Raw genomic sequence first — 115,343 nt, 5'->3', positions numbered from 1 at the left:
CCGTCAGATAATGTTCGAGAGTTTTTTAAATTTGTCGTACTCATCCCAATATAATTTCGGATATTTATTTGATGATAGTCGTATCTTGGACTATTTGTCATGACGTTTAAATGATCAAAACTCTTAAATGTACCATCAGTATTTGTTTCTAATACGATACCATCACCACTCTCATCTACGAAAGAAAAGTGAAGAGGATATTGAAATGACCTGTTACCATATTGATAGGCTTGATTAAGTAACATAAATTTTTCAAAACATTCTTTAACTTCTGAAACAGATTTGCATGTTGTTAACATATAACTTACTAATTCTTCAGCTAACATAGGAACTTTTGATTTTTCTTGAATCGATGATAATTCTGCCCAACCACATTCTGTAAGCACTTGAGTATCACCTGCTAGACCATGTTCATTGACTCCATCCAATAGGATGGGAGAATCTTTAATACCAACACCTATAACAGAATAAATACTTTGCCAATTTTTAACTTGACTACTAATTTCGATATTAGCTGGGATAGAAGTAATTACACAAGGAACAAATTCCTCTGTTCCGTGGGGAAATAAGGGCATGGTCAAATCCATAGTTCTACCCCAAAAAACTTCTCCAGTTTTTGCTTGAATTTTTATACTTGTACACATAATGAATACTTCCTTTCTTTAATACACTTATTAGTATAAAGTTAATTCACATGTCATTATGTTAAATTGTGTCCAAATAATCGCCATATTTGGAAAGTAGTAAACTATAGAGAAAATAAAAAAGCCAATGCACCTATATAAATAGTTGGTGCTTCGCTTTATAAGAGTAATAATCCTGATTTTAAATGTGTTTAGAAAAAAATTTTTTTCAGGAAGAATCAGGAAGAATATAGTGAGATGAATTAATTCCATCGGCAATCAATACCTCTTCAAAATCTTCGATACTTAAATCTATCTTTCTCGACAAATCAAAAACGCTATGTAATACGTCATGAAAGTATAAACTATTTCCCTGTTCAAAATAAGCTTTATATTCAGTAGAGGAAGGTTCATTACCAGTTTCAGCTTGATAGCATTTTGATTCTTTTAAGTAATTATCAAAATGTTCATTAGTATAATCCACGAAATGATTAACAATTGTAATGGCCAACGAAAGATCATGAAACCATGTGTAATAAGTTTTTTTGCTAGTGCGTTATGTAGGCTTTCTGAACTAAAATTACGATTTTCCATACTTGTATAAAAAATTTTTTTAAAACATTGCATCAATTTCTTTACTTCAATCATTTTAATTATTATTCATCATTTGAGTAATGGTTTGTGCACAAAGAAAGTGGTAACCGATATTAGTGATATTACTACTTGTCATTAAATTCAAAGTACAAGGGATGTAATAACGACTCGTATAACAAATAAAATTTGAAGTGCAGATGTTACATCGATAGCCCGTATCACAAGTAAAATATCATTTGTATATGATACGCGGAACCCTACCACAAATAATGATATTTTTCTAAAAATGAATGTTGATATAGGGGGATTTATAGGGAATGATTGCAGGATAGTGGTATGGGGAGTTGGCATTAACTCTAATTTTTTTGTGGTATTTATGATTTCTATTCTGATTTATCTTTTATAAATAGTTATATAAATACAGTATTTTTACTTTCTAAATTGAATATGATATTTTTGAAAGAATACTTCAAAATTTAAAAGAATAACTTCTGGAAGTAATTTTAGTAAAAAAAAAGGGAATACTAAAATAAGTTTTTTTTTCAAAAAAGTATTATTATTGAACTATCATAATGATAGTATATTGGAGGGTTTCAATATGAGAAAAGCACTAATTTTACCTACTAAGTATGTTCAAGGAGAAGACGAATTACTGAATCTAGGATATTTTGTCTCTACATTTGGTAAGACGGCATTACTGATTGCTACATCAGATGATGTTGAACGTATTCAATCACAGCTTGAAGTTACAGCAAGAAAATTTGACGTTTCATTTATTGAAGGTGGATTCAATGGTGAAGTAACACGTGAAGAAACAAAACGGCTACAAACAATCGCACAAAGAGAACAAACAGATTGTATTATCGGTCTTGGAGGCGGAAAAGCGATCGATGCTTCAAAAGTGGTAGCTGAGGGTGAAAGTCTGATTATTGTACCCACAATTGCTGCCCAAGATGCTCCTACCTCTCACTCTGCTGTTTTATACCATGCAGATGGTTCATTTGATGATTATGCTTATTTCAAACAGAGTCCTAGTGTCGTATTGGTTGATACAAAAGTTGTAGCTAAAGCACCAACACGTTTTCTTGTTGCTGGAATGGGTGATGCATTATCAACTTATTTTGAAGCACGTGCAACTCATAATTCTTATTCAAGAGTAAATGCCAGTTTGCCGATGGGTTCACGTGAAGGCAAAACACCGCCTGCTATTGGAACTTATGCAGCTTTAGCAATGGCTGAACTTTGTTGGGAAAATCTTCAAGAAGATGGTCTAAATGCAAAGATTGCTTGTGATGCCAATTTGACTACTGAGGCATTGAATAAGATTGTAGAAACAAACATATTATTGTCAGGCTTAGGTTTTGAAAGTGGTGGGTTGGCTGCTGCGCATGCAATACACAATGGAATGACTGTATTAGAAGGAACTCATCATTATCTACATGGAGAAAAAGTTGCCTTTGCAACTTTAGCACAGTTAGTTTTAGAGAATGCTGAATCAGATGAGTTGAATACGGTGATGGATTTTATGTATTCAGTAGGATTACCATTGACTTTAGCAGACTTGGGTGTTAATAACTTTACTTTTGAAGATGCTTTAAAAATAGCTGAAATTGCCTCAATACCGGAAGAATCAATTCATTCAATGCCGTTTCCAATTGTCATTGAAGAAGTTGCTAGTGCTATAGTTGTTGCAGATAAGATTGGCCAAAATTTTAAGAATTCTCGAATGAAATAATTTCTGGATTTCTATAAATGAAATGCTTAAAAAATATTGTCTAATCAAATTAATACTATTAAAAAAAAGAGAATGGTCTATTTTACCATTCTTTTTTTTTTATAAACTGTTTGTATGAATAGCAGTGAAATATCGAACACGATATTTTTGATGTTAGTATCAAAACTCGGACAACTTTTCGTAAAAACAAAAGAAAATTAAACTTATCTACGAGAAATGAACTACATGGCCCGATACGAAGATAATTTTAAATAAATGAATGTTAAACTGAACACTCTGTCCGAGACTTAGAAAAATAATATAGTTTATCTGAAGGAACAAATTATAAGTGGTGCGGAGGAGTCATAATTAACCCTAAATTTTGCCAGATAATTATAGCTTTTATTCTATTTATGAAAGAAATATATGTATAATTATTGAGTGAAGTGGGTGAACAATTTGAACAAACGAAGAATTAAAATCATTCTCATTACTACGGGTATTATTTTGATTGCTATTCTAGGTTATTGTTTATACTTACGCTATCAGAAAGATATAGATTTTCTTCTTAATCCTAAGGTTAGCAAGGCTAGATTTGTAAAAGAAGTACAATCTCATGGAGAGATATCTGCGATTCTCTTAGTTGGTATGATAGCGATCATGTGTGCGATACCTGGGATTCCGACATCAGTTATTGGTGTGATTTCTGGATTAAGTTTTGGGCCAGGTATGGGTTCGCTAATTAACATTTTAGGAAATACAATAGGGAATCTCTTAGCTATCTATCTCATGAGAAAATTTAAATTATTTGATAGAGAAAAATCATCTAGTCATTGGATACAGAAGATTAGAAAACTGAAACATCCTAGAATTGGTTTAATGTTGGGCTATATGGTGCCATTTATCCCTTCATCCGTGATTAATATTACAGCTGAGACATTGAAATTACCGATGAGAGAAATTATTCTATCTATCATTGTTGGGAGTATTCCGACATCTTTTCTTTATGCTTGTGGAGGAGATACTCTGATTCAAGGAATCAGTAAACCGACCATTATTTTATTGATAGGTATTGTTGTGTTAATCAGCTTGTTAGTGTTTATCTATAAAAAAGAGAAGAAGAAAAAAGACCCACGAAAGTAATTATCGTGGATCTTTTTTTTAATCGGTTATTTCTTCGCCTTACGTGCGTTTCCTCGTGAATTGCTTTTTTTGACCAGTGAAGCGGCAGCTACAGTTGAAAGCATCCCTTTACCAAACGCTTTATCAGTGACTGTTTTAGCAGCACTGTATTTGACTGCAGATTTTAAATAACTCATTGTTCATTCCTCCTCGATTTTTGTGGCTAAGTTCATGATAAACGAATACTAGAAGAGTATTGTAGCCAATCGTGTCTTAATTTCCGACAAAATTCATCAAAGTTAGGAATAGTATCCACTATAAAAAAACAAGTCTAAAAAATGAAAAAGAGCCCAACTATCATTACTCTAGGTAATCATAGTTGGGACTTTTATATAAGATTTAATAGACCAATTATAATTAAAGATGAGTATTAAATACTTTTTTTGTAGGTAAAACGTATTGAGAGGAATCTATTCCATCTGCTTCTAATGCTTCTTTAAAATCTTCTACGCTAAGATCGATTTTTCTAGAAAGATCAAAAACACTATGGAGTACATCATGAAAATACATGCTATTACCTTGTTCAAAATAAGCTTTGTATTCAGGTGAAGAAGGGGGATTCCCTGTGTCAGCTTGATATTGTTTTGCTTCTCGTAAATAGTCATTGAAATGATCATTCGTATAATCAACAAAATGATTAAAAATATCAATTGCTAACGATAAATCATGAAACCATAATGCATATGTCTTTTTGGCTAACCCACCTTGAACCTCAATTAGATTGAAATTATCATCTCTTAAATATTGAGGTACTAACATTTCAATATTCAGTGCTAACCCCGTAAAAGAAACCTCATCAAATTTAAATAATTTTAAATCCTCTAATTCTTTGAGCAAACTTTCTGCCGTGAAATTACGATTTTCCATGCTTTTATAAATTTTTTTTTGTTGAAACATCTTTTTCAGCTCCTCTAAAACTATTATTATAATCAGTATAAACTATGTGGTAATTATTATATATATATAAGATCAGCGCTTACAAATTGATAGAATTTATCAAAAATAAAATTCTTACTTCTATATAAGATAAGACAAAAGAGTGAGCACAAGTGCTCACTCTTTTTTACTACTCTTTTCTAGATTTTTTTCTGACTATAATCATAAGAGAAATTAAAATCAATAGGATAAGAATACCTAGCATTGTTAGGAAAGTATTTCTATTTTCACCGGTTTTAGGCAAAGCTTTCGAATTTTTATTATCATTGCTATTTGTTACGGGTGTAAAATTTTTTTCATTTTGTGTAGTTGACGTAGATGGCTCTGTAGTAGTTTCACTAGATGTCGTAGATGGCTCAGATGGAATCGTCTTCTCTGAAGATTCTGGCGTTACTGGAGTAATAGAACCCTTACGAATAGATTCATCTTTAGAATAGTAATCTATCCATCCGATAATTCCAGGGAATAGATAACCATTACTTTGTATTGCTTTTTCTTGAATTGGTGAAATATGATTAAGTACATTGGATAATTCTTTATCATTCATTTTTTGTATAGGCATAAAAGAACTATTTGGAGGATAGAGAGCCGCTAGATAAGATTGTAAACTATCGATTTGTTCGAGCATATCTTTCGCATTTTGATAATTTGCAGGATTATAGTTTAGGTTTGACTGAATGATATCCCAAGACAAAGTATGGTCTTTATACAATGCATTTAATATACCTACATACCCACTAACATCGAGACCAAATGTATCGTTGCTCATACGATCACATAAAGTCATAGTATTCAACAGTTGTTGATCCGTATATTGGTCGACTTCTTCTGGAGTAATAGATTCTTTCATTGATTCATCTTTTAACAGTTGACGAATGAAATTAGGATCAGTTGTATTTACCATAGGAGAGTCACTTTTCTTAAGGGTAGTATCATTTTCCACTTGATTGATTACTTTATCTTGTTCATTTTGAGAATCTTTAAATTCATTATTGCTAGTTATTTCGGTATCATTGCTAGTACTACTGGTAATAGTATTTTCTGGACTAATTGACGATGAATTAATAGTTGATAAAGTTGTTGATGTTTGTGTTTCAGCTAGCGTAGTAATTGGGAATAGAATAAAAATAGGTAGAATAAATAATAATTTTTTATTCAAATCACTCCTTTGTAGATATATCTGTAATTAAATTGTAACACAAGTAATATTTATGTAAACATTTTTTTAGTATAGTTGTATAATTACGAAAGCAAGCAACTCATAAGTTGCTTGCTTTCGTAATTTTTTATTACTATATCTAAATTAAAAGAAAACCTATTTTTTTAATGGTGGAAATGGATTTTCACTTGATTGATATCCGTCAGGAACCTTTTCTCCATGAAACAAAGCATCTCCATTTTTCACTAATTTATCTTCTCCTTCTTGAGTGACCCATGTTCGATGTGGAGCCCCTGATACGGCTAAAAATTGTGTCTTATCAAAATAATCTTTGAATTGATAATGTAATTGCCAAGGCACAATACCATATTCTGGTTGAACTACAAGTACAGGGGGTGTATCAATTTTCTTTAAATTTTTTGTGAAATCTACTGATTCATCTAGTGAGGCAGTTATATTTCTATTCGCCATAAAATTAAAATGGATTGTCGATTTTCCGCCTTTCTTTATTTCACCAGAAGAACTCCCAGCTATCAGGCTATTAAAATAATCGTATTCATTGTAGTTTCCATAGGGAATATCATTCATTTTAAAAATTTCCATAAGAGCTAGCCCATAGCCAATACGAGTCAATTGTTTCCAAGATGTGTAGGTCATAAATGAAGGATAATGTTTTTTATTTGGTTGAATACGAGGTTCATCCATTGATTTGATAAATCTAGATTCTTTCGCTTGTTCGGGATAATTGTAATCCATAGAATAGATAGGAGCTGTATCAATGGCCATATAAGCATTCACTTTTTCAGGATGTTTTTCTATAAATCTTGTAGAAACATTGCCGCCATAGGAAGAAGCTATTAAATTGACCTTTTTGAGATTGTAATGATCGACAATGTCATTTACGACTTTCACTTCATTCGTGATGGTATAGTGAGACGTACTTTTAGGTAATGGTGAACGACGAGTGCCCAAAGGATCAAATGTGTAAACGGTATAACCTAGTTCTGAAAATCTATTTAAAAATTTTTCTGTTTCTAGAGGATATGCTCCCGGTCCACCACAAACATAAAGAATGGGGGCTTGACCATTTGATTTTTTAGGTTCCTTTTTGTATACAGCAATTTGTTCACCGCTATTGGTTTTGATAATCTCGGGTGAAATGTTGTACTGAGTAACCACAGAATTAGTACTTTCGAATGTCTTAGTAGGAATCCAAAAAATATAAATCATGATGAGAGAGAAAAAGCCGATAGATAGAATTCTAAAATATTTTTTCTTATGAGTATCTAATGAAAACATCTTCAGTCGAAACTTGTCCGCAATAAAAATGAGCACAGAGAAAATAGCAACAGCGCATAAAACAGCAAGGTATTCATTGATATAAACGGTTAAGAGTGAAAAAGTGATTAAGCCTAATAAAGAACTGATTAATATAGTTACTAGAGAGTAAATAAAAATAAGTATTTTTTTGAGCATAAAATAACCCCCCTGATAATTAGTTGTCCAATTAACAATAGTAAGCTAGATATCAATTGGTATATGAACATTTTATCATCAAAAAGGTTTGGTAAAAATGACTATAACACCATATTTACTAACAAAAATGTAAGGTGATTTGTATATTTTTTTGTAATAAAAGTTTTAAAAATTAAAGGTATAGAAGGTGAAACGCTGAATTTCATAATTATTTTTATAACAAATAATTTTAGAAGTGGTAAAACCTAAAGAATGGTCTTTTTCACTAGATTGTAATTCTTTAAATAAATTTTCAAATTCAGAAATTTCTTTTTCATTTGTGTAGGTTAAAAATTGATGCTTTGGTCTATTTGAGGGTAAAAGTGTATGGTTGCGAACAATGACATTAATTTTGTCAGTGTTGTCAGGAATATGTAAATACATTTCTTGTTTTATAAAAAATTCAAAGCTAAAAATAATCAGAAAAATAATTGCTATAATCAGAATTAATTTTTTTTCATAGTTGCTATCCCCTCAGTAACGTATTTAAGATCAAAATATATTTGATAGTATGATTGTTAGATACTCTTTTTTATAAAACTGCTATAAATAATATCTGAAATAGATTATTATGTCTAATAATTTTTTATAGGTTCTGAATATTAAAAAAATGATCAATAAATACTAATTCACAATATCTATTTGAGAATATAGTTATTATAACTTTTTTATTAGAAATATTTTTTGAACATTTTGCTTTTCCAATATATCACAAAAAAATCTATACCAGTTTTATAATTTTTGAAAAAATAATTTATAAATGAATAATATTAATTTTAAAAAAGCTAAATTTTAAGCTATTAAACATTGGTTTAATAGCTTTTTTAAAATTATAATGAAGAATATCATTTGCAATTAAGTATTTCTATTCAGCGGATAGAAATATTTTTTTAACTAAAAAGAATTAAAATTCCATATATACCAATCCGCAAAAAAAATGCGTATTAGCATATTTTGAAGAAAAAGTTTAAATTACTGAAAGTTAAAATCACTCAAAATAAAAAATTATTTTAGTTTTCCATGGAGAATAATAGCTATTTTTTTTTGTAATATAAACTTTTTTTAATCGAAATATAATATTTTTCTATTTAAGGTATATACCTTTAAATGGTCAAAAAAAATAAAAAATTTAAATATGTGAAATTTAGTGTTAGCATCTACGTTAAGATTCATAAGAACTTCATATTTGATGATTGTGTGTTTTTTTGTAGATATATTTATTGCTGTGTCGATTATAAAAGGAGAAAACAAATGAAAAAAACTATTAGAATTAAAGTTCTTTTTTATGTAATTATTTTTTTTGTGTATGTTATATCAATTAATCAATTATCAGTTTATGCGAATGAAGTTGAATCTAGGGATGGCCAAGTAGTTTCTGATAGTGTATCAAGCTCAAATTCCAATACTAATAGTACATTAGATTCAGATTCAAAAATGTTTGATGGAATCGATAATTCTTTGGTTGATCATATATCTGATTCAATGAGTAGTAATGAATCAGGCATCTCTAATAATTTAAATCATGATTTGAGCGTATTTAGTAACTCAGATGTATCTTCGATCGATACTACTTCTATTAAGGAAACCATTGCATCTGCAGATAAGACAAAAATACTTGTGGTCCCAGATCCAGTGGGAGGAAAGGAATACAAGGAATATTTAGCAAATGAATCAGGCTTTAAAAATGCATTATTTGATTTGTATACAAACGGAGGAATGCAACAATTTACTTTATATATTGGAACGAATGTCAGTTTAAGTGCTGCGGTAACTGCGAATACTATACCAAATAAAGTTGATGCTACAAATGTTACATTTGCTTCTTTAAAAAATAAAGTCAATAAACTGGTGATTACTGGAAATTCGGATGATCCTATTACTCAGGATCAGACTGTTCCAGCAGGCTCAAAAACACTAACGTTTAATCAAAATAATTTTTTTGGTTCTTCAATTGTACTTAGAAATCTAAATTATGGTGCATCCAATTTTTATATGAATGGCAACAATTTGGATTTAAATGGTGGTTCTAGGGGAAATGGAGTATCAATTTATGGTGGAACAGATTCAGGAGATATTTCAGGAGATCCTATTATTACAGTAACTACTACAGGATCAGGCACTTGGAATTTTTATGGAGGGAACAATGGTGGGGGAACGTTAACTGGTAACCCTACTATTTTGATAAATAATACATCTGGTGGAGTAAACACTTTAACCGGTGGGGCAAACGTGGGAACAGTGAATGGAAACACGGAAGTAACTATTTCACAGTTGAATGGGACACTAAGTAATTATTATGGAGGTGGCGTTGGTAGTAGTACATCAAAGACTGCCAATGTAACGGGTAATGTACAAACTGTCATTAAAAATACAAGTTCCTCTTTTCGACAAAATGTTTATTATGGTGGAGTTCTCTATGGAAATATAACTGGGAGTATATCAAATAATATCTCTGGAACAGGTGGCTGGAGTAGTATCGGTAGTTCATATATAGGCGGTTCTGGCTATGGAAATATAGGTGTTGATTCAGGTAAACAGGCAATCGAAACGACTATAGATGCAAGTAAGTACACATCTTATGGCCCTTCTATTGTTGGAGCAAATCGTTACGCAGGTACGGTGACTGGAAATATAACAAATACTATAACTGCTGGTACAAGTCCTTCACAAGGTGGTGTAGGTAATTTTGATGGTGGCGGCGGACCAGATGCAAGTAAATTAACTAAAAATGGGATAGGAGCAGCTAATGAAACTACTTATGACGCTTATACACCTGATCAACGTACAGATTTAGCTTTTAAATCAGCGCAATATAAAATTATAGGCAATATTGATTCACATTTAGTTAGTGGATCTTTTGGGAATTATCAAGCATGGAGAACGACGGCAGCAGGAGTAGGAGGATTTGTTCAAGGAAATGCAACTATAAAAGTAGGAACTCAGAATACAAGTAAAACGGTTGGTGGAGAGGGGTTTGTTTATTCTGGGAATAAGCGAGCTGATAATACTATATTCTATTCATCGAAACGTAATACTTTAGCTGATGAAAGAGATTTTGATATTGCTGGTGGTGGTTATGTCGTTGGTCGTGATGTTTGGTGTATCTATATCCGAGGTAACACGACGACTGAAATTGACAATGCACTTGCTAGAAGAACTTATGGAGGGCTGTTCTCAGGAGTAGTCGAAGGTAATACTTCTAATATATTAAATACAGGAATCGTAGACACTTGTGAAGGTACTGGTTATGAAGGTGGAAGAGTATACGGTGATGGACACGCAACTGTTAATAACGGGCAGGTAGATTGGTTTTTAACAGGTGGCGGATGGAATGATAAAAAATGTATTGGTAATGTAGGTGTCACAGTTAATGATGGGGTAATAAATGCTTCGATGGGTGCTTCATATGGTGCATTTTCTGACCATACGGTAACTGGAAATTCGGATAACCGTATATACGGTGGTGATTTTTCAGGTGTTCCAAATCAAGGAAATAATGGTTTTTCTGGAGGGATAACAAATACAGGCTCTCTATTAGGAAATGCACATCTATTAATTGATTTGCGAGGTTATCATGGAGAATTTAAATTGCCTACAGGAACCTCCATTTCAGGAGGTCGTCCCTACGGTGCTAATACTAATTTGGGTAGTAGCACAGACAACACGATTACTTTAGATATTTTTACAAAACCGGGTTCAGATGTTTTGAATGGTGCGGATATTTATGGAGATGGTGGAACTGCAGCTGCAAACACGAAAAGTGGAAAAATTCAAATGAATATCCAAGCAACAGGTTCCAACATCGGTAATCTTTATGCAACTCAGTACTCGAATATTAATAATAATCAAATTTTGAGGGATGTAACAGCTAATGTTCAAGGTTCTGCTAGCATTGCCACTCTGTCTGGTGGATCTGATTCGGATAATTTTACGAATACTATCGCTAACAATAGTACGAATAAAGTCAAATATAATTTTGGTACGAATATAGATGGTACAAGTCAATATCAATCTGATCCTATAAATGTAACTAAAGGAATAGTTAATTACAGTGAATTGAATATAACTAACGGTATAGAACTGATGGCGGCGAGTGGAGATATTAAAAATGGTAAATCCTCAACTGCGTTGAATCATAGTGCTACTTATAACAATTTTGGAGATATTCATTTATCAAAGAGTGGTAGCTTAGGATTGAAAGATTCAGCAAGAATCATTTCTGCTGGAAAAATTATTGTAGAAGATTCAGCGAAATTAGAGACTCCTCCGGGAAAGGGAAAGGTAAATATATCAGACTTTGAGGTAGTAGATCCTTCTAAAGATAGTCTTACGTGGGTAAAAAATGATATAGGAACAACAAATTTAGTTGATAGTATAGGTACTTGGTTTGGTAATAATAAGGCATATCAAGTACTAACAATTAATCCTACAATTACTAACGCTCAAAAAATAACTCCAGCAATTTTTAATGGAATTGAAAAGGCGACAGGAAAAACTTTTATAGGTGATAACGATGTTACAAATAAAGACAATGGTTACGGAATTGCTATACCAGGCTCGATTATTGATTATGAAGTGGAGTCACCGGGAATATCTCAAGGAGCAGGAAGTATTTTTCATGATGTCAGTCAAGTCAAAAAAAATAATGAGCCCTTGAAGATAGCTGCATTTGGAACGGAGACTGCAAATACAAGGGTTCAAAAAGGAAAATTAGTTATTCCAACAAGCAGTAATATTTCACCAACATTAAGTTTCGAACCAGAGACGACAAAAACAGGATCATGGCTCTATAATGCCTCTATTACAAGTACCAAGATAAATGAGCCTATCCAAAATATTGTTGAACAAAAAGACTCCAATACAGTTAATTGGAAAACACCGGATATAAATTATAGTTATCAAATCAAAGTGAAATATTCAAATAAGGCCGAGTTGAACGCTAAAAATGTAATTATTACTGAACAAGATGCAGCTAAATTGAAAAGTAAACAGCAAGTTTTAGACTTAATGGGCGCTTCAGGAAGACCATTTTTCAGCAACTCGATTGATGATGACTTATTGAAAACAATTCAACGACCATTGGATCAAAATGAAGTGTCAAAAAAATACGCTATTAACTATCAATCAGGTACAACAGAGAATATGCAAAACAGTTCAGCCAATTTAGTCGTCGTTAAAAATGGATCCGTAATATCTAAAGATAAAAATTTTGCAGTCTACGCACAAGACACGAATTTAAAATTATCTGAAGCAAATAGTTTTAATACTCAAAGTGACTTAAATAAATTTACAAAAGCGCAAGTAATCTTTTCTGATAATAGAGACAACATCGATCCACAATTAAGTAACGATGTATTTCTATCTATAAAAAATACAACAGAAAATGAATTACAAAAAAATGTCGCTACTACCTATAGTTACATACAGGCAGGCGAAACGATCAATAAGACTGTCAACGTTTCAATAACAGGCACATTAAGATTGAAAGAATATCCTTCGAATATTGATTTTGGTACTCAAAAAATTGCAACTACTATACAAACCTATTGGCCTAAAATTACAGGAGATTTAATTGTTAAAGACACAAGAGGAACAGAAAGTTCGCCTTGGCAATTGACCGTTTCTGAGATGACCCCATTAACATCAGACAGTATGACATTAGATGGCGTATTATCTTATCAATCAAGTAATGGATCAGAACCTGAAATATTGAGTAAAAGTGCGGTAATTATCGAAAACCATACCAATGTGGGAGATGGTGAATTCAATATTAGTCAGGGCTGGGGGCAAAAAAATGAAAAAGTGATCAAAGCCACGATACCGGTTGAAAAACAAAAAATAGGAACATATAAAGGTACGTTGTCATGGTCTCTAGTTTCAGCTCCGGGAAATCCATGATATTGACCGAACAAAGGAGAAGAAGATGAAAAAAAGATGGATAGTTGGTATGACTTTGTTGGTTCTCTTTTTTGGGGGTGCTATAAAATGCTCTGCTGCAGAAAGTAAAGAGTACAAAAGCAATGGGGTTGCAGGTTTTTATGGGACATATGAATATAGTACAGACTCGACGACTGAGCCGTCGACAACAACTGAACCGTCAAAAAAATCGGAACCAAAAAATAGAAACAATGCACCCAATAGTGAAGAAACTTCACAAAAAAATCTTCCTAAAACGGGAGAGCAATCTAACAATAAATGGGTATACTTAGGAATTTTAGTATTGTTACTACTATTCTTATTATTAATTTATAAAAGAAAAGGGGATAAAAAATGAGAAAATCAACGGCGTTACTAATGGGAGCACTTTTATTTAGTTCAGTATTAGGTATTACAAGTGTTCGTGCAGCAGATGATGTTACACCGGATGCAAATTATAAGTCAAATGGAGTTATTACATTTGAAGCAGATAATTCTAAAACAGATCCTTTAGATCCAGAAAATCCTGATCCAGAAAACCCTCCAAAACCAGAAGATCCAACAAATCCAGATGGCCCAAATCCAGGGACAGATGGTCCATTATCGATCGACTATGCATCAAGTTTTCAATTTGGTACACAAAAAATTACAACGGCTGATAAAGATTACTATGCACAATTACAAAAATATAAAAACGGAAAAGCAGATGGACCTAATTATGTACAAGTAACAGATAAACGTGGTACACAAAAAGGGTGGAAACTTATCTGTTACACAAAATGGAGAATTCAAAACCTCAGATGGCGATATTTTAGATGGCGCATCACTATCACTAAATAATGGAGTAATCTCTTCTACTACAGCTAAGGCGTATAGTCCAGAAGTAGTAAAAAAAGATAATACATTGGTGGCAGGTGCTAAAACACCGTTGATGAAAGCAGATGTAAAAAAAGGAATGGGTACTTGGATATATCGATTTGGTACTGATGCGACAGAGGGAGCAACGTCGGTGACATTACACATTCCAGGTAAATCTGTTAAATTGGCTAAACAATATTCTACAGAATTGACATGGACGTTATCAGATACACCAGGAAACTAAAAAAGCGTATAGCGATTGAGGAAAAATAGAAATGAAAAAAATTAGCTTTGTATTAGTCTCAGCAACATTACTAGGAACAGCATTATTAACAACGACAGCTCATGCCGGAGAAAAAGGAGCCGATTATAGCTCAAATGGCGCAGTAAAATTTATTCCAAATAGTGATCGAAATAATCCAGTGGACCCAGATGATCCAAATCCAGATAATCCTGTCGTACCAGAAGATCCAACAAATCCAGATGGCCCAAACCCAGGAACAGATGGCCCATTATCTATTGACTATGCATCAAGTCTTGATTTTGGTGTAAATAAGATTTCGAATAAAACACAAGTCTATTACGCAAGAGCCCAAAAGTTCAAAGCGGCAGATGGTTCTACTTCTAATTTAATTCGTCCAAATTATGTACAAATTTCAGACAATCGTGGAAACAATGCGGGTTGGACATTACAAGTGAAACAAAATGGTCAATTTACTAATAAAGACACATTAAATAAAACACTAACAGGTTCAGCAATTAAATTAACAAGTCCAGTTGTTAAATCAAATGCTAAAAATGTAACAGCTCCGATTGCAACAGCTGAAATTAATTTAGATCCGAATGGCGCACAAACTACCGTATTCTCAGCTAAAAAAGATGCTGGAGCAGGTACATGGGTAAATGCTTGGGGAACAGTCTCTAAAGCTACTGAAAAAGATGAAAATAATAAAGATGTCGAAGCAGACATCAATAAAGAAGTATCTCTTACTGTTCCAGGAACAACTCCTAAAGATGCAGTAAACTACTCTACAACATTAACGTGGAGCTTATCAGATACACCTGCAAATTAATTGAATTGGAAAGAGGAGAATAGATATGAAAAAAGTTAGTTTTATTTTAGTATCAGCAACATTATTAGGAACAGCATTAGCAGCAACAACTGTTCATGCAGCAGATGAAGCAAATTATAATTCAAATGGTGTGATCACGTATGCTCCAAGTGAGGATCAAACCAATCCAGTAGATCCATTAAACCCTGATAAACCTGTAACACCTAATGATCCAACAAATCCAGATGGCAAACCAAATCCAGGAACAAATGGTCCATTATCTATTGATTTTGCTTCAAGCCTAATCTTTGGAGAACAAAAAATTACATCTACAACAGAAACATATCATGCACAAGCACAAGGTTATACCGATGCAAGTGGTAATGCTCAAGAAGGACCGAACTATGTACAAGTATCTGATAATAGAGGAAAAGAAACGGGTTGGACATTAAAAGTAAAACAAGACAATCAGTTTAAAACAGCTTCTGCAAAAGAACTAACAGGTGCTAAAATTACGCTAGCAAACGGAAACGTCGTTTCAAATTCATCATCAGCTAAACCAACAGCAGTAACACCAATTACGTTAAACCCAGGAACAGAAGCTACGGTCATGTCTGCGGCAAACGGTCAAGGTGCAGGTACGTATTTAACAGATTGGGGAACAGACCTTGATTCAGCAAAACAAAGTATTTCATTAGAAGTTCCAGGTTCCACTACTAAATATGCAGATTCATATACAACAACATTTACTTGGAATTTAACAGATGTACCAGGGAATAAATAGAAATCTTTTACTAACAAAATAAATTTTTGATTTTTCAGGGAGCTCATTAAGTATGAAAAAAAAATATATCTTTTTAACAAGTTTTATTGTAGCAACGTTTTTTTTGTTTTTTAGTATCCCAGCTCATGCATCTGAATTTAATTTTGCCGTCAACCCAGTTGTTCCAGAGAATCAAATAGATAAGGAATTAACTTATTTTGATTTGAAAATGAATCCAGGAGCACAACAGATTCTCAATGTTCAATTGAGAAATGATACTGATAAGGATATAACCGTTGAAGCCTCTATTAATAGTGCTACAACGAATCTTAACGGTGTTGTAGAGTATGGAAGTAATAAGATCAAGCCTGATGAAAGTTTGAAATACAATCTAAAAGACTATGCAAAAATCGATGGCGAGATTACTTTAGCCAAACATACGGAAAAGGAAGTTCCGGTCTCAGTCACTATGCCAAAAGAATCTTTTGAAGGTGTGATGGCAGGGGGAATTACTTTTAAAGAGAAAACCGATGATTCAAACGCTAATTCTGCAGATAAAGATAAAGGTCTATCAATTAAAAATGAATATTCATATGTGGTAGCACTATTATTAAGACAGAATACAACAGATGTTCAACCAGATTTAAAATTAAAAACAGTTGAACCAGATCAAGTAAATGCGCGCAATGTCATCAATATTGGGTTGCAAAACCCTAAAGCAGCCTATCTTAATCAATTGAACATTTCAGCAGCGATTTATGAAAAAGGTTCAACGGAAGCTCTTTACAAGAGTCAAAAAGATAGCATGCAAATGGCTCCAAATTCGCATTTTTCTTATCCAATATCATTAAATGGGGAAAAGCTAAAAGCAGGGAAATACGTAATGAAAATGACTGCTTATGGCATGAAAGATGAAAAAGGCAGCTTCAAAGCCAAAGATTCAAATGGTAAAGAAAACAATTATATTTATCGTTGGAACTTTGAAAAAGAGTTTGAAATCAAATCAGATGTGGCAGATAAGTTAAATGAAAAAGATGTATCAATAGAAAAAAATAATAACTGGATCTATTGGTTGGTTGGAATTTTAATTCTATTATTATTACTTCTTATTTTATGGTTCTACTTAAGAAAAAGAAAAAAAGAAGAAGATAGCAAGGAAGATTAAAATCTCAAGCCTTTAGGATTGTTCATTTAAATTTAAATCTAACAACAAAGTTGGGTTGCTATCAATGAATACACGTTGTATGTAAAAAAGATATATTTTACATTCAGGTAAAAAAGATTGGGTGATTCAATCCAATCTTTTTTATTTTATAAGGAATAATCTATAAAAAATTACATATTTAGTTGGGTTGCGAAGGGGAGGTTTTATTCATGAAGATACTTAGAGTATTTTTTGTTAGTATGTTAATACTTTTTAGTCTAAATCAAGTTGTAGTGGCAGAAAATGTTGAAGAAGAAGGTAATAAGCAGTCAACTATTCAAACATACGATAAAGATCTTTTAGCTAATACTGAAAATCAAGTGAAAAATCATTCTACCCAAGAAAATAAAACTGATATATCAGGTGAACAACCATTAAAAGAAGAAAATTTTGAAGAAAATGAAATGCAAAGTTCTGTGGAGCCAAATAGTTCAGAAGTACCCGATGTGAAGAGTAATCAATTAGATAATATTTTGAGTGAACAGCTAATTGTTCCTAGGGCAGTACCTAGCGCGGATGATACAGTGGTAAACACTTGGAATCAATTTAGAGATGCTCTTCAAGAAGCAAAAATCAAAAACATTTTTGTTAATGTCAATCTTACAGCGACAAGCAATGTTATTGTAAATGGAAATAAGAATATTGAATTCAATAATCAATCGCTAGATATAGCTGCTCGATCTATTACTGTTAATGCACCATATGAACTAGTGGTTTCTAACATACAAATAAATGGAACTACGGCTAATCGTTATATATTTTCTGGTACCGGTACATTAACATTCAAAAATAGCTTGAAAAGTATATCTGGAAATCGAGCAGTCATTGCTAATCAAGCATCTGGCAAAATCACTCTGGATAGTGTGAATATGGAATTTGATACCACATCTAAAAATGAAGTATTTAAAAGTAAATATTTTACAATTACTAATTCCTCAAAAGTTAATTCTGTTTCAACCAAATTTTTCGGATTAACGAATAACGTTGATAGAGGATCGATATTAATTAATAATCAATCAGAAGTAAAAACTACGAGTATGAAGAGTGAAACAGATGCACAGGCGTGGAATATAAGACAACCTAGTGATTTTACGGTTGATGGTATAAAAACATCTCTTATTATTGAAGGAAATGGAACAACTCAAGCAGATTATGGTGGGGTGTTCTTACTAAATGCTGACAATTCTACTATTAATATTACAAATTCAGCAAAAATGTCTGTTAAAGCGTGGAAAAATTCAGCTGCTGTTTTATTACAAAGTAAAAATGGATCCTTAAATGTAGACAATCAATCGGAGCTGGACATTGTTCAGGAGGATGATGGAAACTATAATCTTGGAGCAGCACTTAAGTTTAGATGGGTAGGTGACATGACTTTTAATGTGACAAATAAATCTAAGATATCTGTTGACAAAAAGAAAGGAAAAGCTACTGCCATACGTATGTATGGTGGTGGGAATAAAATAAATATTAGTGGAGGTTCTGATTTCATTGTTCATAATGCTGGGGATGGTGTATATCGAAATGGCGGTTCTGATCAATCTAATCAAGGAATACAATATACCGGAACAAGTAATGGTGATGTAAATTATTTTATGGCAAAAGATGATTCATCTAACATTAGCATAACGTCAGATTATGGCCCAGCTATCGATGCAGATAAAGATTATAGAAGATCAATGAGCATAGACGTTAACAAAGGCGCTTATTTTGTTGCTAGAGGGAGTACAGCATCTTCTTCTGCTGGGATATTCAACTCCGGTAGTATGATATTTAAAATGAATTCTGTAAAATATTTTGATTTTAAAAACACAAATAAAGGAAGTATTTTTTCTACGGCGAATAATTCTAGTGGTGTATACAGCTTTGAAAATGTGTCGTCTGATATATCTGTCTGGAACAAAAATGATAATTTAAACTCTACGGCTAGATACACATGGAACAATGCTACCTTTTCTTTATCAGGTGCTAATTTAGCAAATCTAAGTTCTACTAATATAGCGGATATGAGAAATAAATGGGGAGCAACCACGAACTATTCTCGAATGAGTGCGAATAATCAAACACCTATAGTGGATGAATTACGTGTGCCAACAAATGCGGATAAATCACTTTTTGCTCATATCTCTATCCCTCAAGGAAAGTACGATGATCCAGAGTCAGCAAATACAGGAGAAGCATCGGCTTCGTTAGCAGTTAAAGATCAAAATGGAAAAAGTATCCAACAATTGACAGGAATAACCAATGAGCTTTCCATTTATGGGGAGCCGAAAAAGCCAGGCTGGGTTCAAGCAACACTACCTAATAATCAATTTCTAACTGAAAATCACAAGGTAAGTGTGACAGCCGCTTGGCTCGGAAATGGAAAAAAAGAAGATTCTAATAGAGTTTCTACAACCAAAGATATAAAAACCAAAGAAGAAAAAGTATTTGCAGTAGTTCCGCCATCACCAGCGATACTTGGAAATAAAGTAGAAAGTACTACGACGACTTTGAAAGGTAAAGGAGATCCAAATACAAACGTATTTTTAAATGTAAATGGAGTCCAAAGTAGTGTAAAAACTACAACTGCGAGTGATGGGAGCTTTACTTTAATTTTACCGAATAATCTTAAAAAAGGTGATAAACTTCAAATTTTACTTCAAGATAGAAAAGGATTGGCATCCGGTGTAATCAATCCACCAGCTACAAATACTGCAATCGGGAATATTGAGCCAACGGCAGACTTGCCTTATCATGATACCGTATTTCCAGCGGGAACAGTCATAGAAGTGACTGGTAGTTTATCTTTAGCAGAATATCCTCAAACTTTTGATTTTGGAAAACAGAAAATTGGAAATAAGGAACAAACATTTTGGCCTAAAATTACGGGTAATTTGAAAGTAATAGATACTAGAAATAATCCTGAAGGCTGGCAAGTAAAATTAACCGAAACACAGCCACTTACGTTTAATCAAGACAAATTGAAGTCAGTTTTGTACTATCAAGATGGAAAAGTAGACAAAGTATTAAGTGAAAATGCAATTGTAGTATTTGAAAAAGCAAAATCTTCGGATGGAACATATATTATTACGAATGATTGGAGCGAAACTAATAAAAAAGGAATTAAAATAAAGATTCCAGTTGAAAAGCAAAAAATAGGAGACTACAAAGCAATACTTAAGTGGTCTTTAGAAGCCGTTCCTAAAAATTAATAAATAAAGCCTCTTATCTTTTAGTAGATAAGAGGCTTTTATAATAGTTACAATAAAGTGAGCTTACTTATTTTTTTTAATATAAGGACAGCAAAAATCACAGCCAACAAAAGAACTATTTGGATTTCTTTTTGCTAAAAATTTGAGAGTATCTTCAAAATTGATTTGATACCCTACAACTATTCTATCTGATGGTTTTGGCAAGTGATTACATATTTTAGTATGAATTTTATGTCTTCCAAATTCATCAATTTTTTTGTCGCATATATAATTTGGCATATACTAACCTCCTAAAATTTACTTGATGAATTATTACTATATAACTTCATCTTTTTTAGTAATAGATTTTGAAAATGAAATAATACTTGGTAACAAAAATAGAGTCAACAAAGTTCCTTCCCTAATAAAAATAGGTAGCTTAAATGTACGAGATAAGCATAGTGAAAGGAAAATAAATAAGAAATCTAAGCCGTATCTAATTCCAATGAAAGATAAATTAAATTTGTCAGCTATCTTTACGCAAACACTCTCAATGGGTAAGGAAATAGCATTGATTGATAGACAAATACCGATAGAAATACCTGTAATACATAATCCTAAATAAAAAATTCCCAATTTTAAAAAATAATTAGTGATTTCAATATTGATCAATAAGTGGTAGAAACAAAAATTTATAACCAATCTCATACATACAATATAGATAAATTTTGAGATATTGATAGCGAGTTTTTCACGTATCAATAAATTATCTAAAAAAATAAAAAAAAGATTTATTATATAATTAATTGTTCCTAATTTAATTCCACTAATAGCAGACAATGCGTTATTAAAAGCATTAATACAGCTTCCACCTAATCCAGCAGTTAGAACTAAACTAATTCCAAAACCACTTATAATATAAAAAAATAAAGAGAGAAGCATTTTTTTCATAAGTTTTATCTTCGTTCTATATATTTTTAAAGTAATGTATATTGAAAACTAATATCAAATTAAAGGCAGTACCTTCGAAATACTTGTACATCAATTGTTGATAGATAATTTAATTATTTTTAAATTTTTATGAATATTGGGAAGTGATGAAATAATTTAACGATTAAGTCAATATATTTCTGTGGAATACAAATATTTTATAGTTCAGCTATTTTCATCTTGTTAAATCATATATAGTTTCATTTTAAATTATTTAGTTCATTTTTGATATACTTAAGAGAAATTTTTAGTATATTTTTCAAAAGTATTTGGGAGGAAGTCTTATTAAAGGTATAGTTATTAATGGCAGTGAAATTAAATTTATCAATTAATTTTGACTATAAAAAAATATGGTTATATTGTACGTATTAACCTGTTTTATTCATAATGATTTTTGATATTTTTTATTAATTGAAGATTTTTTTTTGAAATGGTATACTGTTTTTATTAAAAACATTTGAGATATAATTTATGATTTTAAGATTATATATAGAATATTTTGTTGTTATATCTCAATAGTAAATTCAGATAGGAGGAATTCTTTAACTCTTAGGAAAAAAGGTAGATGGTAGTTATTAGAACCGAAAGGGTGAAATGTCTATGTTAACTTCTGTAAAAAATTCTTTAAAAGAATCAATTATAATTAGAATGATAACTTATTTGATTTTAGGGATTTTATTATTGATAAGTCCAGATAAAGTAGTCAATTTGACAATCTATATTTTATCGATCTATTTATTTTTAGCCAGTATTATTAATTTTTATCAGGCATATAATTTTAAAAAGAAATTAGGGAATACTAGTTTAGAACTTTATTTTGGAATCTTTCAATTAATTGTAGCTATTATTATATTTTTCTTCTCAAGATATATATTGGCGTTCTTCCCAATTGTTATTGGTATTTTACTTATCATCAATGGAGGAATACAACTCGCTTCAAATATAGGTACTAAAATGTTTTTCGGAATAATTTATAGTCTGTTGTTGCTAGTTATTGGCTTTATTATTCTAATAAATCCTTTTGGAACAGTCTTAACGTTGACTCGATTTTTAGGATGTTGGTTCATTATAATGGTTATCTCTGAAATTATTTTATATTTTAAATTAAGAGAAAATTAGAATTGTTTTTTATAAATTATGTATTGAATAATACAAAAGCAGCAACCTAAAGATAATTATCTAATCTAAAAAAGTTCTTACTTTAAAAAGTCGATCATATTCTAAATGATCGACTTATTTTATGTAATGCAATAACAATTAGATGTATCTAACTCTAAAATTTTTAGAAAAGGTGAATAAATGGATAAGGTATTTAAAAATTCGCGGTATTTAAAAATTACAGCACATATTTTTAGTATTAGCTACTTAGCAACAATTATTTTTTTAGTAATTCATCAAAAAGAATGGATCCAAGGGATTGTTAAGAAATATTTCTCACTTTCATTTCGAAATGTTTTACTATTTATCGCGGGAAAAAATTGGACAGCTGATATTGAACAAAGATTAAGATATCTTGGTCGTGAAATGATGATTCTACTGGGAGTAGAATTATCATTTTGTATTTTAGGTTTTATTATAATTATAATTCTTTTCTTACGTGTAAGAAAAATAGGTATTTGGAGACTATCAGAAAAGTTAGTTTTTACCGGGTACATGATAATGTTGATTGTTCTGAGTCTTACTTTATTTAAAATGGGAACTGAAATTCACCAAACTTATTTGGTAATTGAAAAAAGAATCAATAGTATGAGTGTATCTGAAATACAACTCTTCCAAGATAAGGTTTTAGTAATTTTTCAACAATCGAATTTGTCGCTAGACCATATACTACCGTCTTTAATAGATGCGATTGAACAATTGCAAAAATTGATTTCAACAACAAAGAAAATTGCCGGTATACCAAGTGTGATCGAATCTAGTTATGAAAAATTAATTATACAAAAAAATTGGTTCCTCGGATGTAGTATCATTGGATTGTTCATAATTATAATCGGACATTTAAATGCAGGAATCAATTGGTTAAGGCAAACTCAATTGATGAAGGACAGGAAAAGGACAACGAAAAAAATCCGTCAAATTGATATTGATGAACGTCTGACTAAAGTCATGGAGCAGCAAGAAGAATTGATAAATCAATTAATAAAATCTAATAATAGAAGTCTAAAATAGTTTTTAGAAAATAACCTACTAATGCTATAATCTAACTGTATAAAAACAAAGTAATCGGAGGATAAAATCAATGAAAAAGATAGCGGTCTTTTTGTTAGGGGTATGTTCGTTAGTACTTTTAGTAGGTTGTCAATCGACAAAAAAAGAGCAGCAAACAGATACTAAAGCAAAAGATAGTATTACTGTCAAAAGTACTTCATCAAATTCTAAAGAAACTTCAGAAACAGCTTCAACGTCAACAAGTAACTCAAGTACCTCAAGCGTTTCAAGTGAATCAAGCACTTCTATTGAGTCTCAAAGTAGTACTCAGACAGAAGCTGCAAAAAATACATCGATTGTGTTAGATGATAATCAAAAAACGCAGATCACCAATGCGTTCTTAACATGGACAGGACAACGCGCTGAAATAGGGAACATGGCAGTGAGTGATTGGTATTTTGATCATGGTGCAGCGGGTAAGGGTGATTGGTATGCAAATACTCCAGACGGACAAGTTCAAGTTCAAAACAACGGTTATCCAGGGTTTGGTTCGTTTGCGATCCATGCCATCGGCGGATGTGTCTTCTACACAGCCAAAGATGGTGGTATTGGGAAACAAGAATTGTTTGCAGATTCTTTTGCAACAAATTATTCAGCTAAAATGGATTGGTCAAAACCAGTAAGTAAATATTTATTAGGTGATAACGGTGTGGTTTACGAATTAAAGACTGGAAATGGAACACCAGTAAGTACGAATACTGGTTTTGGTGAATACAATGATCAAGGGACTCAAATGGAGTATCCTCCAACAATGGATTTTCAAGTTTCTGAGGATAGTGCTGCCCAAGTAAAATTGCAAGAATTAATCAATGTTTATCAATAATAACGAAAAGGCCCTTCCTAGGAAGAGGCTTTTTCTATTTCTGATTATAATTCTGCTAATGTGAGTTCCTGTAAATATTTTTTTACTTCCTTAATCAATTGGATCTTTTTTAAATTACTGATGGTCGTTTTACCTTGAAAAACATCATAATTATTTTTGCGAATCTCAGTTAATTGCGCTCGATAAATAAAAAGAGCGGACAAGAGTGCTTGACGGCAATCTTTGTCGATTTGTGGCATCATTTTTAATGACGCAAGATACAAATTTTCCGCTTTGACTGCTAAATCCTCCCAGAGCTGAATAAAATTAGTTGAGGGAGTATGGGTAGCTAAATCAGCAGTTGAAACATGATACTGGTTCATCATTTTTTTGGGGAGATAAATACGATCATCTGTAAAATCTTCGCCAATATCTCTTAAGATATTAGTTAATTGCATGGCTTCTCCTAATTGCTTTGCGGGAATTTGGATAGCTGCTGAATTTGTTGAAAGGATCGGCAGTAACATCAAACCGACACTACCGGCCACATAGTAACAATAATGGGATAGTTGTTCGTAACTTTCGGGTTGAATAAATTGGATATCCATACTTTGACCACTTAGCATGTCATAAAAAGGGGTGATATCCATCTCAAATGTGTGAAAGACAACCGAAAGCGCACGCCATACAGGTTTGTTAGGAATGTGTCCCTGATCAAAATCAGTTAGTTCAGAACGTAATTCTTGCAATAATTCAGGATCTTTTTGAACATCGATCGCATCATCTGCTAAGCGGCAAAAAGCATAAATAGCATAGACACTTTTTGCTTTTTCTTCAGGTAATTGTGAAAAGGCAGTATAAAAAGATTTTGAATGTTTTTTGATAATACTTTCGCAAACGTCAAAATCCGTTTGATAGTCTACGAAGGCTTTTTTTACATCAGTGGTCATCTTTTATCAACTCCTCGACGGCTAGTTTGGCACTTTGCATCACGATCGGAACACCTGCGCCGGGATGCGTACTGCTGCCACAAAAATAAAGATTTTCTGCATAATCAAATTTATTATGCGGACGATAGTAATTGCTTTGTTTTAGCGTGGGCTTTAAACCAAAAGTTGCCCCATTGTAAGCGTTGAAACGTTGCTGGAAATCTTCTGGTGTAAACAATGTCTCTGAAACGATATGTTCTTCAATATCGTCAAATCCAATTTTTTCTTTTAACAATGTCAAAATTTTCTTTCGATAGTCAGCCTTTGTTGGTTCGGTCCAATCAGAAAACTTTGATAATTCAGGTACAGGAACAAGTACATATAAAATATGTTTTCCTGCTGGCGCTAAACTAGAGTCTTTTTTAGTCGGTTGATACAGATAAAAAGAAGGATCATCCGGCAATTGCCCAGCTTCAAATATGTCATCAATATTCTTTTTGAAATCTTCTGCAAAATAGATATCATGCAGGCTATCGCCTTCATAGGCTTTATCTAATCCTAAATACATCAAAAAACAAGAACAAGAATACTCCAGACTATCGATTTTTTTATCAGTATATTTTCCACGTTTCTTTTCTTCTATTAAATGTTTCATCGCATAGGGAAAATCCGCATTACAAATAATAGCATCAGCAGGTATGATTTTTTGATCAATTTTTAGCCCAGTCGCAATTTTATTTTCAATCAAGATTTCTTCAACGGGCTGATTATAATGGATCGTACCACCTAATTCTTGAAATAGACGGGCCAATGATTTAGCGAGTGTATACATACCGCCTTTCATGAAATGAACACCGTAAAAAAGTTCGATCATGGGAATCATAGTATATAAAGAAGGCCCTTGGTAAGGTGAAACGCCAATGTACAATGTTTGAAATGCTAGAGACTTTCGTAAACGCTCATCTTTAACAAAACTAGCAATCGACGAATAAGCGTTATTAAAAGTTCGTAATCTCAATCCAGCCCATAATGATTTTGGATTATAAAAGTCCCAAAAACCACGAAATGATCGCGTTAAAAAATGGTCCTTAGCAATAAGGTAACGCTTATAAATATCCGCTAAAAATTCAAAATACCCTTGTGCATCAGATTCTGAGATAGATTCCAATGTTTTAGTAAGCTTGAAAAAATCACTAGAAATAGGGAGGATATCCGCTTTAGAAAAATGGAGATTCAGCATTGGGTCCAATACTTCCATTGGAATATATTCATTGGGATCACGTTGACAAAAGCTAAAGACTTCTCGATAAACTTCAGGCATCATAACAATTGTTGGCCCCATATCAAAAGTAAAACCATCAACTTTTAGTTGATTCATTTTACCACCAGGTTGTCCGTCTTTTTCGTAGATTTCTACCTCATAACCGAGGTACTGTAATCTCACAGCGGCGGAAAGACCGGCTATACCTGCACCAACAATCAAAACTTTTTTCATTTAAAATACCTCGCGTTTATCTTATTTTTTTCTGTTATTACAAAAAAAATCTTAATTAAAGCTTTTTTTGCTACTAAATTTAGCATAGCATGTTTTTTTATAAATTAAAAATAGTAGAATCGGTGAGTAGGGCTATAAAACATTTCTTTATAGAAAAAGAAGTTGTATGATGGATAAGCAGAATGATTTTCTTAAAAAATAAAATGATTGATAATAAAATGGATTGATAGGAGAGACCATATGAATAATAATGATCGCTTGTTACGATTGAGGTATGCAGTAGATATCAAGGATCAGGATCTGATTAAAGCTTTTGAACTCGGTGGGATGACAGTGACACGAGAAGAAGTTAAAGCGATGCTGACAAAGGAAAAAGAAACACAGCCGGATGAAAACAATGTATATTTGAAACCGATCAATAACCAAGTCTTAGACTCTTTTTTGAATGGTTTCATCACTTTAAAAAGAGGACCGCAAAAAAATAAACCTGAGATAGAGCTAGCACCTAAGAGTAAAGAAATCAAACACATCAATAATGTTTTGCTGAAAAAATTGAAGATCGCTTTGTTTTTAACTAGCGATGATATGTTGACTATCTTTGCTGAAGCAGGTGTTTATCCATCAAAAGCTGAATTAGGAGCGATTTTAAGAAAAGAAGGACACCGTAATTTCAAACCATGTGGCGATAAATATATGCGTAACTTTTTAAAAGGTTTGGGTAGCTGTTATCGAGAGGGCGAAAATCGCTAGTTTGTTTAAAGTATTTCATAGTTCAGAATGCAAAGGAGTGAGGTATTTGAATCAGAGGTGGAGGCACCAGCTATATCTTGTTGGTGATTTTGTCTTAACATTCTTCTGGATTTTATTATTCATCCTTAGTTTGGCCGGAATAATTGATATCAATCAATTTCCGTATCGTCAAATGGATACGTGCATCTTACTTTTCTTTTTTGTTAGTTACATGGTTCGTCTTTTTAAGGCCACAAATAAAAAGACGTATTTTATAGATAATATTTTTGATTTATTGGCAATCATTCCGTTGAATTTTTTGAATGGTGGTTTTTTATTAAAAGCCAATCGGCTATTTCGTATTGTTAATTTGCTAGCAAAACTAGGTCATAACAAAAATAGTATTCTATACCGCAATGGATTTATTTACGCACTATATGCTAGCGGGTGCATCATTTTTGTCGGTAGCGGATTTTACAGTATTGCAGAAAATATTGGCTATAAAGATAGCATTTGGTTTAGTTTAGTAACAATGACGACAGTTGGTTATGGTGATATCGTTCCAAAAACAGATCTGGGTAGATTTATTGCTGCGATAACAATGCTTTTTGGAATTGGCTTTATCGGTATGTTAACGTCAACGATTACAAATTACTTCAAAGATCGAAATACAAATAAAAAAAAGAAATCTTCTGAGATTGAAGAACTACATGCAAAAGTTTCTGAGCTCACACAAGCAGTGGAACATCTGACTAGGAATTTAGAAGATAAAGAAAATAAATAAAAAAACCTTCTCTCATTTGAGAGGAGGTTTTTTGTCTTAAAAGGCATAAACAATAAATGAGATGCCGATCATCATAAAGTAAAATCCAACTAAAAAAGCTAATGTTAACGCAGATGTGATTGGATTGAATAGCAACATGAATCCTAAGATGATTCCAAGAATATTAATTACTAGATTAAACCAGTAAAAGCCTGTTCCACGTTCTCGGAAAATACTAGATTCAGCTAGGGCCACGATTGAATCGACAATAAACCATATTGCAAAAACATAAGGTAATGCGATCAACCCGGCAGTAACATTAAAGAATAGAAAAATACCTATTAGTAAATCAAAGATCCCAACGATAATCAACATTGTAGACTTTTGATTCGTAAATTCATGCAATTTACGTCTTACAAATAATTCAAAAATTCCTTTGAAAATAGCCAATAAAGCAAAAATATAAACAATAGCTAACAAACTACTTTCTGGATTTTTGAATGCTGCAAGAGATACTAAAATGAATAAAATTCCTAATAGGAAATACGGAAAACTAAATCCTGATCTTCTTTCCATTTTATTTCACCTCCATAAAATAAGTGTAACTCTGGAAAGAAAAAAACAAAAATAAAAAACTTGTTTCGGTAAAGTAACATTTATAATTTTTTTCAATAAATAGCAATTTATAAAATAAATATGGCAGTTGTATCTTGTTCATATGTTTATCATTTAAAGTTAAATAGTTATATTGAATCTTAACAATCAACTTAACGACTATTTTGACGGAATGTAAAATCAATCTCTACGATTTTTATTAATTAAAACGACTTAAAAAAAGAAATCTAATTACTGATTTGGACACAACGTGCGAAAAACAGTAAAGATTTTATGGAAATTGGATATATAAGTGTTTTTAGAATAAAAAAACAATATAATTATTTATATGTAAAAATTTATATACATCCCTCTTATTATTAAATAACTTAAATTATTTTATGGAGTGAAAATATATTTGGAGTGACAAAAAATATATAATGTATCTTAAATTGCCAAAAAACTCTAAAAAATAAACTAATTATGAATAAATGCATAAAATGTTTGACATTTATACATATATGGCATTATTATTCTAATCTTATAGATAAGATATAATTTGTATCATATTTAAATTTATGAAATAAGTATTTTTGATTAAGTTATTATCCATAATTGGTATATACAATTTAAATAACGGAATTCGCAATTATTATTTCTCTTAATTGTTGATTTATATTTTAGGGGGAGAAGAGAGAACTATGAAAAAGATTGTTGGATTAACATTATTTTCATTAGCATGTCTAGTTTGTTCAGTAAGTTATGTTGAGCAAGGTCATGCGGTAGAAAATAGCTTATCTGCAGAATCAGCTATTCAAAGTACTTCTATAGAACTAAGTTTGTCGGCAGAAACAGTTTCTTCCAATGAAAAACTAGTAGAAAGCTCAACTGTACCCATTGAATCATCAAGTGTAGCAGCTAATTCCGTAGAAAAATCTGAGGGGAACAAATCAACGGAATCAGCTTCAATAAAGTCAACGGCTCCATCAACTAATAATTTTTCTACAATGGCAGTAACAGCAAGTGGTACTTGGGGAACTGTTGATTGGGTATTTGATTCAGCTTCAGGGACTTTAACCTTTACAAGTGGAGGAAATTTAGGTCTAGCTCTAAATTCTCCGTGGAATACCTATGTAGGGACAAATCCTAGAACCCCTCTTGTATCACCCACGAGTATAAAAAAAATTATTTTTACAAAAAAAGTATCAGTAACTAGTGCTGCCAATTTATTTTCTGCAGCGACGGGAAGAAGTTCAGATAATTGCTTATCTAAATTGGTCTCTATAGAAAATCTAAGCTTATTGGATACTTCACAGTGTACATCAATGGCTGGGATGTTTGCTTATGCATCTTCTTTGACGAGTATAGACATGAAAAATTGTTCAACTGCTCTTGTTAGTAGTATGGATTTTATGTTTTATGAAACACAATCATTGAAGGAAATTAAAGGCTTAGATAAGTTTAATACTTCAAAGGTTACTGTGATGAATCAAATGTTTTTGGGAACGGGCTTATCTACAATTAATGTAAGTTCGTTTGATACTTCGAGAGTTTATGATATGAGATACATGTTTTATAGAACCTCCAATTTGACTTCGTTAGACTTGTCAAATTTTAATACGAATGAGGTGAGTTATATGCAGAATATGTTTACCGACTCTTCTATCAAAGAATTAAATATTAGTTCATTTGATACTAGTACGAAGTATACAAATATGGACTCAATGTTTTTACGTGCCAATAACTTATCTACCTTGACGATAGGACCTAAATTTAAAGACACTGCTAACAAATCTCAACTTACCAATGTTCCAACAAATGCTCTTTATATCGGACAATGGATTTATCTTGATAAAAATCAACCGGTGGGGCAAACTGCTACTTTCTTGAATGCGTATGATGGAAGCAAGCCTGGGACTTATGTTTGGCAAAGGAAATATAAAAATGAAGATGGGCAAACCTCTTTAATCCTAAAATCGGTTCCCAAAAGTTTTGATTTTACGACGACTCTGAAAGCAAATGGTCAGTATCTTATCAAGCAAGTGCCAGCAGGGAATCCTGATCTTTCAAATGTAACAGTAGCTAGTGATGGTCAAAATGCTTGGTCTGTTAAAGCAACGGTTATTAATAATCAATTAAAAGTTTTTAGAAATGAGCAATATACTGGTAAAAATCTTGAAATCACTGACTTTTCTATTAATGATCAAAGTTTATTAGCTACCGGGGCGTCTGGTGCAATAATAGTTAAGGGAAATAAATCGGTTTCGGGTGAATCAAGTACCCCTATCACTAAAATGGGGATAACATTCTCAGATCCGGAAAGCTTCTTAAAAGTTGGAGATAGTTTAAGTTCAGAAAAAGAAGAAAATTCAAATATTAATAATTGTGTTAGTTTTCAGCTTTACGATACGGCTAATGCAAGTTAAATTTGTAAGTCAAAATTTGCTATCAAACTTACTTTGAGAATTGAGGGAGAGCTAATGTGTAGAAAAGGGTTGATGGGTTGTTTAGCGATAATTAGTCTACTGAGTATGAAAATCCAGCACGTATCTGCTAGTGAATTAGATATTTTAGATACAAATAGTAAAACGACACAATTCACTTTGTTTAAAAGTAAAGGAGGTCCTTTAGGGGATCAAGGACGTTTAGGAAATATTGCAAAAGGACTATTACCCAAAACAGGGGAAGCTAGACAAGCATGGTTGTTTATTTTAGGTGTCATTCTCTTGATTTTAGTGGTTATCATTATATATCTTAAAAAGAAAAAAGGTAAAAGCCTATGAGAATAAAAAAAAATAGCTTTCTTATTTTTGGATCACTATTGATGATTACCGCCTTATTAAACGTTTTTTCGGTTCCAGGATATGCAGAAGCAGTCAAGGGTCAAGAAACTTCTACACCGATTCAAATACAATTAAATGAACGAACACTTTTTATTTCAAAAGTGGTAGCACCTCAATTTGGAAAATATGCTGTTAAAGGTAGTGGACAAGTGGTTACGCCGCTTAATGACTTGACGATTGCAGTAACGGACACTCGTCCAATCGATGAAAAAAATTCGTGGTCTTTGTATTATAATTTGACGAATTTTACCAGTCATCAAAATAAGAGTATCAAACAAGAAGTGCTTATATCTAAAGGAAAATTAGCCGATGAAAATACTGACCTTAAAAGTTATCAGTCGTATCCGGCTGAAATTACTTCAACAACAAATCATATGCTGTTAAAGAACGATGAAAAAAAAGATAAGTATGTGTATACAATTGATAAAAAAGATATAAAATTATATATTCCTGCCAATCAAACGCCAGGTACTTATCAAGCCGTTCAAACGGTTTACTTAGCCAATACGCCGCAAAGTAAATAAATTCTATATTAATACTAAAATAACTATAACATTGGTAGATTGACCTTGTATGAATGTTTATAAGGATGGCATTCGTTGATTTATCGGTTTATAAAAAAATATTTGGGGGAAATCAATATGAAAAGCTTTAAAAAATTAGGACTTAGTTTTGCTGGATTACTATTTGTAGCTGGAATCTCAGGAGTAACTGCACAAGCTGCAGCTGTAAATAGTCAAACTAAAGATACACCAGCAACTGTAGAAATTAATGATAATGGAAGTACCGATCCAGATCCTTTTCCAGAGGATCAAGATAACTTATTATTAACAGGAGCTCCAGCAAATTATAGTTTTTCTACTACTTTGAAAAATTCAATGTATACAGTTCAAGCAACTGGGTTAGATGATGGTAGTCAAGCTGTTTCTGTATTCAATGATAAAATTGCTAGAGATTGGTCAGTCCAAGCAAAAGTTAAAGATGATCAAATCGAAACAGAAAATGGTAAAACAGCAGTAGTGAATAGTTTTAAAGTGAATGATAAACAATTGGTTGGTACTGGTGCTACGGGTATTGTAGCAGTTGCAGCATCAACAAAAGATAAAGACAATAATACTGGTACAATCAAAACACCAGTTACTTCAGCAGAAATTCAATTTACTGATACGGACAATGCTTTAAAAGCAGGAGACAAATTAACTGGTTTAATCAATTATAAGTTGTATAATACTGTAGACGCAAAATAGTCAATACGAAAAGGGAACTAAGCTTTTAGTTCCCCTTTTTTTATGATTGGAGAGAATCAACTTATGAAAAAAAAATTCTTAGCAGCTTGTTTGATGTTACTAGGAATATTGGCTATGACAATCAATGTTCAGGCCGCAGATGACAATATTGGCTTTAATATTCGCATGATTAAAGCTGAAAACCAAATCAATGATAGTAGTTTTTTTGATTTAAGAGTTTCATCGAAACAAGAACAAACTATCTATGTACAGGTGAATAATACTTCAACTGAAAAGGGTAATTACTCGATTAATGTTAATCAGGCATATACGAATAAACAAGGATTTATTGATTATTCTGATAGTAAAGAGGCAGAAAAAGTAGCAGCACCGATCAAAGTAAATGATATTTTAAAATATGATAAAAAGATAACGCTAGAACCAAATACTTCTAAAAACGTTCCTATTAAGATAAAAATGCCTGAAAAAAAATTTGATGGTGAAGTTTTAGCAGGGATTCAAGTTTCCAAAGACCAAGAAAAATCGGAAAAAGCACAAATAAGTAATCAGTATGGATACATATTAGGATTAAGATTAACAGAAACGGACAATGCTGTTCAAAGAAAATTAGAATTAAAAAAGGTAAAACCCTCACATGAATTTGGAAAACCAGCGGTGATAGCAAGTTTAAAGAATCCAACAATGGATGCTTATGGCCACTTAAAATATAAAATAGATATTGTCGATAAAAGTACCAAGAAAAGTGTATTAAAAAAAGATTATGATAGTGATATGCAGATAGCTCCAAACTCTACGTATAATTTAGCTATCGAAATGAACGAAAAAGAGTTGAATTCTGGAGACTATACGTTAAATTTGACTGTGACAGACGCGAAAGAAAATAAATGGCAATTCAAAAAAGATTTTGAAATTACTAATACTGATATTAAAGATATTAATGATGCAACAATCAGCCAAGATAATCAGAGTACGAATTATCTTTGGATTATTATGATTTTGATATTGATCTTATTGATCATAGCTGCATTAATCTGGATTATCTTACTGAAGAAAAAGAAAAAAGAAGAATAATGATATAAAAAAACTTTAAGCTTTCAAATTGAAAGCTTAAAGTTTTTTTGGATAAAATTAGCAAATAAAACGATGTATTCTAAAATATTCTTGTAATTCTTATATTTATTTTATAAAAAATATTGTATTATTTAAAAGATATTTTAAGAAGGGTCGTTACAAATGTTCATTAGTATAAGTTTAATAGTCGCTTTCTTAGTTTTAGTTGGACTGACTGCTCTAAACAAACAACGTCATTTAAAAAAAGGTCAGTTATTGAAGAAAGCTTTGTTGTTTTGGTTAGTTCTCACGCTAACTTGGTTTTTCTATTTAATTATCAGTAAGATTCCATTATTGCAAGCTAACGCAAGCTTCATTTCAATCAATGGATTTCTGCTATATTTATTTTGTTATTTGAATATATCTTACAAATGGCTAGACAAAGTACTTTTTAAGCGTCTTTTTGCTCTTTGGGTAGTATTCATTTGTTTATTCGTCGGTATCAACAGTATTGCAAATCATCAAACAGGAACTAATTTTTGGTCAAAATCTCAAAAAGAAACCAGTGAGTCCAAAGAGGATCATAAAGAGACAAAAAAGGAAAAAATGATAAAACAAAAATCAACGGATTTAACAGAACGTTGGCAAGCAACATTGAAAAATTATCAGGACACAAATGTTGATATTGCATTGTATAGTAAAGCAGATGATCATACGTATAAATTAACCCATCAAACGCAAGATAATCCGTTTTATACAGCTAGTATCATTAAAGTTTCCATTTTAGCCCAGATATTACATTTAGAACAAACAAAGCAATTAACGGTCTCAGATGAGGAACGGACTTTGATGCAGTCAATGATCGAACAAAGCGACAATGAGGCGACTACATATTTATTAACCAATAAATTAGAAGGCTACAATGGTACTGCGCCATTATTCAAAGCATTGAAGATGCGCCATAGTTCACCAGATTTGACTGCATGGGGAACCTCAACAACCACAGCAACGGATCAAATCAAGTTATTGAATGAAATTTTCTTTTCAAATGATTTTTTGAATCAAGAAAATATAGCGTATATAAAAAATTTAATGGGGAACGTTGAAAGTGATCAAAATTGGGGGATCTCTGCGGTAAGTGAAGATTCACAATTAAAAAATGGTTGGTTACAATATGATGAAGCAGGATGGATCGTAAATTCAATCGGACATGTAGTAATTGCTGGAAAAGATTATACAATGGCTGTTTTAACAAATAATAATACTACGCAAGCAGAAGGCCAACAATTGATTGAACAGCTGTCTAAAGATGTTCAAGAAGTAGTCAAGTAGAAAGAAATCAATCTAAAAAAATCGCTGAACTATAATAGTTCAGCGATTTTTTCGTCAATTATCAAATCGGTAATAACCCCTAATTTTAAAAGGGCTTTAATACTTTCAGCTTTTTCTATTCCTGTGGCGACAATTACAACACGAGGGATTTTTTTAATATCACTTAGTTCGATACCTAGTAATCGCTGGGCAAAGCCTTCAGTAATAGGGGTACCATCCTTTGTAAAAATAGTACTACCGATATCACCCACTGCATGAGCTTTTTTTAGGGAACTTAAATTTGATTCGGTAATATAATTTAACTTTTGATAAGTGGTTGAATGAAGAGGATCACCGATTCCTAAAATAGCCAGTTCGACTTGTTTCCCTTCTTGTAAGACATCTTTTACTAAATTTGTTTGTAAAAGATTGTCTTTTAATTCCAAAGTATCAGCGAGTGCTGGGGCATAAAAGTAAGAAACATCACTATGGTATTTTTCAGATAGCATAAAGGCTAAATGATTTGAGTGAATCCGTACTTCTGAAAGGCCAATTCCTCCAATCAAAGGGATGATTTTTAAGTGAGCAAATTTTAGATATTCTGCTTCATTAGCGTACTCATAAAGTGTGGTTCCCCATCCAATCCCCATACTACTAATAGAATTTAATAAAGGCTCGACTAACTCAGCACACAATTTTCCAGCGGCTTTTTTAGTATCTTTTTGTGAGTTGGGAACAATTTTAATATTTTTTAATGGATAGTCCGCTAATAGTTTTTTTTGCAATTTCATTACTTGCAAATTGCTATGTTGAATACTGATTTTAACAATGCCCTTTTCCTTCGCTTCTTGTAGCAAAGAGGCTACAGTTGGTCGAGAAATATTTAATTTTTTTGCGATATCACTTTGAGTAACGGCATCTTCATAGTATAAAATAGCCGTTTTTAAGAGTAAATCTTCTCTATCTAACATAAATTTCTTCTTTCATACATCAACAAATGTTTGATTGACTTTTAAAAGTAAGTATACTACAATTTTTACAAATGATAAATATGTTTTACTAATGTAAAATGAAAGGGTATTCAAATATCTGTAGTTGTAATGATAAGGAGGAAGAACCGATGTCCAATGAAGTGAAAGTACCATTTTTTGTATTCAATCCTAAGTCATATTTATATGGTCAAGAATTATTGATACTAGCAAAAAAAGCTGATGAATTAGCAAAAAAATATCCAGAATATTCTATTCTGGTCACTGTACCATTTGCAGATATTCAGGCGATTTCGGCTGCCACTGATAAAATTATTGTAACCGCACAACATATGGATGGAATCACTCTTGGACGTGGAATGGGACACGTGTTACCAGAATCTATTTATCAAGCCGGTGCTCGAGGAGTATTTTTAAATCACGCAGAGCGACCATTATCCCTTGGTGAACTTGCTAAATCATTGGAACGGGCAAAAGAATTATCGATTAAAACTGTTGTTTGTGCAGATTCAATTGCAGAAGCACAAGCCATCGCGATCATGAAACCAGATGTGATTTTGTGTGAACCAACTGAATTGATTGGTACAGGGAAAACGAGTGGCAGTGAGTATATCAAGCAAACAAATCAAGCAGTTAAAGCCATTGATGAGACAATCTTAGTAATGCAAGCTGCAGGTATCAGTACTCCAAACGATGTCTATCAAACTATTATGTTAGGTGCTGACGGTACGGGGTGTACTAGTGGTATCACGAATGCAGAGTCTCCAATAGATATGCTGACTGAAATGATAGAAATGTTAGTAAAAGCCTATAAAGAAAAGGAGGGAGAATAGTATGAGTATCATTCATGACAGTCTTTCGTTAGAAACAGTAGCAGGAAAAGTAACTTATCTAGAGATCACTAGACAAGTAAAAGACAAAATTACTGAATCGGGTATTCGTGATGGTATGTGTGTGATCACAACGCCGCACACCACTTGCTCGGTTACTTTTGAAGAATTTGTTCATGATAAAGATTGGCGCGGCGATGAATTTTTACAAGTAGATCAAAATCGTATCTTGGAAAAACTTATTCCTCGCCAACAGACAGAATCAGATTATTTGTATCCAGGACCTAAACATGTAGAATTTTTAAAAGAATTAGCAGCTGAAGATCCTAATTATTTACCAGATCCTGTGTCGATATTAAATGCAGATGCTCATATCAAAGGCTCACTTTTTGGGGCGAGTGAGACAGTTATCATTAAAGAAGGCGAAATTTTGATTGGATCTGTTGGGTATATTTATTTCATCGATTGGGATCAAAATCGTGAGAGAACAAGAACCTGTCATTTGATGCTCATGGGAGAATAAAAGAGAACTTCAAGAATGACATTCTTGAAGTTCTCTTTTATTTATACTTATTTTTGCGGAAAGAAACGATTGATTTCTGTTTGAGCAGCTTCTTTGGAATCAGAAGCATGAACGATAGTTTTGGTCGATTCAATTGCAAAATCGCCTCGGATCGTTCCGGGCGCCGCCTCCAAGGCATTGGTCTTTCCAATCATCGTCCGAATCAAATGAATCACATTTTTTTGTTCAAGGATCATCAAAACAACAGGACCAGTCGTCATATAATCGACCAAGTTATCAAAAAAAGGTTCATTTTTTAAATGTGCGTAATGTTCTTTAACGATAGCTACAGATAAGGTTTCTAATGACATTTTTTTAATAATAAGTCCACGATCTTCAAAACGTTGAATAATTTTTCCCATCAACTTTCTTTGTACACCATCCGGTTTTATGATGACCAATGTTTGTTCCATGAAGAGTCCTCCTTTATATATTACTAGTAGTGAATAAAAAGCCTTGATGTTTTAACATCAAGGCTTTTTTAAGACTAGTATTACTTGTTTAAATTTTCCCATTTCCAATTTTCAACTTCTGGAATATCAATTCCTTCTGAACGAATATAATCATGATGGAATTGTAGCGTTTCATCCATTTTAGTTGAAAAGTCTTGCGCTCTCAAGCCATACACTGCATTGGCAGCATCTTGCGCTAGATGGAAGCGATCCATCTCACTGAAAACACGCATATCAAATGGAGTAGTAATATCACCGTTTTCACGATAACCATGAATATGCAGATTATGATTCGCGCGATCAAAGAAAATATCTTTGACCATTCCTTCATAACCATGGAAAGCAAAGACTACTGGTTTATCAGTAGTAAACAAGTCATTGAATTGGGCATCACTTAATCCGCGAGGATCTACATTTGGATGACGCAATTTTAATAAATCAACGACATTGATAAAACGAATTTTAAGCTCTGGATATTGTTTATTTAACAATGAGATTGCAGCTAAAGCTTCTAAGTTCGGTTCAGTACCAGCTGCTGCGATGACTACGTCAGGTTCTTCGCCATTATCTGTACTTGCCCAATCGATTACTTTCAAACCTTCTGCGACTAATTCTTCTGCTTCTTTTGCAGAGTAGAATTGTGGACGAGGTTGTTTGCTGGAAACGATCAAGTTAATTACTTGTTCATCTTGCATTGCTTTATCCATGACTGCCATCAAGCTATTCGCATCTGCTGGCAAGTATTCACGAATAAATTCAGGTTTTTTCTCAGCTAAATGAGTCAATACACCTGGATCTTGGTGTGTATAACCGTTGTGGTCTTGCTGGAAAACCGTAGATGTAGCCATAATATTCAAGGCTGGATATTTTTTACGCCAAGCATGTGCACTGGCTTTACGCATCCATTTGAAATGCTGTGTCAACATAGAATCAACAACGCGTAAAAATGATTCATAACTAGCGAAGAAACCATGACGGCCAGTTAAGACATAACCTTCTAAGAAACCTTCAGCTTGGTGTTCAGAAAGTTGTCCATCGATGACGCGACCAGCTGAAGATTGCCATTCATCATTACTATTTTTAGGTTCTAACCATTGACGATTTGTAACATCAAAGATTTTATTCAAACGATTTGATTTTGTTTCATCAGGACCAAAAATACGGAAATTGTCTGGATTTTCAGAAATCATATCTCGTGCTTGTTGGCCAAATACGATCATGTCTTGAGCAATCACTGCACCTGGTGTAGTGGTATCGATCGCATATTGTTTCCAGTCAGGCATCTTCATCGATTTAGGATTAATTCCGCCATTGGTGATAGGGTTAGTAGACATCCGTTTACTTCCCTTAGGTGATAATGCTCTTACTTCATCAGTAATTTTTCCAGCTGCGTCAAACAATTCATCAGGTCGATATGATTTTAACCAATTAACTAATTGATCGATATGTTCCATATGTTCAGAATCTACTGGAATCGGAACTTGGTGTGCTCTGAAAGTACCAGAAATTTGTTCGCCATCCCAAGTATCTGGACCAGTCCAGCCTTTTGGCGTACGGAAAATAATCACTGGCCAATGTGGCATAACTGCTTCATCAGCACTTGCTTTTCTAGCCTCTGTTTGAATTTTTTTGATTTCAGTGATAACCTCATCTAACGTTTTTGCCATCATTGGATGGACTTCTTTTGGATCTGTTCCTTCAACAAAATAAGGTTTCCAGCCAAGACCTTCAAAGTATTTTGTTAATTCTTCATCTGATTTACGAGATAAAATCGTTGGATTAGAGATTTTGCCACCATTTAAGTAAAGAATGGGTAAAACAGCTCCATCATTGACTGGATTGATAAATACATTAGAAAACCAACCAGCTGATAAAGGACCAGTTTCCGCTTCACCATCACCGACAACAGTTGCTGCAATCACATCTGGATTATCTAAAATAGCACCAGTTGCATGTGATAAGGCATAACCTAATTCTCCACCTTCGTGAATAGAACCGGGAGTTTCAGGAGCTGCATGGGAGGCGATACCACCTGGGAAAGAGAAAATTTTACATAGTTTTTTTAAGCCTTCTTCACTTTCTGGATATTCGGGATAAATTTCTGAGTAGCTACCATCGATAAAAGAATTAGAGACCATCACTTGGCCGCCATGACCAGGACCTTCAATATAAAACATATTTAAATCATATTTATTGATTGCGCGATTTAAATGAGCATAGACAAAGTTCTGACCAGCAATAGTTCCCCAATGACCAATTGGATGCGTTTTAACATCTTCTTTTTTGATTGGTCGTCTTAATAAGGGATTGTCTTTCAAATACATTTGAGCGACAGAAATATAGTTTGCAGCACGCCACCAAGCATCAACGGTATCTAAGTATTCTTTGGAATCATAATTGGTTTTCATGGTAAAACTCCTTTGTAGTAAATTTTACTTTTATTATTCTAGTACAATATACCTTTATCTTGTGAGTTTGTAAACTATTAAATAGAAAATAATTTAAAAGAATAGGAAATAGTAGTTTTACATTAGTGTTTTCCCTAATAAAAATGTGTTGTTCAGCATGTTTAACGACTTTTAAAAAATTAGTTTTTGCAAGCTAAATAGCACGATAAACAAATTACATCGGCTTGTTTATTGTGCTAAAATCTTATACATTTAGGAGTCTGTATAATTGTACGTTTGTTGAATTGTCCCGTCTTGCTTGTAAATCTTTACGGAAGATTGTTTATTTTTGGCGATTTCTTTGGCCCTTTCGATAGCAGGTTCTTTATTATCGAAAATATCGCTCGCTTGATCTGCACCATCAGAAATTACACTCCAATGGTCGTCTTCGTATTTTATCAATATATCTGCATTCATTAGTTTTTGAGCATTTTTATTTTTTTATGGGAGTCATTTTTTTGTGGATTTGCTGTTTGTTGAAAGGCTTTTTTTTCATCTCTCGAAGCATCTTTGTACCATTTTTCTGCTTGACTGATTGCAATAGGGATAGCTCGCTCGTCTGGGTAACCATCAATTAACAAGGCATTGGCGATATCGATTGCTTTTTTACGAATCAAAGGGTCTAAATTTTTCATTGAAACGGGGTAGTCATGCATATTCCAAGGCATTGAAAATTCCTCCTTAAGTATTCTAAGATAATTAAACCTTACTATGGAAGTCTTCGTTTTAAAATCGATCTGCTCAAAAAGTACCTTCATCGTTTATGAAGGTACAGCGTTAAATCACTATGATAAAGGCTAGTCTTTTCTGATTTTAGAGACATGTCGACTGTGACCACCAATTTTTTCAGCGAATTGATCGGATTCTTGTTTACTTTGGAATACCCAAAGTTTTTCAGGGTCTTTTTCACGGGTTCTTTGACCTTCTTTACCAATGTAACCATGTAGGACTTTGACAACATACATAAGATCACCTGCTTTTTTAGTTTGGCTTATAGTATACGAAATCCTAAAATGAAAGCAATTTATTTGCTTTAAGATTGTTTTTAATTGTGCATTTGCACAATTAATACTGTGAATCTAACAATTTTATTTATAAATGAAATCGGTAGAATGAAAACGTAAACAAAATTAAAGGAGATGATTCACATGCCGGACATTACAGTACCGTGGTATGCAGCAATTATTGGATTACTTTTCGCTATTTTTTTGATTTTAAAGAAAATGAATCCGGTTTATTCATTATTTTTAGGAGCAATTGTTGGGTGTTTATTGGGTGGTGCTTCATTAAGTGATACGGTCAATATTTTAGTTGCAGGAACCCAAAGTATCATGGGGACTGCTATTCGGGTGTTAGCAGCTGGAATGCTAGCTGGTGTTATGATGGAATCTGGAGCAGCAGAATCGATTGCTCATGCCATCGTAAAAAAATTAGGGGCCAACAAAGCAATTTTATCTTTGGCGTTGTCGACGATGATTATTACTGCAGTAGGTGTATTTATTCCAGTGGCTGTTTTGATCGTGGCGCCAATTGCGCTGTCTGTAGGAAGACAAACAGGTATTAGTAAACTGGCATTATTGACCGCGCTATCGGGTGGGGGAAAAGCAGGCAATATCATTTCACCAAATCCGAATACGATTGCTGCAGCTAATGGTTTCAAATTAGATTTGAGCAGTGTCATGATTGCCGGTTTTATTCCAGCTGTTTGTGGATTGATTACAGCAGTTGTGATCGCCAGTTTGATCAAGAAGAAAGGAATCATGGTTCAAGATAGTGATATCGAAGAAGGTAAAGAAAAACAATTGATGCCATTGAATAAAGCATTGATTGCACCTGTTTTATCAATTGTTTTGTTATTGATCAATCCGATTGGTACGATGCTGCATATCGAAGTTTTAGCTAAGCTAAAAATAGATGCTATGTATATTTTACCGTTTGCTTCAATCGTTGGAACTATCGCAATGGGACATGTCCATCAAATTAGAGAGTATTCTAAAGCAGGAATTTATCGAGTAACAGATACTGTGTTGATTTTAATCGGAGCAGGAGCAATTGCCGGTTTGATTTCTGTATCAGATCTTTCGAAACAAGTAGTTCATTTAATTTCAGTCGCTGGAATTTCAGGTACTTTCTTAGCGCCGATTTCTGGTATATTAATGGGCTTAGCTGTCGGTTCTACGTCAACTGCGGTCATATTAGCAACTGGATCTTTCGGCAATGCTATTTTAGCTACCGGAACAGCGCCATTAGCGGCAGCTGTAATGGTTCATACGGGTGCGACAGTGATCGATAGCGTACCACAGGGGAATTATTTTCATATTACAGCTAACAGCATGCACATGTCGATTAAGGAACGAATGAAAGTTATTCCATATGAATTTTGTGTGGGTGGCGTTATGACGATTGTAGCTACTATTTTATATGGTTTTATTTTGAAATAAGGAGAATTCATGATGGAAAAAACATTTGTATTAGCACCTGATTCTTTTAAAGAGAGTATGAGTGCAAAAAAAGCCTGTGAAGCAATGGAACGAGGCATTCATAAAGTAATGCCAGCAGCTAAAGTCATTCATGTTCCAATGGCGGATGGTGGTGAAGGAACTGTTGACGCATTGGTTGATGGAAGTGGCGGTGAACGAGTTGCTATTGAAGTATCTGGTCCGATACCAACAGAAAAAGTAGCAACTTACTATGGCTTGCTAGCGGATAAAAAGACTGCAGTCATGGAAATGGCTAAAGCGAATGGCATCGAGTTGTTATCAGAAAATAAAAGAAATCCTTTAATCACATCAACTTACGGGACAGGTGAAATGATCAAAGCTGCCTTAGACCAAGGTGTGGAGAGAATTATTATCGGTATTGGGGGCAGTGTGACCAATGATGGCGGTGCGGGAATGGCTCAGGCTTTGGGCGTTCATCTGCTAGACGAGCACGGGGATGAACTGTCTGTCGGCGGTGGTGCGCTTTCTAAATTAACATCGATTGATGTGGCTGATATTGATCCCCGTATCAAACAAACAGAAATCATTATTGCCAGTGATGTGACCAATCCGTTAGTGGGAGAAACTGGGGCATCAGTTGTATTCGGTCCGCAAAAAGGGGCAACACCAGAAATGGTCCAATTATTGGATGAAAATCTAACTCATTATGCGGAAGTTATTCAACAGGAATTAAAAATTAGTATCAAGGATCAACCAGGAGCTGGAGCAGCGGGTGGTTTAGGCGCAGGGTTGTTAGTCTTTACCCATGCTAGTATGCGTTCGGGAATTGATTTGGTCATTGAACTAACGAAGTTGACTGAGAAAATCGCACAAGCAGATTATGTTTTCACTGGTGAAGGTGGCATGGACTTTCAAACAAAATTTGGTAAAGCCCCTTACGGAGTTGCAAAGGTAGCTAAGACATTTGAAAAACCAGTCTTTGCATGTGCCGGTTATATCGGCGAACAAGTCGAAGTCCTTTATGACGAAGGAATGACTGCGATTTTTGGTATTTTAGCTAAGGCAAGTTCACTGGAAGAAGCATTGAAAGATGGTGAGAGCAATTTGGAACGGACGGTTGAAAATATTGTCCGTGTACTGAATGCTTGAGCGATTCAATGGGCTATGAAATGGGTTACAATAAAAGAAAGTAAATCATTTTCATAGGATGGGTAAACAATGAGTAATTTATTGACAACAGAGCAAGCCAACTTAATTGTCAAAAAGTTGATGGCAGATATCCCTTACAATATTAATATTATGAATGAGCATGGATATATTATTGCTAGCGGTAAAAACCACCGAATCGGGGAGCGTCACCGTGGAGCGGAGCGTGCAATCAAACAGAAAGCTATGGTCGAGATTTTTAAAGATACGTCTTTGGAAAAACGTGGGACGAATGAACCCATTATTTTGAATGGCGAATTATTGGGAGTAGTGGGAATTTCGGGCGATCCAGCAGAGGTACGACCTTTTACGAAATTAGTCAAATCAATTGTTTTACTATTAATAGAAGAATTGAACGAATTCAGCAAGAAAGAAAAAAAGAAACAACAGCGGACAGATTTTATAAAAGATCTTTTTTTAGCGGAAGGTACTTACGGTGAAGAACTAGAAAGACGATCTTTAGAAAATTATGGTATCAATTTATTACGACCCAATCGCTGTGTTTTGGCAACAGAACAACAAATTTTAAGAACGCTTTTTCCTTTAAATGAACTTTTTGAATGGCGAAAAAAGTTTTTGATTTTTATTGATGCAGAAGTTGAAGTAAAGACTCAATCTACTAAAATTATTGTCAGTTCCGATAGCTTAAATTTAAGTCGTTCTATGAGAGACGTCGAAAATACTTTTTTATATTTACAATTTTCTCAGATACCTTTTGATCATACTTTTTTTACTGAGGATGTTTACTTTGCCCATTTGTTTGATTTTCCCATTGAACTTGATCAAGTACTGTTAAAAAAGGTCAATGCTATCTATGATGAATATTATGAAACGATTGTTTCTTTTGCTAATAACAGTACGAATGTCAAAGCCGGGGCTGATCAGTTACAAATCCATCGTAATACATTGAACTATCGAATCGAGCGTATTCATAAATTAACTCAAAAAGATCCTCGAAGCTGGTCTGCTTTATGGACACTGATGTATCATTTTGCCTATTGTTTCAAACAAAGAAATTAAAAAATAAGGCTATCTCATTAAGAGGATAGCCTTATTTTTGTCTTTTATTTTTCTAAAAGTGCTTGTGCATTTTTGTAAAAAAGTAAATCTTTTTCTTCAGATGAAAGTAAGGAAGTCTCTTCGATTTTTTGCGCCATATTTTGAATCGTTTTCGCTGGTGTATAAGGGAAATCAGCGCCGTAAAGCAATTGATCGGGTGATACGGTTGGTTAAGCTGCAGTAGCTAAATCAAGGTTCTTTTCATTAAAGGTATTTCCGTGTTCTAAATCACCATATTTATATCCACGTTTGAACCAATCGACACGTTGCTGACTCGTACCGTGAGTAAAGCTGTCAGGTACAACATAGCCTTGATATTCTTTTTGCAAGGTGTCATCCCCAATAGCGTTAGCAGCGGTAAATGCTTCTTCAATATCACCTTCTTCTAAAATTGGCTGACCTTGATAGGTTTGACCAGCTAAATATTTAGAGTTACAACCAGCTAAATAATCTGCTTGTAACTCTAAACGAACACTATATTGATTGTACTCGGTTTCTGATACTCTTTTCCGAATTTTGTCTAATTGTTCGGTGATTCCTAATTGATTTTGAACATGATGTCCTACCTCATGAGCGATGACATAAGCCATGGCGTAATCACCAGTCGCACCATATTTCGTTGATAATTCCTCAGCAAAACTCAAATCTAAATATACGTTTTGATCCGCAGGACAATAAAAGGGTCCTACTTGGGAAGTTGACTGTCCACAAGCTGAATTGACACTGTCAGTAAATAAAACAAGTTTAGGATTTTGATAGGTTTCATTTCGTGACTCAAATTCCTGATTCCAATAATCCTCTAGGTGTGCAAAAACAACCGCTGCAAATTCTTTTTGTTCGGTATATTCTTTTGAAGTAACATTTTCGGTTTCGTACGATGCAGGAGTGATTCCCCCACCTAAAGTATCAGTTACAGTGCTCAGATCACCACCTGAGATAAAAAAGAAAATAACTGCAATCAAAATGACACCCAATCCGCCGCCAGTCGCAATTTTCCCCATCGGTCGACTGTTACTTCCTGAACGGTCTTCTACATTCGTACTTTGTCGATCTCCTCGCCAACGTATCCCGTTTCCCCCTTTTTCTTTTACTCTAATTTTACGTGATAATGGAAGCAGAACCCAAGAATATGCTTTTCAAATTTGATAACGCTCCCTCTAATTTGTTGAAAACGAGGATATTTGTACTTAAATAAATGCTTTTCTACTATAAATAAAATAAAAATAACATTTTTTTCAATTTTATTCGAATTATTTTGATAGTTTAATGAGTATACAAAAACCATAATCGAATAAAAACAATATTGAAATATAACTGTAACATTTCTTTTATCTGTGTGATATATGCTTATGATAGAATTAATTCTGACATTATGAGAGAAATCATTTTAAATTTATATATTAGCCGGAGGAAATAATTAGTGAAAAAGAGTTTACTATCAGCATTGTTGGTATGCACAATCGCTGTATCAGCAGTCCCGAATATTGCATTAGCAGATACTTATGATCAACAGATTCAAGAAAAAGATCAAAAAATCAGCGAATTACAAGGAAAACAATCCGACGTTCAGACACAAATCAATGATTTGACAAATGAAATTGCTACTGTAAGTGATCAAGTCAAAACTTTAGAAGCGAAACAAGATCAATTAAATCAAGACACAATGAAATTGCAAGATAAAATTGCTGTTTTAAAAGTTCGTATCGCCAAACGTAATGAAGTAATCAAAAGCCAAGCTCGCGATACACAAGTTAAAGGACAAGCCTCTAACTATGTTTCAGCCGTTTTAGAAGCGGATTCATTATCAGATGTTGTTGGTCGTGTGCAAGCAATGTCTACAATGGTAAAAGCTAACCATTCATTGATGGAACAGCAAAAAGCAGATGAAAAATCGGTAGAACAAAAAGTGAAAGATAATGAAGCAAAAGTAGCTGAAGTAAAAGCCAACCAAGCTGAATTAGAAACACAAAAAAATGAAATCGCCAATAAACAAGCTGAGTTGAATGTTGTCAAAGCTAATTATGCTGCAGAACAAGCAACAGCAGAACAAGATAAGTCTAAGTTGAAGAAACAACAAGAAGCAGCAAAAGCTGAACAAGCTCGTATCTTGAAACAACAGCAAGAAGCCGAAAAAGCACGCAAAGCAGAAGAAGCACGCCAAGCAAAAGAAGCCGCAAAAGCTCAAAAAGCCTTTGAAGCAGCTCAAGCCAAAGCCGCAGCTGAAGCAGCAAAAGAAGCAGCTACTGAAGCATCTTCAACATCAAGCAAAACAGAAGAAAGCTCGTCTACTTCAGCAATTACGACAGAAGAGACTTCTACATCATCTTCAGTTGCAACTACAACTGAAACGTCAACAGTGGAGACATCATCTACTACTGACAATAGTGTATCAACGCCTGTTTCAAAACCAAGTACTGGCGGAAAAGTTGATCATACAAGCGAAGGTAATATGTACGCTGTTGGTCAATGTACATGGTATGTAAAAAATGTTGCACCATGGGCTGGAACTTATTGGGGAAATGGTTGTCAATGGGGCGCATCAGCAGCAGCTGATGGTTTCCAAGTAGATAGTACGCCAGCTGCTGGCGCAATCGTTAGTTTTGCACAAGGTCAATCAGTTGGTACTTGGAATGCAGATTCTACTTATGGCCACGTAGCATATGTACAATCATATAATGCATCAAATAATACGATCACGATCACACAAGGCGGTATGGGCTTCTCATCTCCGACTGGACCTAATACTGCAACACTAAGTGCAGCAGGCTTAACATATATCCACCCATAATCAAATAAAGTTAAAGCTTCCGATTTTATCGGAAGCTTTTTTATTTACGAATCAATTACAGTTAATAGCAAAACTATCAAAACAAATTGTTTTAGGTATAATGGTTGAGTATGGATTTTTACATAGAAAGGAAATACACGATTCATGTCAAAACTTTCTGATTACATAAAAGATGAATTAATTGAAACTAATAACAATAAAAATACAACGCTAGACTATTTAGTCGCACAAAATGATGGAATGTTATTTAGCCAAGAGCAATTAAGAGCGATTCAATTTCCAATGCAAACTCATTTACGGATTATTGCTGGAGCGGGTAGCGGAAAAACGCAAACGATTTGTGCCAAAGCAGCCTATCTTATTTTAGAAAAAAAGATTGATCCCCAAAAAATTATGATGTGTACGTTCTCTCGTAAAGCTAAATTAGAGATGGAAGTACGAGTGAATCGTTATCTTGGCGGTAATGCCCGAATGAAAGTTCAAACATTTCATGGTTGGTTCAATCTCGAATACAATGAGTTGATTCGAAAAAATCCAGCATTGCGACAATGGGGGATTTCGGGTTCGATAGACGAAGATCAATATTATCAAACGGTCAATCAATTGATAAAAAAATATCGATTGTATAATTTTGATAAATTTGAAGAACGCACGATCAGTTCGCGAATCAGTTATTGGCGTAATATGGGGTATTCTGATCTAGAAATGGTTCAATTTGTTGCTAAATATTTTAATAAAGAGGATTTACTACCTAATCAAACGTTGAGTGAAGTGTTTCAACAATTTTTAACAGAGTTATCAGTGATCAAACAACAACAGCAATTTATAAACTTTGATGATATGTTGTTCAATTTGAAAATCATTTTAGAAAATGATGCTGCGGCACGAAAAGTACTGCAAGCAAAATATCAGTATATTTTTATTGATGAATTTCAAGATATCAATCCATTACAAAAACAAATTGTAGCTTTGGTTTGTCCACCAGATAAAAATCGTTCCTCAAAAAATAGCAGTAAATTGATCATCGTAGGAGATGACGATCAGAGTATTTATTATTTTCGTGGGGCAGAACCTAAATATATCCAACTATTTGAAGAAGAATACCAACAAACCTCGTTGAAATTAATGACTAATTACCGCTCGGAAGCTCCGATCGTTAATGCGGGCAATCAGTTGATCAAACACAATGAACACGATCGCTTAGAAAAAACGATGACAGCTGCAAAAACAGCTGCAAATCATGATTGTTATAGTATCTGTTTTCCAGATGATGAGGAGGAGGCGGCGTGGATTGGAAGAAAAATCCAAGCATTAGCAAAGGCTGATCCATTAAAAGATGGCAAACCAGATTATCGAGACACGATGGTTCTTTATCCTACACGAGTTCAGTTGCGATCATTGCTAAAACAATTGGAAAAGCAAAAAATTCCTTTCGTAACGCCTTCAAATGATGATCTATTGGGGATATTCGGGTTGCCGTTGTTCAAAAATTTATTTCAGCAGCTACAGCAAATGGCTGAGGCAACGACGGCTGTACAAAAAAATACGGCTTTAAAAAAGATTATTCAACAATATGCTTTTTTTCATTTTATTAAGTTTGGAACGAGTACAAAATTCAGCGAAGAACTATTCAGTCAAAATAAATTTAAAATCAATGATTTAGTGGCTTTTTTAGTCAAGGAAAAGAATATCTCGTTACCTGTACAAGCATCAGCTAAAGCATTTTTCAAACAAGTGTACCTGTTCTACCAACGAAAAGAATTAGATTTAGCTCCAGTAGCACAAGCATTACTTTCTACACCGAAATTCAAAAAAGACTTGAGTGAAGAAGAAGCCGACTGGCTATCAAAAGAATTACTAGCTGCGGCCAATTGGGCTGGCTTAATGGAGGCCTTCAAACAAGCGAGTCAGCAAAATCAAGGAATGAAGCGTCGACTAAAAGAGTATGATCAGGACAAATTGAATGCAGTGTATTTATTATCGATTCATTCCAGTAAAGGATTAGGAAAGAAAAATATTTTTCTTAAAGGCGTGTATCAAGATGCTTTGCCTAATCACCACACTGTAAAAAAGGCAAGTTGCCAACTTCAACAAGCAAAAGAACAAGCCGCACCGCCAACAACAATGGAAGAACAGCGGCGTTTAATGTATGTGGCTATCACGCGTGCCAAAGAAAATCTATATGTCACCTTTCCACAAACGATCAATAACAAAGCAGTTGATCCCTCACCATTTATTAAAGAAGCCGGTCTGATAACTAAAAAATATCAAAAATCCGTTGAGGAAAAGGAGGTTTGATACAAATGAAAACAGAAATTGGCAATGAAATTTATTTGAGAGCTGCTAGTTGTTACGTTCGAATGAATGTCTTTGTGATCGAACGTCATTTGGCAATCGCTGATGAGTTTGATGATCAAGATACTGCCGAAACAATCTATAGCGTTGTTTTTGATGAGCTAACACCTGTAGCAACTGCTCGTTTACTGATTGAAAATGAAAAAACGGTTCGAATCGGCCGGGTCGCAACATTAAACGAGTATCGAGGGAAAAATCTTGGGCGCGAAGTAGTCTCAGGCTTAGAGGCTTTTGCTATTGAACAAGGCTATCAAAGAAGTCTTGTCCATGCGGAATTAACAGCTGAACTATTTTATCAAAAAATGGGCTATAGTCGGGTCGGAGAGCCTTACGATGAAGATGGAGTCGACTGTGTTACATTGACTAAAGCTTTTTAAAAAGGAGCATATATTGATGAAATTATCAGAACAGGCAGTTATTCATTTTCAAAAAGGGCTCAATTGTTGCCAGGCGATCAACTGCAGCTATCGAGAATCTATGGGTATTAATGAACAACAAGCGATTGTTCTTGGAGAAAATTATGGTGGTGGTCTTTATAAAGGTATCTGCGGAGCATTGGCAGGGAACTTTATCGTGATCAATCATCTTGTTCAGCAAGTCGATCAAATGGATCCAGCTATAAGTCAAAGTACTAAAACAGAACAACTATTCAAAAAAATGAGACAAGATTTTGAAAGGGATCATGGTTCTATCTATTGTGAGCAACTTTTAGGTAAAAAGAATTGTGAATGTTATGTTCGAACGGCGGCCCGCATACTGGAGCAGTCTTTTGAAGAGTTGGACGAGGCCCTCTTTTGAGCGCTTCGTTTTTTTGATATTTAGAGTAGATAGTTGCCCAAAATTAACTGACGTAGTAAGGTAAAAGAAGAAAAACGTGGGAGGAAATACAATGAAAAACACTGAGTTTGCGATAGAAATGTTGGATCGTGCGCAAGAACGTTTTGAAGAAACCTTGACACAATTGACCATAGAAGAAGCCAATAAAATGCCAGAACCACTGATCAAATCAGTTGCTTGGTTGATGTGGCATACAGCGCGGGAAATTGATTTACAAATTTCAGACCTTAACCAAAGTGAACCGCTTTGGACAAGTGAAGGTTGGACGAAAAAATTTGCTTTAGACTTGCCTGATGATACTCAGGATTGGCAGCATACGCCGGAGGAAGCAGCAAAAGTTGTAGTCGAAGATTATCAATTGCTTAAAGATTATTTGGCCGATAGTATTACATTTACTAAGAATTATTTGAAAGAATTACCTGAAGAAAAATTAAGCGACATTATTGACACGAATTGGACACCGCCTGTTACTCGTCAAGACAGAATCATTTCGGTCATAGATGATGCTACGATGCATTCTGGTCAAGCTGTCTATACTAGAAGATTAGTGATTGGAAAATAAAGACAAATAGACTTAGTCTTTTTACTAAGTCTATTTTTTCTTTTTAACTATTTACTAGAGCCTGTCAGGGATATGTGGTACATTGAGTCAGTAGAAAAATAGAACTTTTGAATAGGAGATTTTGTAAATAATGAGAAATATCAAATTTACCATTGAGTACGATGGTAAACGTTATTTAGGCTGGCAACGATTAGGCGATTCAGAAAAAACGATCCAAGGTAAAATTGAAAGTGTCATTACTCAAATGACGACAGAAAAAATTGAAATCATTGGATCAGGTAGAACTGATGCCGGCACCCATGCTCTTGGTCAAGTGGCTAACTTTAAGACAAACTCAGAAATGTCGTTAAATGATATGTTGAGTTTTTTCAATCGTTATCTACCAAGTGATATCGTAGTAAAAAAAGTCGAAGAAATGCCCGAACGTTTCCACGCACGTTACAATGTCAAAGGAAAACAATATAGCTATTACGTTTGGAACAATCCGATTCCAACTGCCTTTGAACGTTATCATAGTTTTTATTTCCCGCAAAAATTAGATATTGCTAAAATGAATGAAGCCTGCGAGAAATTAGAAGGTACGCACGATTTTATTGGTTTTTCGGCCTTGAAAAAAAGTAAAAAATCAACCACTCGAACCATTGATTCGATTACCATTGAACAAGAAGGGAATATGCTGCATTTTACTTTTGTCGGAAATGGATTCTTACATAAGATGGTCCGGATCTTAATGGGCACGATTTTAGAAATTGGTGCTGGAAAATTACCAGTGACAATCATCGATGAAGTATTGGAACAAAAGGTTCGTGAAGCTGCGGGAGAAACTGCACCTGCACAAGGTTTATTCTTGGATGAAGTCTATTATTAAAAAGAAGCTGTAGCAAAAGTAGAAAACACTTTCGCTACAGCTTCTTTTTAACTTCTTAGACCGCGTCCGCGATCAATCAAATACCAGCAAACACTGTAAAGTACCGCAATGAATAAAACTAAAATACTCATTGAAACTACGATCGAGACATCCATCACGCCAAGAAAACCATAACGGAAACCAGAGATCATATAAACGATCGGATTGATTTTTGAGACAGCTTGCCAAAACGGTGGCAACATCGAAATCGCATAGAAGACGCCGCCAAGATAGGTCAACGGTTGTAAAACAAATGTTGGAACAATCGAGACATCATCAAAAGATTGGGCAAAAATTCCATTTAATAGTCCAGCCAATGAAAATAAAATCGCCGTCATCAACAAGGTTATCACGACGATTCCCCAAGAAAAGACGTGTAAGGGCACAAAAAGTAATGAAATGATTGTGACCAAAGCGCTGACTAAAATACTGCGACCGACACCGCCAGCAACGAAGCCCCAAATAATGATATGAGTTGGAACTGGTGCCACTAATAGTTCTTCGATATTCTTTTGGAATTTTTGTGAGAAAAACGAAGAAGAAACATTCGCATAAGAACTAGTGATCGAAGACATCATGATCAAACCAGGGACGATAAATTGCATATAAGAAAAACCAGCCATGTCTCCGATCCGGCCGCCAATTAAATTACCAAAGATGACAAAATATAAAGAGGTCGTAATGACTGGGGGCACCAAAGTTTGAACCCAGATTCTTAAATACCGATTTGTTTCCTTTGCTGCTAAACTTTTTAACGCAGTGAAATATAAATTAAACATGGTTTTCCTCCGTGATTTTTAGGAATAGTTCTTCTAAGCGATTTGATTTATTGCGCATCGATAGTACTTTGATTCCTTGTTTTGTCAGTTGTTCAAACAAATCATTGATTCCTTGATCACGTACTACTTCAACTTCTAAAGTTTGGACGTCAGTAAACGTATGTTTGAACCCAGTGATAGTCGGTTGAGTTTGATATGGTTCTAGATCAAAAATAAACGTTTCAAATTGAAGCTTGGCTAAGAGTGATTTCATACTTGTATTTTCAATCAATTCACCAGATTGTATGATCCCAATGTTTCGGCATAACATCTCGGCTTCTTCCAAATAATGTGTCGTCAAAATGATCGTGGTTCCTTGCTCATTCAGCTCGCGCAAAAACGTCCACATCTCACGACGTAATTCAATATCGACACCGGCTGTGGGTTCATCTAAAATCAATAATTTTGGTTCGTGCATCAATGCTCGCGCAATCATTAAGCGGCGCTTCATTCCGCCAGAAAGCATACGGGCACGAACGTTGCGTTTTTCCCATAAATTAGATTGCTTCAAATATTTTTCACTGCGAATCAAGGCTTCCTTTTTGGAAACCCCATAGTAGCCGGCTTGATTGACGACGATTTGTTGTACAGTTTCGAAAGGATTGAAATTGAATTCCTGAGGGACCAAACCAATCTGTTGTTTAGCACTGACTAAATCAGTATCAAGATCGTAATCAAAAACGTTTACTTTTCCTGAAGTTTTATTGACCAATGAAGTAATGATCCCAATTGTTGTTGATTTTCCAGCACCATTTGGTCCAAGCAATGCATAGAAGTCGCCTTCTTCAACGATTAGGTCAATACCTTTAAGTGCTTCGACACCAGTGGCATACTTTTTTCTTAAATCTTTTATTTCTAGAGCGTGTGTCATGAACAGTGATCTCCTTATTTCATATGATTTCTTATTTTAGCATTCATTTGACTTGAACGAATAGGAAAGCTCAGAAAATATGGAAATAAATTACTGAGTGGCAGATAAACAAGCAACAGTGAAGTCAAAGGGTATAAAATGACTTTTAATAGTAACTACTTTATAATTATTAAATAAGAAAGAAGGTGGAGAAAATGAAAACAACAGACGAATTAAAAATGGAAGCGAAACAGGTGTTAAAAGGAAGATGGGGAAAAGCAGTCCTTTTGAATCTTATCCCAACGTTATTAGGAATTGCCGTTCTATTTTTTGTATTTTTAGCTGGGGCTGTTTGGTTTTTCTTTCATGGTTCCGGTGATAGTATGGTTTCTTCAGTCTCTGAATATCAGCAAAGTAATGCTAGTGGAGGCGGGACAAGTTTAGTTTCAGCTATTATCAGTGCTTTATTTATGAGTGGAATCTCTTGGACATACTTGGATTTATTGCGGGGAGAAAGAACTGAAATCGATCCATTCAAAGATGCCTTCCGCGGGTTTCAAGGGGTCTTTTTAGGCGGAGTGATTTTATTAGCTATTATTACGAATATCTTTATCTCATTATGGACGTTACTGTTTATTATTCCGGGGATCGTTAAAGCCTATGCCTATGCGCAAAGCTACTTTATCTATTATGATCAAATTCAAACAACAGGTGAAAAACCTAAAGTATTGGATACGATCACTGCAAGCCGTCGTTTGATGAAAGGACAGAAAGGTCGTTTGTTCTGGCTGGATTTATCATTTATTGGCTGGCATATCTTAGCAATACTAACCATAGGAATCGGTTATTTATGGCTAAATCCGTATATCTCAGCTACTAAAGCAGCTTTTTATGAAGACTTACAAAACAATTTATAGAAATCAAGTGTCTGGATCAATAAAAGCTGGTTCGGACGCTTTTTTTAGTTATTGATGTTAGGATAATCATAGTAGATGTTAAGAGGAATAAATCAGATGAAAAATTATCAATGGTACAGTGATCAATGGGGGAAACCAACTAAAGATGATTCTTTACTCTTTTTATTATTGATTGTAGGGATATTTCAAGCAGGTTTGAGTTGGAAAGTAGCGGCTAGTAAGCGAGCTGTTTTTGAACAAAATTTTTGTCAGTTAAACATTGCTAAAGTGGCGGCTTTATTTCCAGAAGAGATTGAAAAGATCAGTCAGGATCCCGCCATGATCCGCAACCCAAGAAAAATCAAAGCAGTTGTTCAAAATGCGCAAGCTATCATACGATTACAAGCTGATTATGATAGTTTTGCTGATTACTTATGGGATTTTGTAGGCGATGTGCCGCTGATTTATGAGTATGAATCGAGCGATACGATCATAAATGTTGTTCCTGCTGCGACGATGATCGCTAAAGATATGAAAAAAAGAGGTTTCACATTTGTGGGACCGATTGTGACAACAATGTTCTTAAAGGCTGCCGGAATCATTCAAGATCGAGTTTGGGAATGAAATTAATACATACGTTAGGAAAATGAGATGATCACAAATATTGAAGAACTTTATACAGCTTTTGAAAAATTTATGGATCAAGGGCGTTGGTGGGATACCGATAATAAATGGGAAATTTTATTAGGTGCTATTTTGGTACAAAATACGAAGTGGCGGAATGTTGATTATGCCTTACTTAATTTGGAAGAAGCAACGGGTTTCTCACCAATAAAAATTAGTCAATTGAGTGAAAAACAGCTACAAGAAATGGTTCGCCCTAGTGGATTTTATAAAGCCAAATCAGCCACGATTTTGCGAGTGTTCCAATGGTTAACTAAGTCTGAGTTTGATTTAAAAAAAGTAAGGACAAAGGATTTTGATACTTTACGCCAAGAATTACTAGCTATCAAAGGTATCGGTGAAGAAACAGCCGATGTACTATTGGTTTATGTATTTGAAAAATCGACGTTTATAGCGGATAAATATGCTCAACGACTATTCAGTAGAATGGGGATCGAATCGAAAGGCTATCGACAATTAAAAGATAACATCCAGTGGCCAACGGAAATGGATACTATAAAAGCCCAAAATTTACATGGTTGGATCGTCGCATACGGACAAAGTTATCTAAAAAATGATCTTCAGTGGCAACAAGGACCCTTAAAAAATTTTAAACTGAAATTAAATTCATAGCATTCGATGGCAATAAAGAAGGGCAATGCTTTTCTAAATAATTGATTCGTGGTATAACTAGCAAAGTATTAATGAAGGAGTATGAAGATGGTCACATTAAAATCAGCAAGAGAAATCGAACAAATGAAAGAGTCAGGGGCTATTTTAGCAGGGATCCACAAACAATTACGGACATTTATCGTCCCTGGAATTACGACGAAAGAAATTGATCAATTTGTTCAAGCAAAAATCGAAGCTGCTGGAGCGACTGCAGCTCAAATTGGTTTTGAAGGTTATGAATTTGCGACTTGTACCAGTGTAAATGATGAAATTTGTCATGGTTTTCCATCTAATTATCGTTTAAAAGAAGGCGATGTGTTAAAAGTCGATTTTTGTGTCGACTACCATGGAGCAATTTCAGATAGTTGTTGGACATATGCGATCGGTAAGATCACTCCAGAGCATCAAGCATTGATGGATGTAACAAAAGAAGCATTGATGATCGGGATCGAAGAAGCTCAAGTGGGAAATCGCGTAGGTGATATTGGACATGCGATCCAATCATATGCGGAAGCCAAAGGTTATGGTGTGGTTCAAGATTTTCTCGCTCACGGCATTGGACCAACAATTCATGAAGAACCATTTTTCCCCCATTTTGGTGAGGCTGGAAAAGGCACGCGTTTAAAAGAAGGAATGACGATCACGATCGAACCGATGATCACTACAGGAACTTGGGAAGCCGGAATCGATGGTAATGGTTGGACTGCGCGGACATTAGATGGCAGTATTTGTGCGCAGTATGAACATTCGATTGCGATTACCAAAGATGGTCCCGTGATTATGACCGAACAAGATGCTTAAAATAAAAAGACATTCAGGTATTTCTGAGTGTCTTTTTTTAGGTCAAATCAAAAAAATGATCGACTGATTTCGGTATTGGAGAACAAGGTAGGCGTACATGTAAGTTAGGAATACTTTTTTGAAACCTAAAATTCGCATATTTTATCATTGTATGATAAATTTCAAGGGAAATTGAAGGTGTTGAAGGAGACGATTATCATGCGGACGACAGAAGAATTATTGAGAGATATCTATAATTTAATATTGAATCCTAGCACCAGAGAATGGGAACGCTACCTATTAATGAATACAAAAGGTGCTTTAGAAAATCGAGGCAATCAAAAGGAGCAATTAGCCAAATTAGAGATGGAATTACGGCCACTAGCGACACGAAACAATCTAACTCCAGATGTCTCCGACTTTTATCAACGATTGATCGGAAATGACGTCAAAGTAACTACATTGAATGAACATCAAATCCAAGACCCTCATTTTCAAGAACGAGCTATTTTTGCAGGTGGCTGTTTTTGGTGTATGGTAGAACCATTTGAAACGCAAGCAGGCATTATTTCAGTATTGTCTGGTTACACTGGCGGAGAGCTGTCTCATCCTAGCTATGACCAAGTTAGTAGTGGTACGAGTGGGCATGTGGAAGCCGTCGAAATTATTTTTGATACACGGATCATTAGTTATCAAGGATTGCTAGAACTTTATTGGCAAATCATCGATCCGACCGATGCTTTAGGCCAATTTCAAGACCGTGGGATTCAATACCGGCCGATTATATTTGCGACGACAGCTGAGCAAGTAAAGCTGGCAGAAAGTAAAAAGCAGCAAGTCATTGATGCGAATACTTATCAAAAGCCGATTATTGTCGAAATCAGAGAAGCTGCTATTTTTTGGCCTGCTGAAAATTATCATCAAGAATTTTATAAGAAACAACCTAAACGGTATAAAGCAATCAAAAGAGCCCGTCAACAATTTTTGACGTATCAACATATTAAAGGGAAATTACGTAATAAAATGAGTGTAAAGAATTCTAATTGAATAAATAGAGATGGACAAAATTGTAAAAGATGTTTCTTTTTTCGTTCCTACTATTAGCTTCAAGGTATGATTAATAGTAAGAGAAGAGAGGGAAAGTTCAATGTTGAAAGTGTTGTTGGTGTTGACGTTACTTACAATTTTTACTTCTTTTAGTCTGTTAGAAAAAGTCCAAAAAAAGCAGATCGATAGGCGGTATATGTTGTTGACCGTTCTTCAAACTGCTTGCTTAGGCGCAATGTTGATGATTTCGATTGTTATATTGCTTAAAGGTAGAATGCTAATTTAAGCAAAAAAGGAAGCCTTAAATATATAGGCTTCCTTTTTTGTAGTGATTATTTTAATTCACCGTAGATTTCTAAAAGCTCTCCTTGATGAGACTGCTCGTCTAAAAGAATCTCAGCAATTTTTTCAGCAACATCTTCAGGAGTATGAAAACCTTCAGCGGTCATACTCCCATTGAGATCTGTCGTGGTTGGTCCAGGATGAATACTAAACGTCTCAAGATTTTTATTTTCTTTTTCAAAATCGATCGCTAGTGCTTGCATCATGACATTTTGAGCAGCTTTAGTTGATTTATAAGCAAATGGATTCCAGAAAGGATTTGCTCCAGTCGGAATCGTGATATTGACGATCCGACCATGATTTGATTCTAAGATCGGTAATAAACCTTGAGTCAATTGGAAGGTACCAAAGAAGTTTACTTGCATCGTTGCCTCTAAATCGTTAAGTTCTTCTTCCCAACTTAAACCATGACCACCAGGGATCCCGGCATTGTTGATCAACAAATCGATTGTAGAAAATTCTTTGTTGATGATTTGGATTGCTGAGTTGATTTTAACAGGATCACTAAGATCAATTAGTACAAAATCAGCATGCTCGACACCAGCCTCATGCAATTGCTTAACCGCGGCTTCGGCCCTTGTCTGATTGCGGGCACCAATCAGGACATGCCAACCTTTCAATCCAAGATTTTGAGCGATCGCGTAGCCGATTCCTTTGTTTGCACCAGTAATTAAAGCAGTTTTCATAATAAAACCTCCGTTTTGACTAATTTTTATTTTTGCTTTATGGTAAGCATAATCCCTAAACCTAGGTTTAGGGCAACTAAATTGTTTATAAAGTTCGCATGTAAAGGAGAGAGTACCATGCTTGAAACGTATACGATCAAAGACGTGGCAGAAAAATTCAATTTAACGATTTCGACGATTCGCTATTATGATAAGAAAGGCCTTTTGCCTTTTGTTGAAAAAAATACTTCAGGTTATCGTGAATTTACTAATTCCGATCTTAGTATGATCCACACGATTTGTTGTTTAAAAAATACAGGGATGCCGATCAATGAAATTAAACAATATATTGATTATTGTATGGTAGGATCAAAAACGATTCCTCAAAGAAAGGCTTTGCTTCAAGCACATAAAGAAGCAGTTCTAGCGCAGCAAGCGCAATTGTTGGAAAGTCTTGAAGAGATTGATACCAAATTGAATCGTTACAATTCACCAACAGCAAAACAGATTATCGATAACCAGATAGAATATGTAAAAGCAGAAAAAGCCCAATTAAAACTTGATTTATAATAGAAAAACTAGAAAGCATTGAATGTATTCATAAAAAGTTATTCTCATCTTAATAATTTTAGAATACCAATAGTTTAAACAAAAACAGCACAACTTTTTTAGTTGTGCTGTTTCTTTATTCTGCGATAGTTTTTCGTGCTTTAAGAATGTATTGGATGCCTGTATAGAAAATGATAATGATCACTAGATAGGTGACTAAAGAGATATCTAAGTTCATTAAGAATTGTGAGGCGATGATCACCCCAGGGATTCCGCCAATAGTAATAGCCAGCGCAATTTTTCTTGAATAGGCTTTTTCCCGAATAAAATTGATACTTGCAACGGGTTGGAGACCAGCGCATGAACACATCATGATTGGGAAAGCCGCTAGAGGTGTCATTCCTAGCATGTAGACCATTGCCATACAAGGTGCATATAAGCCGACGCCGACAGTCATTAAAGCACCAAAAAAGAAGTTTCCGATGATTCCTACGATCAGTTTTATTCCGCTTAGCCCCATCGCGGTATTGCCTTCACCTAATAAAGCGATAACTTGAGTTTGACGCAATAACATTAAAACAGCAGTGATCAATAACGCCCAACCAATCCATTTCTGGATGGCTTTTTCAGAAAGTCTAGTAACAAATTTTGAACCAAACCATGAACCAACGATTGCTGCAACAATCAGTGTGACTAAAGTAATAGTATCCACTTTAATGACTGTTACAAAAATGACTGCTTCCGTTAAAACGGGAAGGGCATGACCGACATTCAAAATACCAGGAAGTTTTCGATCATCTTTGTTTTGCTTCGTTGCATTCAACATCATAGTGGTTAAAGCAAAACTTCCAATTCCGATCGTATCGGCGAAGTCAGCAATAAAACCAATAATTCCACTGACTAACCAATTGCCCGGACCTAAGTCCCCACGATGCGTCCATACATCCCATAGAAGTATGATCGCTTGAAAAACCATCAAACCTATTAAAATAAAAAAGATAATCTGTGCCATAAGTCCTCCTTAATTATTTTTCTTGATTATACCAATAATTAAAGAAGAAAACTTATGTAATTTTTTATTAGATTGAAAAAATAGGGCACTATCAAGTACGGTTAAGCTAGAAATCCGCTTCGATAACGATTTCTTCCCCGACTGTTTCTTCTGCGATGACCGTTTTCCATTGATCGGCTTCGATTTCTTTAAAAGAAACAGAGACGACATTAGGTTCACAATTTAATTCCTTTACAACAAAATCCTGCAGCTTTTTCGCAAAAGCTTGTTTTACTTCTGGTGTACGACCTGGATATAGTTTTACAGATAAATGCGGCATATTTTTTTCCTCCAATAAATGTTTTTAGATTTTTGTTTTTGCTTAGTCCCAATTCGTTCCTACATTTTTCTCTAATGCAAGCTCATAAATTTTTTGAGCAGTCACTAAATCTTGTACACCGATTCCCACCGTTTTAAAGACAATAATTTCATCTTCTGTTTCACGACCAGTCGTATTTCCAGTTAACACTTCACCAATATCACCAGTAAAAGCTTCTTTAGTGATCATTCCATTGGCTAAAGGAATCAAAATATCCCCAGCTTCTGAAAGAACAGCTTCTTCAGAATCAAAAAATATTTTTGCTGCTCGTTGTAAGATTACGGGATCCATTTCTTGCATATGGGGTTGATAAGAACCTACACAGCTGATCGTCGCTCCGGCCTTAACTTTTGATCCATCAAAAACTGGTGAGGTCGCTGGTGTTACGGTGATAATCAAATCGGCATCTGAAATCGCCTGGTCTGAAGTATCTGCCGGGAGTATTTGTGCACCGTAGTTATTCAGAGTTGAATTCATCTGCTCAGCAAAAGCTTTTGTTCGTTCAGGATTTTGATCAAATACATAGACGGTTTCTAATTTACGTGCACAGAGCATCGCCTCTAATTGTGTAGCAGCTTGCCCACCCGTTCCGATCAATGCGCCGATCTTGACTTTTTTTCGAGCCAAAATATCAAAAGCCACACCAGAAGCCGCGCCTGTCCGTAGTTGAGTGACGGTCGTTCCATCTAATAAAGCATTCACATATCCAGTTTTACCATCAATCAATAAAACCTGAGCGGGTGCTGAAGAAAGGCCCGTATCAATATTATTTGGGAAAATATTGATAATTTTTAGAGCTGCAGCATCTAAATCTGCAGCATAGACAGGCATAAAAAGAAAGGTACCATTTTGCTTTTCTGCAACAATTTGTGTTCTTAAAGGGATGTCAGTTTTGTTTTCCGTAAATAATTGGAAAGCCAGTCTGTCCGCAGCGATGGCATCTTGCATCGTAAAAATACCTGTAATGTCTTTACGCGATAGTAATAACATAAATTACTCCTTTCAAATAGATGACTATATTAAAATTATAAGCGATTACATATTAGATTCATAGCAGAACTCAATATTAAAAAATGATAAATTGAGGCGGGAATCATAGTATTAAAAAGTGTGATTTTATTAAATAATTTTCGTTTATTTAAAAGCTTTTGCAACAATAATCAGCTAATAAAATAGTTATTGAAAATAGCGCTTTCTTTTTATATACTCGTAATTGAGATACCCCTTACATTTTAGGAGGTGATAGTTTTGTTCAAGCGATGGTGATTCTGAAACATAGCTTTACTTAGAGGTTCTAAGCGGGTTTATACACTGCTATTCCTCATAAAAATATTTGTGAATGTAGTAACTATAAAGGGTTTTTAACTACTACTTAGCGTGTACAGACTCATCTGGTCAAGGAGAAATAAAAATCAAAATAAGAGAAGGAGTCTATGATGAAAAAAAGAATTAGCGGATTGTTTGTTGTAGTTTTAGCTATTTTTATGTTGGTGTTAACAGGTTGTCAAAAAAATGAGGCTCAAGAAGATCGGGCGGAAGCAGACATTGATTGGCAGATGATTTCACCCGAGAAGATGAAAGAAGTACTTGAGAAAGATAGTGCATCAGAGTATCAAATCATTGATATTCAGCCCAAAGCAGATTATACAAAAGGCCATTTGCCTCATTCAATCAGTGTCCCAGCCTATCCAGTCGATACAGAAGACTTAGAAAAATTAGTTGTTGATAGCGCAGATCAATTTCAAGATAGCGATAAGCCGATTTATGTTGTCTGTCCTGGCGGAGGCGGAGGTGCAAAACGCACAATTTCATTGTTGATCGATGAAGGTATCGATGAATCCCGTTTATTTATTGTTGAAAATGGTGCAAAGAAATGGCCATATAAAGAGGATTCAAAACTTTGGGTAAGCGAATAAAATGATTGGAAGCTGGAACAAAAGTAGAAAAACTTTTGTTCCAGCTTCTATTTTATTTATCCAAATGTTAGTAGAATTTCTCGGGCAAATAAGCATCTTTATTTTTATCAGGTATAATAAAGAAATAAATAGGATCAAGGAGGGTATATGGAAAAGTCGAATCAGGTTAAGTTGAATTTACAGTACATTAGTATGCAAGTTCCTTATTGGATGGGGTATTCAGTATTAGGAACATTTACTTCGGTCTTCTTATTATCACGAGGGTTTACAAATGGTCAAATAGGGATCGTATTGTCTTTAGCCAATTTATTGGCAGCGGTCCTCCAACCATTCTTAGCATCATTTGCAGACCGAATGGAACGGATACAATTATCTCAACTTGCCGCAGTCATGGCCTTGTTTTTGGTTATTTTCTCCGGCATTTTAATCATCTTACCAAAAGTATTTTTAATCGTAGCGTTTATTTATCTCTTATTATATGCCTGTTTAGTCCTTTTGCAGCCGTTAACAATTGCAATCGGGACTTTCTTTATTAGTCGTGGATATGGATTGAATTTTGGTTTGGCCCGTGGTTTAGGATCACTTGCTTTTGCCGGAGCAGCAGCTGGAACCGGCTTATTGATCGAACGTTTTTCAGCGACGATCATTCTATATTTATTGATCGGCATTTTTTTATTTTTTATAGTTGTGACCTTAGCAATCGATACACGTAAACAGGGCGGGCGGTACTCTGCTTCGATCTTGGTCGAAGATTTCAAGCAAACTGAACAATCAGAAGCACCAATTGGATTGATTGCATTTGCAAAAAAATATCAGCGTTTTATGCTTTTGCTGATCGGAGTCGCACTTTTATTTGTTTTTCATACCATCATCAACAGTTATATGTTTCAAATCATGCAGCCACTAGGTGGAACGGAAAGTAATGTCGGTTCCTCTTTATCTGTCGCGGCGATTAGTGAATTACCGACAATGTTCTTTTTTTTCTACTTGCTTCGCCACTTTAAGATTCATTCATTGATGCAGCTTGCAGCGATTTTTTTCTCAATCAAAGCAGTTGTGATTTTATTTGCTGGTTCTATCTTTTTGATCAATGTGGCTCAGAGTCTGCAAATGTTTGGTTTTGCGTTACATACGATGGCATCGGTTTATTATACTAACCAAATCGTTGCACAAAAAGATTTAGTTAAAGGACAGACTTTAATGGCTACAGCCAATACAGTTGGAGGCATCGTAGGCGCTTTTTTAGGGGGGCAACTGTTGAGCTTTTTATCTGTTTCAATGATGTTGGTGATTGGAACAATCATCTCTTTAGTGGGCACATTGATTGTCTGTCTGACAATTGAAAAAAAGTAATTACTAAGAAACGGCTATTTTTTTCTCATAAATAGCCGTTTTATTTTAATTCATCTTCCTAATGAGGTAAAGTTAACCTAAAAATAATCAGTTAGGAAGTTATTTATGAAAAAACATCACTACTATATTATCATTCTATTGGTTGCGGGTTTGTTTATTTTACCGCAATTGTGGATGCACAAAATGATTTTGGGTGCCGATGCTATTTTTCACTATAATCGTTTTTACGAAACAGCGCAGCAGATAAAAACCGGGCATTTTAGTTATTTCATTTCGATTTTTGGTTTTCAACAATCGGGGAGGATCATCAATGCTGTTTATGGCCCACTATTTGCTTATTTCCAAGGCTTCGTTGTATTGATTGCAGGAAGTTGGTTTCGTTATCAATTACTTTCCAATTTTCTAGTTTATGCAATCGCTGGGTGCTCATTCTTTAAATTATTGACATATGCTAAGATAAATCAAAATATAGCCTTATTCACTTCAACAATTTTTATGACTACATATAGTATTAATTATTGGGTTTTGAATCAGGGATTTACCAGTTGGGGTACAGCCCTATTACCTATTTGTTTGATTCCTATCGTTGATATGAAGAATCAACGATTACCTTTTATTAAAATGGGCGTCTCGATGGCTTTGATGACCCAAGTCCACATGTTGACTGCTATAATGTTAGGTTTGATTTATCTCCCATTCTTTATTTCCTACGCTAGACAGCATTGGAAAGAAGCCTTCCTTGATGTATTTAAAGCAATATTGATTTATCTATGTTTATCCATAAACGTATGGATCAGCTTAATTATGATAGAAACAAGTGACCAACTAAAGATGCCTTTTATCAATGAGCAAATGAGTGAAAAAGCGATTGATCTTAAAGGATCGTATTGGTTAGAATATCCTAAAAGCCTCTATTTGATTTTAATTATCGGCTTGATAATTTGTCTAATCTATTGGAAACGGATTTCAAAATTTACGAAGCAGCTTCTATTACTGAGTGGACTATTTTTACTTCTTTCGACTAGTTTGATTCCTTGGACCTGGATGGTGACGCATAAAATTCCCTTTGTACCTTTGATTCAGTTTCCCTTTCGTTTTTTCGCACCATTCACGGTTCTCTACTTATTCTTTTTTGCCTCTGTCATCCATGAATTGAGAGCAAAAAAAATCTTTTCACTCGTTTTATTGGCTCTAAGTGTGTTAAGTATTGGGCAAAATTTAAAAAGTAATCAACAAGAATTGTCCCTTTGGGGAAGCCGTTCCTTAGTAAGCAAACATACCTTTGTTAAAGGTTCTGAAAAAGCAGCACGCCAAAGTTTCTTTTCGAATGATTTAGGGGAAGCTTTGAGAAGTATCCAAAAATCTAGTCCAGACTATTTACCGATTTATCATGGTGATGCGAACAATAAATATGTCAGCTATGAAGAACAAATATTGGAGCAATCGCCAATTTTTTCTAAAACAATCACTGATAATCATTTAGAACTAGCTTGGCAAGCAGAAAAGGTAGGAGAAATTCAACTACCGGTAGTCTTGTATCATAATTCTAAATTAATTTCAGGGAAAAAAGAGGTTACGCCAATAAGACTATCCAATATCGGCTTACCAACAATTCAACAAAAAGTTGGAAAGAACACCATTCATTTGCTTTATGATCCGCCAAGCTATATGATGTTTGTTTTTGCATTTTGTACGTTGAGCTGGTTTTCGCTATTCTTATGGTGTGGGTATCGATTTTGGCAACGAAAATGATAACTTTGGCTTTCTAGACGGCTTTCGGTTAAAATACAAAAACAAGAAGTTCTATTTTTTGATTGATTAAATAAAAGGAGTGAAAGTAAATGACAAATTACAATAATGAAAAGGAACCACGCTTGCGCGGTTCAATGGCACCAAAAACAGATGAGGATGTTGCACTAGCTGGAACCAACTCAAGTGATACACAGAATAAGCCAGAAGCTTTAGCTGGTGAGATGGCAGGCGGAGAGAAAGAGCCTGCGCAATCTGGATCAAATGCGGTCGAAGAAGAAACAACTCATACTTCATTGAAAGATGAAGCGAAAAAAGTAATCAAAGAAATCGAAGAGAAATTCGATTCAAAAAAATAAGCACGAAAGAGTTTGATCATGGATAATTATTTAGAGATTTATGAGCATTGGTATCCAAGAAGTTATGGCTTGGATGATTATCCGACAGAATGTCATGTAACTTATTCGGGAACAGAACGAAAAGTACTATTTGAAACACTGACAGAAAAACAGCAAGAGTTAGTCAATCAACAACGTAAATATCAAGTTCGTTCAATGTTTTTACAAAAGCAATATTTGGAAACGTCAGATTGGGAATTTGTTGCCTTGAATATTGATGACGAATATGAAAGAGGTATTCGCAGTCAATTAAAGTGTGCTTGCGGACGCCCGTTGAAGTATCAATTTGTAATTGAATCAAAAATCAAGCACCAAGAGATTCGTTTAGGGATCCAACATTTTAAAGATCATTTAGGTATTTCGCAACAGGTAGCTGAAGAAATCAAAAAAGGCGTAGCCCATGTAGATTTGGCACTTGATGAATTGCTCTGGTTGACAGAAAACGGCTATCATTTTCCGGAAGATTTATGGCAACGTTATATATTTTCTTATTATCGAAATACCACTTTACGCAGACCTTTGCCTTTGAATCAAAAGTTAGCTGAACGAATCCTGCATTTCCGTCAAGCAGATATGCCAATTTTTATTGGTGATTATCTGAGTGTTTTAACAGAAATCAATCAAGTGGATCGCGAAGTCTTTGATCGTAAAGAAAAGAAATTTCTAGCCGATAAACAAGTTTTTGAAGCGTATCTGGATGATTTTCAACGTGATATCCAATCGCCGATTTATTACGAACGACAATTTTGGGGTCATAAATTGACGGATTTCATTCAATTGAAACGTTATGGAACTGAAAGCTATGAAGAAGCTAAACAACGCTACTTTGATGAATTGCTTTCATTTTTATTAGGTTTAAAAGAGCCAAAAAAAGCTCAAAGAAAAATTCATAGTTTTGAATTATTCCACCAAAAAAAATATGGAAATGCTGAATTGATTCCTTTTATTATTGATAAATATCAAAATTATCAATTCACCGAGAATTTTTTCTTAGCCATTCCAAAAGTTTATCGTGTAGGAATCAAAAAAGCTATCAAGCGTAAACAAAAATAAAGAGAACCTGATAAATTTATCAGGTTCTCTTTATTTTTGTTCTAATCGATAGTTCCTTTTCTAAAACCTCTAGTACACCAGAATCATTGTCTGACGGAGCTCGGTATTTAGCAGTCTCGATTAGGGCAGGGCTGCTGCTTGCCATCGCATAACTATTTTTAGTCAAAGCTAGCATCTCAAGATCGTTATTAGCATCACCGAAAGCAATCAATTGATCAGGTTTTAAGTTCCATCGATTTAGCAGCCATTCAAGTGCACGTCCTTTGTTCATCCCGGGAATAATAATATCCACGTTACCATGTCCGCTAGCTACCGCTTTGACTTCTCCTTGAAAAGCTTCATTGATTTCAGTCACAAAATCTGCCACTTTTTCTACAGAAAGATTCAAGGCAAATTTTACAATTGGATCAGAAGGTAATTGATCAAAAGAATCCAAAGTTTCTAAACGATGATAATAAATTTTTACGATATCATGGATGTCTTTTGGAGTGTTTTTCAAAATATAGGCAGAATGAATACCACAAACAATGACATTCAAATCTAAATCATGATTTGCTAAAAATGTTAGCATTCTTTGGACAACATCAGTAGAAAATTGATTACTACGTAAAAGTTGATCAGATTCAAAAATTAACGCACCATTTTCAGAGACAAAGGTGATTTGGTCTTGGAGCGTTGGAAAAAAAGATTTTAATTGATAATATTGGTTCCCGCTAGCGACAATAAAATGAATATCACGCTTTTCTAATTGTTCAAAAATTTGTTTGAAACGAGTTTCGTCATACGTATTATCCGATTTTAAAAAGGCTCCATCCATGTCGACAGCAATTGCTTGGATCATTATAACGCCTCCTTTATTTCTTCTTAAGAACAGTGTACCTGATTCTACCCATAAGAGATAGGAAAGCATCGATTAGCTGTGCTATTTTTGTTTTATATGGGATAATAATACCGATTGCATATTTTTTAGGAGTTGAAAGTATTGTTTGATTCAGAAAAAGTGAAAGAATTAAACGAGTTAGAACTCGTAGTGTATACCTTTATTATTGAACATCTAGAAGAGGTCAACAGTTTTACGATCCGTGAACTTTCTGATAATTGTCATGTGTCGACCTCAACTATTCTTCGTTGCTTGAATAAGTTGGGTTTTTCAGGATATTCGGAATTTAAGTTTGCTTTAAAAAACAAACTGAAACAAAATCGTCAATCTTTTGAAGCTTTTTATGAAGCCAATGTCCATGTGGATGCTTTTTTGAAAAAAGTAAACAATGAGAGTTATCACGTTGTTTTGGACCCAGCAATTGATCTGATTCTATCGAACAAGCACCTTGTCTTTACTGGAATCGGGACGAGTGGCATTCTTGGAACATATGGAGCTCGCTATTTTTCAAACCTGCAATTCAACGCTTATTCGATCACGGATCCTTTTATCCCTGTTCCTAAACGTGGTCTAGATACGACGCTCGTAATCGTTTTATCCGTTTCTGGACGAACACAGGAGCTGATCAAGCAAATCGAGGATTTTAAACGTTATGGAGCCAAAGTACTAAGTATTACCAATGATCAGCATTCAACGATTGCGAAGATGGCAGATCAAAATATTTCTTATTACATGCCAGATGTTTCTGGTCCCGATCCTACCGATCAAGCAATCAATTTGACCACACAAGTACCTGTGATCGCTCTTTTAGAAATTTTAGCTCATCAAGCCTATCAAAGAGAAAATGATGCTAAAGGCGAATGACACCTTTAGCATTTTTTTTTACGCTTAAACGCTGGAAATTGCTAAAAAAATCAAATGGAATGAAGATTTTGTTTTTTTGTTTGGAACATGTTTCTGCCTGTTTCAGAACTATATCTATTATTGGAAATATCTTTTATGATGAATATGTAAACGGATACATAATGTGTGGATGGCCAATCACTGCAATAAAATATTTTATTTAAGGAGAATTAAGCATGAACAATTTTATTAATGAGAAATTATTGCCCCCTATTTTAAAATTTGTAAATACAAAAGCAATTACAGCGTTACGTAATGGGATGCTTTACACAATGCCCTTTACGATCGTAGGGTCTGTCTTTCTATTATTAGCCAACTTTCCTATTCCAACAGTTTCGACTTGGGTAGCGAATAGTGGGTTAGATGTTTATTTTAATGAAGCTTTTGGTGCTTCATTTGCTATTATGTCTATTTTTGCCGTAATGGGGATTGCGAATTCTTATGTAAAAGAAGAGGGCTTTGAAGGATTGCCTGCTGGAATGATTGCTTTAGTAGTCTTCCTATTAACACAGCATTCAAGTGCTACAAATGCAGAAACAAATGCAGTTGTCACAAATGTCATCGATAAAACTTGGACCGGCGGACAAGGGATGATCAGCGCGATCTTGGTAGGTCTTTTTGTTGGTTGGGCATATTCATGGTTCCTAAAACGAGATATCCGAATCAAATTGCCTGAACAAGTTCCAGCAAATGTGGCGAACTCGTTCACAGCATTGATTCCGGCAGCAGCGATTACAACTTTCTCATTAATTGTTTATATTATTTTTGATAAAGTTTTCAATACAACTGTAGTAGAAGCAATTTATAAAGTGATTCAAACACCAATGCAAGGTGTTACAGATACATTTGGCGGAGCGATGATGCTTGGTTTCTTGGTTCCATTCTTATGGTTCTTTGGTGTTCATGGCTCAACCTTGGTCGGCGGGATTATGGGACCGATTTTACAAGCGAATTCAATCGAGAATACGACTATTTTAAATTCAGGTAAAGAATTGACGGTAGCAAACGGCGGTCACATCGTAACACAACAGTTCTTAGATCAATTTATGACAGTAACTGGTGCTGGGATGACGATTGGTATCGTTATGTTCATGGTCATGTTTGCTCGTTCTGCTCAATTTAAACAATTAGGACGTTTAGCATTATTACCCGCCTTTTTCAATATTAATGAACCGATTTTATTTGCTACACCGATCGTAATGAATCCATTGATGGCGGTACCATTTATTTTGACTCCGATGCTTTCGGGCGCTATCACCTATTTCTCATTGTATACAGGATTAGTACCGCTATTCACGGCTGTCCAAGTACCTTGGACAACACCGCCGATTATTTCAGGTTTCTTAGTCGGTGGATGGCAAGCAGCGTTATTGCAAGCAATCGTATTAACTATGGGATTCTTCATCTATTTACCGTTTGTACGAAAAGTAGATTCATTGAATTATTTGCAAGAACAAGGTGAAAGCATGGAGCAAATCGAAAAAGATCTAGAAACTGGTAATGATAAAGCTGAAAGCAATGCACCAGCTTAATGACGGGATTAAAGGGGTAGACAAATGAGTATTTTTAAAGAGAACTTTTTATGGGGCGGCGCTGTTGCTGCTCATCAATTAGAAGGTGGCTGGCGAGAAGACGGGAAGGGCGTCAGCGTTGCTGACGTAATGACCGTCGGTGCCAATGGTATACCACGTCGAATCACTAACGGTGTGATCGAAGGCGAGAATTATCCGAATCATGAAGCAATTGATTTTTATGGTCGATACAAAGCAGATGTAAAATTATTTGCTGAATTGGGACTTAAATGTTTTCGGACATCGATTGCTTGGACTCGAATTTTTCCTAACGGTGATGAAAAAGAGCCTAATGAAGCAGGTCTGCAATTTTATGATGATCTGTTTGATGAGTGTTTGAAGTATGGGATCGAACCAGTGATCACATTATCTCATTTCGAAATGCCATATCATTTAGTTACAGAGTATGGCGGATGGCGTAATCGTAAAATGATCGATTTCTTTGTCCGCTTCGCAGAGGTTTGCTTCTCGCGGTATAAAGACAAAGTGAAGTACTGGATGACTTTTAATGAAATCAATAATCAAGCAAATTATCAAGAAGATTTTTCCCCATTCACAAATTCAGGATTAAAGTTTGAAGCAGGCGATAATCGTGAAAAAATTATGTATCAAGCAGCGCATTATGAATTGGTTGCTAGTGCTAAAGCAATCGAGATTGGTCATGCGATCAATCATGATTTTGAAATCGGCTGTATGATCGCTATGTGCCCAATCTATCCTTATTCATGTAGCCCATCAGATATGATGACAGCAACTGTGGCGATGCAACGTCGTTATTGGTTTACTGATGTTCATTGTAAAGGACGTTATCCTAGCCATATGAAGACGTATTTTGAACGCAAACAATTTAATTTGGATATCACAGCAGAAGATGAAGAACAATTAACTAAAGGAACGGTAGACTATATTGGTTTTAGTTATTACATGTCCTTTACAGTCAAAGATCATGGTAAAGGCCCGGCTTATGATTATGATGAAGCCAATGACTTAGTAAAAAATCCTTATGTCAAAGCTTCTGATTGGGGTTGGCAAATTGATCCAACTGGTTTGCGCTATGCAATGAATTGGTTTAATGATCGCTATGAATTACCTTTATTTATTGTAGAAAATGGCTTCGGAGCGATTGACGAAATTACAGAAGATGGAGAGATCCATGATGAATACCGCATTGATTATTTACGAGAACATATCGAAGCTATGCAAGAAGCTGTCATCTATGATGGTATTGATCTAATGGGATACACGCCCTGGGGATTCATCGATCTTGTTTCTGCTGGAACAGGTGAAATGAAAAAACGTTATGGCTTTATATATGTTGATAAAGATAATGAAGGAAATGGCACACTCGATCGCAGTAAAAAAGATTCATTCCATTGGTTCCAAAAAGTGATTGAGACAAATGGAGAAAAACTGTAAATCCATTTCGATTAAAGAGGAGATATTATTCTATGAGTGAAAAAACGATTATGCTTGTTTGCAATGCTGGAATGAGTACTAGTATGCTCGTAACAAAAATGCAGAAAGCAGCAGTTGAACAAGGAATGGATGTTGCTATTTTTGCAACTGCAGCGGCAGATGCGACAAATAAGTTGCAAGAACAAAAAATCGACACGGTCTTGTTAGGACCACAAGTCCGATTTATGCAAAAACAATTTGAAGAAAAATTAACACCATTAGGGATCCCGATTGATGTTATCAATATGACGGATTATGGAATGATGAATGGAGAAAAAGTTTTAGGCCAAGCGATCGCAATGATTCAATAAATCGACTATGAAAAAGGGAAGTGACAATGTGCAAGAGGAAAATTTAGAAGCAGTTATGGGATTGATCATTCATGGCGGCAATGCTAAAAGTAATGCCATGGAAGCAATCCAAGAAGCAAAAAATGGGGAATTCGCAGCAGCCGATGAAAAAATCAAAGAAGCTGAAGAATCGCTTATTGAGGCTCATCATTCACAAACAGGATTACTAACGAAGGAAGCCCAAGGTGAACACTTAGATCTGAACCTCTTAACAGTTCACAGTCAGGATCATTTGATGACCTCGATTGCTTTTACCGATTTAGCAAAAGAAATCATCGATGTTTATCGTAAAATTAGTGCATAAGAAATCTCCCTCCATGATTCTCCTTAAATCATGGAGGGAGATTTTTTGTATTAAAACCAGTTTTTTTGACAAAAAGAATGAAGTCATGAAAAATAGGAGATAGAAAGTGTCTAGGAGATAGGAGAGAAAAAAATGGATGACTCAATCAGTATGGAAAATTTTTATGAATTAACAAAAAAACAGCAACTAGATGTTTTTGATATCCGAGAAAAAACGGACTATCAACAAGGACATATACCGATGGCTCAAAATTGGCCCTTGAGTAATTTGGATATTGCAGAACAAAAATTAGCGAAAGATAAGAAATATTATTTGATTTGCCAATCAGGTAAACGCTCAGCAATGGCTCAGGAATATTTAGCCGGCCAAGGTTTCGATGTGATCAGTGTAGCTGGCGGTACAACAGCTTGGCCAGGAGAACTTAGTAAATAAAAAAGTTAATTGAAAGGAGACTGCAGATGATATCCTTAGAAGAACTAGCTAACATGATCGACCATACGCTATTGCGAGCAGATGCTACAGAAGTTGAATTCAAAAAATTGTGTGAAGAAGCAGATACGTATGGCTTTAAAATGGTAGCTATCAACTCCTATCCAGTAAAGATATGCCACACTTTTTTAAAAGATAGTCAGGTACATGTGGGGGCCGCTATTGGATTTCCTTTAGGACAAACAACAATCGAAGCGAAAGTATTCGAGGTACAAGATGCGATTAAAAATGGTGCCGATGAAATTGACTATGTAATAAATATTGGTCGACTTAAAATGGGTGATTTAGCTTATATAAAAAGAGAAATGGAAGCCATCGTAGCGGCATCTCGTGAAGGGGAAATAATAAGTAAAGTGATTTTAGAAACCTGATACCTATCTGATGAGGAAAAAATCACAGTCTGTCAAATCGCCAAAGAAGTGAAACCCGATTTTGTCAAAACTTCAATTGGTTTTGGAACAGCTGGAGCTACGGTTGCTGATGTTTCATTGATGAAAAAGACAGTTGGATCTAAGGTGAAAGTCAAAGCAGCTGGAGGGATCCGTGATCTAACTACGGCGTTACAAATGGTTGGAGCAGGAGCGGAACGATTAGGAACTAGTTCTGGTATAAAAATTATTGAAGAGTACCGTTCTTTAATCAGTTAAAGGCATAGAAAAACCGTCTGATTCAGACGGTTTTTTTATTTATAAAAATAGCGATCCGATAAAATAAAGTACCGGATAAAGTACCATGATGGCTGACATTGCTTTTAAAACAATCGGAAATGTTTTTTTCTTATCTTGAACTGCTCGGTATTGTTTCAGTTGGATCCAATTTTTAGGGAATAGCAACAGCAAGAATAGAACCGTCCAAGGCGCTAATCCAGTAAAAACAAGAACTAACAGCCAAATAAAGCTGAAAGCATAAACGCTCAGCAGAACTTTTACAGCTAAGGGTTTGCCTAAATAATAAACCAATGTTTTGCGGTGATTTTCAATATCTTCTTCTAAGTCACAAGTATTGTTGGCTAAAAGATTGTTAAACATCATCAATACGAGGGGTAAGCTGATTAAAAATACTTTACCGATCATTGACCAAGTAAGCGTATGGTTTTGATAAACGGCTAAATAATAGCTGATCACAGGAATGAAAAAGCCGCTCGCAGTTCCTGTTAATGCTTCCGCGATCGGTAAGCTGTTCAAAGGTCGCCGGCCATAGGAATAAAACAGTCCAATATAAAAACCAATGATACCTAAGACGCCAATAACCCAGTTAGTATTCCAAACTAAGATTAGCCCCAGCAGAAATGAGATCGCTAAACTAAACAAATAGAGATTTCTTACAAATGTGATATCTAAATGATCACGTCCAATAATATTGGTTTGCTGTTTGTAATTTTCATCAGAAGCATTTTTATAATCCATGTAGTTATTGAAGATATTTACAGTAATATGAAACATTACAATAATCAAAACAAAGAGAAAGAATGCCGGACTTGTTAAACTATCCAGTTGAAATTTAGCAATAGCATATCCTAATAAAATAATAAATAAGTTCAATGGAGCAGTGTAGATTTCAGATAACTCCCAAAATTGTTTAAAGCTAAGTTGTTTCAATGTAATTCTCCTTTCATTTCAGTCAATATCAAAGGTATCGATTATTTTAAAGAATGTCCACTAGTTTGCCCCTAAATGATGAAAAGGTTTTCTCTTATTTTTGTCTTTTTATCAAATAATGTTCGTGTTTTGCTGTTTTTGTACATTGCTATTTACTTATTCGTCAGTTTATTATATGATAATCAACGTTGCTTAGAAAAAAAATGATTATTTTACGAACATTATTCAGATTATAGGGGGAAGATTCATGAAAGGGAAAATTAGTTCCTATTTTGAACTTGAAAAATTGAATACAACAGTAAAAAGAGAGATTTTAGCTGGTTTCACGACTTTTATTTCAATGGCCTACATTCTTTTTGTTAATCCTAGTGTATTAGGTGCATCAGGAATGAACGAAGGAGCTGTGTTTACAGCTACAGCCTTAGCAAGTGCCTTAGGTTGTATATTGATGGGCGTTCTAGCTCGCTATCCAATCGCTACTGCTCCAGCATTAGGGATAAACGCCTTCTTTTCTTATTCCGTCTGTGTCGGTATGGGTATTCGCTGGGAAACAGCTTTAGCGGGTGTTTTCGTTGCTTCGCTGATTTTTATTTTGATTACGATCTTTAAGTTACGTGAATTGATTATTGATGCGATTCCAGCTGATTTAAAATATGCGATTTCTGGTGGGATTGGCTTATTTATTGCTTTTCTTGGCTTAAGCGAAGGTGGAATCATCGTTGCTAATAAGTCAACTTTGGTTGGTTTAGGTTCTATGAATGCTGGTTCAACATGGTTAACTGTTTTTGGTTTGATCGTGACAGCAATCTTAATGGTTCGTCGTGTACCTGGTGGAATTTTCATCGGGATGGTTGCAACAACTTTATTAGGCTTAGTAACAGGCTTGATCGATGTGCCAACACATATCGTTTCAGCTGCACCTAGTTTGAAGCCAACATTTTTAGTTGCCTTGAAACATGTAAAAGATATCAACACATTACAATTATGGGTAGTCGTATTAACATTCTTATTAGTTACATTTTTTGATACTGCGGGTACACTGGTTGGATTAGCTAATCAAGCTGGTTTTATGAAGGATAATAAAATGCCGCGTGTAGGTAAAGCATTGGCCTCTGATTCAACTGCGATGCTTGCTGGTTCATTATTAGGGACTTCTCCAGTTGGAGCGTTCGTTGAATCATCTGCTGGTATCGCTGTTGGTGGACGTTCAGGATTAACTGCTATTACAACGGGTGTGTTCTTTATCTTCGGATTATTTTTCTCTCCATTATTGTCAGTGGTCACTTCACAAGTTACAGCACCGGCTTTAATCATGGTGGGCGTATTGATGGCCCAATCATTACGTCAAATCAATTGGGGAGAATTAGAAATCGCAATTCCTTCTTTCTTGATTTTGATTGGGATGCCTTTAACTTACAGTATCTCAGATGGTATTGCGTTAGGCTTTATCTTCTATCCAATTACAATGATTGCTGCTAAACGAGGAAAAGAAGTATCGATTATCATGTATGCCTTGTTCTTTGTTTTCATTGGTTTTATGTGGATCTTAAATGTAAAATAGAGAAGTTCATAAAAGCTATTTGGTTCTATTTAATAGAATCAGATAGCTTTTTTTGTATAAACTGAGTAGTTCAGCAATATTTATACATAAATATTCGATATTCAATTGACCTCGAGCTATCATCATATTATAATTACATTTGAAAATAACTGTTTTTTTTATTTTGATGATAAATAAGCTTATCATTTGGAATGTGTAATTAGAAAATATGTATTTGTTAACATATGACAAGTGATTTTTGGAATTATCTAAAAATTTAGATCTAAAGAGAGGGAAAAATATGCGATTATTACTTTTGACGAAGGTGCCTTTATACGAAGAAAGTTTTGAACTTCAATTAAAACAATTAGGAAATGAAGTTTATTGTTCTAGTAACGTGATAGAAATGATAAAAAAAGAAGTGATCACTCCACAATTCATCAATCAATTTGAGGGAATCATCTTCAGTGAAACATTATATGATAATGAAACAAATGAATTAGTACAACAATTGCCTCAAGGTGATTTCAAGCTTTTCCGTCGAGCAATAGAAACAACTTTTGGAGAAGAAGCAAATAATATTTTTGATGCTTGTATCCCTATCGGAGCTAGCCTTGAGCGCCTAAGAGAACTATTGGTAGTTGCAGAAATAGCTCATCTATCTTTTCAAGAGGCCGATCGTACGCAACAAATATCTGTTAAACAAAAATTGTCTAATATGAATTTGAAACTTAAACAAAAAGAAATAGTCTACTATTTGATCAAATCGGGTGATCGTACCGTTCCTCGTGAAGAAATTAGTCGTCAAATTTGGGAAAAAGCTCCAACAAAATCTGTTTTAGCTAGTTTGTCAAAAGTTGTTTCAAAAGTGAATGAAAAACTTCAAGGAGAATTTGGCGATGAAGCCATCCAAACTGTTTGGGGACAAGGCTATCGATTGAATAAAAAGATTTTTGATTATATTGAAAATGATGTAATCGAATTAGAAAGTGCTGGGATTCAATAGAACTATCTGAATACTAATAAAGCGAGGACTTGCCGATACTTATTATACATAAGTGTCGGCAAGTCCTCGCTTTTTTGTCCTAGTATATAAATCCAAATGATAGTTTTTAAATCAATAAAAATTGAATAAGTTGAATCAGATAAAAAGGTAAGGATAAAATGCTGTCTATTTTAGTAATTATAAAAGAATTATTCTAACTAAATAATAAAAAAATATTGATCAATGAATTAGTTTGAAGTAGTAATGACTAATAGCTTAATTAGAATGACTCTCAAGTTATATTAGTCATGATTTTAGATCATCAAAAGTCTAATCTAAGAATGAAATATAAAAACCAAATAGTTTTCAAAAAAATATAAAAAGAAAATAATGTATAAAAAAACAAAAATGTAGAATAAGAAAATAAGTAGATATTCGCAAAAAAATGTAAAACAAATAATTTAAGAATATTGTTCAATGCTGTTTAAGTTTAGGGTTTAAAAATAGCTTCTTTTTTATTTACAGAGAATGATTATTAGCAGTAGTCTTTTTCTGATATTATGAAAAAATATTGAAGTTCATATTTGAAATAATAGATTAAAAATATCGATTAACCAAAAACATCTTAAAAAAAAGGTTTTAATAAATGTTAACAAAATATTGATTTGTTACAAAGAATATTTTATAATTTTTTTAAATAGTTATATAATAAAACATAAATGTTAATTTTAACTGATTAAAATAATTTTTATTCCAATTAATATAGTTTAGTGATATTTTTTTTACAATTGACATAACTTAAGTTGTCTAAGAATAAAAGCGGTTTCTAAGATACTTGAGTTTTAAATAGTTATTAATTGGTTTAAGTCAGTAATGAGCGAGCAAAACGGGAAGAGAAGTACCTAAAAAGGATATATTAATTTTCATAAGCGGGGGTAACGTTTACGGATAAGTAAAAAGAAAGGAGGAGCGAGATATGGGGAATAAAAACTATCAACAAATAGAGTCATTAAATGTGACAGTCAACGATTATAAAGAACAATTAATGGAGAAACATACTTGTATGACCCAAAGAAAGAAAACGTTAAAAAAACAGCAATTAGATAGGAAAGCTCAGAAGTGCTGTGTTGAGATTCAGACGGATAACAAAGCCGTTGAAAACATTGAGACCACGCAGTTGCTAAAAGAGCTGGAAGCAATAGATATGTTGCTAAATGCAACCAAAATCAGCCGGCAGCTAATTGAAAAAGCGGAGCAGCAAGTACGATTAATAAGTAGTGAGCCAGAGAAATTTTATGTAGATGAAGAGTCAGCTAGTAAATGCAGGACTACCGGGCATATTAATGAAAAATAGCTAGTATAAGGATGACAATTGGCTAAATCAGCAAATTATAAAATGAATCAAATTAAAGTTGGGAGAGTGAGTGGGATTGAAAAAAGTAATTATTTTAACTAGGAATATTATTATTGAACAAGATTTTCAGAATGAGCTACAACGATTAGATTATGAAGTATTTGTTTTGAAAGAATTTTATGATGTTGATCGACCGCAATATTTTGAAGATATTTTGTCTCTTTTTGATATCGTGATCTTTAGTGAGACCTTGACCAATCAAGAATTTACTGAAATTTTGCCAATCGTCGTTGAAAAAGAGCTTCACTATCTTCGCCGAACAGATGAACCTGTTCCAACAATCGATGATAATCATTGTTTATCGATCGATTGTTCACTAACCGAGCTAAGAGAGTTCTTATTGATGAGCGATACACGTGAAGGGCAAGCTGACTCGATTGCTAAAGGATTGATGAGACAATCTGAGATGAAAAACCAAGATTTGGTTCTACTATATAGCTCGTTGAATAATATTGAAAAGAAAATCATCAATGCCTTAGCCGAAGGTGGTGGAAAACTCATCTCTAGGGATGAGTTATGCAATAAAGTTTGGAACAATGATGTCAGTAAATCTCGACTTGTTCAAATGTCTACCGCTGTGGGAAATATTCGCAAGAAAATAGCGCATGCGCATATCGATAATGTTCGTATCATTACTTATTGGGGCAATGGTTATCGCCTACATGATATTCCAAGTGGCTTGATCAAAGAGCATATCGAAGAATACAGCATGTAAAAAAGAAGCTGATCCTTAAGGAATTAACTCCTTTGAGATCAGCTTCTTTGTTGACTTCGAACATTTCCAAGCAATTAAAAAAATTTTAAAAAAAATAAATCGAATGTATTTATGAGAAAGTATGAAAAAATTTCTTTAGATAAAATTCTGTATTAGTTAACTGTTTTTCAATTGTTAGGGTATTTGATGATTGCTTTAATCATTTTTAGCTATTTTGAAAACAAATCATTTTTTTCTGTTTTTTAGTCTGTTATAGTTTAAAGTGTAACAGTGTTTTATCAACATTAAAATAATCGCCATTATTTTACAATTATTAACAGTCTTAAAAATAAAAAAAGCCCTTTCTTTAAAAAGTTCTCTCTGTTATAATCACTTTAAATATTGTGAAACAATTATACAAAGGAGTGCTACTATGACTACTAATACAATGGATAAAACTGTTAAACAGGCAACGAACCCTTGGGAAGGTTTTAACGAAGGGCGTTGGCAACATGAAGTAAATACACTTGATTTTATTAAACGTAACTATACAGAATATACAGGCGACGATAGCTTTTTAGCTGAAGCTGCACCAAGTACAGAAAAATTATGGGATAAACTTCAAGAATTATTTGAAGTACAGCATAAGAAGAATGGCGTTTACGATATGGATACGAACATCCCGGCGACGATCACTTCTCATGAACCAGGATACTTGATCAAAGATGAAGAAAAAATCGTAGGTTTACAAACAGATGTTCCGTTGAAACAAGCATTTATGCCTTACGGCGGTATCAACATGGCGAACAAAGCGCTAGAATCAAATGGCTATGAAGCAGATGATGAAATGTCATTTATCTTTAACAAATGGCGTAAAACGCATAACCAAGGTGTATTCGATGCGTATACAGACGAAATGCGTTTAGCACGTAAAAATAAAATTATTACTGGACTGCCTGATGCTTATGGTCGTGGTCGTATCATTGGCGATTACCGTCGTGTAGCATTGTATGGAATCGACTTTTTAATGGCGCAAAAGAAAAAAGATTGGAAAAATGTTGGCAGTAAAGTAATGACTAATGACGTTATCCAATTACGGGAAGAAGTTTCTGAACAATATCGTGCTTTGGTAGATATGAAAGAAATGGCTGCAAGCTATGGCTATGATATCTCTCAACCGGCTAGCAATGCGCAAGAAGCCATCCAATGGTTGTACTTTGGTTACTTAGCAGCAATCAAATCACAAAACGGAGCAGCAATGTCGATTGGCCGTATCTCAGCCTTCTTAGATATTTATATCCAACGTGATTTAGAGCGTGGTGTGATCACAGAAGATGAAGCACAAGAATTGATCGATCATTTGATCATGAAATTACGTATGGTTAAATTTGCTCGTACACCTGAATACAATCAATTATTCTCTGGGTATCCAATCTGGGCAACATTGTCATTAGCAGGTATGAACATGGATGGTTCTTCGTTAGTTACAAAAAATGATTTCCGAATCCTTCATACATTAACAAATATGGGGCCATCACCAGAACCAAACTTAACAGTATTGTATTCTTCAAAATTACCAGAAGGCTTCCGCACATACGCAGCAAAAGTTGCGAAAGAGAGTTCTTCGATCCAATTAGAAAATGATGATTTACTACGTCAACATTGGGGTTCGGATGATACAGCAATCGCTTGCTGTGTGTCAGCAACGGTAATTGGAAAAGATATGCAGTTCTTTGGTGCTCGTGCCAACTTAGCAAAAGCAGTTCTTTACGCAATCAATGGTGGCGTAGACGAAATGACAAAAATGCAAGTAGGTCCTCGTTTCCGTCCAATAGAAGGTGACAGTATTGATTTCGATCAATTTATGGATAGCTATAAAGATGTTTTAGATTGGTTAGCTGAACTTTATGTGAATACGTTGAATGTGATTCATTACATGCATGACAAATATGCATACGAAGCGCCACAATTAGCATTGATGGATACAGACTTGAAACGTACCTTTGCAACAGGGATTGCGGGTATTTCCCATGCGGCAGATTCATTGATGGCGATCAAACATGGAAATGTAAAAGTTGTTCGTGATGAGAATGGTTTAGCAATCGATTATATTCCACAAAATGAATTTCCGACTTACGGAAACGATAACGATGAAGCGGACGAAATGGCGAACTGGATCTTAGAGTACTTCATGACACAAATCAAACGTCAACACACGTACCGTGATTCAACGCCAACATTGTCATTATTGACCATCACTTCCAATGTCGTTTACGGAAAAAATACTGGGAATACACCAGATGGCCGCCGTGCAGGAAAACCATTGGCGCCAGGGGCAAACCCTAGTTATCAAGATGGTAAATTCTTAGGTGAGAAAAATGGTTTATTGGCATCGTTGAATTCAACAGCTAAATTGAACTACTCTTGTGCTCAAGATGGAATCTCTGATACACAAACAATCAATCCAGGTGCATTAGGACGGACAGATGATGAAGAAATGCAGATTGATAATCTACGTCAAGTCTTAGATGGCTACTTTGATAAAGGCGGCTACCATTTAAATGTCAATGTCTTTGGCCGTGAATTGCTAGAAGAAATGGATAAAGATATCGACAATCCAAAATATGCTAACTTTACGATTCGTGTTTCTGGTTATGCGGTTAAATTCCGTGACCTAACTCCAGAACAACGTCGTGACGTGATCTCTCGTACAGACCATACAAGAATGTAAACTTTTAAAAAGCTAAAATCCTTTGGATTTTAGCTTTTTTTGAACCAAAAAAGCAAGAAAAAATTTATAATTTTATTTTTTGACCTCGGGATTATTTTTGTATTTTATACTGAAGCTAACATTGAAGTTGAAGTAGGTGAATACAATTAAAGGCTATGGAAATCGAAGAATCCTCGAAGTACTACTTATCGTTGCTGGAACAATGAGCTGCTTTTTATTATTGTATTTTTATTATAGTTCGCATTTTTATCAAGGATCCACTATTGCAGGAGTTGATGTAAGTGGTCTTTCGATCGAAGCTGCAGCAGAGAAAATACAGCAAGAAACACAACAAGTGAAAGTACAATTGCAATCAAACACATATAAAGTAGGAATTACTCTCAATGATCCATACAAAATCAATAAAAATTATTTGAAACAAGCGATTCATAATGGCGCTACAGGACTGCCTTTAAAAAAGAAGGCTCAGCAAGAAGTGTTAGCGGTAATTGACCGAACGTCATTTCCTGTAGGTAAAGAAGCTCAAAATGCAAAAATCATTTATCGCCATGAAAAGTTCGAGATTCAACCAGAAAAAAGTGGCACTGTGATCGATTCTGCGCGCATTAGAAAGGAACTAGCTTGTGCAATGCAAATCGGAGAGTTGAAAACAACCTACAATCTGGCAAAGTACTATCGAGAAGCAGAAGTAACAAAGGCAGATTTAATTGATCGAAAAATTATTCAACACTTAACGACTATCCTTGAACGTGAAATTCAGCTTAAAGTAAATACAACGACAGTTCTGCTTAATGGGAAAATGTTAGCGGATTCATTGGATGGTAAAAGTGAATTTGATCCGCTAGTGATTGCCGAGTGGGTAGCAGAACTAGAACAGGAATATTCTACAATTTATAAAGCTGTTCATTTTACAAATGTTCATGGGGTTCATTTGAAGTATAAAAATATTGGGAATTATGGTTGGTTTATTGATATTCAACAATCAGCCGAGCAGATAGCTCAGGCCTTGCAAAGGAAGAAGACAAAGACAATTCAATTAGTATTGCAGGGGGATACTAAAAATCAACCGCTTCATGTGAAGAAAAATTACGTTGAAGTCGATTTAGATAATCAAAAAATGTATTGTTTCAAAAATGGAAAACTCGTGGTAGAAACACACGTGATCACTGGACGTTATGCCAAAGGCACCGCGACTGTACCGGGATTTCATACTATCATGGATAAATTGAGAAATGTTGATTTGACCGGAGTACTGACCACTGGAGATGGGATGTAAATGTGCCCGTAGATTATTGGATGCCTTTGTTGAGTTACGGCCAGACGATCACTGAGATTGGCATTCACGATGCGGATCATAAATTGGATTATTTTGGTCTTCCGAATGCCTATCAAACAGACTTAGGAAGTTATGGTTGTGTAAATACTCCCAAAGAACAAGTAGCTAAAATTTATGAAGCGAGTTTTATTGGTATGCCGGTTTTTATTTATGGTCATATCTATGATGAAGCGCCGGGTGTTTTTGACAAACCCGTCGAACATGGTACTGAAGTATAAATAAAGACCTATCAGTAATTGGCTGATAGGTCTTTTAAGTTTAAAATATAATATTATCTTTAATAAGTTCAATGTTTTTAATAAAAATTTTTCGATCGTGCATTTGGATCGCACCACATTCTTTTAGCTGATGCATGATCCGACTAACACTGCTGGCTGCATTGATGCCGCAAAAATGAGCGAGATCTTCATTTGTAACAACAAAATCGATCAAGACCCCATCTTCGAATTCGATCCCGAATTTATCATATAAATCATAAATCTGCGTGCAGACAGCACCAAATTTTCCGTTCATCAGCATTTGTTGTGTTCGTTTCATTGATTTGAGTAATCGTTCACGATAATAGTTTTTAACGTAAATTTGAAGATCAATGTTTTGATTGATATCTTTCCAAAATTCGACCCGATCTATTTGATAAAGTTCTGCTGTTTCTGATTCGACTCGAATGTTGAAAGGGGCATCGATGAATTGTGAATACTCATCCTTTAACAAAGAAACGACTTCCAAATCCGTAATATATTCCAAATTAAATTCACGGCCATCGCGAGAGATGACGCTTGTTTTGATAACTCCACTTTTCAAAATATATACATGGTGGTCTTGAATTCCTTCATAGAGAATATATTTCTTGTAGTCTTTCGTGACGACAGGGAATTTTTTTTGTTCTAAGTAGTCTGTTAAGGCCGTATTATCCAATTTATCATTGTTCCTTCCGCAATATACTTGAATTCATAGCTATTTTATCATAATCACTAATTCACATGGATAAAAAATATATGTCAAAAGGATAGTAACAAATGTTACACCTCTTTTCTACTAAAAAGCGATAATTCAAATTTATATCTTCTTTTTTTATTATAAAAGACGATTTCGCGATTTGTTTATATCCGTATAATCAATCAAGTAAGTCAAACAAACCAAATAGTCTAGTGAATAGAAAATTTGGAAATAATAGGAGTGGTTATTTATGAAAAAATGGACAAGCGCAATGATCGAACGGTTAGAATCAGCTTATAAGGTACGGTTTGAAAAGGAAGCGGTATTGGTCTTTCTAAATGATGCCTACCAAAATGCGTTGATGCTTAGAAAAGACTATGCGCAAACAGACAAAACACTAGATGATTTTTTGGCGGAATTTGACTACACGCGGGATTTATTCGTCAGTCAAGCAGTGGATCGCTATCCATCAAACTACAATAAAGTCGCAGAGAAGATTTCTAATCTAAAGAAGTTAAATGAAAGTATCGCATATTAATTGAGAGTGGGTAATGACAATCAAGGAAGAAGAAAAATTATTCAATAAAGGATTTATCACCATTACGATCATCAACTTTATCGTATTTTTAGTTTACTATTGCTTTGTCGTGATTACGGCAAAATACGCTACACAAAGTTTAGGTGCCACGACCGCACAAGCTGGATTTGCAGTCGGTATCTATATCATCGGAACATTATTGGCTCGTTTATATATCGGAAAGAAATTGGAATTATTCGGCCGAAGAGCGGTTCTGCGTTACGGGGCCTTATTTTATTTAATCACTACAGCAGCTTACTTAGTAAGTTCGAATATTTTCATTTTAGATGGCGTTCGCTTCTTGAATGGTTTTGGTTACGGAGCTGTTTCAACGGCTGCGAATGCAATCGTTACTGCCTATATTCCTGAGTCTAAATATGGTGAAGGAATTAATTATTATGGTTTGAGTACTAGTTTAGCAGCAGCCATCGGGCCATTTATCGGCTTGCTGTTGCTACCGATCGTTGGCTTTAAAGCAATCATTATTATTGCGATCGTTTTAGCTTTCTTAACGACGATTGCTTGTTTCAGATTTAAAGTCGTTAACATTGAATTATCAGAAGAACACCGAGCACGAATCAATAAATTTAGTCTTGAAAGCTTTGTCGAAATGAAGGTCTTGTTTATTGCGGCTATTGCCTTTTTGATTGGGATTGCTTACTCAAGTGTGTTAGGATTCCTATCGATTTATGCAGATGAATTGCATCTAGTGACGGCAGGCGCCTTCTTCTTTGTTGTTTATGCTTTAGTTGTGACATTAACGCGTCCAATGTCAGGGCGTATCTTTGATAAACGCGGTGAAAATGCAGTTATGTATCCAAGTTTTATTTGTTTGACTATCGGATTGATTCTATTAGCCTTTACCCAAACTGCTCCCGTATTACTGATTGCTGGTGCTTTTGTGGGCTTAGGCTATGGAACATTCATGGCTAATGGTCAAGCGGTGACCTTAAAATTAGTCGAACAAGAACGGATTGGTGTGGCTTTGTCGACTTACTTTATCGGTTTAGATCTAGGATTAGGTGTTGGACCATACTTATTAGGTGGGATCAAAGGCATCCTAGGTACGTATCAACATATCTATATTTTCTGCGCAGTGATTCCGATCATTGTTGCTGTCTTGTATATGATTTTCTATCATCCAAATAAAAAAGTGAAAGTGAATCATTAATATAAATAAAAAGTCTTGTCTCTGAATTTAGAGACAAGGCTTTTTTTATACCCGTAGTAATTGATCAGTGATTTGTTGTTCTAAAACATGAACATGGTTTTGATTAATGTTCGCGTAGTAATTTGCTTGTTTCAAAAGCTCGATTTGGTGAGTATCTTCTGATTGGACGATCGCTTTTTCAAAAAAGAGTTCTTCCAGACCTTCGGTGATATTTATTTCTAATAACGTTTGGATTCCTTCATCACACAAGTCGTTGACTTGCTGATGTTGGCCTTTTTCGGCAAAAAAACGAGCGGCTTGGCAATAAGTTGTTCCTAATTTTTCTGAATGTATCATTTTTTCCTCCACTTGTTCAGCGCGCTCAAAAAAAATCCGGGCCCGCTGTTTTTCTTGATTAGCTTGATAACAAGTAGCTAATCCTTTTAAAACTAAAAGTTCGTACCGTTTTTCTTCACTTAAAAAAGTCGCTGCCCGTTGAAAATAGTACACCGCTTTTTGTGTATCCTGACGATAAAACAAAGTTGCATAGGCACGAAAATAAAAGAGATGGCCGATTATTCGTCCGCTCTCATAGTTTATTCTTTTTCCAAAGGTATCTAATAAGAAGAGAATTGCTGCAAATTCTTGGCGTAAATGCAAGCAACGAATCAGCTGTAACATAAAGACTTCCGATGCCAAAGTCGTTTTAGGAAAGACTTTGTGATAAGGGATGTCTAATCGTTGGCAAAGATCCAAAATAATTTCTAATATACCCTCATTTTTTTGTTCTATTAGCATTAAATCTTCGGATGAACAAATAAAGGTGAGGTCTTCGTAGGTCAATTGTCGTGCTTCACGTTGTTGTCTAATAATAGATCCGTTAGCTCTCATGAATGGCCTCCTATAAATAACGCTTACAAGTTAATTCTAAAGGGTCTATTAAAAAACCACAACCAATATACCGAATAAATATCTATTTTTTAATTTTTTTTATAGTTTTAGAAAGATAATATTAGTTATATTAAATATATTATTTAGAGTATTTAAGTTTTATTTATCATACATTTTTATATTTTATTAAAAATATATATGTTATTGAATAAATGATAAAGGACTTGCGTTTCTACTTTTGTATGATAAAATGTTTAAAAATATGAAATGGAAGAGTGATTATGATGAGAAAAATGAATGTTGCAATCGTTGGCGCTACAGGCGCTGTAGGAACACAAATGATCAAGCTATTAGAAAGTAGTTCACTACCTTTAGGGACTGTTAAACTTTTAGCTTCAAAGCGTTCTGCAGGTAAGCAACTTTCATTTAAAGGCGAGTCAAAAACAATTGAAGAATTGGTTCCTGAATCATTTGAAGGAGTGGATCTGGCCTTATTCTCAGCTGGCGGAGGTATCTCTGCTAAGTTTGCCCCTGAAGCGGTCAAACGAGGTGCGATCGTGGTTGATAATACCAGCCATTTTCGAATGGACCCGGAAGTTCCATTAGTCGTACCTGAAGTAAATCCTGAAGCGTTACGATCACATAAAGGAATTATTGCAAATCCAAATTGTTCAACGATTCAGATGATGGTGGCGCTAGAACCGATCCGTCAAACATTTGGTTTGAAACGTGTGATCGTTTCTACTTATCAAGCAGTTTCTGGTGCGGGAAATCAAGCGATGGAAGAATTAAGACAGCAGACACGTGATTATTTAGCTGATAAACCGGTTGATCAGTGGCAGACAGAGATCCTACCATGCGGTGGTGATGAAAAACATTATCCATTAGCTTTTAATGCATTGCCGCAAATCGATGTTTTTGCAGAAGCAGGTTATACGTATGAAGAGTGGAAAATGATCAATGAAACGAAGAAAATCATGGAAGATGAAACGATCAAAGTCTCTGCTACTTGTGTACGTATTCCAGTGATGAGCGGACATTCGGAATCAGTTTACATTGAAACAGAAAAAGCAGCTAGTGTTGCAGAGATTCAAGCATTGATTGCTAATGCTCCCGGAGCAATTTTAGAAGACGATCCTAGTCAACAAATTTATCCGCAAGCTATCAATAGTGTGGGTAGAAAAGAAACTTTTGTTGGTCGGATCCGTAAAGATCCTGATGAAGAAACCGGTATTCATTTATGGGTCGTTTCAGATAACTTGCTAAAAGGCGCTGCTTGGAATTCATTACAAATTGCAGAAACAATGTATGAAATGGGTCTTTTTGAATAGAGAACTAATCAGTCTAAAGCAAAAGCTGCTTTAGACTTTTTCTTTTCCTCTAAAACTTGAGGTTTTCCAATCGATGGTTTTTCAAAAAAAATCATGTATAATAGCTAGTGAGTATAAAAGCACAGATCGTACTGATTACGGGATCTGAGTAAGCTGAATATAATAGATAAAAATAATTTGCGAGGTGTATATTTTGAGTACAATCAAAATCATTCCCTTCGGTGGCGTGCGTGAAAATGGTAAAAACATGTATGCAGTAGAAGTGGATAATGATATTTTTGTCCTAGATTGTGGACTAAAGTATCCAGAAAATGAGTTGTTAGGAATCGATGTTGTGATTCCAGATTTTACCTATTTAATAGAAAATAAAGAACGTGTAGCAGGGGTCTTTTTGACTCATGGTCATGCGGATGCCATTGGCGCTTTACCATATTTAGTTTCTGAAGTCGCTGTTCCTGTTTTTGGGACCGAATTAACAGTTGAGTTAGCGAAATTGACAGTCAATCAAAACGATGAAAGCAAAGGTTTTAAAGATTTCCATGTGATCGACGAACATACAGAAATCGATTTTGGAACAGCCTTGATCAGCTTTTTCCGTACGACGCATACAATTCCTGATTCTGTCGGAATTAGTTTGAAAACGGATGAAGGAACGATCGTCTATACAGGTGATTTCAAATTTGATCCGACAGCGATCCCGATGTATGCGACGAATTATCGTCGTTTGGCGGAAGTGGGCTCAGAAGGGGTTTTGGCGTTGCTAAGTTCTTCTTCGAATGCCGAAAATCCGATCCAAGTAGCTTCAGAACAAGAAATCGCTGGAGAAGTCTATGATACGATCAATGAATGGCCTGGCCGGATCATCGTTGCCAGTGTTGCAAGTAATTTACAACGAGTTCAACAAGTTTTGAATGCTGCAGAAAAAGCCAAACGTAAAGTAGTGTTGACTGGTCAAGATTTAGACCGCATCTTAAAAACAGCGATGCGTTTGAAAAAATTAGAAGTACCAGAAGATATTTTGGTTACTGTGAAAGAAATGAAAAAATATCAACCTGAAGAATTACTGATTTTGGAAACGGGACGAATGGGCGAACCAATCAAGTCATTACAAAAAATGGCCAATCGCTCACATCGTAATCTGAAAATCGAAGATGGCGATTTAGTTTATATCACGACAACACCAACGATTGCGATGGAAACAACGGTTGCTAAGACCGAAGATATGATCTATCGTGCAGGCGGGGTAGTGAAGAGTATTTCTGAAAATCTTCGAGTATCAGGTCATGCAAATCCACGTGATTTACAATTGATGATGAATTTCATGTCGCCTAAATACTTTATTCCAGTTCAGGGTGAATACCGTCAATTAGCAGCCCATGCGCATTTAGCGAATGAGTTGGGGATGCCATTCAAAGATATCTTTATCACAGGTCGAGGAGATGTCTTAGAATATAAAAATAAACACATGAGTGCTGCTGGAAGCGTACCTGCCGACAATATCATGATTGATGGTATTGGTGTTGGTGATATCGGGAATATTGTTTTACGTGACCGTAAAGTATTGTCAGACGATGGTATTTTTGTAGTTGTTGTGACGATCGATCGTAAGTTGAAAAAAATTGTTTCTGCACCACAAATCACTTCACGTGGATTTGTTTATATCAAAGCTAGCCGTGATTTGATCAAAGAAAGTGCTGAAACAACCAGCGAAATTGTAGAAAAACATTTGCATTCAGACGATTTTGAATGGAGCAAATTAAAACAAGATATCCGGGATCAATTAAGCCGCTATCTATTTGAGCAAACAAAACGTCGCCCCGTGATCCTTCCAGTTATCATGGAAGCGAATCAACGCCGTGGCCGCCGTAAATAAAGTCAAAAAAGTCCTTCAAACAAAAAGAATGTTTGAAGGGCTTTTTTTCAATAGCTATCATTCTGTTTTTTGATAGAAATGGAGTATGATAATTATAGAAGTAAATGTAGAGAGGGTTGGTCATATGTTAGAGAAACCATTGAAATGCCCAAATTGTGGCACGTATTTTTTTGTTGAAGAAGTATTGAACGTTGAGGATCATCCGAAAGACAATATGCCGATTGAATGTCCAAATTGTCACCATGTATATGAAAAAAGAATCTCAAATGGCTACTTTGCAACATTTGAAGATGGAAAAAATGGTAAATATATGAAATAAGCGAGGGAGTTATTCCTCGTTTTTTATTTTAAGTTGCTTTTTTATCCGTCCATCCGCTAGAATAGCTATGGCTTATTTTTCTAGTGGAAGGAAGTTTTATATGAAAAGTTATCAAGATAATCCAGAGGTTCAAAAAAATCGCTGGTGGATTTTAGTTTCCGTGGCAATGTTTACCTTTATGTCGACGTTAGATTCAAGCATTGTCAATATCGCTCTGCCAACGATTTCGAAAGATTTAGCTGTACCAATGAACAAAGCAGAATGGGTCGTATCAATTTATTTGATGATCGTCTGTGCGTGTCTGCTTCTTTTCGGAAAAGTCGGAGATAGTTTCGGGAAAATCCGAGTCTACCGCATCGGTACAGTCATTTTTACATTAGGCTCATTATTATGTGGGTTCAATCATTCTTTGTCGATGCTGCTTTTTGGACGAGTGGTCCAAGGAATTGGAGCAAGTATGACGATGGCTACTAATACGGGTATTACTACAGAAGTATTCCCGATGAATGAGCGCGGAAGAGCATTAGGAGCAGTTGGAGCTTTCGTTTCTTTAGGAGCAATTGCGGGTCCTGGTATCGGTGGGCTGATCTTAGCGCATTTTTCTTGGTCGTATATTTTTTGGATCAACGTTCCAATCGGAATCTTAACGATTTTGATCGGCGAGAAATTTTTGCCGAAAGATATCACGATGTCGAAAAAGAAAATCGATTGGTTGGGATTTGTTACTTTTGCCGTGACGATCATGAGTTTTTTTGGTGCGATTTTTATCGGTCAAGAAGTGGGATATATCCATACGGTGCCCTTGGTATTATTAGTTATTGCGATCGTCTTTTTTGTGGTATTTATTCAAGTCGAAAAACGCAAAGAAAATCCGTTGTTAGTGTTTGATATTCTAAAAAATAAAATGTTTACAATGAGTTTATTGACAGCTTTGTTGATTTTTTCAGCCAATTTTTTTGTGAATGTCGTTGTACCATTCTATTTACAAAATGCACGTGGCTTAACAGCCAGCTATGCGGGTTTGTTGATGATGGTCTTTCCCTTTTTAATGGTGATCGGTTCCCCTTTAAGTGGTTACTTGACTGACAAAATTGGTCCTCAACGTTTGGTTTTATTGGGTTTGACATTATTGTCGATTGCACAGTTGTTATATGTGTTCATGAACCAAACAAGTCCTATTTGGTATTATGTTTTAGCAACAGCTATCATGGGATTTGGGAATGCGTTGTTCCAGTCGCCAAATAATACGATCGTGATGAGCAGTGTTGAAAAAGACAATTTAGGTGTAGCTGGCAGTATGAATTCATTTGCTCGCAACTTAGGAATGGTGATCGGGATTGCCTTAGCAACAACAATTTTATATAGTGGGATGACAGTTGCTTACGGTCAACGTGTCACAACATATATTGAAGGACGTCCAGATATCTTTATCTTTGGGATGCGTGTCACCTTTATTGTTTCATTGATTTTATGTATAACTGGGTTCATTCTTTCGTTGGTTCGTTTTAGAAAAAGAGCGGCCAAATAAAAATTGATTGCTATATTAGTACAAAAGAAGTCACTCGTTACGTGTATGGTAACGGTTGACTTCTTTTTTTGTAACACTCTGTTATACTAGTTTTGCTAAGCTGTACTATTTATGATAAATATACGCTAAAACAGGAGGAAGTTATGGCGACAAAACATGATTTGATTCTGGAACATATTGAGAGTCTGCCGGTGGGTGAACGCATCTCTGTGCGCAGTATCGCAAAAAATTTGAATGTTAGTGAAGGCACGGCTTATCGTGCCATTAAAGATGCAGAAAATATTGGGTTAGTTTCTACGATCCAGCGCGTGGGAACAATCCGCATCGAAAGAAAATTGAAAAAAAATATCGAACGTTTAACGTTTGGTGAAGTCGTTCGAATCATTGAAGGTGAAGTATTAGGCGGAGCTAATGGGCTAGATAAAGATCTGAATAAATTTGTGATCGGTGCGATGACGGTAGATGCCATGCGCCGCTATATCACGCCAGGTTCTTTATTGATTATCGGGAATCGAGAAGGTGCACAAAAATTAGCATTGCAAGATGGCGCTGCAGTCTTGATCACAGGTGGATTTGGAACAACTGATGAGATCTCACAACTTGCTGATGAGTTGAATCTCCCTGTTTTAAGTACCACGTACGATTCTTTTACCGTAGCGACAATGATCAATCGAGCGTTGAGCGATCAATTGATCAAAAAAGACATCATGCAGGTTAGTGATATCTATATGCCATTAGAAAAAACCGTGTATCTGCAATCTGGGGATACGATTTCAAGCTATCACCGTTTATCAGAACAAACAGGCCATTCGCGTTTTCCAGTCGTAAATAAAAGTTTGCGTGTTTTAGGTGTAGTAACGGCAAAAGATGTTTTAGGAAAAGCAGATAATCAATTGATCGATCGGGTGATGACTCGTGAACCCAATGTGGTTAAGCAAAGTATGAGCGTGGCTTCAGTCAGTCACCAAATGATTTGGGACGGCTTAGAGATGATGCCGGTGGTAAAAGATGATCTATCACTTGTTGGGATGGTCAGTCGTCAAGATGTGATGAAGGCGATGCAACTAGTCCAACGGCAACCACAAATGTCGAATACGATTTCTGATCAAATCGTAGGAGACATCATTACGATCGATACTGACCGGGAGGATAACCCGTTAGAAAATCCCTATTTTAGATTTGAAGTTACTCCGCAGATGGTCAACAGCGTGGGAACGATTTCTTTTGGTGTTTTAAGTGAAATCGTTGCTAATGTAGCGCAACGAAGTATTTTATTGGACCAGCGCCGTAATACGTTGATTGAACAAATGAACTTGCATTATTTACGTTTGATCCAATTAGAAAGTGAAATCGAAATCCATTCAAAAACATTGGAATTGGGGCGTCGTTCAGCAAAAGTTGATTTAGAAGTTTATATCGATAATGTGATCGTGGCCAAAGCAATCGTTGTTTGCCAAGTGATGGAACGTTCGTAGAAAGAGGAATTTTACATGACAATAACTGAAAAAATCGTTGCGATGATCCAGCAATATGACCGCATCATCATTCATCGCCATATGCGCCCAGACCCAGATGCCTTGGGTTCTCAGTGTGGATTAGCTGAAATCTTGCGAGCAACATACCCAGAAAAAGATATCTATCAAGTTGGTGGTCCGGTGGAAGGACTCGGGTTTTTAGCTGAAATGGATGAAATCGCGGATGATTTATACACAGGCGCATTAGTGATCGTGACCGACACCGCAAATGCACCGCGAATCAGTGATGAGCGGTACAAATTAGGCGATAAATTAATCAAAATCGATCATCATCCGAATGATGATCCGTATGGTGATCTTCTATGGGTGAATACAAAAGCCAGCAGCTGTAGTGAAATCATTGCCGATTTAGCTTTTACTGAAGATTTGGTGATCACAGAAAATGCTGCGCGTCTTTTATATGGCGGAATAGTGGGTGATACGGGTCGTTTCTTGTATCCGGCAACTACTTCTCATACTTTGATGGTAGCAGCTAAATTATTAGATCATGGTTTTGATTCAGCTAAATTGAATCGTCAGATCGATCAAATTTCATTGGAAGTAGCCAAACTTTCTGGTTATCTTTATCAGAATTTACAGATCGATGAGCAGGGCGCGGGTTATGTGATTTTGGATCAAGCAATCTTAAATAAGTATGGGATCAAAGATTCAGATACAGCCGCGTTGGTTCCAGTACCAGGGACGATCGATACTGTATTAGCGTGGGCTGTTTTTGTTGAACAACCAGAAGGTTATTATCGAGTTCGCTTACGATCTAAAGGCCCGGTAATCAATGAATTAGCTAAGCAATATCACGGTGGGGGGCATCCGTTAGCTAGTGGAGCGAATGCTAAAGACCAAGCAATGTGCCAAGAAATTTATCAAAAAATTCAAGTACTGTGTGCGGATTATCAAGAAAATAAATAATATGAAATGAGACTGTATAAAAGGTAAAAAGACCTTTGTACAGTCTTTTTTATTGAGAAAGGCTTTTCAAGCACGTTGATTTCCGTTAAACTAAATATTCATAAAAATAGTTTATTGGAGGAAGAGCATGCAAAATTGCCCAATGTGTCAATCAGAGTATACATATGAAGATCGTGGATTATTTGTTTGTCCGGAATGCGGTCATGAGTGGTCTGAAAGTGAAACAATCGAAGAAGGACTAGTTGTTAAAGATAGTAATGGAAATATTTTGCAAGATGGAGACAGCGTGACAGTAATCAAGGATTTGAAAGTCAAAGGGGCTTCAGGTGCGATCAAACAAGGAACAAAAGTCAAAAATATTCGGTTGGTCGAAGGCGATCATAACATCGATTGCAAAGTCGACGGCTTTGGCCCGATGAAATTAAAATCAGAATTCGTTAAGAAGCTTTAAAAGAGAGCAAAATTTAGCAAGACATTCATAAAAAAATACATCTTTCGTGCTACACTTATATTAAGAAGCTGTTCTGATTTAGTGAACAGTAAAATTTCTTGATCAGAGGAGAATGTTTATGTACGGATCCTATTACAATTTTTTTGACCCCACATTTTTATTAGTGATCGCAGGATTAGTCATTTCTGGCTTAGCCTCTGCTTATGTAAATTCAACGTTTCGCAAATACGATGAATTCCGTAGTAGTAAAGGTGTGACTGGAACTTCTGCCGCTGAATATATCTTGCGTAGTCAAGGCATCACGGATGTCGGTGTTCAGCAGATTTCAGGGAATCTAACGGATAATTATAATAGCGGGAATAAGATGCTCAGTTTATCAGAAGCGACAGCACAATCTACATCGGTAGCTGCGATCGGAGTAGCAGCTCACGAATGTGGGCATGCGGTTCAAGATGCTAAAAATTATTTACCTTTGCGTTTGCGAGCAGCCATCGTCCCAGTAGCAAATATTGGTTCAACATTATCTTTCCCATTGATTATGATTGGGGTATTTATGAGTTGGAATTATACTTTGATCAATATTGGGATTTTTGCTTTCTCATTAGCCTTGATCTTTCAATTAGTGACTTTGCCAGTAGAATTTGATGCCTCTCGCAGAGCATTAGCTATTCTAAGAGAAGGCGGTCTGTTGCAAGAAGATGAGCTTGCGGCAGCTCGGAAAGTATTAGTAGCCGCAGCTTTGACTTATGTAGCGGCTGCCTTAGCAACCTTTTTACAGTTATTGCGACTAGTTTTATTATTCGGCGGAAATCGCAATCGTGATTAAAGAATCGACAGTTGTCGGTTCTTTTTTTTATTTCTGCCCAATTTTATGATGACGCTTTCGTTAGTAGGATGCACTTGATTATTTTAAATTTTAAGAGTGTGTTATCATGAAGAAAAGGAGCTGATACCATGAAAAAATCAACTAAAGTAAAAATTGGAGTAGGAGTTATTTTTGCAGCCAGTACAGCAACCGCCGTGGTTATTTCCGGACAGCTAATCGAGAAGGCTCGTCATGCTACGAATCGTCATAAAGTAAAACGTTTTGTGAATGATAAATTTGATGGTAGTGAAACGTTGTTATCGATCGTTGATAAATTATCTGATGACGATCTAGACAATATGATGAATATTTTGGATAAAATTAAAAGCGGAAAAAAGCGCGTATCGGTCTATGGTGATTCCATCAAAGATACGACCGAAGATCTAAGAAGTAAATTGATGGATTTTGTTGATAAAGTAATGTAAAAATATAGCGGTACTTTCTGTAAGTCTGCTATTTTCGCACTTCAAACTACTTATTGGTGACAATGGGTAGTTTTTTTGTAGTGGTAATTATGATAGAGTAAAAAGACGATTTAAGTTAAAAAAGTGAGCGAGGAAAGACATGGAACGTGAAAGTCAACTAACCGAAGAAGAAAAAAATTTTTTTATGCAGGCTGCGATCGACGAAGCGAAAAAAGCGGAAGCCCTTGCTGAGGTTCCGATTGGTGCTGTCGTTGTTTACCAAGGAGAAATCATCGGACGAGGACATAACCTGAGAGAGCACAGTCAAGATGCTACGAGTCATGCGGAAATGTTTGCGATTCGAGAAGCATGTAAAAAATTAGATAATTGGCGGTTGGAAAAGTGTCAAATTTTTGTGACGTTAGAGCCATGCCCGATGTGTAGCGGCGGCATGATTTTATCACGAGTTGAAGAAGTCTATTTTGGGGCGTATGACCCTAAAGGTGGAACTGCTGGTACGTTGATGAATCTGTTGACAGACGAGCGTTTTAATCATCGAGCGTATGTGGAAGGCGGAATCTTGGAGGCTGAATGCGGGGCATTATTGACTAATTTTTTCCGCCAACTGCGAGCTCGCAAAAAAAAGACTAGTCAAAAAGAATAGAATTTGTTATACTAATTCTTGCCGAAAGGCAGGACAATGTCGGGCTTGTGAATTGTGTCAGATCCGGAAGGAAGCAGCACTAAGCAGGATCCGGCATGTGTCTGTTATAGAGATGATAATGGTAGGCTGAGCGCCTGCTTTTTTTTTGCCTAAAATTTTAACGATGTTTATTTAGTATTAAACGTAATTAATTGAAGCGATTTTAAATAAAGCGTAAACTAAAGCTAGCAAATCCTGGAGGTGTTAAGGATGAAAGAGAAAAACGCATTTCATATCAATGGGTATCTTGGTTTAGTTGGATTGATCCTCGTTTTGTTAGCTGGTCTATGGTGTGTAGCAACTGGAGATAACCGAGCTAGTTTTGGTCTGATCATTATAGGTATTCTATTATGGATCATCGCCGCACTATTTCTTAGTTCATTGACAATTGTAGGCCCCAACAACGCAAAAGCTGTTTTGTTTTTTGGCAAATATTTAGGAACGATCAAAGAGAATGGTTTGTTTATTACGACCCCTTTGACTCGGAAAATCCCTATATCCTTGAAGGTTCGAAACTTTAACAGCTCGTTACTCAAAGTAAATGATGCCGATGGGAACCCAGTAGAAATTTCAGCAGTTGTCGTTTTTAAGGTAGTAGATACAGCTAAAGCCTTGTTCGATGTTGATTATTATTTGGATTTTGTTGAGATCCAAAGTGAAACGGCGATTCGGCATATCGCCACGCAATATTCATATGATACTTTCAACGAAGACGATTTAACATTGCGAGGCAATACCGCAGAAGTGTCAGAAGAGTTAGCAAAAGAATTACAAGAACGCCTAGCGATGGCAGGAGTAGAAGTGATTGAGACTCGTTTGAATCATTTAGCTTATGCAACTGAAATTGCTAATGCAATGTTGCAACGACAACAAGCAAGAGCTATTTTATCAGCTCGTCAAACAATTGTAGAAGGGGCCGTTACGATGACTCAAATGGCTTTGGAACAAATTGAAAACGGGCAAGATATTCACTTTACAGATGACCGAAAAGTCCAATTGATCAATAATCTGCTTGTTTCTATTATCACGGATAAAGGAACACAACCTGTGATCAATACAGGTGATTTGTCTGAAAAATAATAAGGGGAGGAACCTAAATGAAAAAACTGTACATCAAACAAAAAGTCTTTAGTATTGGTGAAAAATTTACCGTTATAGATGAGGACCAACGCCCTCGATACTTTGTCAAAGGCAGCTTTTTGAAGATTCCTAAAACTTTTCGGATTGAAGATGAAAAAGGTAACGAAGTCAGTAAAATCACTAAGAAAGTGATTAGTCTTCTACCTAAATTTACTGTTGAAATAGATGGTAAAGACGCGATTGAAATTTCAAAACATTTGAGTGTCTTTAAGGCGAAATATGCCATTTCAGCAGAAGACATCAAAGTAGAAGGCAATTGGTGGGATATGGATTTTGAGGTTTCTCAAAAAGGCCGCAAAGTTGCTGAAATTCATAAGCGCTGGATTTCGTGGGGTGATTCTTATGAAATCACGATTTTAAATGATTCATTAGAGGAATTGATTGTTTCGCTAGTCATCGCGATCGACTGTGTGAAAGATGACGAAAATTCTAATGCCTCGTCATCTTCAGATTAAAAAAAGCACTGCAACTGATTAAAGTTGCGGTGCTTTTTTTGCAATCGATTAGTCGTTTATTTTAAATTCGGGATTTTCAAGAGCTAATAATTGTTGTTTGATTTTTAACCCTTCTGCACTTGAGCCAGAATAACCGACCAATTGGCCGCCTTTTCCAATCACTCGATGGCAAGGGATCAAAATCGGCAACGGATTCTTGCGATTGGCTTGACCTAATGCTCGTACCGCCTTTGGTCGTTGGATACTTTCAGCTACTGCTTGATAACTGCAAGTTGATCCATAAGGTATTTTTGCCAGCGCGTGCCAAACTTCTTGTTGAAAAACTGTACCATATTCAAATGTATAGGGAAGATCAAATGCTTTTCGTTCGCCATTTAGATATTCTAAGATTTGTGTTTGTGCTTGGAGCAAAAGAGTCTGATTTGCTAAAGGATGTTCATCGATTGGTGTATAAGAAATCTGAGTCAAAAAATGTGGATCAGCATTTAACCAAATAGTGCCCAGGGAAGATTCGAACTTCATGTACCCACCTACTTTTTTAGATTGGAGATGACAAAAGCAGAAGTTGAATACTTCTGTCAACGCTTCTAGTGTAGCTCTATGGTACTATAGATGGAACGTAAAGAGTCGAAAAGAGGTAGAACAATGGAAAAAATTATCTTTTTACATACCAATGATCTACATTCCCACTTAGAAAATTGGCCTAAGATTCGTCGTTTTTTAACAGAACGTAAACAAGAGGAAACGGCTGATCAAACTGTGATCACGATCGACTTAGGCGATTTTGTCGATCGTTGGCATCCGTTGACCGAAGCAACGAATGGTCAAGCCAATATCGAGCTGATGAATCAGATTCATTACGATGCAGCAACGATCGGAAATAATGAAGGTGTAGGAAATTCTAAAGAGGAATTGAACCATTTATACGATCAAGCTAATTTTGATATCGTGCTAGATAATTTATTTGATAAAAAAACATTGCAGCCGCCAGCTTGGTCCCAACCTTGTAAAATCATCACGACTGAATTAGGAACAAAAATTGGATTAGTAGCATTTACAGCACCATTTCCTTTAACGTACAATCCTAATGGTTGGGATATCCGTCAAGTAATGGATATTTTACCCGAGTTGATTTCTAACCTGCGATCTAAAGTAGATGTTGTCGTATTGATGAGTCACTTAGGTATCAGCGCTGACCGCTTGATCGCTAAAGAACTGTCTGAGATCGATGTGATTTTAGGGTCCCATACCCATCATTTATTTGAAAACGGGGAAAAAGTCGGTGACGTTCAACTAGCTGCTGCCGGTAAATATGGTTATTACGTTGGTGAAGTACAAGTGATGATAGATGAGAATCATCAGATCCAAAAAACTGTTGCTCGAACGTTTGCAACAGAAAAAATGTTGGATATCCCAGAGGATCGAGCGGAGATCGCAGGCTATCTAGACGAAGGCCATCGCTTATTATCGGAAAAAAAGTAGCGCAACTACCTTTTGTTTTAGAAACAGATATCGCTTCTGCACACCCAATGATCAACTACGCCTTAAAGGCCGTTAAAGAAGCTGCGGGGACTGAAGCGGCTGTTCTGAATTCGGGTCTATTTTTAACAGATATTCCGGCGGGGGTGATCAATCAAGATCAACTGCATACTGCCTTGCCACATCCGATGCATTTGATCAAAGTAACCTTGACAGGAAATGATTTGATTCGGTTGGTTTTAGAAATGGAAAAAAACCGCCACTTTTTGATTAATTTCCCAGTTATGGGGATGGGCTTTCGTGGAAAAGTTTTTGGACATCTCGTATATGACGGAATTGAATACGATGCTATCAATCATCAAGTTCGTTGGCTTGGGGAATTAGTTGATCCTGAGTTAGAATATACGATTGCAACAGTGGATCATTTCATGTTTGTTCCCTTCTTTCCGACGATCGAAATTGCTGGTCGGTATGAATTTTTATTTCCGGCTTTTATTCGGACAGTTGTGGGTGACTATCTGTATACTCACTATCCAATCAAATAAAAACAAGGTATAATAACAAATAGGTGGTGAGACGATGACAAGAGAAAAAAAAGACCAAAAAGAGCAGCAACAAACAACTGAAAAAACAGTTACGCAAGAGATGACTGAAGTCTTAGATGAAATCGTCGAGACGCCCGCTGAAGAAAAGAAAAAAGGTGAGCATGTCGTTTTTGTAGATGACAGCAATCTTTTAATTGGCGAACGCCAATATCGTTTAGTTAGAAATTACCGTGAAGGCTTTGATGCCGAACGTTTAGGTGAACGCTTTAGTGAGGTCTTGACGCGCTATGATTATGTTGTAGGAGATTGGGGATATGACCAATTACGTTTGAAGGGCTTTTTCCGAGAAGATGATCGAAAGAGCATGCCTGAGCAACGGATCGATGCTTTAGAAGATTATTTATATGAATATTGCAATTTTGGTTGTGCGTATTTTGTATTGGAACGGACGGACGGCAAACGTCAGCAAAATCGTAAAAAACGAAAACGAAAACGTAAAGATAAACCGCAAGCATTTGTAGAAGAGAAAAAAGCGACTGTTTCGGAAACACAGAAAAAGAAACCTGTGATCAAAAATCGTCAACCGAAAAAAGCCGCTCCAGCGAAAACCAAAGAAAAAGATGAACGCTTTGTGATTCGTCAAAGAGAAGAGTAGGTATATGTATAAAGGATATTTAATTGATCTAGACGGAACGATCTATCGTGGAAGCGAACCAATCCCTGCAGGACGTCGGTTTGTCGAGCAGCTTCAAGCACGTCAAATTCCTTTTTTATTTTTGACGAACAATACGACAAAGACACCGCAAACGGTAGCAGATCGTTTAGCAAATGAATTTTCAATCTATGTTAGCCCAGAGACTGTTTATACGGCGACTTTGGCAACGATTGATTATATGAACGATGCAGATAAAGGTAAAAAAGTATTCGTGATTGGTGAACCGGGTTTGATCGATCCGATTTTAGCTGCTGGCTATGAATGGGACACTGAAAATCCAGACTATGTTGTCGTGGGCTTAGACACGGAAGTCACCTACGAAAAATTTGTGACAGCAACGTTAGCAATTCAAAAGGGAGCGACTTTTATCGGAACCAATCCCGATAAAAATATTCCGACAGAACGAGGATTATTACCTGGTGCTGGCTCGGTGATCGCTTTGATCGAAGCTTCTACACAGCGATCAGCAATTTATATCGGTAAACCTGAAGCGATTATCATGGAAAAAGGCTTAGAAATACTAGGGTTAGCTAAATCAGAAGTGTTGATGGTGGGCGATAATTACACGACGGATATTCTTGCGGGTATCAATAATGGAATCGATTCTTTATTAGTTTTATCCGGCTTTACGCAAAAAGAAGAAGTACCTGATCTGCCAGTGCAACCGACTCATTTAGTCGATTCTTTAGACGAGTGGAGCTTTGATGAAAAGTAAATGGTTCGATAAAATTGGGTTGGTGTGTCTGATTGTAGCATTATTAACACTGGCGATCACGTTGACGATCAATGCCCGTTGGTTGTATCGGTTTGATATCATGCACTTAAACTTATTAGATTATACGACGCTATCGGACAAGGAGTTATTGCATAATTTTGATCAGTTGATGCAGTATTTGAACACGCCTTGGATCCATAACTTGAAGCTGGATGATTTTCCACTTTCAGCGAGTGGAGCTTTGCATTTCTATGAAGTCAAAAGGTTGTTTCTTTTGAATTATGGTCTTTTGATTGTGACGGTTGTTCCAAACGTTTTTTATGTAAGAAGACTCATTAAGCAAAAGCGACTTTGGACATTGATCCAGCCGTTTAAATTGGCGATGGTCGTACCAATCGTTATCGCGTTTTTAATGGCAGTTAATTTTGATCAATTCTTTATAACATTTCATGGATTGTTCTTTAATAATGATGCGTGGATCTTTAATCCTGCAACTGATCCAATTATCAATGTTTTACCGGAGACTTTTTTCTTACACTGTTTTATCTTATTTTTTATTTTGTTAGAAATTTTTTACTTTCTACCAATTTATTTTGGAAAAAGAGCATTAAAAAAAGAGCAGTAAGCTCTTTTTTTAATGCTCTTATTTGACGATAGAATCCAACTTGCCCGGATCTTCATGTGCTAAACGACTAGCAGCTGAAGCCGCAATTGCCCCGACTAAATCATCTAAAAAAGTATGAACATGTATACCATCATGTTCATTTAATTTTTTTAAGATTCCAGGTTTTACCTTGTCGATATACCCATAGTTAGTAAAGCCGATCGAACCGTAAACATTGACGATCGATAGTGCCATGATTTCATCGATACCGTATAACCCTTCATCTTCTTCAAGAATTTTTTGCAATGGATCATCTAATTTTTTTTGTTCAGCTAATTTATCCAATGCGATCCCAGTGATGATTGCGTTATGAACCTCACGTTTAGTCAATACGCGATCAACACTGTCCATGCATACTTGGATATCCAAGTCAGAGATATAATCTTTTTGTAAAAAGAAAACCAATTCAGCGATATCTTTGATCGTTACACCGCGTTCTTCCAATAAGTCACGGGCGTTTTGTTCTAATGTGGTTGTTTTGTAGACCATTCTTTTGCCTCCATCAAATCTATTTTTGTGGAAATAGACTGGTACTGTGTCCTGGTTGTGTCCGGTTTTTCGGATTGATGTAATGGAGAGCATTGTTAACAGCTGTAGGGGCTTCGCCCATGCCAGTCGCAATCAATTTTACTTTTCCATCATAGGTTGCGATATCGCCGCACGCATAGACCCCAGGGATAGAAGTACGCATATCTGGTTCCACTAGGATTGCTTGACGAGTGCTTTCGAGTCCCCAAGAACGTAAATGTTCAAGTGAAGAAGAAAACCCATAATTAACAATCAAGTAATCAATATTCAAATTAATTGTCTCATCGCTCTTCGTTTTTTGCAAAGTTAAACGATCTAATTCTTGCTCACCGTTCAATTCTGTCAAAATATATGGCGTATAAATGTTGACGGAAGAAGTTTTTAACTTTTCAACACTATGTTCATGACCGCGGAATTGATCGCGCCGATGGATCAGTGAGACTTCATCGGCGATCGGTTCTAACATCAAGGCCCAATCAATCGCAGAATCCCCGCCGCCTGCAATTGCCACTTTTTTGCCGGCATATTTCATCAAGTCGTTGATATAATAATCTATCCCATGATTTTCGAATTTATCTGCTTGTTCGATTTGCAAGCGTCTAGGTTGGAACGAGCCATTACCGATCGCTAACACGACGGCTTTGGTATAATGACTCTCTTTATTAGTAATCAACTCTAAATAATCATCATATTGCTTTAATTCTAGTACTTCTTCATCCAAACAATACGTATGTGAGAAGGTCCGTAGTTGTTTTTCTAAATTGCTGACCAGGTCTGCCGCTTTAACAATGGGAAACCCAGGAATATCATAAATATTTTTCTCAGGGTAAAGTGTTGTCAACTGTCCGCCAAGTTGCGGTAAGCTGTCGATCAGCTTTGTTTTTGCTTGACGTATCCCTGCATAAAAGGCAGCAAACATCCCAACGGGGCCTGCGCCTACAATGGTTATATCAAAAATTTCCATATCCTCACCCTTTCTTTCCTGCTCAATTGTAACAAATAATTTAAATAGAAAGAACCGCTTAGCTTAAGGAGGTGGCAAAACGGTAAAAGTTTGTTATGATAGATGGAGCAAAAAATAAAGGAGGAATTTGAAGTGTCTCAATTTCCACAATTAAACCTAACAGAAGAAAAAGGTCCAAAAGCGACAATCAAAACAAATATGGGAGATATTACTGTTCAACTATTCCCTGAAGAAGCACCAAAAACAGTTGAAAACTTTGTACAATTGGCGAAGAAGGGTTATTACGATGGCGTGATTTTCCACCGTGTGATTCCGGATTTCATGATTCAAGGTGGCGATCCAACCGGTACAGGCATGGGTGGCGAAAGTATTTATGGTGAAAAATTTGAAGATGAATTTTCACGTAACCTATTCAACTTACGTGGTGCTTTATCAATGGCGAATGCTGGTCCTAATACAAATGGAAGCCAGTTCTTCATCGTAAACAACCAAAATGTTCCAGCCAACATGATGGCTCAATTAGAAGAAGCCGGTTTTCCAGGTGAAATCATCGAAACATATAAACAAGGAGGAACTCCTTGGCTAGACTTCCGTCATACAGTTTTCGGACAAGTGACAGAAGGTATGGATGTTGTTGATAGTATCGGCAATGCTAAACGCGGTGCTCAAGACAAACCAGTACATGATATCGTAATCGAATCAATCGAAATCTCTGACTAAAAAAAAGAACGGCCAAGCGGCCGTTCTTTTTTTAGTTTAAAGCCAAAACGATTCGTTTTAATCCTTCTTCCAAAATAGAACGCGGACAAGCGACGTTTAATCGCATATGTTGTTTACCGCCAGATCCATAACTGACACCAGTATTTAATACGACTTTTCCTTTATGGACTAAACGTTCTTCTAATTCACTATCTGAAAAACCATACGCTGAAAAATCAATCCATAATAAGTAAGTAGCTTCAGGCTCCATTACTATTGCTTTTGGTAAATGTATACGGAAATATTCTAAAGTAAAAACTATATTTGATTGGAGGTAGCCCAATAAGTCATTTAACCATGGCTCGCCAGCCTGATAAGCTGCTTCCATACCGACTAACCCAAATGTATTGATTTCTTGTTGGAAATTTTCTTGTTGCTTATTTAATAGTAAGTCACGCAGCTTTTTATTTTTGACAAAAGCCAGTGAATTTTTTATTCCAGCTAAATTAAATGTCTTGGTCATTGAAGTAAATTGAATACTAAAATCACTAAAATTTTCTCCGGCATTAAAGAATGAAGTCATACGGTTAGGCGCAAAGACTAGATCTTGGTGGATCTCATCACTTAATACAAGAACATCATATTTTTTACATAGTCTTCCAAGCTGATTCAATTCCGTTTCAGACCAGACACGACCTCCAGGATTATGCGGATTGCATAGAATCATCAGTTTTACTTGTTGCTTATTGAATTTTTCTTCTAAATCACCAAAATCAATGACGAATCGGTGATTTTTTTCAATCAAACGACTGCGAACTAATTTTCTCCGGTTATTAGTAATGATCGTAGCAAAAGGTGGATAAACAGGATCGTGAATCAGAATGGTATCATTTGGTTTTGTCAATGCTTGGATAGCAGTAGTAATTCCTGCCAATACACCGGAGAAAAAGAGAATTTCTTCCTTATTGAGATTCAATTCATGCTGTCTATTTTCCCAAGCGATGATTTTTTGATAGAGACTGTCTGAAATATCGCTATAGCCAAGAACACCATCGTTTAATAATTTTTGATAAGCTTCTAAAACAGCGGGCGGCGTTTTGAAATCCATATCAGCGATCCATAAAGGTAGAAGCTCTTTTTCATTATAGTTTTTTTAAATGGTGTCCCATTTGATACTATTGGTTCCTAAACGATCAATTGGCTGATTAAAATTAGTCATACATCTTCCTCCAATGTCTAAACTTCTATTTTATTACTAAGTACAGTATAATGAATCATACGAAAAGAGGGAAACGAATGGGATATAAAATTGGAGATATTATTGAAGGACGTGTAACAGGTATCCAGCCATATGGCGCATTCATTTCGCTAGATGAGCAGACTCAAGGACTGATTCATGTTTCGGAGATTCAATCAGGATTTACTAAGAACATCCACAGCTTTTTAGAAATTGGTCAAACGATCAAAGTACAGATTATTGATATTGATGAATATACGAAAAAAATCAGTTTGTCCTTGCGTACATTAGCGGATCATAAAACAGAGATACCTTATCATCGTAAACGGTACTTTACCAACCGTAATAAAAATATTGGTTTTCGTTCGATTGAAAAAAATATGCCTATTTGGACAGAAGATGCGATTGATTATTTATTGAAAGAACGAGTGGAAAATTAATATAGGTTTTATGCAAAAAATATCTTTTTTTCAGAAAACATGATACAATGATGGCGATTTATGATTAGCTTTTTGCAGAGGTGAAAATTGTGACAAAACAAGTATCTGGAACAATCATGTTGCACTTAGAAGATGGATCAAAACGTTTTTTAGTTCACGAAATTGGAAATGAGAGAGAATTTGCTCGCACTGATACTAAAGCAGAGAATACAGTTTTAGCTAGTTTTTTAAATTTTTTAAAGAGTACATTGCATATTGATGTAAACGACATCCGCTTGGTTGAGTTAACAAATACTCAGTCACAAGGAAGCAATTTACCTTTATACGTGTTTGAAATGGTTAGTCCAGAAGCAACCGAATTGCCTGAAGGATTTGCATGGGAAAGTCCAGAAAGCGTTCGGAAGATTCTTGGAACTATTGAAATTGAGGGCGTACCTTTATTTGAATAATCATTAAGAAAAGAGCTTATGAAAATAAGTTCTTTTTTTATGAAAAAAACTATTGACCAATCATTAATAACATGGTAAATTAATAAACGTTGCTGATGCAGCAAAAACCGAACAATGACTTTTGAAATTAAAAAAACTTCAAAATAGTTGTTGACATTAACTTTTAAATCTGTTAAGATATAAAAGTTACTGAAACAAAGCGACAAACAATGTAGACCTTTGAAAACTGAACGAATAAAACAAACCAAATGTGTAGGGCGTTTCTTTTAATAGAAACAAACAAAACATAGCAAGCAATATGCTAGCAAGTCAATTTTTAAAATTGAGCTTAACAATCGCAAGATTGTTTCAAACACTTTTTATGAGAGTTTGATCCTGGCTCAGGACGAACGCTGGCGGCGTGCCTAATACATGCAAGTCGAACGCTTTTTCTTTCACCGGAGCTTGCTCCACCGAAAGAAAAAGAGTGGCGAACGGGTGAGTAACACGTGGATAACCTACCCTCAAGCGGGGGATAACACTTGGAAACAGGTGCTAATACCGCATAACAAAGAAAACCGCATGGTTTTCTTTTGAAAGGCGCTTTTGCGTCACTTGAGGATGGATCCGCGGTGCATTAGCTAGTTGGTGAGGTAACGGCTCACCAAGGCAACGATGCATAGCCGACCTGAGAGGGTGATCGGCCACATTGGGACTGAGACACGGCCCAAACTCCTACGGGAGGCAGCAGTAGGGAATCTTCGGCAATGGACGAAAGTCTGACCGAGCAACGCCGCGTGAGTGAAGAAGGTTTTCGGATCGTAAAACTCTGTTGTTAGAGAAGAACAAGGATGAGAGTAAAAAGTTCATCCCTTGACGGTATCTAACCAGAAAGCCACGGCTAACTACGTGCCAGCAGCCGCGGTAATACGTAGGTGTCAAGCGTTGTCCGGATTTATTGGGCGTAAAGCGAGCGCAGGCGGTTTCTTAAGTCTGATGTGAAAGCCCCCGGCTCAACCGGGGAGGGTCATTGGAAACTGGGAAACTTGAGTGCAGAAGAGGAGAGTGGAATTCCATGTGTAGCGGTGAAATGCGTAGATATATGGAGGAACACCAGTGGCGAAGGCGGCTCTCTGGTCTGTAACTGACGCTGAGGCTCGAAAGCGTGGGGAGCAAACAGGATTAGATACCCTGGTAGTCCACGCCGTAAACGATGAGTGCTAAGTGTTGGAGGGTTTCCGCCCTTCAGTGCTGCAGCTAACGCATTAAGCACTCCGCCTGGGGAGTACGACCGCAAGGTTGAAACTCAAAGGAATTGACGGGGGCCCGCACAAGCGGTGGAGCATGTGGTTTAATTCGAAGCAACGCGAAGAACCTTACCAGGTCTTGACATCCTTTGACCACTCTAGAGATAGAGCTTCCCCTTCGGGGGCAAAGTGACAGGTGGTGCATGGTTGTCGTCAGCTCGTGTCGTGAGATGTTGGGTTAAGTCCCGCAACGAGCGCAACCCTTATTGTTAGTTGCCATCATTTAGTTGGGCACTCTAGCAAGACTGCCGGTGACAAACCGGAGGAAGGTGGGGATGACGTCAAATCATCATGCCCCTTATGACCTGGGCTACACACGTGCTACAATGGGAAGTACAACGAGTCGCGAAGTCGCGAGGCTAAGCTAATCTCTTAAAGCTTCTCTCAGTTCGGATTGTAGGCTGCAACTCGCCTACATGAAGCCGGAATCGCTAGTAATCGCGGATCAGCACGCCGCGGTGAATACGTTCCCGGGCCTTGTACACACCGCCCGTCACACCACGAGAGTTTGTAACACCCGAAGTCGGTGAGGTAACCTTTTGGAGCCAGCCGCCTAAGGTGGGATAGATGATTGGGGTGAAGTCGTAACAAGGTAGCCGTATCGGAAGGTGCGGCTGGATCACCTCCTTTCTAAGGAATATTACGGAGACTACACAGGTTATTTTATTCGTTCAGTTTTGAGAGGTTTACTCTCAATCGTTCATTGAAAACTGGATACAGAAACAAACCAAACAAACCGAGAACACCGCGTTGAATGAGTTTTTTAATAAGTTCAATTGCTTATTTTATTACTAAGGAACATGATCGCTCATGGAAATTAGTAAGACCCAACCGAAAGGTTGATAAGGTTAAGTGAATAAGGGCGCACGGTGGATGCCTTGGCACTAGGAGCCGATGAAGGACGGGACTAACACCGATATGCTTCGGGGAGCTGTAAGTAAGCTTTGATCCGGAGATTTCCGAATGGGGAAACCCAGCATCTTTTATAGGATGTTACTTTTCAGTGAATACATAGCTGATTAGAGGTAGACGCAGAGAACTGAAACATCTAAGTACCTGCAGGAAGAGAAAGAAAATTCGATTCCCTGAGTAGCGGCGAGCGAAACGGGAAAAGCCCAAACCAAGAGGCTTGCCTCTTGGGGTTGTAGGACTCCGATATGGTAGTCCAGTGAGATAGTCGAAGGACCTGGAAAGGTCTGCTAGAAAGGGTAAAAGCCCCGTAGACAAAATTTGACTGACACCTAGGAGGATCCTGAGTACGGCGGAACACGAGGAATTCCGTCGGAATCCGGGAGGACCATCTCCCAAGGCTAAATACTCCCTAGTGACCGATAGTGAACCAGTACCGTGAGGGAAAGGTGAAAAGCACCCCGGAAGGGGAGTGAAATAGATCCTGAAACCGTGTGCCTACAACAAGTTAAAGCCCGTTAATGGGTGATAGCGTGCCTTTTGTAGAATGAACCGGCGAGTTACGATTACTTGCGAGGTTAAGTTGAAAAAACGGAGCCGTAGCGAAAGCGAGTCTGAATAGGGCGAATGAGTAAGTGGTCGTAGACCCGAAACCATGTGATCTACCCATGTCCAGGTTGAAGGTGCGGTAAAACGCACTGGAGGACCGAACCCACGTACGTTGAAAAGTGCGGGGATGAGGTGTGGGTAGCGGAGAAATTCCAAACGAACTTGGAGATAGCTGGTTCTCTCCGAAATAGCTTTAGGGCTAGCCTCAGAGTAAGAATGATGGAGGTAGAGCACTGTTTGGACTAGGGGCCCATCTCGGGTTACCGAATTCAGATAAACTCCGAATGCCATCCATTCATCTCTGGGAGTCAGACTGTGAGTGATAAGATCCATAGTCGAAAGGGAAACAGCCCAGACCACCAGCTAAGGTCCCAAAATATATGTTAAGTGGAAAAGGATGTGGGGTTGCACAGACAACTAGGATGTTGGCTCAGAAGCAGCCACCATTTAAAGAGTGCGTAATAGCTCACTAGTCGAGTGACCCTGCGCCGAAAATGTACCGGGGCTAAACATATTACCGAAGCTGTGGAACACACCATTAGGTGTGTTGGTAGGAGAGCGTTCTAAGGGCGTTGAAGGTAGATCGTGAGGACTGCTGGAGCGCTTAGAAGTGAGAATGCCGGTATGAGTAGCGAAAGACAGGTGAGAATCCTGTCCACCGAATGACTAAGGTTTCCTGGGGAAGGCTCGTCCGCCCAGGGTTAGTCGGGACCTAAGCCGAGGCCGAAAGGCGTAGGCGATGGATAACAGGTTGATATTCCTGTACCCGTTGTTTTTGTTTGAACAATGGAGGGACGCAGGAGGCTAAGGAATCAGACGATTGGAAATGTCTGTCCAAGCAACAAGTCTTGAAGTGAGTCAAATGCTTGCATCTTTAAGGACAAGTTGTGATGGGGAGGGAAATAATAGTACCGAAGTTCCTGATGTCACACTGCCAAGAAAAGCTTCTAGTTAGAAAACAATGGCCCGTACCGCAAACCGACACAGGTAGTCGAGGAGAGAATCCTAAGGTGAGCGAGAGAACTCTCGTTAAGGAACTCGGCAAAATGACCCCGTAACTTCGGGAGAAGGGGTGCTGATCTAACGATCAGCCGCAGTGAATAGGCCCAAGCGACTGTTTATCAAAAACACAGGTCTCTGCAAAATCGAAAGATGACGTATAGGGGCTGACGCCTGCCCGGTGCTGGAAGGTTAAGAGGAGTGCTTAGCGTAAGCGAAGGTACGAATTGAAGCCCCAGTAAACGGCGGCCGTAACTATAACGGTCCTAAGGTAGCGAAATTCCTTGTCGGGTAAGTTCCGACCCGCACGAAAGGCGTAACGATTTGGGCACTGTCTCAACGAGAGACTCGGTGAAATTTTAGTACCTGTGAAGATGCAGGTTACCCGCGACAGGACGGAAAGACCCCATGGAGCTTTACTGCAGTTTGATATTGAGTGTTTGTACCACATGTACAGGATAGGTAGGAGCCGTAGAAGTCGGAACGCTAGTTTCGACAGAGGCGCTGGTGGGATACTACCCCTGTGTTATGACCACTCTAACCCGCACCACTAATCGTGGTGGGAGACAGTGTCAGATGGGCAGTTTGACTGGGGCGGTCGCCTCCTAAAAGGTAACGGAGGCGCCCAAAGGTTCCCTCAGAATGGTTGGAAATCATTCGCAGAGTGTAAAGGCACAAGGGAGCTTGACTGCGAGACCTACAAGTCGAGCAGGGACGAAAGTCGGGCTTAGTGATCCGGTGGTTCCGCATGGAAGGGCCATCGCTCAACGGATAAAAGCTACCCTGGGGATAACAGGCTTATCTCCCCCAAGAGTCCACATCGACGGGGAGGTTTGGCACCTCGATGTCGGCTCGTCGCATCCTGGGGCTGTAGTCGGTCCCAAGGGTTGGGCTGTTCGCCCATTAAAGCGGCACGCGAGCTGGGTTCAGAACGTCGTGAGACAGTTCGGTCCCTATCCGTCGCGGGCGTTGGAAATTTGAGAGGATCTGTCCTTAGTACGAGAGGACCGGGATGGACTTACCGCTGGTGTACCAGTTGTCTCGCCAGAGGCATCGCTGGGTAGCTATGTAGGGAAGGGATAAACGCTGAAAGCATCTAAGTGTGAAGCCCACCTCAAGATGAGATTTCCCATTTCTTTAAGAAAGTAAGATCCCTGAGAGATGATCAGGTAGATAGGTCAGAAGTGGAAGTGCAGTGATGTACGGAGCGGACTGATACTAATCGATCGAGGACTTAACCAAAAAAATTGATCTTGGCTGTTTGAATGTTTCTGATCCAGTTTTGAGTGAACGAAGTTTACTCAAACAAATAGTGTGGTGGCGATAGCGAGAAGGATACACCTGTTCCCATGTCGAACACAGAAGTTAAGCTTCTTAGCGCCGATTGTAGTGAGGGGTTGCCCCTTGTGAGATTAGGACGTCGCCACGCGAATTCCATCCAAATTGGATGGAATTTTATTTCTTGTTATGATAATAAATTTTGTTTGCATCGAAACTATTTTAGTAATAAAATAAGTTGACTTATAAACGTAAATAAGTTATTATAACTAAGTTGTTTAATGAATAACAGATTTAAAAACTTTTTGAAAAAGTTTTTAAAATAGTTGTTGACATCAACTTTTAAATCTGTTAGGATATAAAAGTTACTGAAACAAAGCGACAAACAATGTAGACCTTTGAAAACTGAACGAATAAAACAAACCAAATGTGTAGGGCGTTTCTTTTAATAGAAACAAACAAAACATAGCAAGCAATATGCTAGCAAGTCAATTTTTAAAATTGAGCTTAACAATCGCAAGATTGTTTCAAACACTTTTTATGAGAGTTTGATCCTGGCTCAGGACGAACGCTGGCGGCGTGCCTAATACATGCAAGTCGAACGCTTTTTCTTTCACCGGAGCTTGCTCCACCGAAAGAAAAAGAGTGGCGAACGGGTGAGTAACACGTGGATAACCTACCCTCAAGCGGGGGATAACACTTGGAAACAGGTGCTAATACCGCATAACAAAGAAAACCGCATGGTTTTCTTTTGAAAGGCGCTTTTGCGTCACTTGAGGATGGATCCGCGGTGCATTAGCTAGTTGGTGAGGTAACGGCTCACCAAGGCAACGATGCATAGCCGACCTGAGAGGGTGATCGGCCACATTGGGACTGAGACACGGCCCAAACTCCTACGGGAGGCAGCAGTAGGGAATCTTCGGCAATGGACGAAAGTCTGACCGAGCAACGCCGCGTGAGTGAAGAAGGTTTTCGGATCGTAAAACTCTGTTGTTAGAGAAGAACAAGGATGAGAGTAAAAAGTTCATCCCTTGACGGTATCTAACCAGAAAGCCACGGCTAACTACGTGCCAGCAGCCGCGGTAATACGTAGGTGGCAAGCGTTGTCCGGATTTATTGGGCGTAAAGCGAGCGCAGGCGGTTTCTTAAGTCTGATGTGAAAGCCCCCGGCTCAACCGGGGAGGGTCATTGGAAACTGGGAAACTTGAGTGCAGAAGAGGAGAGTGGAATTCCATGTGTAGCGGTGAAATGCGTAGATATATGGAGGAACACCAGTGGCGAAGGCGGCTCTCTGGTCTGTAACTGACGCTGAGGCTCGAAAGCGTGGGGAGCAAACAGGATTAGATACCCTGGTAGTCCACGCCGTAAACGATGAGTGCTAAGTGTTGGAGGGTTTCCGCCCTTCAGTGCTGCAGCTAACGCATTAAGCACTCCGCCTGGGGAGTACGACCGCAAGGTTGAAACTCAAAGGAATTGACGGGGGCCCGCACAAGCGGTGGAGCATGTGGTTTAATTCGAAGCAACGCGAAGAACCTTACCAGGTCTTGACATCCTTTGACCACTCTAGAGATAGAGCTTCCCCTTCGGGGGCAAAGTGACAGGTGGTGCATGGTTGTCGTCAGCTCGTGTCGTGAGATGTTGGGTTAAGTCCCGCAACGAGCGCAACCCTTATTGTTAGTTGCCATCATTTAGTTGGGCACTCTAGCAAGACTGCCGGTGACAAACCGGAGGAAGGTGGGGATGACGTCAAATCATCATGCCCCTTATGACCTGGGCTACACACGTGCTACAATGGGAAGTACAACGAGTCGCGAAGTCGCGAGGCTAAGCTAATCTCTTAAAGCTTCTCTCAGTTCGGATTGTAGGCTGCAACTCGCCTACATGAAGCCGGAATCGCTAGTAATCGCGGATCAGCACGCCGCGGTGAATACGTTCCCGGGCCTTGTACACACCGCCCGTCACACCACGAGAGTTTGTAACACCCGAAGTCGGTGAGGTAACCTTTTGGAGCCAGCCGCCTAAGGTGGGATAGATGATTGGGGTGAAGTCGTAACAAGGTAGCCGTATCGGAAGGTGCGGCTGGATCACCTCCTTTCTAAGGAATATTACGGAGACTACACAGGTTATTTTATTCGTTCAGTTTTGAGAGGTTTACTCTCAATCGTTCATTGAAAACTGGATACAGAAACAAACCAAACAAACCGAGAACACCGCGTTGAATGAGTTTTTTAATAAGTTCAATTGCTTATTTTATTACTAAGGAACATGATCGCTCATGGAAATTAGTAAGACCCAACCGAAAGGTTG

Annotated in this window: 106 protein-coding genes, 4 rRNA genes, 1 other RNA gene and 5 pseudogenes (1 of these 116 cut by a window edge); 83 read left to right on the top strand and 33 right to left on the bottom strand. The window is 36.1% G+C overall.

Translation table 11 applies throughout. The annotated features are described in order from the left end of the window. Both ACQKTA_RS07200 and ACQKTA_RS07195 read right to left on the bottom strand, forming a co-directional pair. Nucleotides 1–644, bottom strand: partial view of a linear amide C-N hydrolase gene (locus tag ACQKTA_RS07200; protein ID WP_427813284.1) — the 5' portion only. Its footprint begins 361 nt before the window's first position; the window shows 644 of its 1,005 coding nt (coding positions 1–644); its start codon is at nucleotides 642–644; its stop codon lies beyond the left edge, outside the window. A 208-nt stretch (nucleotides 645–852) separates the two neighbouring features. Continuing rightward, nucleotides 853–1,134 carry a hypothetical protein gene (locus ACQKTA_RS07195; protein WP_427813283.1) on the bottom strand — a complete coding sequence of 94 codons (282 nt, stop codon included), beginning with the start codon at nucleotides 1,132–1,134 and terminating at the stop codon, nucleotides 853–855. Nucleotides 1,135–1,815: 681 nt separating this feature from the next. On the opposite strand from ACQKTA_RS07195, the gene ACQKTA_RS07190 reads away from it, so the two are divergent. Together ACQKTA_RS07190 and ACQKTA_RS07185 are read left to right on the top strand one after the other, a co-directional pair. Then, the gene (locus ACQKTA_RS07190) at nucleotides 1,816–2,952 is read left to right on the top strand and encodes a glycerol dehydrogenase (protein WP_427813282.1); all 1,137 of its coding nucleotides are present in this window, start codon (nucleotides 1,816–1,818) and stop codon (nucleotides 2,950–2,952) included. A gap of 438 nt (nucleotides 2,953–3,390) precedes the next feature. Continuing rightward, a complete protein-coding gene (locus ACQKTA_RS07185; protein WP_427813281.1) occupies nucleotides 3,391–4,074 on the top strand; it encodes a TVP38/TMEM64 family protein in 684 nt (227 codons plus the stop codon). 26 nt (nucleotides 4,075–4,100) lie between these two features. Here ACQKTA_RS07185 and ACQKTA_RS07180 read toward each other — a convergent pair whose 3' ends face one another. The 5 genes from ACQKTA_RS07180 to ACQKTA_RS07160 form a co-directional block, all read right to left on the bottom strand. After that, a complete protein-coding gene (locus ACQKTA_RS07180; RefSeq protein WP_427813280.1) occupies nucleotides 4,101–4,250 on the bottom strand; it encodes a hypothetical protein in 150 nt (49 codons plus the stop codon). Between the two features lie 220 nt (nucleotides 4,251–4,470). Then, the gene (locus ACQKTA_RS07175) at nucleotides 4,471–5,010 is read right to left on the bottom strand and encodes a hypothetical protein (RefSeq protein ID WP_407855016.1); all 540 of its coding nucleotides are present in this window, start codon (nucleotides 5,008–5,010) and stop codon (nucleotides 4,471–4,473) included. 169 nt (nucleotides 5,011–5,179) lie between these two features. After that, entirely contained in the window at nucleotides 5,180–6,208 is a 1,029-nt protein-coding gene (locus ACQKTA_RS07170) for an LPXTG cell wall anchor domain-containing protein (protein ID WP_427813279.1), read from the bottom strand. Between the two features lie 156 nt (nucleotides 6,209–6,364). Continuing rightward, nucleotides 6,365–7,684, bottom strand: coding sequence for an alpha/beta fold hydrolase (locus tag ACQKTA_RS07165; RefSeq protein ID WP_427813278.1), 1,320 nt, complete (start codon nucleotides 7,682–7,684; stop codon nucleotides 6,365–6,367). Nucleotides 7,685–7,849: 165 nt separating this feature from the next. Beyond that, the gene (locus ACQKTA_RS07160; RefSeq protein ID WP_427813277.1) at nucleotides 7,850–8,107 is read right to left on the bottom strand and encodes a hypothetical protein; all 258 of its coding nucleotides are present in this window, start codon (nucleotides 8,105–8,107) and stop codon (nucleotides 7,850–7,852) included. A gap of 867 nt (nucleotides 8,108–8,974) precedes the next feature. Between ACQKTA_RS07160 and ACQKTA_RS07155 the strand changes: the two genes are divergently transcribed. The 7 genes and pseudogenes from ACQKTA_RS07155 to ACQKTA_RS07125 all read left to right on the top strand — a co-directional run bounded on the left by ACQKTA_RS07155 (nucleotide 8,975) and on the right by ACQKTA_RS07125 (nucleotide 20,710). After that, nucleotides 8,975–13,621 carry a hypothetical protein gene (locus ACQKTA_RS07155; RefSeq protein WP_427813276.1) on the top strand — a complete coding sequence of 1,549 codons (4,647 nt, stop codon included), beginning with the start codon at nucleotides 8,975–8,977 and terminating at the stop codon, nucleotides 13,619–13,621. Nucleotides 13,622–13,646: 25 nt separating this feature from the next. After that, on the top strand, nucleotides 13,647–13,997 hold the full coding sequence (locus ACQKTA_RS07150; RefSeq protein ID WP_427813275.1) for an LPXTG cell wall anchor domain-containing protein: 351 nt from the start codon (nucleotides 13,647–13,649) through the stop codon (nucleotides 13,995–13,997). After that, nucleotides 13,994–14,741 (top strand): annotated as a pseudogene (locus ACQKTA_RS07145) (WxL domain-containing protein). Before ACQKTA_RS07150 ends, ACQKTA_RS07145 begins: the two are co-directional and overlap by 4 nt. A gap of 31 nt (nucleotides 14,742–14,772) precedes the next feature. After that, a complete protein-coding gene (locus ACQKTA_RS07140; protein WP_427813274.1) occupies nucleotides 14,773–15,570 on the top strand; it encodes a WxL domain-containing protein in 798 nt (265 codons plus the stop codon). A gap of 25 nt (nucleotides 15,571–15,595) precedes the next feature. Further along, entirely contained in the window at nucleotides 15,596–16,333 is a 738-nt protein-coding gene (locus ACQKTA_RS07135; protein WP_427813273.1) for a WxL domain-containing protein, read from the top strand. Between the two features lie 52 nt (nucleotides 16,334–16,385). Continuing rightward, a complete protein-coding gene (locus tag ACQKTA_RS07130) occupies nucleotides 16,386–17,477 on the top strand; it encodes a DUF916 and DUF3324 domain-containing protein (protein WP_427813272.1) in 1,092 nt (363 codons plus the stop codon). 209 nt (nucleotides 17,478–17,686) lie between these two features. Continuing rightward, a complete protein-coding gene (locus tag ACQKTA_RS07125; protein ID WP_427813271.1) occupies nucleotides 17,687–20,710 on the top strand; it encodes an Ig-like domain-containing protein in 3,024 nt (1,007 codons plus the stop codon). 63 nt (nucleotides 20,711–20,773) lie between these two features. Here the strand turns inward: ACQKTA_RS07125 and ACQKTA_RS07120 are convergent, their stop codons facing one another. Together ACQKTA_RS07120 and ACQKTA_RS07115 are read right to left on the bottom strand one after the other, a co-directional pair. Next, the gene (locus tag ACQKTA_RS07120; protein WP_427813270.1) at nucleotides 20,774–20,989 is read right to left on the bottom strand and encodes a hypothetical protein; all 216 of its coding nucleotides are present in this window, start codon (nucleotides 20,987–20,989) and stop codon (nucleotides 20,774–20,776) included. 36 nt (nucleotides 20,990–21,025) lie between these two features. Next, nucleotides 21,026–21,640 carry a hypothetical protein gene (locus ACQKTA_RS07115; RefSeq protein ID WP_427813269.1) on the bottom strand — a complete coding sequence of 205 codons (615 nt, stop codon included), beginning with the start codon at nucleotides 21,638–21,640 and terminating at the stop codon, nucleotides 21,026–21,028. 639 nt (nucleotides 21,641–22,279) lie between these two features. Between ACQKTA_RS07115 and ACQKTA_RS07110 the strand changes: the two genes are divergently transcribed. From ACQKTA_RS07110 to ACQKTA_RS07100, 3 genes are all read left to right on the top strand, one after another. Next, nucleotides 22,280–22,798, top strand: coding sequence for a DUF308 domain-containing protein (locus tag ACQKTA_RS07110; RefSeq protein WP_427813268.1), 519 nt, complete (start codon nucleotides 22,280–22,282; stop codon nucleotides 22,796–22,798). A 180-nt stretch (nucleotides 22,799–22,978) separates the two neighbouring features. Continuing rightward, nucleotides 22,979–23,848 (top strand): hypothetical protein, encoded by an 870-nt coding sequence (locus tag ACQKTA_RS07105; RefSeq protein WP_427813267.1) that lies wholly within the window; start codon nucleotides 22,979–22,981, stop codon nucleotides 23,846–23,848. Between the two features lie 70 nt (nucleotides 23,849–23,918). Then, nucleotides 23,919–24,710: a hypothetical protein gene (locus tag ACQKTA_RS07100; protein ID WP_427813266.1), complete on the top strand. Its 792-nt coding sequence runs from the start codon at nucleotides 23,919–23,921 to the stop codon at nucleotides 24,708–24,710. 44 nt (nucleotides 24,711–24,754) lie between these two features. Here ACQKTA_RS07100 and ACQKTA_RS07095 read toward each other — a convergent pair whose 3' ends face one another. After that, nucleotides 24,755–25,639, bottom strand: a complete 885-nt coding sequence (locus tag ACQKTA_RS07095) for a phytoene/squalene synthase family protein (protein WP_427813265.1) — start codon at nucleotides 25,637–25,639, stop codon at nucleotides 24,755–24,757. Further along, entirely contained in the window at nucleotides 25,629–27,113 is a 1,485-nt protein-coding gene (locus ACQKTA_RS07090) for a phytoene desaturase family protein (RefSeq protein ID WP_427813264.1), read from the bottom strand. The genes ACQKTA_RS07095 and ACQKTA_RS07090 overlap by 11 nt, the downstream gene beginning before the upstream one ends. A gap of 240 nt (nucleotides 27,114–27,353) precedes the next feature. Here ACQKTA_RS07090 and ACQKTA_RS07085 point away from each other — a divergent pair, with 240 nt between their 5' ends. Together ACQKTA_RS07085 and ACQKTA_RS07080 are read left to right on the top strand one after the other, a co-directional pair. Beyond that, a complete protein-coding gene (locus tag ACQKTA_RS07085; protein WP_427813263.1) occupies nucleotides 27,354–27,863 on the top strand; it encodes a DUF1456 family protein in 510 nt (169 codons plus the stop codon). Between the two features lie 37 nt (nucleotides 27,864–27,900). After that, a complete protein-coding gene (locus ACQKTA_RS07080; RefSeq protein ID WP_427813262.1) occupies nucleotides 27,901–28,626 on the top strand; it encodes a potassium channel family protein in 726 nt (241 codons plus the stop codon). 36 nt (nucleotides 28,627–28,662) lie between these two features. Here the strand turns inward: ACQKTA_RS07080 and ACQKTA_RS07075 are convergent, their stop codons facing one another. Further along, the gene (locus ACQKTA_RS07075) at nucleotides 28,663–29,181 is read right to left on the bottom strand and encodes an HdeD family acid-resistance protein (protein WP_332580975.1); all 519 of its coding nucleotides are present in this window, start codon (nucleotides 29,179–29,181) and stop codon (nucleotides 28,663–28,665) included. Nucleotides 29,182–29,900: 719 nt separating this feature from the next. Here ACQKTA_RS07075 and ACQKTA_RS07070 point away from each other — a divergent pair. The 6 genes from ACQKTA_RS07070 (at nucleotide 29,901) to ACQKTA_RS07045 (ending at nucleotide 35,671) form a co-directional block, all read left to right on the top strand. Continuing rightward, on the top strand, nucleotides 29,901–31,625 hold the full coding sequence (locus ACQKTA_RS07070; protein WP_427813261.1) for a BspA family leucine-rich repeat surface protein: 1,725 nt from the start codon (nucleotides 29,901–29,903) through the stop codon (nucleotides 31,623–31,625). A gap of 54 nt (nucleotides 31,626–31,679) precedes the next feature. After that, complete coding sequence (locus ACQKTA_RS07065; RefSeq protein WP_427813260.1) at nucleotides 31,680–31,982, top strand: LPXTG cell wall anchor domain-containing protein; 303 nt, start codon at nucleotides 31,680–31,682, stop codon at nucleotides 31,980–31,982. Further along, nucleotides 31,979–32,566: a hypothetical protein gene (locus tag ACQKTA_RS07060; RefSeq protein WP_427813259.1), complete on the top strand. Its 588-nt coding sequence runs from the start codon at nucleotides 31,979–31,981 to the stop codon at nucleotides 32,564–32,566. The genes ACQKTA_RS07065 and ACQKTA_RS07060 overlap by 4 nt, the downstream gene beginning before the upstream one ends. Before the next feature lie 117 nt (nucleotides 32,567–32,683). Then, the gene (locus ACQKTA_RS07055; protein WP_427813258.1) at nucleotides 32,684–33,289 is read left to right on the top strand and encodes a hypothetical protein; all 606 of its coding nucleotides are present in this window, start codon (nucleotides 32,684–32,686) and stop codon (nucleotides 33,287–33,289) included. A 63-nt stretch (nucleotides 33,290–33,352) separates the two neighbouring features. Next, nucleotides 33,353–34,360 carry a DUF916 and DUF3324 domain-containing protein gene (locus tag ACQKTA_RS07050; protein WP_427813257.1) on the top strand — a complete coding sequence of 336 codons (1,008 nt, stop codon included), beginning with the start codon at nucleotides 33,353–33,355 and terminating at the stop codon, nucleotides 34,358–34,360. A gap of 162 nt (nucleotides 34,361–34,522) precedes the next feature. Then, nucleotides 34,523–35,671: a serine hydrolase gene (locus ACQKTA_RS07045; protein WP_427813256.1), complete on the top strand. Its 1,149-nt coding sequence runs from the start codon at nucleotides 34,523–34,525 to the stop codon at nucleotides 35,669–35,671. Between the two features lie 29 nt (nucleotides 35,672–35,700). On the opposite strand, the gene ACQKTA_RS07040 is transcribed toward ACQKTA_RS07045, so the two are convergent. Next, the gene (locus ACQKTA_RS07040; RefSeq protein ID WP_427813255.1) at nucleotides 35,701–36,621 is read right to left on the bottom strand and encodes a sugar-binding transcriptional regulator; all 921 of its coding nucleotides are present in this window, start codon (nucleotides 36,619–36,621) and stop codon (nucleotides 35,701–35,703) included. Nucleotides 36,622–36,770: 149 nt separating this feature from the next. Here ACQKTA_RS07040 and ACQKTA_RS07035 point away from each other — a divergent pair, with 149 nt between their 5' ends. Together ACQKTA_RS07035 and ACQKTA_RS07030 are read left to right on the top strand one after the other, a co-directional pair. After that, nucleotides 36,771–37,472: a triose-phosphate isomerase gene (locus tag ACQKTA_RS07035; RefSeq protein ID WP_427813254.1), complete on the top strand. Its 702-nt coding sequence runs from the start codon at nucleotides 36,771–36,773 to the stop codon at nucleotides 37,470–37,472. A 1-nt stretch (nucleotide 37,473) separates the two neighbouring features. Further along, nucleotides 37,474–37,992 carry a YjbQ family protein gene (locus tag ACQKTA_RS07030; protein ID WP_332580971.1) on the top strand — a complete coding sequence of 173 codons (519 nt, stop codon included), beginning with the start codon at nucleotides 37,474–37,476 and terminating at the stop codon, nucleotides 37,990–37,992. Between the two features lie 47 nt (nucleotides 37,993–38,039). Here ACQKTA_RS07030 and ndk read toward each other — a convergent pair whose 3' ends face one another. The 4 genes and pseudogenes from ndk to ACQKTA_RS07010 all read right to left on the bottom strand — a co-directional run bounded on the left by ndk (nucleotide 38,040) and on the right by ACQKTA_RS07010 (nucleotide 41,895). Further along, entirely contained in the window at nucleotides 38,040–38,444 is a 405-nt protein-coding gene (gene ndk / locus ACQKTA_RS07025; RefSeq protein ID WP_427813253.1) for a nucleoside-diphosphate kinase, read from the bottom strand. An 80-nt stretch (nucleotides 38,445–38,524) separates the two neighbouring features. Further along, the gene (locus ACQKTA_RS07020) at nucleotides 38,525–40,891 is read right to left on the bottom strand and encodes a phosphoketolase family protein (RefSeq protein ID WP_427813252.1); all 2,367 of its coding nucleotides are present in this window, start codon (nucleotides 40,889–40,891) and stop codon (nucleotides 38,525–38,527) included. Nucleotides 40,892–41,143: 252 nt separating this feature from the next. Further along, nucleotides 41,144–41,598: pseudogene (locus tag ACQKTA_RS07015) on the bottom strand (DUF2188 domain-containing protein). Nucleotides 41,599–41,727: 129 nt separating this feature from the next. Further along, on the bottom strand, nucleotides 41,728–41,895 hold the full coding sequence (locus tag ACQKTA_RS07010; RefSeq protein ID WP_169818192.1) for a hypothetical protein: 168 nt from the start codon (nucleotides 41,893–41,895) through the stop codon (nucleotides 41,728–41,730). Between the two features lie 183 nt (nucleotides 41,896–42,078). Between ACQKTA_RS07010 and ACQKTA_RS07005 the strand changes: the two genes are divergently transcribed. From ACQKTA_RS07005 to ACQKTA_RS06995, 3 genes are all read left to right on the top strand, one after another. Then, nucleotides 42,079–43,371 carry a GntP family permease gene (locus ACQKTA_RS07005; protein ID WP_332580967.1) on the top strand — a complete coding sequence of 431 codons (1,293 nt, stop codon included), beginning with the start codon at nucleotides 42,079–42,081 and terminating at the stop codon, nucleotides 43,369–43,371. A gap of 12 nt (nucleotides 43,372–43,383) precedes the next feature. Further along, nucleotides 43,384–44,520, top strand: a complete 1,137-nt coding sequence (locus tag ACQKTA_RS07000) for a glycerate kinase (protein ID WP_427813251.1) — start codon at nucleotides 43,384–43,386, stop codon at nucleotides 44,518–44,520. Between the two features lie 69 nt (nucleotides 44,521–44,589). Next, nucleotides 44,590–45,597 carry a CdaR family transcriptional regulator gene (locus ACQKTA_RS06995; RefSeq protein WP_332580965.1) on the top strand — a complete coding sequence of 336 codons (1,008 nt, stop codon included), beginning with the start codon at nucleotides 44,590–44,592 and terminating at the stop codon, nucleotides 45,595–45,597. A gap of 44 nt (nucleotides 45,598–45,641) precedes the next feature. Here the strand turns inward: ACQKTA_RS06995 and ACQKTA_RS06990 are convergent, their stop codons facing one another. Further along, nucleotides 45,642–45,785 carry a hypothetical protein gene (locus ACQKTA_RS06990; protein ID WP_427813250.1) on the bottom strand — a complete coding sequence of 48 codons (144 nt, stop codon included), beginning with the start codon at nucleotides 45,783–45,785 and terminating at the stop codon, nucleotides 45,642–45,644. 21 nt (nucleotides 45,786–45,806) lie between these two features. Further along, the gene (gene ypfJ / locus ACQKTA_RS06985; RefSeq protein ID WP_427814523.1) at nucleotides 45,807–46,703 is read right to left on the bottom strand and encodes a KPN_02809 family neutral zinc metallopeptidase; all 897 of its coding nucleotides are present in this window, start codon (nucleotides 46,701–46,703) and stop codon (nucleotides 45,807–45,809) included. Nucleotides 46,704–47,056: 353 nt separating this feature from the next. On the opposite strand from ypfJ, the gene ACQKTA_RS06980 reads away from it, so the two are divergent. From ACQKTA_RS06980 to truA, 6 genes are all read left to right on the top strand, one after another. Further along, nucleotides 47,057–48,424 (top strand): CHAP domain-containing protein, encoded by a 1,368-nt coding sequence (locus ACQKTA_RS06980; RefSeq protein ID WP_427813249.1) that lies wholly within the window; start codon nucleotides 47,057–47,059, stop codon nucleotides 48,422–48,424. A gap of 144 nt (nucleotides 48,425–48,568) precedes the next feature. Next, entirely contained in the window at nucleotides 48,569–50,722 is a 2,154-nt protein-coding gene (locus tag ACQKTA_RS06975) for an ATP-dependent helicase (RefSeq protein WP_427813248.1), read from the top strand. Between the two features lie 5 nt (nucleotides 50,723–50,727). Then, complete coding sequence (locus tag ACQKTA_RS06970; RefSeq protein ID WP_427813247.1) at nucleotides 50,728–51,156, top strand: GNAT family N-acetyltransferase; 429 nt, start codon at nucleotides 50,728–50,730, stop codon at nucleotides 51,154–51,156. A 16-nt stretch (nucleotides 51,157–51,172) separates the two neighbouring features. Beyond that, nucleotides 51,173–51,577, top strand: a complete 405-nt coding sequence (locus tag ACQKTA_RS06965) for a C-GCAxxG-C-C family protein (RefSeq protein WP_427813246.1) — start codon at nucleotides 51,173–51,175, stop codon at nucleotides 51,575–51,577. Nucleotides 51,578–51,668: 91 nt separating this feature from the next. Next, nucleotides 51,669–52,178 carry a DinB family protein gene (locus ACQKTA_RS06960; protein WP_427813245.1) on the top strand — a complete coding sequence of 170 codons (510 nt, stop codon included), beginning with the start codon at nucleotides 51,669–51,671 and terminating at the stop codon, nucleotides 52,176–52,178. A 130-nt stretch (nucleotides 52,179–52,308) separates the two neighbouring features. Then, nucleotides 52,309–53,046 carry a tRNA pseudouridine(38-40) synthase TruA gene (gene truA / locus ACQKTA_RS06955; RefSeq protein ID WP_427813244.1) on the top strand — a complete coding sequence of 246 codons (738 nt, stop codon included), beginning with the start codon at nucleotides 52,309–52,311 and terminating at the stop codon, nucleotides 53,044–53,046. Nucleotides 53,047–53,093: 47 nt separating this feature from the next. On the opposite strand, the gene ACQKTA_RS06950 is transcribed toward truA, so the two are convergent. Next, a complete protein-coding gene (locus ACQKTA_RS06950) occupies nucleotides 53,094–53,864 on the bottom strand; it encodes an ABC transporter permease (protein WP_071857762.1) in 771 nt (256 codons plus the stop codon). Next, nucleotides 53,857–54,774 (bottom strand): ABC transporter ATP-binding protein, encoded by a 918-nt coding sequence (locus ACQKTA_RS06945; protein WP_332581543.1) that lies wholly within the window; start codon nucleotides 54,772–54,774, stop codon nucleotides 53,857–53,859. The genes ACQKTA_RS06950 and ACQKTA_RS06945 overlap by 8 nt, the downstream gene beginning before the upstream one ends. Nucleotides 54,775–54,968: 194 nt before the next feature. Here ACQKTA_RS06945 and ACQKTA_RS06940 point away from each other — a divergent pair, with 194 nt between their 5' ends. The 6 genes from ACQKTA_RS06940 to ACQKTA_RS06915 all read left to right on the top strand — a co-directional run bounded on the left by ACQKTA_RS06940 (nucleotide 54,969) and on the right by ACQKTA_RS06915 (nucleotide 59,097). Continuing rightward, on the top strand, nucleotides 54,969–55,670 hold the full coding sequence (locus ACQKTA_RS06940; RefSeq protein ID WP_427813243.1) for a DUF975 family protein: 702 nt from the start codon (nucleotides 54,969–54,971) through the stop codon (nucleotides 55,668–55,670). Between the two features lie 96 nt (nucleotides 55,671–55,766). Continuing rightward, nucleotides 55,767–56,273, top strand: a complete 507-nt coding sequence (locus ACQKTA_RS06935; RefSeq protein ID WP_427813242.1) for a DNA-3-methyladenine glycosylase I — start codon at nucleotides 55,767–55,769, stop codon at nucleotides 56,271–56,273. Between the two features lie 27 nt (nucleotides 56,274–56,300). Beyond that, a complete protein-coding gene (locus tag ACQKTA_RS06930; protein WP_427813241.1) occupies nucleotides 56,301–56,945 on the top strand; it encodes an endonuclease III domain-containing protein in 645 nt (214 codons plus the stop codon). An 87-nt stretch (nucleotides 56,946–57,032) separates the two neighbouring features. Then, nucleotides 57,033–57,785: a type I methionyl aminopeptidase gene (gene map / locus ACQKTA_RS06925; RefSeq protein WP_427813240.1), complete on the top strand. Its 753-nt coding sequence runs from the start codon at nucleotides 57,033–57,035 to the stop codon at nucleotides 57,783–57,785. 198 nt (nucleotides 57,786–57,983) lie between these two features. Further along, complete coding sequence (msrA, locus tag ACQKTA_RS06920; RefSeq protein WP_427813239.1) at nucleotides 57,984–58,811, top strand: peptide-methionine (S)-S-oxide reductase MsrA; 828 nt, start codon at nucleotides 57,984–57,986, stop codon at nucleotides 58,809–58,811. 100 nt (nucleotides 58,812–58,911) lie between these two features. Next, nucleotides 58,912–59,097, top strand: a complete 186-nt coding sequence (locus tag ACQKTA_RS06915) for a hypothetical protein (RefSeq protein WP_427813238.1) — start codon at nucleotides 58,912–58,914, stop codon at nucleotides 59,095–59,097. A gap of 46 nt (nucleotides 59,098–59,143) precedes the next feature. Here the strand turns inward: ACQKTA_RS06915 and ACQKTA_RS06910 are convergent, their stop codons facing one another. Further along, entirely contained in the window at nucleotides 59,144–59,839 is a 696-nt protein-coding gene (locus ACQKTA_RS06910) for an SDR family NAD(P)-dependent oxidoreductase (protein ID WP_427813237.1), read from the bottom strand. Between the two features lie 117 nt (nucleotides 59,840–59,956). Between ACQKTA_RS06910 and ACQKTA_RS06905 the strand changes: the two genes are divergently transcribed. Continuing rightward, nucleotides 59,957–60,388 carry a MerR family transcriptional regulator gene (locus ACQKTA_RS06905; RefSeq protein WP_427813236.1) on the top strand — a complete coding sequence of 144 codons (432 nt, stop codon included), beginning with the start codon at nucleotides 59,957–59,959 and terminating at the stop codon, nucleotides 60,386–60,388. A gap of 115 nt (nucleotides 60,389–60,503) precedes the next feature. On the opposite strand, the gene ACQKTA_RS06900 is transcribed toward ACQKTA_RS06905, so the two are convergent. The 3 genes from ACQKTA_RS06900 to ACQKTA_RS06890 all read right to left on the bottom strand — a co-directional run bounded on the left by ACQKTA_RS06900 (nucleotide 60,504) and on the right by ACQKTA_RS06890 (nucleotide 62,727). After that, nucleotides 60,504–61,379, bottom strand: coding sequence for a TSUP family transporter (locus ACQKTA_RS06900; RefSeq protein WP_427813235.1), 876 nt, complete (start codon nucleotides 61,377–61,379; stop codon nucleotides 60,504–60,506). A 106-nt stretch (nucleotides 61,380–61,485) separates the two neighbouring features. Beyond that, on the bottom strand, nucleotides 61,486–61,698 hold the full coding sequence (locus ACQKTA_RS06895) for a tautomerase family protein (RefSeq protein WP_332654095.1): 213 nt from the start codon (nucleotides 61,696–61,698) through the stop codon (nucleotides 61,486–61,488). A 42-nt stretch (nucleotides 61,699–61,740) separates the two neighbouring features. Beyond that, nucleotides 61,741–62,727 carry an ornithine cyclodeaminase family protein gene (locus ACQKTA_RS06890; protein WP_427813234.1) on the bottom strand — a complete coding sequence of 329 codons (987 nt, stop codon included), beginning with the start codon at nucleotides 62,725–62,727 and terminating at the stop codon, nucleotides 61,741–61,743. Between the two features lie 446 nt (nucleotides 62,728–63,173). Here ACQKTA_RS06890 and ACQKTA_RS06885 point away from each other — a divergent pair, with 446 nt between their 5' ends. From ACQKTA_RS06885 to ACQKTA_RS06865, 5 genes are all read left to right on the top strand, one after another. Continuing rightward, the gene (locus ACQKTA_RS06885) at nucleotides 63,174–63,653 is read left to right on the top strand and encodes a rhodanese-like domain-containing protein (protein ID WP_427813233.1); all 480 of its coding nucleotides are present in this window, start codon (nucleotides 63,174–63,176) and stop codon (nucleotides 63,651–63,653) included. 147 nt (nucleotides 63,654–63,800) lie between these two features. After that, nucleotides 63,801–65,006, top strand: coding sequence for an MFS transporter (locus ACQKTA_RS06880; RefSeq protein ID WP_427813232.1), 1,206 nt, complete (start codon nucleotides 63,801–63,803; stop codon nucleotides 65,004–65,006). A gap of 105 nt (nucleotides 65,007–65,111) precedes the next feature. Beyond that, complete coding sequence (locus ACQKTA_RS06875; RefSeq protein ID WP_427813231.1) at nucleotides 65,112–66,758, top strand: hypothetical protein; 1,647 nt, start codon at nucleotides 65,112–65,114, stop codon at nucleotides 66,756–66,758. A gap of 89 nt (nucleotides 66,759–66,847) precedes the next feature. Then, nucleotides 66,848–67,114, top strand: a complete 267-nt coding sequence (locus tag ACQKTA_RS06870; protein ID WP_407856295.1) for an rRNA processing protein — start codon at nucleotides 66,848–66,850, stop codon at nucleotides 67,112–67,114. An 18-nt stretch (nucleotides 67,115–67,132) separates the two neighbouring features. After that, nucleotides 67,133–68,206 (top strand): hypothetical protein, encoded by a 1,074-nt coding sequence (locus tag ACQKTA_RS06865; protein ID WP_427813230.1) that lies wholly within the window; start codon nucleotides 67,133–67,135, stop codon nucleotides 68,204–68,206. A gap of 19 nt (nucleotides 68,207–68,225) precedes the next feature. Here ACQKTA_RS06865 and ACQKTA_RS06860 read toward each other — a convergent pair whose 3' ends face one another. Beyond that, nucleotides 68,226–69,047, bottom strand: a complete 822-nt coding sequence (locus ACQKTA_RS06860) for a Cof-type HAD-IIB family hydrolase (protein WP_427813229.1) — start codon at nucleotides 69,045–69,047, stop codon at nucleotides 68,226–68,228. A gap of 141 nt (nucleotides 69,048–69,188) precedes the next feature. On the opposite strand from ACQKTA_RS06860, the gene ACQKTA_RS06855 reads away from it, so the two are divergent. The 7 genes and pseudogenes from ACQKTA_RS06855 (at nucleotide 69,189) to deoC (ending at nucleotide 74,805) form a co-directional block, all read left to right on the top strand. After that, complete coding sequence (locus tag ACQKTA_RS06855) at nucleotides 69,189–69,950, top strand: MurR/RpiR family transcriptional regulator (RefSeq protein ID WP_407857570.1); 762 nt, start codon at nucleotides 69,189–69,191, stop codon at nucleotides 69,948–69,950. Nucleotides 69,951–70,165: 215 nt separating this feature from the next. Further along, nucleotides 70,166–71,521, top strand: coding sequence for a PTS sugar transporter subunit IIC (locus ACQKTA_RS06850; protein ID WP_427813228.1), 1,356 nt, complete (start codon nucleotides 70,166–70,168; stop codon nucleotides 71,519–71,521). A 24-nt stretch (nucleotides 71,522–71,545) separates the two neighbouring features. Then, a complete protein-coding gene (locus ACQKTA_RS06845) occupies nucleotides 71,546–72,976 on the top strand; it encodes a 6-phospho-beta-glucosidase (protein WP_427813227.1) in 1,431 nt (476 codons plus the stop codon). A gap of 32 nt (nucleotides 72,977–73,008) precedes the next feature. Continuing rightward, entirely contained in the window at nucleotides 73,009–73,326 is a 318-nt protein-coding gene (locus ACQKTA_RS06840; protein WP_407857567.1) for a PTS sugar transporter subunit IIB, read from the top strand. Between the two features lie 28 nt (nucleotides 73,327–73,354). Next, nucleotides 73,355–73,669: a PTS lactose/cellobiose transporter subunit IIA gene (locus tag ACQKTA_RS06835; protein ID WP_427813226.1), complete on the top strand. Its 315-nt coding sequence runs from the start codon at nucleotides 73,355–73,357 to the stop codon at nucleotides 73,667–73,669. Between the two features lie 132 nt (nucleotides 73,670–73,801). Continuing rightward, nucleotides 73,802–74,101 carry a rhodanese-like domain-containing protein gene (locus ACQKTA_RS06830; protein WP_332654079.1) on the top strand — a complete coding sequence of 100 codons (300 nt, stop codon included), beginning with the start codon at nucleotides 73,802–73,804 and terminating at the stop codon, nucleotides 74,099–74,101. Between the two features lie 26 nt (nucleotides 74,102–74,127). Continuing rightward, nucleotides 74,128–74,805: pseudogene (gene deoC / locus ACQKTA_RS06825) on the top strand (deoxyribose-phosphate aldolase). Nucleotides 74,806–74,844: 39 nt separating this feature from the next. Here the strand turns inward: deoC and ACQKTA_RS06820 are convergent. Further along, on the bottom strand, nucleotides 74,845–75,756 hold the full coding sequence (locus tag ACQKTA_RS06820) for a UbiA family prenyltransferase (protein ID WP_427813225.1): 912 nt from the start codon (nucleotides 75,754–75,756) through the stop codon (nucleotides 74,845–74,847). 247 nt (nucleotides 75,757–76,003) lie between these two features. On the opposite strand from ACQKTA_RS06820, the gene ACQKTA_RS06815 reads away from it, so the two are divergent. From ACQKTA_RS06815 to ACQKTA_RS06785, 7 genes are all read left to right on the top strand, one after another. Then, the gene (locus ACQKTA_RS06815; RefSeq protein WP_332654073.1) at nucleotides 76,004–77,317 is read left to right on the top strand and encodes an NCS2 family permease; all 1,314 of its coding nucleotides are present in this window, start codon (nucleotides 76,004–76,006) and stop codon (nucleotides 77,315–77,317) included. 280 nt (nucleotides 77,318–77,597) lie between these two features. After that, nucleotides 77,598–78,302, top strand: a complete 705-nt coding sequence (locus ACQKTA_RS06810; protein WP_427813223.1) for a helix-turn-helix domain-containing protein — start codon at nucleotides 77,598–77,600, stop codon at nucleotides 78,300–78,302. Nucleotides 78,303–79,257: 955 nt separating this feature from the next. Beyond that, a complete protein-coding gene (locus tag ACQKTA_RS06805) occupies nucleotides 79,258–79,635 on the top strand; it encodes a hypothetical protein (RefSeq protein WP_427813222.1) in 378 nt (125 codons plus the stop codon). 76 nt (nucleotides 79,636–79,711) lie between these two features. Further along, nucleotides 79,712–80,410, top strand: coding sequence for a helix-turn-helix domain-containing protein (locus ACQKTA_RS06800; protein ID WP_427813220.1), 699 nt, complete (start codon nucleotides 79,712–79,714; stop codon nucleotides 80,408–80,410). A gap of 412 nt (nucleotides 80,411–80,822) precedes the next feature. Continuing rightward, entirely contained in the window at nucleotides 80,823–83,120 is a 2,298-nt protein-coding gene (pflB, locus tag ACQKTA_RS06795; protein ID WP_427813218.1) for a formate C-acetyltransferase, read from the top strand. Nucleotides 83,121–83,256: 136 nt separating this feature from the next. Next, on the top strand, nucleotides 83,257–84,396 hold the full coding sequence (locus ACQKTA_RS06790) for a L,D-transpeptidase family protein (RefSeq protein WP_427813216.1): 1,140 nt from the start codon (nucleotides 83,257–83,259) through the stop codon (nucleotides 84,394–84,396). Between the two features lie 29 nt (nucleotides 84,397–84,425). Continuing rightward, the gene (locus ACQKTA_RS06785; RefSeq protein WP_427813215.1) at nucleotides 84,426–84,674 is read left to right on the top strand and encodes a L,D-transpeptidase; all 249 of its coding nucleotides are present in this window, start codon (nucleotides 84,426–84,428) and stop codon (nucleotides 84,672–84,674) included. A 40-nt stretch (nucleotides 84,675–84,714) separates the two neighbouring features. On the opposite strand, the gene ACQKTA_RS06780 is transcribed toward ACQKTA_RS06785, so the two are convergent. Then, nucleotides 84,715–85,371 (bottom strand): Crp/Fnr family transcriptional regulator, encoded by a 657-nt coding sequence (locus ACQKTA_RS06780; RefSeq protein WP_332581228.1) that lies wholly within the window; start codon nucleotides 85,369–85,371, stop codon nucleotides 84,715–84,717. Nucleotides 85,372–85,642: 271 nt separating this feature from the next. Here ACQKTA_RS06780 and ACQKTA_RS06775 point away from each other — a divergent pair, with 271 nt between their 5' ends. Continuing rightward, a complete protein-coding gene (locus tag ACQKTA_RS06775; protein ID WP_332581227.1) occupies nucleotides 85,643–85,930 on the top strand; it encodes a hypothetical protein in 288 nt (95 codons plus the stop codon). A gap of 13 nt (nucleotides 85,931–85,943) precedes the next feature. Next, nucleotides 85,944–87,140 carry an MFS transporter gene (locus ACQKTA_RS06770; protein ID WP_427813214.1) on the top strand — a complete coding sequence of 399 codons (1,197 nt, stop codon included), beginning with the start codon at nucleotides 85,944–85,946 and terminating at the stop codon, nucleotides 87,138–87,140. A gap of 45 nt (nucleotides 87,141–87,185) precedes the next feature. Here the strand turns inward: ACQKTA_RS06770 and ACQKTA_RS06765 are convergent, their stop codons facing one another. Then, nucleotides 87,186–88,010 (bottom strand): hypothetical protein, encoded by an 825-nt coding sequence (locus ACQKTA_RS06765; protein WP_427813213.1) that lies wholly within the window; start codon nucleotides 88,008–88,010, stop codon nucleotides 87,186–87,188. 281 nt (nucleotides 88,011–88,291) lie between these two features. On the opposite strand from ACQKTA_RS06765, the gene ACQKTA_RS06760 reads away from it, so the two are divergent. The 13 genes from ACQKTA_RS06760 (at nucleotide 88,292) to ACQKTA_RS06700 (ending at nucleotide 99,520) form a co-directional block, all read left to right on the top strand. Beyond that, a complete protein-coding gene (locus ACQKTA_RS06760) occupies nucleotides 88,292–89,341 on the top strand; it encodes an aspartate-semialdehyde dehydrogenase (RefSeq protein WP_427813212.1) in 1,050 nt (349 codons plus the stop codon). A gap of 193 nt (nucleotides 89,342–89,534) precedes the next feature. Continuing rightward, nucleotides 89,535–91,214, top strand: a complete 1,680-nt coding sequence (locus ACQKTA_RS06755; protein ID WP_427813211.1) for a ribonuclease J — start codon at nucleotides 89,535–89,537, stop codon at nucleotides 91,212–91,214. 124 nt (nucleotides 91,215–91,338) lie between these two features. Further along, nucleotides 91,339–91,533, top strand: coding sequence for a hypothetical protein (locus ACQKTA_RS06750; protein WP_332581222.1), 195 nt, complete (start codon nucleotides 91,339–91,341; stop codon nucleotides 91,531–91,533). 100 nt (nucleotides 91,534–91,633) lie between these two features. Then, a complete protein-coding gene (locus tag ACQKTA_RS06745) occupies nucleotides 91,634–93,061 on the top strand; it encodes an MFS transporter (protein WP_332581221.1) in 1,428 nt (475 codons plus the stop codon). A gap of 143 nt (nucleotides 93,062–93,204) precedes the next feature. Beyond that, nucleotides 93,205–94,536 (top strand): DRTGG domain-containing protein, encoded by a 1,332-nt coding sequence (locus tag ACQKTA_RS06740; RefSeq protein WP_427813209.1) that lies wholly within the window; start codon nucleotides 93,205–93,207, stop codon nucleotides 94,534–94,536. A 15-nt stretch (nucleotides 94,537–94,551) separates the two neighbouring features. Next, a complete protein-coding gene (locus tag ACQKTA_RS06735) occupies nucleotides 94,552–95,502 on the top strand; it encodes a DHH family phosphoesterase (protein WP_427813208.1) in 951 nt (316 codons plus the stop codon). 127 nt (nucleotides 95,503–95,629) lie between these two features. Then, nucleotides 95,630–95,953, top strand: coding sequence for a zinc ribbon domain-containing protein YjdM (locus ACQKTA_RS06730; RefSeq protein ID WP_427813206.1), 324 nt, complete (start codon nucleotides 95,630–95,632; stop codon nucleotides 95,951–95,953). Nucleotides 95,954–96,071: 118 nt separating this feature from the next. Beyond that, nucleotides 96,072–96,779, top strand: a complete 708-nt coding sequence (locus ACQKTA_RS06725) for a zinc metallopeptidase (RefSeq protein ID WP_427813204.1) — start codon at nucleotides 96,072–96,074, stop codon at nucleotides 96,777–96,779. Nucleotides 96,780–96,907: 128 nt separating this feature from the next. Then, complete coding sequence (locus tag ACQKTA_RS06720; RefSeq protein WP_332581216.1) at nucleotides 96,908–97,243, top strand: hypothetical protein; 336 nt, start codon at nucleotides 96,908–96,910, stop codon at nucleotides 97,241–97,243. 139 nt (nucleotides 97,244–97,382) lie between these two features. Beyond that, on the top strand, nucleotides 97,383–97,886 hold the full coding sequence (gene tadA, locus ACQKTA_RS06715; protein ID WP_427813202.1) for a tRNA adenosine(34) deaminase TadA: 504 nt from the start codon (nucleotides 97,383–97,385) through the stop codon (nucleotides 97,884–97,886). Nucleotides 97,887–97,913: 27 nt separating this feature from the next. Then, an RNA gene (gene ffs, locus ACQKTA_RS06710) (signal recognition particle sRNA small type) lies at nucleotides 97,914–97,995 on the top strand. Between the two features lie 140 nt (nucleotides 97,996–98,135). Further along, complete coding sequence (locus ACQKTA_RS06705; RefSeq protein ID WP_407856283.1) at nucleotides 98,136–99,005, top strand: SPFH domain-containing protein; 870 nt, start codon at nucleotides 98,136–98,138, stop codon at nucleotides 99,003–99,005. A 17-nt stretch (nucleotides 99,006–99,022) separates the two neighbouring features. Beyond that, the gene (locus ACQKTA_RS06700) at nucleotides 99,023–99,520 is read left to right on the top strand and encodes an LURP-one-related/scramblase family protein (RefSeq protein WP_427813200.1); all 498 of its coding nucleotides are present in this window, start codon (nucleotides 99,023–99,025) and stop codon (nucleotides 99,518–99,520) included. A 48-nt stretch (nucleotides 99,521–99,568) separates the two neighbouring features. Here the strand turns inward: ACQKTA_RS06700 and ACQKTA_RS06695 are convergent, their stop codons facing one another. Further along, nucleotides 99,569–100,042 carry a methylated-DNA--[protein]-cysteine S-methyltransferase gene (locus ACQKTA_RS06695; protein ID WP_427813198.1) on the bottom strand — a complete coding sequence of 158 codons (474 nt, stop codon included), beginning with the start codon at nucleotides 100,040–100,042 and terminating at the stop codon, nucleotides 99,569–99,571. A gap of 123 nt (nucleotides 100,043–100,165) precedes the next feature. Between ACQKTA_RS06695 and ACQKTA_RS06690 the strand changes: the two are divergent. The 4 genes and pseudogenes from ACQKTA_RS06690 to ACQKTA_RS06675 all read left to right on the top strand — a co-directional run bounded on the left by ACQKTA_RS06690 (nucleotide 100,166) and on the right by ACQKTA_RS06675 (nucleotide 103,599). Beyond that, nucleotides 100,166–101,544, top strand: a pseudogene (locus ACQKTA_RS06690) (bifunctional metallophosphatase/5'-nucleotidase). Between the two features lie 34 nt (nucleotides 101,545–101,578). Further along, entirely contained in the window at nucleotides 101,579–102,199 is a 621-nt protein-coding gene (locus ACQKTA_RS06685; RefSeq protein WP_427813197.1) for a YutD family protein, read from the top strand. Between the two features lie 4 nt (nucleotides 102,200–102,203). After that, nucleotides 102,204–102,974, top strand: coding sequence for a TIGR01457 family HAD-type hydrolase (locus ACQKTA_RS06680; RefSeq protein WP_427813195.1), 771 nt, complete (start codon nucleotides 102,204–102,206; stop codon nucleotides 102,972–102,974). Next, nucleotides 102,964–103,599: a TIGR01906 family membrane protein gene (locus ACQKTA_RS06675; RefSeq protein ID WP_427813193.1), complete on the top strand. Its 636-nt coding sequence runs from the start codon at nucleotides 102,964–102,966 to the stop codon at nucleotides 103,597–103,599. Before ACQKTA_RS06680 ends, ACQKTA_RS06675 begins: the two co-directional genes overlap by 11 nt. An 18-nt stretch (nucleotides 103,600–103,617) precedes the next feature. Here the strand turns inward: ACQKTA_RS06675 and ACQKTA_RS06670 are convergent, their stop codons facing one another. Then, a complete protein-coding gene (locus tag ACQKTA_RS06670) occupies nucleotides 103,618–104,127 on the bottom strand; it encodes a phosphatidylglycerophosphatase A family protein (protein ID WP_427813192.1) in 510 nt (169 codons plus the stop codon). 19 nt (nucleotides 104,128–104,146) lie between these two features. Next, the gene (locus tag ACQKTA_RS06665) at nucleotides 104,147–105,130 is read right to left on the bottom strand and encodes an NAD(P)/FAD-dependent oxidoreductase (RefSeq protein ID WP_427813190.1); all 984 of its coding nucleotides are present in this window, start codon (nucleotides 105,128–105,130) and stop codon (nucleotides 104,147–104,149) included. A gap of 132 nt (nucleotides 105,131–105,262) precedes the next feature. Between ACQKTA_RS06665 and ACQKTA_RS06660 the strand changes: the two genes are divergently transcribed. Next, entirely contained in the window at nucleotides 105,263–105,850 is a 588-nt protein-coding gene (locus tag ACQKTA_RS06660) for a peptidylprolyl isomerase (RefSeq protein WP_332581205.1), read from the top strand. Nucleotides 105,851–105,881: 31 nt separating this feature from the next. On the opposite strand, the pseudogene ACQKTA_RS06655 reads toward ACQKTA_RS06660, so the two are convergent. Further along, nucleotides 105,882–107,048 (bottom strand): annotated as a pseudogene (locus tag ACQKTA_RS06655) (MalY/PatB family protein). Nucleotides 107,049–107,125: 77 nt separating this feature from the next. On the opposite strand from ACQKTA_RS06655, the gene ACQKTA_RS06650 reads away from it, so the two are divergent. The 6 genes from ACQKTA_RS06650 to ACQKTA_RS06625 all read left to right on the top strand — a co-directional run bounded on the left by ACQKTA_RS06650 (nucleotide 107,126) and on the right by ACQKTA_RS06625 (nucleotide 115,131). Beyond that, nucleotides 107,126–107,506 (top strand): CvfD/Ygs/GSP13 family RNA-binding post-transcriptional regulator, encoded by a 381-nt coding sequence (locus ACQKTA_RS06650; protein ID WP_332581203.1) that lies wholly within the window; start codon nucleotides 107,126–107,128, stop codon nucleotides 107,504–107,506. A gap of 86 nt (nucleotides 107,507–107,592) precedes the next feature. After that, nucleotides 107,593–107,955: a hypothetical protein gene (locus ACQKTA_RS06645; RefSeq protein ID WP_427814522.1), complete on the top strand. Its 363-nt coding sequence runs from the start codon at nucleotides 107,593–107,595 to the stop codon at nucleotides 107,953–107,955. A gap of 357 nt (nucleotides 107,956–108,312) precedes the next feature. Continuing rightward, nucleotides 108,313–109,871: ribosomal RNA gene (locus ACQKTA_RS06640) — 16S ribosomal RNA — on the top strand. 216 nt (nucleotides 109,872–110,087) lie between these two features. Beyond that, nucleotides 110,088–113,000: ribosomal RNA gene (locus ACQKTA_RS06635) — 23S ribosomal RNA — on the top strand. Between the two features lie 71 nt (nucleotides 113,001–113,071). Further along, nucleotides 113,072–113,187, top strand: a 5S ribosomal RNA gene (rrf, locus tag ACQKTA_RS06630). Nucleotides 113,188–113,572: 385 nt separating this feature from the next. Further along, nucleotides 113,573–115,131 (top strand): 16S ribosomal RNA (locus tag ACQKTA_RS06625). Together the 16S, 23S and 5S rRNA genes form the textbook arrangement of a ribosomal RNA operon. The last annotated feature ends 212 nt before the right edge of the window (nucleotides 115,132–115,343 follow it).

It is taken from the genome of Enterococcus sp. 22-H-5-01 (genome assembly GCF_050310005.1).
GTDB classification, from domain to species: domain Bacteria; phylum Bacillota; class Bacilli; order Lactobacillales; family Enterococcaceae; genus Enterococcus_A; species Enterococcus_A hailinensis.
This window is presented reverse-complemented; position numbering and strand designations above follow the sequence as displayed.

Excerpts from the sequence above, each read along its gene's own strand:
- ACQKTA_RS06745 (WP_332581221.1), top strand. The coding sequence starts at position 91,634 with ATGAAAAGTTATCAAGATAATCCAGAGGTTCAAAAAAATCGCTGGTGG.
- ACQKTA_RS06860 (WP_427813229.1), bottom strand. The coding sequence starts at position 69,047 with ATGATCCAAGCAATTGCTGTCGACATGGATGGAGCCTTTTTAAAATCG.
- ACQKTA_RS07065 (WP_427813260.1), top strand. The coding sequence starts at position 31,680 with ATGTGTAGAAAAGGGTTGATGGGTTGTTTAGCGATAATTAGTCTACTG.
- truA (WP_427813244.1), top strand. The coding sequence starts at position 52,309 with ATGAGAAATATCAAATTTACCATTGAGTACGATGGTAAACGTTATTTA.
- ACQKTA_RS06810 (WP_427813223.1), top strand. The coding sequence starts at position 77,598 with ATGCGATTATTACTTTTGACGAAGGTGCCTTTATACGAAGAAAGTTTT.
- ACQKTA_RS06865 (WP_427813230.1), top strand. The coding sequence starts at position 67,133 with ATGGATAATTATTTAGAGATTTATGAGCATTGGTATCCAAGAAGTTAT.
- ACQKTA_RS06895 (WP_332654095.1), bottom strand. The coding sequence starts at position 61,698 with ATGCCGCATTTATCTGTAAAACTATATCCAGGTCGTACACCAGAAGTA.
- ACQKTA_RS06680 (WP_427813195.1), top strand. The coding sequence starts at position 102,204 with ATGTATAAAGGATATTTAATTGATCTAGACGGAACGATCTATCGTGGA.
- ACQKTA_RS06930 (WP_427813241.1), top strand. The coding sequence starts at position 56,301 with ATGATCACAAATATTGAAGAACTTTATACAGCTTTTGAAAAATTTATG.
- ACQKTA_RS06950 (WP_071857762.1), bottom strand. The coding sequence starts at position 53,864 with ATGTTTAATTTATATTTCACTGCGTTAAAAAGTTTAGCAGCAAAGGAA.
- ACQKTA_RS06760 (WP_427813212.1), top strand. The coding sequence starts at position 88,292 with ATGATGAGAAAAATGAATGTTGCAATCGTTGGCGCTACAGGCGCTGTA.
- ACQKTA_RS07050 (WP_427813257.1), top strand. The coding sequence starts at position 33,353 with ATGAAAAAAAAATTCTTAGCAGCTTGTTTGATGTTACTAGGAATATTG.
- ACQKTA_RS07010 (WP_169818192.1), bottom strand. The coding sequence starts at position 41,895 with ATGTATGTTGTCAAAGTCCTACATGGTTACATTGGTAAAGAAGGTCAA.
- ACQKTA_RS07140 (WP_427813274.1), top strand. The coding sequence starts at position 14,773 with ATGAAAAAAATTAGCTTTGTATTAGTCTCAGCAACATTACTAGGAACA.
- ACQKTA_RS07005 (WP_332580967.1), top strand. The coding sequence starts at position 42,079 with ATGCCGGACATTACAGTACCGTGGTATGCAGCAATTATTGGATTACTT.
- ACQKTA_RS07180 (WP_427813280.1), bottom strand. The coding sequence starts at position 4,250 with ATGAGTTATTTAAAATCTGCAGTCAAATACAGTGCTGCTAAAACAGTC.
- ACQKTA_RS07130 (WP_427813272.1), top strand. The coding sequence starts at position 16,386 with ATGAAAAAAAAATATATCTTTTTAACAAGTTTTATTGTAGCAACGTTT.
- ACQKTA_RS06700 (WP_427813200.1), top strand. The coding sequence starts at position 99,023 with ATGAAAAAACTGTACATCAAACAAAAAGTCTTTAGTATTGGTGAAAAA.
- ACQKTA_RS07000 (WP_427813251.1), top strand. The coding sequence starts at position 43,384 with ATGGAAAAAACATTTGTATTAGCACCTGATTCTTTTAAAGAGAGTATG.
- ACQKTA_RS06995 (WP_332580965.1), top strand. The coding sequence starts at position 44,590 with ATGAGTAATTTATTGACAACAGAGCAAGCCAACTTAATTGTCAAAAAG.
- ACQKTA_RS07085 (WP_427813263.1), top strand. The coding sequence starts at position 27,354 with ATGAATAATAATGATCGCTTGTTACGATTGAGGTATGCAGTAGATATC.
- ndk (WP_427813253.1), bottom strand. The coding sequence starts at position 38,444 with ATGGAACAAACATTGGTCATCATAAAACCGGATGGTGTACAAAGAAAG.
- ACQKTA_RS06905 (WP_427813236.1), top strand. The coding sequence starts at position 59,957 with ATGCTTGAAACGTATACGATCAAAGACGTGGCAGAAAAATTCAATTTA.
- ACQKTA_RS06675 (WP_427813193.1), top strand. The coding sequence starts at position 102,964 with ATGAAAAGTAAATGGTTCGATAAAATTGGGTTGGTGTGTCTGATTGTA.
- ACQKTA_RS07075 (WP_332580975.1), bottom strand. The coding sequence starts at position 29,181 with ATGGAAAGAAGATCAGGATTTAGTTTTCCGTATTTCCTATTAGGAATT.
- ACQKTA_RS06750 (WP_332581222.1), top strand. The coding sequence starts at position 91,339 with ATGTTAGAGAAACCATTGAAATGCCCAAATTGTGGCACGTATTTTTTT.
- ACQKTA_RS06885 (WP_427813233.1), top strand. The coding sequence starts at position 63,174 with ATGAAAAAAAGAATTAGCGGATTGTTTGTTGTAGTTTTAGCTATTTTT.
- ACQKTA_RS07115 (WP_427813269.1), bottom strand. The coding sequence starts at position 21,640 with ATGAAAAAAATGCTTCTCTCTTTATTTTTTTATATTATAAGTGGTTTT.
- ACQKTA_RS06735 (WP_427813208.1), top strand. The coding sequence starts at position 94,552 with ATGACAATAACTGAAAAAATCGTTGCGATGATCCAGCAATATGACCGC.
- ACQKTA_RS06880 (WP_427813232.1), top strand. The coding sequence starts at position 63,801 with ATGGAAAAGTCGAATCAGGTTAAGTTGAATTTACAGTACATTAGTATG.
- msrA (WP_427813239.1), top strand. The coding sequence starts at position 57,984 with ATGCGGACGACAGAAGAATTATTGAGAGATATCTATAATTTAATATTG.
- ACQKTA_RS07120 (WP_427813270.1), bottom strand. The coding sequence starts at position 20,989 with ATGCCAAATTATATATGCGACAAAAAAATTGATGAATTTGGAAGACAT.
- ACQKTA_RS06850 (WP_427813228.1), top strand. The coding sequence starts at position 70,166 with ATGAACAATTTTATTAATGAGAAATTATTGCCCCCTATTTTAAAATTT.
- ACQKTA_RS06695 (WP_427813198.1), bottom strand. The coding sequence starts at position 100,042 with ATGAAGTTCGAATCTTCCCTGGGCACTATTTGGTTAAATGCTGATCCA.
- ACQKTA_RS06840 (WP_407857567.1), top strand. The coding sequence starts at position 73,009 with ATGAGTGAAAAAACGATTATGCTTGTTTGCAATGCTGGAATGAGTACT.
- ACQKTA_RS07175 (WP_407855016.1), bottom strand. The coding sequence starts at position 5,010 with ATGTTTCAACAAAAAAAAATTTATAAAAGCATGGAAAATCGTAATTTC.
- ACQKTA_RS07040 (WP_427813255.1), bottom strand. The coding sequence starts at position 36,621 with ATGTTAGATAGAGAAGATTTACTCTTAAAAACGGCTATTTTATACTAT.
- ACQKTA_RS07035 (WP_427813254.1), top strand. The coding sequence starts at position 36,771 with ATGTCCAATGAAGTGAAAGTACCATTTTTTGTATTCAATCCTAAGTCA.
- ACQKTA_RS06765 (WP_427813213.1), bottom strand. The coding sequence starts at position 88,010 with ATGAGAGCTAACGGATCTATTATTAGACAACAACGTGAAGCACGACAA.
- ACQKTA_RS07165 (WP_427813278.1), bottom strand. The coding sequence starts at position 7,684 with ATGCTCAAAAAAATACTTATTTTTATTTACTCTCTAGTAACTATATTA.
- ACQKTA_RS06775 (WP_332581227.1), top strand. The coding sequence starts at position 85,643 with ATGAAAAAATGGACAAGCGCAATGATCGAACGGTTAGAATCAGCTTAT.
- ACQKTA_RS06945 (WP_332581543.1), bottom strand. The coding sequence starts at position 54,774 with ATGACACACGCTCTAGAAATAAAAGATTTAAGAAAAAAGTATGCCACT.
- pflB (WP_427813218.1), top strand. The coding sequence starts at position 80,823 with ATGACTACTAATACAATGGATAAAACTGTTAAACAGGCAACGAACCCT.
- ACQKTA_RS06900 (WP_427813235.1), bottom strand. The coding sequence starts at position 61,379 with ATGGCACAGATTATCTTTTTTATTTTAATAGGTTTGATGGTTTTTCAA.
- ACQKTA_RS06875 (WP_427813231.1), top strand. The coding sequence starts at position 65,112 with ATGAAAAAACATCACTACTATATTATCATTCTATTGGTTGCGGGTTTG.
- ACQKTA_RS07105 (WP_427813267.1), top strand. The coding sequence starts at position 22,979 with ATGGATAAGGTATTTAAAAATTCGCGGTATTTAAAAATTACAGCACAT.
- ACQKTA_RS06730 (WP_427813206.1), top strand. The coding sequence starts at position 95,630 with ATGCAAAATTGCCCAATGTGTCAATCAGAGTATACATATGAAGATCGT.
- ACQKTA_RS06740 (WP_427813209.1), top strand. The coding sequence starts at position 93,205 with ATGGCGACAAAACATGATTTGATTCTGGAACATATTGAGAGTCTGCCG.
- ACQKTA_RS07160 (WP_427813277.1), bottom strand. The coding sequence starts at position 8,107 with ATGTATTTACATATTCCTGACAACACTGACAAAATTAATGTCATTGTT.
- ACQKTA_RS06665 (WP_427813190.1), bottom strand. The coding sequence starts at position 105,130 with ATGGAAATTTTTGATATAACCATTGTAGGCGCAGGCCCCGTTGGGATG.
- ACQKTA_RS07155 (WP_427813276.1), top strand. The coding sequence starts at position 8,975 with ATGAAAAAAACTATTAGAATTAAAGTTCTTTTTTATGTAATTATTTTT.
- ACQKTA_RS07150 (WP_427813275.1), top strand. The coding sequence starts at position 13,647 with ATGAAAAAAAGATGGATAGTTGGTATGACTTTGTTGGTTCTCTTTTTT.
- ACQKTA_RS06970 (WP_427813247.1), top strand. The coding sequence starts at position 50,728 with ATGAAAACAGAAATTGGCAATGAAATTTATTTGAGAGCTGCTAGTTGT.
- ACQKTA_RS07125 (WP_427813271.1), top strand. The coding sequence starts at position 17,687 with ATGAAGATACTTAGAGTATTTTTTGTTAGTATGTTAATACTTTTTAGT.
- ACQKTA_RS07110 (WP_427813268.1), top strand. The coding sequence starts at position 22,280 with ATGTTAACTTCTGTAAAAAATTCTTTAAAAGAATCAATTATAATTAGA.
- ACQKTA_RS06805 (WP_427813222.1), top strand. The coding sequence starts at position 79,258 with ATGGGGAATAAAAACTATCAACAAATAGAGTCATTAAATGTGACAGTC.
- ACQKTA_RS06845 (WP_427813227.1), top strand. The coding sequence starts at position 71,546 with ATGAGTATTTTTAAAGAGAACTTTTTATGGGGCGGCGCTGTTGCTGCT.
- ACQKTA_RS07030 (WP_332580971.1), top strand. The coding sequence starts at position 37,474 with ATGAGTATCATTCATGACAGTCTTTCGTTAGAAACAGTAGCAGGAAAA.
- ACQKTA_RS07055 (WP_427813258.1), top strand. The coding sequence starts at position 32,684 with ATGAAAAGCTTTAAAAAATTAGGACTTAGTTTTGCTGGATTACTATTT.
- ACQKTA_RS06915 (WP_427813238.1), top strand. The coding sequence starts at position 58,912 with ATGTTGAAAGTGTTGTTGGTGTTGACGTTACTTACAATTTTTACTTCT.
- ACQKTA_RS06910 (WP_427813237.1), bottom strand. The coding sequence starts at position 59,839 with ATGAAAACTGCTTTAATTACTGGTGCAAACAAAGGAATCGGCTACGCG.
- ACQKTA_RS06965 (WP_427813246.1), top strand. The coding sequence starts at position 51,173 with ATGAAATTATCAGAACAGGCAGTTATTCATTTTCAAAAAGGGCTCAAT.
- ACQKTA_RS06870 (WP_407856295.1), top strand. The coding sequence starts at position 66,848 with ATGACAAATTACAATAATGAAAAGGAACCACGCTTGCGCGGTTCAATG.
- ACQKTA_RS06960 (WP_427813245.1), top strand. The coding sequence starts at position 51,669 with ATGAAAAACACTGAGTTTGCGATAGAAATGTTGGATCGTGCGCAAGAA.
- ACQKTA_RS06705 (WP_407856283.1), top strand. The coding sequence starts at position 98,136 with ATGAAAGAGAAAAACGCATTTCATATCAATGGGTATCTTGGTTTAGTT.
- ACQKTA_RS07070 (WP_427813261.1), top strand. The coding sequence starts at position 29,901 with ATGAAAAAGATTGTTGGATTAACATTATTTTCATTAGCATGTCTAGTT.
- ACQKTA_RS06725 (WP_427813204.1), top strand. The coding sequence starts at position 96,072 with ATGTACGGATCCTATTACAATTTTTTTGACCCCACATTTTTATTAGTG.
- ACQKTA_RS07090 (WP_427813264.1), bottom strand. The coding sequence starts at position 27,113 with ATGAAAAAAGTTTTGATTGTTGGTGCAGGTATAGCCGGTCTTTCCGCC.
- ACQKTA_RS07135 (WP_427813273.1), top strand. The coding sequence starts at position 15,596 with ATGAAAAAAGTTAGTTTTATTTTAGTATCAGCAACATTATTAGGAACA.
- ACQKTA_RS06685 (WP_427813197.1), top strand. The coding sequence starts at position 101,579 with ATGACAAGAGAAAAAAAAGACCAAAAAGAGCAGCAACAAACAACTGAA.
- tadA (WP_427813202.1), top strand. The coding sequence starts at position 97,383 with ATGGAACGTGAAAGTCAACTAACCGAAGAAGAAAAAAATTTTTTTATG.
- ACQKTA_RS07060 (WP_427813259.1), top strand. The coding sequence starts at position 31,979 with ATGAGAATAAAAAAAAATAGCTTTCTTATTTTTGGATCACTATTGATG.
- ACQKTA_RS07100 (WP_427813266.1), top strand. The coding sequence starts at position 23,919 with ATGAAAAAGATAGCGGTCTTTTTGTTAGGGGTATGTTCGTTAGTACTT.
- ACQKTA_RS07020 (WP_427813252.1), bottom strand. The coding sequence starts at position 40,891 with ATGAAAACCAATTATGATTCCAAAGAATACTTAGATACCGTTGATGCT.
- ACQKTA_RS06670 (WP_427813192.1), bottom strand. The coding sequence starts at position 104,127 with ATGGTCTACAAAACAACCACATTAGAACAAAACGCCCGTGACTTATTG.
- ACQKTA_RS06940 (WP_427813243.1), top strand. The coding sequence starts at position 54,969 with ATGAAAACAACAGACGAATTAAAAATGGAAGCGAAACAGGTGTTAAAA.
- ACQKTA_RS06650 (WP_332581203.1), top strand. The coding sequence starts at position 107,126 with ATGGGATATAAAATTGGAGATATTATTGAAGGACGTGTAACAGGTATC.
- ACQKTA_RS07095 (WP_427813265.1), bottom strand. The coding sequence starts at position 25,639 with ATGACCACTGATGTAAAAAAAGCCTTCGTAGACTATCAAACGGATTTT.
- ACQKTA_RS06830 (WP_332654079.1), top strand. The coding sequence starts at position 73,802 with ATGGATGACTCAATCAGTATGGAAAATTTTTATGAATTAACAAAAAAA.
- ACQKTA_RS06815 (WP_332654073.1), top strand. The coding sequence starts at position 76,004 with ATGAAAGGGAAAATTAGTTCCTATTTTGAACTTGAAAAATTGAATACA.
- ACQKTA_RS07045 (WP_427813256.1), top strand. The coding sequence starts at position 34,523 with ATGTTCATTAGTATAAGTTTAATAGTCGCTTTCTTAGTTTTAGTTGGA.
- ACQKTA_RS06770 (WP_427813214.1), top strand. The coding sequence starts at position 85,944 with ATGACAATCAAGGAAGAAGAAAAATTATTCAATAAAGGATTTATCACC.
- ACQKTA_RS06720 (WP_332581216.1), top strand. The coding sequence starts at position 96,908 with ATGAAAAAATCAACTAAAGTAAAAATTGGAGTAGGAGTTATTTTTGCA.
- ACQKTA_RS06935 (WP_427813242.1), top strand. The coding sequence starts at position 55,767 with ATGAAAAATTATCAATGGTACAGTGATCAATGGGGGAAACCAACTAAA.
- ACQKTA_RS06890 (WP_427813234.1), bottom strand. The coding sequence starts at position 62,727 with ATGTTATTACTATCGCGTAAAGACATTACAGGTATTTTTACGATGCAA.
- ACQKTA_RS07190 (WP_427813282.1), top strand. The coding sequence starts at position 1,816 with ATGAGAAAAGCACTAATTTTACCTACTAAGTATGTTCAAGGAGAAGAC.
- ACQKTA_RS06975 (WP_427813248.1), top strand. The coding sequence starts at position 48,569 with ATGTCAAAACTTTCTGATTACATAAAAGATGAATTAATTGAAACTAAT.
- map (WP_427813240.1), top strand. The coding sequence starts at position 57,033 with ATGGTCACATTAAAATCAGCAAGAGAAATCGAACAAATGAAAGAGTCA.